This is a genomic window from Sphingomonas sp. ID1715 (genome assembly GCF_013044515.1).
In the GTDB taxonomy this organism is placed as follows: domain Bacteria; phylum Pseudomonadota; class Alphaproteobacteria; order Sphingomonadales; family Sphingomonadaceae; genus Sphingomonas_B.
The window spans coordinates 279885-391620 of the sequence record NZ_JABEPR010000001.1; the positions used below are offsets into that span (position 1 = coordinate 279885).

At 66.2% G+C, this 111736-nt stretch carries 109 protein-coding genes and 1 pseudogene (1 of these 110 running past the window's edge); 43 read left to right on the forward strand and 67 right to left on the reverse strand.

The genetic code is table 11. The annotated features are described in order from the left end of the window. The 3 genes in view from HJG53_RS01365 to rsmA are tightly spaced (each overlapping or abutting the next) and all read left to right on the forward strand, a layout consistent with a single transcriptional unit that may run on beyond the window. On the forward strand, positions 1–733 hold the 3' portion of the coding sequence (locus HJG53_RS01365) for a peptidylprolyl isomerase (protein ID WP_368039506.1). Its footprint begins 554 nt before the window's first position; 733 of the gene's 1287 nt are visible here — the last part of the coding sequence; its start codon lies beyond the left edge, outside the window; it ends in the stop codon at positions 731–733. After that, on the forward strand, positions 720–1742 hold the full coding sequence (pdxA, locus tag HJG53_RS01370; RefSeq protein WP_171127447.1) for a 4-hydroxythreonine-4-phosphate dehydrogenase PdxA: 1023 nt from the start codon (positions 720–722) through the stop codon (positions 1740–1742). The genes HJG53_RS01365 and pdxA overlap by 14 nt, the downstream gene beginning before the upstream one ends. Next, complete coding sequence (gene rsmA, locus HJG53_RS01375; protein ID WP_254447465.1) at positions 1739–2557, forward strand: 16S rRNA (adenine(1518)-N(6)/adenine(1519)-N(6))-dimethyltransferase RsmA; 819 nt, start codon at positions 1739–1741, stop codon at positions 2555–2557. Before pdxA ends, rsmA begins: the two co-directional genes overlap by 4 nt. 2 nt (positions 2558–2559) lie before the next feature. On the opposite strand, the gene smpB is transcribed toward rsmA, so the two are convergent. Both smpB and dapA read right to left on the reverse strand, forming a co-directional pair. Then, complete coding sequence (smpB, locus tag HJG53_RS01380; protein WP_171127449.1) at positions 2560–3039, reverse strand: SsrA-binding protein SmpB; 480 nt, start codon at positions 3037–3039, stop codon at positions 2560–2562. 121 nt (positions 3040–3160) lie between these two features. After that, entirely contained in the window at positions 3161–4036 is an 876-nt protein-coding gene (gene dapA, locus HJG53_RS01385; RefSeq protein WP_171127450.1) for a 4-hydroxy-tetrahydrodipicolinate synthase, read from the reverse strand. Positions 4037–4148: 112 nt separating this feature from the next. On the opposite strand from dapA, the gene HJG53_RS01390 reads away from it, so the two are divergent. From HJG53_RS01390 to HJG53_RS01400, 3 genes are all read left to right on the forward strand, one after another. Next, a complete protein-coding gene (locus HJG53_RS01390; protein WP_171127451.1) occupies positions 4149–6128 on the forward strand; it encodes a lytic transglycosylase domain-containing protein in 1980 nt (659 codons plus the stop codon). 74 nt (positions 6129–6202) lie between these two features. Further along, on the forward strand, positions 6203–6691 hold the full coding sequence (gene greB, locus HJG53_RS01395; RefSeq protein WP_171127452.1) for a transcription elongation factor GreB: 489 nt from the start codon (positions 6203–6205) through the stop codon (positions 6689–6691). After that, complete coding sequence (locus HJG53_RS01400; protein ID WP_171127453.1) at positions 6660–7133, forward strand: hypothetical protein; 474 nt, start codon at positions 6660–6662, stop codon at positions 7131–7133. Before greB ends, HJG53_RS01400 begins: the two co-directional genes overlap by 32 nt. A 9-nt stretch (positions 7134–7142) precedes the next feature. Here the strand turns inward: HJG53_RS01400 and HJG53_RS01405 are convergent, their stop codons facing one another. Together HJG53_RS01405 and aspS are read right to left on the reverse strand one after the other, a co-directional pair. Continuing rightward, positions 7143–7919 (reverse strand): polyphosphate kinase, encoded by a 777-nt coding sequence (locus HJG53_RS01405; RefSeq protein WP_171127454.1) that lies wholly within the window; start codon positions 7917–7919, stop codon positions 7143–7145. 104 nt (positions 7920–8023) lie between these two features. Next, positions 8024–9841 (reverse strand): aspartate--tRNA ligase, encoded by a 1818-nt coding sequence (aspS, locus tag HJG53_RS01410; protein WP_171127455.1) that lies wholly within the window; start codon positions 9839–9841, stop codon positions 8024–8026. Positions 9842–9930: 89 nt separating this feature from the next. On the opposite strand from aspS, the gene rnd reads away from it, so the two are divergent. Next, complete coding sequence (gene rnd / locus HJG53_RS01415) at positions 9931–11097, forward strand: ribonuclease D (RefSeq protein WP_171127456.1); 1167 nt, start codon at positions 9931–9933, stop codon at positions 11095–11097. A 6-nt stretch (positions 11098–11103) separates the two neighbouring features. Here the strand turns inward: rnd and HJG53_RS01420 are convergent, their stop codons facing one another. The 4 genes from HJG53_RS01420 to HJG53_RS01435 are packed head-to-tail and all read right to left on the reverse strand — an operon-like array spanning position 11104 to position 16683. Further along, entirely contained in the window at positions 11104–12597 is a 1494-nt protein-coding gene (locus tag HJG53_RS01420) for a Ppx/GppA family phosphatase (protein ID WP_171127457.1), read from the reverse strand. Then, on the reverse strand, positions 12597–14744 hold the full coding sequence (locus HJG53_RS01425; RefSeq protein ID WP_171127458.1) for an RNA degradosome polyphosphate kinase: 2148 nt from the start codon (positions 14742–14744) through the stop codon (positions 12597–12599). Before HJG53_RS01425 ends, HJG53_RS01420 begins: the two co-directional genes overlap by 1 nt. Next, complete coding sequence (locus tag HJG53_RS01430) at positions 14744–15349, reverse strand: DnaA/Hda family protein (protein ID WP_171127459.1); 606 nt, start codon at positions 15347–15349, stop codon at positions 14744–14746. Before HJG53_RS01430 ends, HJG53_RS01425 begins: the two co-directional genes overlap by 1 nt. Then, complete coding sequence (locus tag HJG53_RS01435) at positions 15346–16683, reverse strand: heavy-metal-associated domain-containing protein (protein WP_171127460.1); 1338 nt, start codon at positions 16681–16683, stop codon at positions 15346–15348. The genes HJG53_RS01430 and HJG53_RS01435 overlap by 4 nt, the downstream gene beginning before the upstream one ends. Positions 16684–16703: 20 nt before the next feature. Between HJG53_RS01435 and purM the strand changes: the two genes are divergently transcribed. Further along, on the forward strand, positions 16704–17798 hold the full coding sequence (gene purM, locus HJG53_RS01440; RefSeq protein ID WP_171127461.1) for a phosphoribosylformylglycinamidine cyclo-ligase: 1095 nt from the start codon (positions 16704–16706) through the stop codon (positions 17796–17798). A 75-nt stretch (positions 17799–17873) separates the two neighbouring features. After that, the gene (gene purN, locus HJG53_RS01445; RefSeq protein ID WP_171127462.1) at positions 17874–18812 is read left to right on the forward strand and encodes a phosphoribosylglycinamide formyltransferase; all 939 of its coding nucleotides are present in this window, start codon (positions 17874–17876) and stop codon (positions 18810–18812) included. A 31-nt stretch (positions 18813–18843) separates the two neighbouring features. Here the strand turns inward: purN and HJG53_RS01450 are convergent, their stop codons facing one another. Continuing rightward, on the reverse strand, positions 18844–20685 hold the full coding sequence (locus HJG53_RS01450; RefSeq protein ID WP_171127463.1) for a CocE/NonD family hydrolase: 1842 nt from the start codon (positions 20683–20685) through the stop codon (positions 18844–18846). 239 nt (positions 20686–20924) lie between these two features. Between HJG53_RS01450 and rplM the strand changes: the two genes are divergently transcribed. The 4 genes from rplM (at position 20925) to HJG53_RS01470 (ending at position 25647) form a co-directional block, all read left to right on the forward strand. Then, the gene (rplM, locus tag HJG53_RS01455; RefSeq protein ID WP_171127464.1) at positions 20925–21404 is read left to right on the forward strand and encodes a 50S ribosomal protein L13; all 480 of its coding nucleotides are present in this window, start codon (positions 20925–20927) and stop codon (positions 21402–21404) included. After that, complete coding sequence (rpsI, locus tag HJG53_RS01460) at positions 21404–21937, forward strand: 30S ribosomal protein S9 (RefSeq protein WP_171127465.1); 534 nt, start codon at positions 21404–21406, stop codon at positions 21935–21937. The genes rplM and rpsI overlap by 1 nt, the downstream gene beginning before the upstream one ends. 180 nt (positions 21938–22117) lie before the next feature. Then, positions 22118–23602: an ATPase domain-containing protein gene (locus HJG53_RS01465; RefSeq protein WP_171127466.1), complete on the forward strand. Its 1485-nt coding sequence runs from the start codon at positions 22118–22120 to the stop codon at positions 23600–23602. Next, on the forward strand, positions 23599–25647 hold the full coding sequence (locus HJG53_RS01470) for a response regulator (RefSeq protein WP_254447466.1): 2049 nt from the start codon (positions 23599–23601) through the stop codon (positions 25645–25647). Before HJG53_RS01465 ends, HJG53_RS01470 begins: the two co-directional genes overlap by 4 nt. A 6-nt stretch (positions 25648–25653) precedes the next feature. On the opposite strand, the gene HJG53_RS01475 is transcribed toward HJG53_RS01470, so the two are convergent. After that, entirely contained in the window at positions 25654–25923 is a 270-nt protein-coding gene (locus tag HJG53_RS01475; RefSeq protein WP_217352558.1) for a hypothetical protein, read from the reverse strand. A 100-nt stretch (positions 25924–26023) separates the two neighbouring features. Continuing rightward, positions 26024–27241, reverse strand: coding sequence for an imidazolonepropionase (gene hutI, locus HJG53_RS01480; protein WP_171127467.1), 1218 nt, complete (start codon positions 27239–27241; stop codon positions 26024–26026). A gap of 68 nt (positions 27242–27309) precedes the next feature. On the opposite strand from hutI, the gene HJG53_RS01485 reads away from it, so the two are divergent. Genes HJG53_RS01485 through hutG form a run of 5 tightly spaced genes read left to right on the forward strand, consistent with a single transcriptional unit; the run spans position 27310 to position 33395 of the window. Further along, positions 27310–28680: a formimidoylglutamate deiminase gene (locus tag HJG53_RS01485; RefSeq protein ID WP_171127468.1), complete on the forward strand. Its 1371-nt coding sequence runs from the start codon at positions 27310–27312 to the stop codon at positions 28678–28680. Between the two features lie 32 nt (positions 28681–28712). Continuing rightward, positions 28713–29429, forward strand: a complete 717-nt coding sequence (gene hutC / locus HJG53_RS01490) for a histidine utilization repressor (RefSeq protein WP_171127469.1) — start codon at positions 28713–28715, stop codon at positions 29427–29429. Beyond that, on the forward strand, positions 29426–31093 hold the full coding sequence (hutU, locus tag HJG53_RS01495; protein WP_171127470.1) for a urocanate hydratase: 1668 nt from the start codon (positions 29426–29428) through the stop codon (positions 31091–31093). Before hutC ends, hutU begins: the two co-directional genes overlap by 4 nt. Continuing rightward, positions 31090–32610, forward strand: coding sequence for a histidine ammonia-lyase (gene hutH, locus HJG53_RS01500; protein WP_171127471.1), 1521 nt, complete (start codon positions 31090–31092; stop codon positions 32608–32610). The genes hutU and hutH overlap by 4 nt, the downstream gene beginning before the upstream one ends. Next, entirely contained in the window at positions 32610–33395 is a 786-nt protein-coding gene (hutG, locus tag HJG53_RS01505; protein ID WP_171127472.1) for an N-formylglutamate deformylase, read from the forward strand. Before hutH ends, hutG begins: the two co-directional genes overlap by 1 nt. Positions 33396–33701: 306 nt before the next feature. Here the strand turns inward: hutG and folE are convergent, their stop codons facing one another. Continuing rightward, positions 33702–34322, reverse strand: a complete 621-nt coding sequence (gene folE / locus HJG53_RS01510; RefSeq protein WP_171127473.1) for a GTP cyclohydrolase I FolE — start codon at positions 34320–34322, stop codon at positions 33702–33704. 223 nt (positions 34323–34545) lie between these two features. Here folE and HJG53_RS01515 point away from each other — a divergent pair, with 223 nt between their 5' ends. Next, complete coding sequence (locus HJG53_RS01515) at positions 34546–37614, forward strand: TonB-dependent receptor (protein ID WP_171127474.1); 3069 nt, start codon at positions 34546–34548, stop codon at positions 37612–37614. Positions 37615–37676: 62 nt separating this feature from the next. Then, positions 37677–38285, forward strand: coding sequence for a PRC-barrel domain-containing protein (locus HJG53_RS01520; protein ID WP_254447467.1), 609 nt, complete (start codon positions 37677–37679; stop codon positions 38283–38285). Between the two features lie 6 nt (positions 38286–38291). On the opposite strand, the gene HJG53_RS01525 is transcribed toward HJG53_RS01520, so the two are convergent. Beyond that, positions 38292–38540, reverse strand: coding sequence for a glutaredoxin domain-containing protein (locus HJG53_RS01525; RefSeq protein ID WP_171127475.1), 249 nt, complete (start codon positions 38538–38540; stop codon positions 38292–38294). 149 nt (positions 38541–38689) lie between these two features. Here HJG53_RS01525 and HJG53_RS01530 point away from each other — a divergent pair, with 149 nt between their 5' ends. Further along, positions 38690–39115, forward strand: a complete 426-nt coding sequence (locus HJG53_RS01530; RefSeq protein WP_171127476.1) for a hypothetical protein — start codon at positions 38690–38692, stop codon at positions 39113–39115. 28 nt (positions 39116–39143) lie between these two features. Here HJG53_RS01530 and mutL read toward each other — a convergent pair whose 3' ends face one another. Next, on the reverse strand, positions 39144–40949 hold the full coding sequence (gene mutL / locus HJG53_RS01535; RefSeq protein WP_171127477.1) for a DNA mismatch repair endonuclease MutL: 1806 nt from the start codon (positions 40947–40949) through the stop codon (positions 39144–39146). Positions 40950–41078: 129 nt separating this feature from the next. Between mutL and HJG53_RS01540 the strand changes: the two genes are divergently transcribed. The 5 genes from HJG53_RS01540 to rodA are packed head-to-tail and all read left to right on the forward strand — an operon-like array spanning position 41079 to position 46631. Further along, positions 41079–42119: a rod shape-determining protein gene (locus tag HJG53_RS01540; RefSeq protein WP_171127478.1), complete on the forward strand. Its 1041-nt coding sequence runs from the start codon at positions 41079–41081 to the stop codon at positions 42117–42119. A gap of 21 nt (positions 42120–42140) precedes the next feature. Further along, entirely contained in the window at positions 42141–43028 is an 888-nt protein-coding gene (gene mreC / locus HJG53_RS01545) for a rod shape-determining protein MreC (RefSeq protein WP_171127479.1), read from the forward strand. Then, positions 43025–43540 carry a rod shape-determining protein MreD gene (locus HJG53_RS01550; RefSeq protein WP_171127480.1) on the forward strand — a complete coding sequence of 172 codons (516 nt, stop codon included), beginning with the start codon at positions 43025–43027 and terminating at the stop codon, positions 43538–43540. The genes mreC and HJG53_RS01550 overlap by 4 nt, the downstream gene beginning before the upstream one ends. Further along, entirely contained in the window at positions 43537–45522 is a 1986-nt protein-coding gene (mrdA, locus tag HJG53_RS01555) for a penicillin-binding protein 2 (RefSeq protein ID WP_368039479.1), read from the forward strand. The genes HJG53_RS01550 and mrdA overlap by 4 nt, the downstream gene beginning before the upstream one ends. Further along, positions 45519–46631: a rod shape-determining protein RodA gene (gene rodA / locus HJG53_RS01560; RefSeq protein WP_171127481.1), complete on the forward strand. Its 1113-nt coding sequence runs from the start codon at positions 45519–45521 to the stop codon at positions 46629–46631. Before mrdA ends, rodA begins: the two co-directional genes overlap by 4 nt. On the opposite strand, the gene HJG53_RS01565 is transcribed toward rodA, so the two are convergent. Together HJG53_RS01565 and HJG53_RS01570 are read right to left on the reverse strand one after the other, a co-directional pair. Then, positions 46628–47779, reverse strand: a complete 1152-nt coding sequence (locus tag HJG53_RS01565; protein WP_217352614.1) for an ABC transporter permease — start codon at positions 47777–47779, stop codon at positions 46628–46630. The genes rodA and HJG53_RS01565 overlap by 4 nt on opposite strands. Beyond that, positions 47779–48681 carry an ABC transporter ATP-binding protein gene (locus tag HJG53_RS01570; protein ID WP_171127483.1) on the reverse strand — a complete coding sequence of 301 codons (903 nt, stop codon included), beginning with the start codon at positions 48679–48681 and terminating at the stop codon, positions 47779–47781. Before HJG53_RS01570 ends, HJG53_RS01565 begins: the two co-directional genes overlap by 1 nt. A 47-nt stretch (positions 48682–48728) precedes the next feature. Between HJG53_RS01570 and HJG53_RS01575 the strand changes: the two genes are divergently transcribed. Continuing rightward, a complete protein-coding gene (locus tag HJG53_RS01575; RefSeq protein WP_368039480.1) occupies positions 48729–49268 on the forward strand; it encodes a GNAT family N-acetyltransferase in 540 nt (179 codons plus the stop codon). Here HJG53_RS01575 and HJG53_RS01580 read toward each other — a convergent pair. From HJG53_RS01580 to HJG53_RS01605, 6 genes are all read right to left on the reverse strand, one after another. Next, positions 49255–50121 carry a winged helix DNA-binding protein gene (locus HJG53_RS01580; RefSeq protein WP_171127485.1) on the reverse strand — a complete coding sequence of 289 codons (867 nt, stop codon included), beginning with the start codon at positions 50119–50121 and terminating at the stop codon, positions 49255–49257. The two genes, HJG53_RS01575 and HJG53_RS01580, sit on opposite strands and share 14 nt — an antisense overlap. 96 nt (positions 50122–50217) lie before the next feature. Then, positions 50218–50448 carry a hypothetical protein gene (locus HJG53_RS01585; protein WP_171127486.1) on the reverse strand — a complete coding sequence of 77 codons (231 nt, stop codon included), beginning with the start codon at positions 50446–50448 and terminating at the stop codon, positions 50218–50220. Positions 50449–50602: 154 nt separating this feature from the next. Further along, on the reverse strand, positions 50603–52039 hold the full coding sequence (locus tag HJG53_RS01590) for an NAD(P)(+) transhydrogenase (Re/Si-specific) subunit beta (protein WP_171127487.1): 1437 nt from the start codon (positions 52037–52039) through the stop codon (positions 50603–50605). Positions 52040–52063: 24 nt separating this feature from the next. After that, positions 52064–52348 carry an NAD(P) transhydrogenase subunit alpha gene (locus HJG53_RS01595; protein ID WP_171127488.1) on the reverse strand — a complete coding sequence of 95 codons (285 nt, stop codon included), beginning with the start codon at positions 52346–52348 and terminating at the stop codon, positions 52064–52066. Between the two features lie 14 nt (positions 52349–52362). After that, positions 52363–53484, reverse strand: a complete 1122-nt coding sequence (locus tag HJG53_RS01600; RefSeq protein WP_171127489.1) for an NAD(P) transhydrogenase subunit alpha — start codon at positions 53482–53484, stop codon at positions 52363–52365. 6 nt (positions 53485–53490) lie between these two features. Then, positions 53491–53616 carry an aa3-type cytochrome c oxidase subunit IV gene (locus HJG53_RS01605; RefSeq protein ID WP_171127490.1) on the reverse strand — a complete coding sequence of 42 codons (126 nt, stop codon included), beginning with the start codon at positions 53614–53616 and terminating at the stop codon, positions 53491–53493. Positions 53617–53756: 140 nt separating this feature from the next. On the opposite strand from HJG53_RS01605, the gene HJG53_RS01610 reads away from it, so the two are divergent. Beyond that, a complete protein-coding gene (locus tag HJG53_RS01610; protein WP_171128096.1) occupies positions 53757–55178 on the forward strand; it encodes a sigma-54 dependent transcriptional regulator in 1422 nt (473 codons plus the stop codon). Between the two features lie 221 nt (positions 55179–55399). On the opposite strand, the gene folP is transcribed toward HJG53_RS01610, so the two are convergent. From folP to glmM, 6 genes are all read right to left on the reverse strand, one after another. Beyond that, positions 55400–56464: a dihydropteroate synthase gene (gene folP / locus HJG53_RS01615; RefSeq protein ID WP_171127491.1), complete on the reverse strand. Its 1065-nt coding sequence runs from the start codon at positions 56462–56464 to the stop codon at positions 55400–55402. Positions 56465–56479: 15 nt separating this feature from the next. Then, positions 56480–57598, reverse strand: a complete 1119-nt coding sequence (locus HJG53_RS01620) for a site-specific DNA-methyltransferase (protein WP_171127492.1) — start codon at positions 57596–57598, stop codon at positions 56480–56482. A 178-nt stretch (positions 57599–57776) separates the two neighbouring features. Continuing rightward, on the reverse strand, positions 57777–58379 hold the full coding sequence (locus HJG53_RS01625) for a ribonuclease HII (RefSeq protein ID WP_171127493.1): 603 nt from the start codon (positions 58377–58379) through the stop codon (positions 57777–57779). A 108-nt stretch (positions 58380–58487) separates the two neighbouring features. Further along, entirely contained in the window at positions 58488–59273 is a 786-nt protein-coding gene (gene thiD, locus HJG53_RS01630; protein ID WP_254447517.1) for a bifunctional hydroxymethylpyrimidine kinase/phosphomethylpyrimidine kinase, read from the reverse strand. Then, positions 59270–59494 carry a DUF1272 domain-containing protein gene (locus HJG53_RS01635; protein ID WP_171127494.1) on the reverse strand — a complete coding sequence of 75 codons (225 nt, stop codon included), beginning with the start codon at positions 59492–59494 and terminating at the stop codon, positions 59270–59272. Before HJG53_RS01635 ends, thiD begins: the two co-directional genes overlap by 4 nt. After that, on the reverse strand, positions 59494–60831 hold the full coding sequence (gene glmM / locus HJG53_RS01640) for a phosphoglucosamine mutase (RefSeq protein WP_171127495.1): 1338 nt from the start codon (positions 60829–60831) through the stop codon (positions 59494–59496). The genes HJG53_RS01635 and glmM overlap by 1 nt, the downstream gene beginning before the upstream one ends. Before the next feature lie 49 nt (positions 60832–60880). On the opposite strand from glmM, the pseudogene HJG53_RS01645 reads away from it, so the two are divergent. Continuing rightward, positions 60881–61367 (forward strand): annotated as a pseudogene (locus HJG53_RS01645) (aldo/keto reductase); the annotation flags it as partial. 62 nt (positions 61368–61429) lie between these two features. Here the strand turns inward: HJG53_RS01645 and HJG53_RS01650 are convergent. From HJG53_RS01650 to HJG53_RS01670, 5 genes are all read right to left on the reverse strand, one after another. Further along, on the reverse strand, positions 61430–62101 hold the full coding sequence (locus HJG53_RS01650) for an NnrU family protein (protein ID WP_171127496.1): 672 nt from the start codon (positions 62099–62101) through the stop codon (positions 61430–61432). 108 nt (positions 62102–62209) lie between these two features. Then, complete coding sequence (locus tag HJG53_RS01655) at positions 62210–63478, reverse strand: amidohydrolase family protein (protein WP_171127497.1); 1269 nt, start codon at positions 63476–63478, stop codon at positions 62210–62212. A 92-nt stretch (positions 63479–63570) separates the two neighbouring features. Continuing rightward, complete coding sequence (locus HJG53_RS01660; RefSeq protein WP_171127498.1) at positions 63571–64977, reverse strand: amidohydrolase; 1407 nt, start codon at positions 64975–64977, stop codon at positions 63571–63573. Further along, a complete protein-coding gene (locus tag HJG53_RS01665; RefSeq protein WP_171127499.1) occupies positions 64964–66769 on the reverse strand; it encodes a peptide MFS transporter in 1806 nt (601 codons plus the stop codon). Before HJG53_RS01665 ends, HJG53_RS01660 begins: the two co-directional genes overlap by 14 nt. Before the next feature lie 89 nt (positions 66770–66858). Further along, positions 66859–67776 (reverse strand): M48 family metallopeptidase, encoded by a 918-nt coding sequence (locus HJG53_RS01670; protein ID WP_171127500.1) that lies wholly within the window; start codon positions 67774–67776, stop codon positions 66859–66861. Between the two features lie 53 nt (positions 67777–67829). Between HJG53_RS01670 and HJG53_RS01675 the strand changes: the two genes are divergently transcribed. The 4 genes from HJG53_RS01675 (at position 67830) to HJG53_RS01690 (ending at position 70435) form a co-directional block, all read left to right on the forward strand. Continuing rightward, entirely contained in the window at positions 67830–68402 is a 573-nt protein-coding gene (locus HJG53_RS01675) for a nitroreductase (protein WP_171128098.1), read from the forward strand. Positions 68403–68434: 32 nt separating this feature from the next. Next, the gene (locus HJG53_RS01680) at positions 68435–68776 is read left to right on the forward strand and encodes a GntR family transcriptional regulator (RefSeq protein WP_171127501.1); all 342 of its coding nucleotides are present in this window, start codon (positions 68435–68437) and stop codon (positions 68774–68776) included. 39 nt (positions 68777–68815) lie between these two features. Beyond that, positions 68816–69613, forward strand: a complete 798-nt coding sequence (locus tag HJG53_RS01685) for a class I mannose-6-phosphate isomerase (RefSeq protein WP_171127502.1) — start codon at positions 68816–68818, stop codon at positions 69611–69613. Between the two features lie 63 nt (positions 69614–69676). Further along, the gene (locus HJG53_RS01690; RefSeq protein WP_171127503.1) at positions 69677–70435 is read left to right on the forward strand and encodes a metallophosphoesterase family protein; all 759 of its coding nucleotides are present in this window, start codon (positions 69677–69679) and stop codon (positions 70433–70435) included. Here the strand turns inward: HJG53_RS01690 and HJG53_RS01695 are convergent. Together HJG53_RS01695 and HJG53_RS01700 are read right to left on the reverse strand one after the other, a co-directional pair. Further along, complete coding sequence (locus tag HJG53_RS01695) at positions 70424–71464, reverse strand: mannose-1-phosphate guanylyltransferase/mannose-6-phosphate isomerase (RefSeq protein WP_171127504.1); 1041 nt, start codon at positions 71462–71464, stop codon at positions 70424–70426. The genes HJG53_RS01690 and HJG53_RS01695 overlap by 12 nt on opposite strands. Before the next feature lie 3 nt (positions 71465–71467). After that, positions 71468–73144 (reverse strand): acyl-CoA dehydrogenase, encoded by a 1677-nt coding sequence (locus tag HJG53_RS01700; RefSeq protein WP_171127505.1) that lies wholly within the window; start codon positions 73142–73144, stop codon positions 71468–71470. 43 nt (positions 73145–73187) lie between these two features. Here HJG53_RS01700 and HJG53_RS01705 point away from each other — a divergent pair, with 43 nt between their 5' ends. The 3 genes from HJG53_RS01705 (at position 73188) to wecB (ending at position 76276) form a co-directional block, all read left to right on the forward strand. Continuing rightward, positions 73188–74108, forward strand: coding sequence for an L-threonylcarbamoyladenylate synthase (locus HJG53_RS01705; RefSeq protein ID WP_171127506.1), 921 nt, complete (start codon positions 73188–73190; stop codon positions 74106–74108). Beyond that, the gene (locus HJG53_RS01710; protein WP_171127507.1) at positions 74109–75077 is read left to right on the forward strand and encodes an NAD-dependent epimerase/dehydratase family protein; all 969 of its coding nucleotides are present in this window, start codon (positions 74109–74111) and stop codon (positions 75075–75077) included. 65 nt (positions 75078–75142) lie between these two features. After that, entirely contained in the window at positions 75143–76276 is a 1134-nt protein-coding gene (wecB, locus tag HJG53_RS01715) for a non-hydrolyzing UDP-N-acetylglucosamine 2-epimerase (RefSeq protein ID WP_254447468.1), read from the forward strand. On the opposite strand, the gene HJG53_RS01720 is transcribed toward wecB, so the two are convergent. The 8 genes from HJG53_RS01720 to HJG53_RS18480 form a co-directional block, all read right to left on the reverse strand. Then, a complete protein-coding gene (locus HJG53_RS01720; RefSeq protein ID WP_171127508.1) occupies positions 76273–77139 on the reverse strand; it encodes a UTP--glucose-1-phosphate uridylyltransferase in 867 nt (288 codons plus the stop codon). The genes wecB and HJG53_RS01720 overlap by 4 nt on opposite strands. A 64-nt stretch (positions 77140–77203) precedes the next feature. Next, positions 77204–77737 carry a peptide-methionine (S)-S-oxide reductase MsrA gene (gene msrA / locus HJG53_RS01725; protein WP_171127509.1) on the reverse strand — a complete coding sequence of 178 codons (534 nt, stop codon included), beginning with the start codon at positions 77735–77737 and terminating at the stop codon, positions 77204–77206. A gap of 111 nt (positions 77738–77848) precedes the next feature. Further along, entirely contained in the window at positions 77849–78094 is a 246-nt protein-coding gene (locus tag HJG53_RS01730) for a hypothetical protein (protein ID WP_254447469.1), read from the reverse strand. A 202-nt stretch (positions 78095–78296) separates the two neighbouring features. After that, entirely contained in the window at positions 78297–79445 is a 1149-nt protein-coding gene (locus HJG53_RS01735) for an HlyD family efflux transporter periplasmic adaptor subunit (RefSeq protein WP_171127510.1), read from the reverse strand. Continuing rightward, a complete protein-coding gene (locus HJG53_RS01740) occupies positions 79445–81532 on the reverse strand; it encodes an ATP-binding cassette domain-containing protein (RefSeq protein ID WP_171127511.1) in 2088 nt (695 codons plus the stop codon). The genes HJG53_RS01735 and HJG53_RS01740 overlap by 1 nt, the downstream gene beginning before the upstream one ends. Then, positions 81529–82821 carry a TolC family protein gene (locus tag HJG53_RS01745; protein ID WP_171127512.1) on the reverse strand — a complete coding sequence of 431 codons (1293 nt, stop codon included), beginning with the start codon at positions 82819–82821 and terminating at the stop codon, positions 81529–81531. Before HJG53_RS01745 ends, HJG53_RS01740 begins: the two co-directional genes overlap by 4 nt. 72 nt (positions 82822–82893) lie before the next feature. Beyond that, positions 82894–84414, reverse strand: coding sequence for a class I SAM-dependent methyltransferase (locus tag HJG53_RS01750; protein WP_171127513.1), 1521 nt, complete (start codon positions 84412–84414; stop codon positions 82894–82896). Positions 84415–84510: 96 nt separating this feature from the next. After that, on the reverse strand, positions 84511–84948 hold the full coding sequence (locus tag HJG53_RS18480) for an FKBP-type peptidyl-prolyl cis-trans isomerase (RefSeq protein WP_171127514.1): 438 nt from the start codon (positions 84946–84948) through the stop codon (positions 84511–84513). Positions 84949–85092: 144 nt separating this feature from the next. Here HJG53_RS18480 and HJG53_RS01760 point away from each other — a divergent pair, with 144 nt between their 5' ends. Beyond that, positions 85093–85281, forward strand: a complete 189-nt coding sequence (locus HJG53_RS01760) for a hypothetical protein (protein ID WP_171127515.1) — start codon at positions 85093–85095, stop codon at positions 85279–85281. Between the two features lie 123 nt (positions 85282–85404). On the opposite strand, the gene HJG53_RS18945 is transcribed toward HJG53_RS01760, so the two are convergent. The 13 genes from HJG53_RS18945 to HJG53_RS01825 form a co-directional block, all read right to left on the reverse strand. Continuing rightward, positions 85405–85638 carry a helix-turn-helix domain-containing protein gene (locus HJG53_RS18945; RefSeq protein ID WP_051035681.1) on the reverse strand — a complete coding sequence of 78 codons (234 nt, stop codon included), beginning with the start codon at positions 85636–85638 and terminating at the stop codon, positions 85405–85407. A gap of 4 nt (positions 85639–85642) precedes the next feature. Beyond that, positions 85643–85855, reverse strand: a complete 213-nt coding sequence (locus tag HJG53_RS01770; protein ID WP_058454876.1) for a DUF2274 domain-containing protein — start codon at positions 85853–85855, stop codon at positions 85643–85645. Further along, entirely contained in the window at positions 85848–87086 is a 1239-nt protein-coding gene (locus HJG53_RS01775; protein ID WP_058454877.1) for a TrbI/VirB10 family protein, read from the reverse strand. Before HJG53_RS01775 ends, HJG53_RS01770 begins: the two co-directional genes overlap by 8 nt. Beyond that, complete coding sequence (gene trbG, locus HJG53_RS01780; protein WP_171127516.1) at positions 87083–87934, reverse strand: P-type conjugative transfer protein TrbG; 852 nt, start codon at positions 87932–87934, stop codon at positions 87083–87085. The genes HJG53_RS01775 and trbG overlap by 4 nt, the downstream gene beginning before the upstream one ends. Then, positions 87931–88773 carry a conjugal transfer protein TrbF gene (trbF, locus tag HJG53_RS01785; RefSeq protein ID WP_058454879.1) on the reverse strand — a complete coding sequence of 281 codons (843 nt, stop codon included), beginning with the start codon at positions 88771–88773 and terminating at the stop codon, positions 87931–87933. The genes trbG and trbF overlap by 4 nt, the downstream gene beginning before the upstream one ends. Positions 88774–88776: 3 nt before the next feature. Continuing rightward, the gene (gene trbL, locus HJG53_RS01790) at positions 88777–90084 is read right to left on the reverse strand and encodes a P-type conjugative transfer protein TrbL (protein WP_058454880.1); all 1308 of its coding nucleotides are present in this window, start codon (positions 90082–90084) and stop codon (positions 88777–88779) included. A gap of 135 nt (positions 90085–90219) precedes the next feature. Next, positions 90220–90972 carry a P-type conjugative transfer protein TrbJ gene (gene trbJ, locus HJG53_RS01795; RefSeq protein ID WP_058454881.1) on the reverse strand — a complete coding sequence of 251 codons (753 nt, stop codon included), beginning with the start codon at positions 90970–90972 and terminating at the stop codon, positions 90220–90222. Between the two features lie 6 nt (positions 90973–90978). Next, on the reverse strand, positions 90979–93447 hold the full coding sequence (trbE, locus tag HJG53_RS01800; RefSeq protein WP_058454882.1) for a conjugal transfer protein TrbE: 2469 nt from the start codon (positions 93445–93447) through the stop codon (positions 90979–90981). After that, the gene (locus HJG53_RS01805) at positions 93441–93671 is read right to left on the reverse strand and encodes a VirB3 family type IV secretion system protein (protein ID WP_051035683.1); all 231 of its coding nucleotides are present in this window, start codon (positions 93669–93671) and stop codon (positions 93441–93443) included. The genes trbE and HJG53_RS01805 overlap by 7 nt, the downstream gene beginning before the upstream one ends. Positions 93672–93709: 38 nt before the next feature. Then, a complete protein-coding gene (locus HJG53_RS01810; protein ID WP_017499935.1) occupies positions 93710–94063 on the reverse strand; it encodes a TrbC/VirB2 family protein in 354 nt (117 codons plus the stop codon). After that, positions 94060–95082 (reverse strand): P-type conjugative transfer ATPase TrbB, encoded by a 1023-nt coding sequence (gene trbB, locus HJG53_RS01815; protein WP_058454883.1) that lies wholly within the window; start codon positions 95080–95082, stop codon positions 94060–94062. Before trbB ends, HJG53_RS01810 begins: the two co-directional genes overlap by 4 nt. Then, positions 95079–95504: a hypothetical protein gene (locus HJG53_RS01820; protein WP_058454884.1), complete on the reverse strand. Its 426-nt coding sequence runs from the start codon at positions 95502–95504 to the stop codon at positions 95079–95081. Before HJG53_RS01820 ends, trbB begins: the two co-directional genes overlap by 4 nt. 2 nt (positions 95505–95506) lie before the next feature. Continuing rightward, positions 95507–97534 (reverse strand): conjugal transfer protein TraG, encoded by a 2028-nt coding sequence (locus tag HJG53_RS01825; RefSeq protein ID WP_058454967.1) that lies wholly within the window; start codon positions 97532–97534, stop codon positions 95507–95509. Between the two features lie 342 nt (positions 97535–97876). Between HJG53_RS01825 and HJG53_RS01830 the strand changes: the two genes are divergently transcribed. From HJG53_RS01830 to HJG53_RS01850, 5 genes are read left to right on the forward strand one after another with little or no spacing between them, the layout of a single operon-like run. Continuing rightward, positions 97877–98215, forward strand: a complete 339-nt coding sequence (locus HJG53_RS01830; protein ID WP_058454885.1) for a hypothetical protein — start codon at positions 97877–97879, stop codon at positions 98213–98215. Next, positions 98212–98586, forward strand: coding sequence for a helix-turn-helix domain-containing protein (locus HJG53_RS01835; protein ID WP_017499940.1), 375 nt, complete (start codon positions 98212–98214; stop codon positions 98584–98586). Before HJG53_RS01830 ends, HJG53_RS01835 begins: the two co-directional genes overlap by 4 nt. 3 nt (positions 98587–98589) lie before the next feature. Then, positions 98590–99600 carry an ImmA/IrrE family metallo-endopeptidase gene (locus HJG53_RS01840; RefSeq protein ID WP_082657683.1) on the forward strand — a complete coding sequence of 337 codons (1011 nt, stop codon included), beginning with the start codon at positions 98590–98592 and terminating at the stop codon, positions 99598–99600. A 6-nt stretch (positions 99601–99606) separates the two neighbouring features. Continuing rightward, complete coding sequence (locus HJG53_RS01845; protein WP_058454886.1) at positions 99607–100287, forward strand: C1 family peptidase; 681 nt, start codon at positions 99607–99609, stop codon at positions 100285–100287. Then, a complete protein-coding gene (locus tag HJG53_RS01850; RefSeq protein ID WP_058454887.1) occupies positions 100259–101038 on the forward strand; it encodes a hypothetical protein in 780 nt (259 codons plus the stop codon). Before HJG53_RS01845 ends, HJG53_RS01850 begins: the two co-directional genes overlap by 29 nt. Here the strand turns inward: HJG53_RS01850 and HJG53_RS01855 are convergent. The 6 genes from HJG53_RS01855 to HJG53_RS01880 form a co-directional block, all read right to left on the reverse strand. Continuing rightward, the gene (locus tag HJG53_RS01855) at positions 101005–101709 is read right to left on the reverse strand and encodes a uracil-DNA glycosylase (protein ID WP_017499944.1); all 705 of its coding nucleotides are present in this window, start codon (positions 101707–101709) and stop codon (positions 101005–101007) included. The two genes, HJG53_RS01850 and HJG53_RS01855, sit on opposite strands and share 34 nt — an antisense overlap. Next, complete coding sequence (locus tag HJG53_RS01860; RefSeq protein ID WP_017499945.1) at positions 101706–102884, reverse strand: nucleoside triphosphate pyrophosphohydrolase family protein; 1179 nt, start codon at positions 102882–102884, stop codon at positions 101706–101708. The genes HJG53_RS01855 and HJG53_RS01860 overlap by 4 nt, the downstream gene beginning before the upstream one ends. Beyond that, positions 102881–103105, reverse strand: a complete 225-nt coding sequence (locus HJG53_RS01865) for a hypothetical protein (RefSeq protein WP_231726911.1) — start codon at positions 103103–103105, stop codon at positions 102881–102883. Before HJG53_RS01865 ends, HJG53_RS01860 begins: the two co-directional genes overlap by 4 nt. A gap of 27 nt (positions 103106–103132) precedes the next feature. Beyond that, positions 103133–105097 carry a relaxase/mobilization nuclease RlxS gene (rlxS, locus tag HJG53_RS01870; RefSeq protein WP_058454888.1) on the reverse strand — a complete coding sequence of 655 codons (1965 nt, stop codon included), beginning with the start codon at positions 105095–105097 and terminating at the stop codon, positions 103133–103135. Positions 105098–105443: 346 nt separating this feature from the next. Next, a complete protein-coding gene (locus tag HJG53_RS01875) occupies positions 105444–105605 on the reverse strand; it encodes a hypothetical protein (RefSeq protein WP_167541760.1) in 162 nt (53 codons plus the stop codon). A gap of 332 nt (positions 105606–105937) precedes the next feature. Beyond that, positions 105938–106258: a DUF736 family protein gene (locus tag HJG53_RS01880; RefSeq protein WP_058454889.1), complete on the reverse strand. Its 321-nt coding sequence runs from the start codon at positions 106256–106258 to the stop codon at positions 105938–105940. Between the two features lie 361 nt (positions 106259–106619). Between HJG53_RS01880 and HJG53_RS01885 the strand changes: the two genes are divergently transcribed. Then, positions 106620–106847 (forward strand): hypothetical protein, encoded by a 228-nt coding sequence (locus tag HJG53_RS01885; RefSeq protein WP_058454890.1) that lies wholly within the window; start codon positions 106620–106622, stop codon positions 106845–106847. A 53-nt stretch (positions 106848–106900) separates the two neighbouring features. Here the strand turns inward: HJG53_RS01885 and HJG53_RS01890 are convergent, their stop codons facing one another. From HJG53_RS01890 to HJG53_RS01910, 5 genes are all read right to left on the reverse strand, one after another. Then, a complete protein-coding gene (locus HJG53_RS01890) occupies positions 106901–107404 on the reverse strand; it encodes a hypothetical protein (protein WP_058454891.1) in 504 nt (167 codons plus the stop codon). After that, on the reverse strand, positions 107397–107864 hold the full coding sequence (locus HJG53_RS01895) for a hypothetical protein (RefSeq protein WP_017499952.1): 468 nt from the start codon (positions 107862–107864) through the stop codon (positions 107397–107399). Before HJG53_RS01895 ends, HJG53_RS01890 begins: the two co-directional genes overlap by 8 nt. 110 nt (positions 107865–107974) lie before the next feature. Then, a complete protein-coding gene (locus HJG53_RS01900; protein ID WP_058454892.1) occupies positions 107975–109783 on the reverse strand; it encodes a ParB N-terminal domain-containing protein in 1809 nt (602 codons plus the stop codon). Between the two features lie 85 nt (positions 109784–109868). Continuing rightward, the gene (locus tag HJG53_RS01905) at positions 109869–110291 is read right to left on the reverse strand and encodes a DUF2958 domain-containing protein (protein ID WP_058454893.1); all 423 of its coding nucleotides are present in this window, start codon (positions 110289–110291) and stop codon (positions 109869–109871) included. Beyond that, the gene (locus tag HJG53_RS01910; protein WP_058454894.1) at positions 110288–111265 is read right to left on the reverse strand and encodes an ArdC family protein; all 978 of its coding nucleotides are present in this window, start codon (positions 111263–111265) and stop codon (positions 110288–110290) included. The genes HJG53_RS01905 and HJG53_RS01910 overlap by 4 nt, the downstream gene beginning before the upstream one ends. Between the last annotated feature and the right edge of the window lie 471 nt (positions 111266–111736).

The following is a 111736-nucleotide window of genomic DNA, read 5'->3' on the forward strand; positions in this document are numbered from 1 at the left end:
TGAGATCTTCATGGCGGCGACGCCTGAGAATGCGGCGGAAGTGAGCAACAACCTGCGCCGGATCATGGAGCAGATCCGCCAGGGTGGGTCCTTCACCGCCTATGCGCGGCAGTTTTCTGAAGCGTCGACGGCCGCGGTCGGCGGCGATCTCGGCTGGGTACGGCCGGAGCAGTTGCCCGATACGCTGGCCGCTGCTGCCCGCGACATGCCTGTGGGGCAGCTCGCCGGCCCGATTGAGGTGCCCGGCGGCTTTTCGGCGCTCTACATGATCGACAAGCGGCAGGTGCTGACCGCCGATCCGCGGGATGCGGTGCTGGCGCTGCGTCAGCTTGCCATCTCCTTCCCGCCGGGCACCACCCAGGAGCAGGCGAGCGCCAAGGCGGCGACGTTTGCGGCCGCGACCCGCACCATCGCCGGCTGCGGTTCGGCGCAGAAGGTCGCCGAACAGCTGGGCGCCGAGATGGTCGACAATGACCAGGTGAAGATCCGCGACCTGCCGACGCAGCTGCAGGAGCTGATGCTGGGCCTTCAGGTCGGACAGGCCAGCCCGCCGTTCGGCTCGCCGCAGGAAGGGGTGCGCGTACTGGTCGTCTGCGGTCGCGACGATCCGCAGGTCGCCGACGGTCCGAATGCCGAAACGATCATGGCCCAGCTCGAAGAGCAGCGCGTGAACATGCGGGCGCGGCGCTATCTGCGCGACCTGCGCCGGGACGCGGTGGTTGACTATCGCTGATCCCTGGCCCGACGCACCGCTGGCGGTCGCGCTCGGCGATCCGGCCGGCATCGGCCCGGAAATCCTCGTCAAGGCCTGGCTCGCTAGGGACCGGGAACAGCTGCCCCCCTTCTTCGCGGTCGGTGACCCGCGCTCGGTCGAGGCGGTGTGGAGCGGACCGGTGCACCGCATCCACAATCCCTCCGAAGCCGTGCAGGCGTTCGGCCGCGCCTTGCCGCTGCTGTCGGTCGAAGATGGTGGTGAGATCGTGCCGGGCGAGCCCAATCTGGAGGGCGCGCGCTGCTCGCTCGACTCGCTCGAAGTCGCGACCGGCCTGACCCGCTCAGGCACCGCCTCGGCGCTCGTCACCGGTCCCGTGTCGAAGGCGCAGCTTTACGCCATCGGCTTCACCCATCCCGGCCAGACCGAGTTCGTGGCGGAGCGGTGCGGCATCGCGCCCGAGAACGTCGTCATGATGCTGGCCGGCGCCGATTTGCGCGTCGTGCCCGTCACCACCCACATGCCGCTCAGCCGCGTCGCCCAGAGCCTGTCGGTCGAGGTGATTACCGCCAAGGCCCGGACCACCGTGCGCGGCCTGCAGCGCTATTTCGGCATCGCCGAGCCGCGGCTCGCCTTTGCCGGGTTCAATCCTCATGCCGGCGAGAGCGGCGCGTTAGGCACCGAAGAGATCGATTTCATCCAGCCGGCCATCGCCGAACTGCAGGCCGAAGGGATCGAGGCGGTCGGGCCGCTTGCGGCGGACACCATGTTCCACGCCCGCGCCCGCTCAGGATACGATGCGGCCATCTGCCTTTACCATGACCAGGCGCTGATCCCGCTCAAGACCCTCTATTTCGACAGCGGTGTCAACATGACGTTGGGCCTGCCGATCGTCCGCACAGCGCCCGATCACGGCACCGCCTTCGCCATCGCCGGCAAGGGCGAGGCGCATCCGGGCGCGATCATCTCCGCCATCCGCCTTGCCGCCCAGGCGGTCACCCAACGCAAGCTGGAATGCTACCCAGCTTGAACCCGTTGCCCCCGCTGCGCGAAGTGATCGCGCGCCACGGCCTCAGCGCCAGCAAGGCGCTGGGTCAGAATTTCCTGTTCGACGAGCAGCTGCTCGACCGCATCGCGCGGGTCCCGAGCGATCTTGCGGGGCAGAAGGTGCTAGAGGTCGGTCCCGGCCCCGGCGGACTGACGCGAGCTCTCCTACGGGCGGGCGCCGAAGTGGTCGCGATCGAGCGAGACGCGCGCTGCCTGCCGGCGCTCGCGGAACTCGCCGACTGGGCGCCGGGGCGGCTGCGGGTGATCGAAGGCGACGCGCTGAAGATCGACGCCGCCGCCGAGCTTGGCGGCGCGGGCCATATCGTCGCCAACCTGCCCTATAACATCGGCACCGCTCTGCTGGTCGGCTGGCTCACCAGCGAGGCCTGGCCGCCCTGGTGGCGGTCGCTGACCCTGATGTTCCAGAAGGAAGTCGCCGAGCGGATCGTCGCCGAGCCAGACACCGACGCCTATGGCCGGCTTGCGGTGCTCGCCCAGTGGCGTTCATCCGCCCGGATCGCGATGAGCGTGCATCGCTCCGCCTTTACACCGCCACCCAAGGTGATGAGCGCCGTCGTCCACATCACTCCTGCCGAAGCACCGGATGGCGTCCGCGTCGAGACGCTCGAACGGCTGACCGCCGCCGCCTTCGGCCAACGCCGCAAGATGCTCCGTCAGAGCCTCAAGGGCGTTCCCGATGCCGTCGAGGCCGCGGAGAGGCTCGGCATCGATACGGCCCGGCGCGCCGAGACCGTTTCCGTCGCGGAGTTCGTCGCTGTCGCCCGCGCGCTCGGCTGAGCCTAGTTGCCGCGCAGCAGGCGCGACTGTTCGCGCTTCCAGTCGCGCTCCTTGATCGTCTCGCGCTTGTCGTGCGCCTTCTTGCCCTTGGCGAGCGCGAGCTCGACCTTCGCCCGGCCCCGGCCGTTGAAGTAGACGGAGAGCGGCACGAGGGTCATGCCCTCGCGCGCGACGGCGCCGTGCATCTTGTTGATCTCGCGCTCTTTCAGCAGCAGCTTGCGCGGGCGCTTCGGCTCATGATTGAAACGGTTGCCGTGACTGAACTCCGGCACGTTCGAATTGATCAGCCAGACCTCGCCGTCCTTCACCTCCGCATAGCTCTCGCTGATGGATCCCTCGCCAAAGCGCAGCGACTTCACCTCGGTGCCGGTCAGCGCAATGCCCGCCTCGAACACCTGATCGATGAAATAGTCGAACCGCGCGCGCCGGTTCTCGGCGACGATCTTCTTCTTGTCGAATTCGGTTGGACGGGGACGGGCCATAACTACAAACTCTGACTCTCAACCGGTTTGGGCTGAGCTTGTCGAAGCCCTCCCTTTCTGCTGCTCGGTGATAAAGAACAAGGGAGGCCTTCGACAGGCTCAGGCCAAACCGCTGAGGTGATTAGATCAAACCCCCATGCTTCAGCGCCGCATCGACCGCCTGCCGACTTGCCCCGCTCGGCGGAGTCATAGGAAGGCGCAACTCGGCCGACAGTTCCGGCTTGAGCCTGTTCAGCGCATATTTCGCCGGCCCCGGCGACGCATCGCTGAACAGCGCAGCATGGAGCGGATAGAGCCTATCCTGCAGCTCGAGCGCCCTGGCCCACTCGCCCGCGAGGCAAGCCTCCTGAAACTCGGCACAGAGGCGCGGCGCGACATTGGCGGTGACGGAGATGCAACCGACCCCGCCCATCGCCATGAAACCGAGCGCCATGTCGTCGTTGCCCGAAAGCTGGACGAAGTCCGCCCCGCAGGCGAGCCGCTGGGCCGTGACCCGGGCCACATTGCCGGTGGCATCCTTCACGCCGACGATCGTCGGGATCTCCGCCAGCCGTGCCATTGTGTCGACGGTCATATCCGCGACCGTCCGGCCGGGTACGTTGTAGAGAATGATCGGCAAATCGCTTGCATCCGCCAGCGCCTCGAAATGCGCGTAGAGACCGTCCTGGTTCGGCCGGTTGTAATAGGGCATCACGACCAGCGCCGCCGCCGCGCCCGCAGCCTTGGCATGCGCCATGTGCCGCTTGGCGGTCGCCGTGTCGTTCGATCCGCAGCCGGCGATCACCGGCACCCGTCCGTCCGCCGCTTCCACGCACAGATCGATGACGCGGTAATGCTCGTCATAGCTGAGCGTCGCCGATTCCCCGGTCGTGCCGCACGGAACCAGGCCGTGGCTGCCTTCGCGCACCTGCCAGTCGACGAATGCCTTGAACCCGGCTTCGTCCACTGCGCCATCGCGAAAGGGGGTCACAAGTGCCGGTATCGAGCCGGAAAACATGATTTTGCTCCTTCACCCGGAGTCGCGCTTCGGGCATGATGATCAACCAGATAGGGGTAAGCGTATGGCCGGTTCACCGCGCAATAAGGATCAGGCGCCTAGACTGTCCAGCATGAGCAAGCGACTTCTTCTGCCCTCGGCCCTGCTGCTGGCGATGGGCGCATCCGCGGTGGTGGCCGATCCGACGCAGCTCATCCCGACCCAGCCGGCCGCGCCGGCCCCGCTCTATCCGGTGACCGACAGCGTCGCGGCGGCGATCCCGCAATGGAACGCGCTGCGTCAGTCGGACAATCTGCCGTTCGACAGCTATGCGAGCTTTCTGATTGCCCATCCCGGCTGGCCCGGCGAGCAGGCGATGCGCAAATCGGCGGAACGCGTGCTGCTGCCCGGCATGGTGAGCCCCGGCCGCATCGTCGCCTTCTTCGACAAATTCCCGCCGCTGACCAACACCGGCCAGGCGCGCTATGCCGAAGCCCTGCTCTCGGTCGGCCGCCGCGCCGACGCTCTGACTGCCGCGCGCAAGGCCTGGACCTCCGGCTCCCTGACCGCGGCCGACGAAGCCGCGATGTTCGAGCGCTTCGGCGGCAGCTTCACCACCGCCGATCAGGACGAGCGGATGGATCGGCTGCTCTGGGCCGGCAAGACCACGGCCGCGGCGCGCCAGCTGCCGCTCACCTCGGCGGCAAAGCGCGCGCTTTTCGAGGCGCGCTTGGCCCTGCGCTCCAACGCGCCCGAAGCACAGTCCCTCGCCGAGACGCTGCCGACCGCATGGCAGAACGATGCCGGCTTCATCGCCGACAAGGCCATGTGGCTGCGCGCCTCGTCGCCTGATGCTGCCCGGGCCTGGCTGGCGCAGAACCGCATTCTCACCGGCCGGCCGGCGGAGCCCGAGCGCTGGTTCGAGCTGCTGCTCGCCTCCGCGCGCGATGCGGTCGCTGCCGGCGATGTCGCCGCCGCCTATCGCATGGCGCGGCTGGTCGACGACAGCTACGCACCCGGCGTGCAGGTGCGCGAACGGCCGATCGGCGAGCGCGACGATTATACCAGCCTCGTCTGGCTCGCGGGCTGGAACGCGCTCAAGGGCGGGCGGGCGGCCGAAGCGGTCGGCATGTTCGAACGCTATGGCCGCGCCGCCAAGTCGCCGCAGACCCAGGCTAAAGGCGCATACTGGGCCGCCCGTGCGGCGCAGGTCGCCGGTCGTGCCGACGAGTCGCAGCGGCTCTACGACCGCGCAGCCGAGCATCCGGATCAATATTATGGCCAGCTCGCGCTCGAGCGGCTGAACCGCGCCATTCCGGCGCCCGGCACCCAAGGCTCGACCACGCCCACGGCCGAGCAGCGCCTCGCCTTCAGCCAGCGGGAGATCGTCCGCGCTGCCCGCATCCTGGGGCAGCAGGGCCGCTGGACCGACCAGAGCCTCTTCGTCCGCGCGATTGCCGCCAGCGTCGAAAGCGACGCCGAACATGCGCTCGCGACCGAACTCGCCCAAGGCATCGGCCGGCCCGATCTGGCGGTGATGGTCGGCCGGAATGCGCGGCTGAGCGGCGCCAGCGACTATGTCCGCGCCGGCTATCCGCTGGTCCGCGTGCCGCAGGGTCAGGAGGCGTGGACGACGATCATCCACGCGATCGCCCGCCAGGAAAGCCAGTTCGATCGTGCCGCCGTCAGCCATGCCGGCGCGCGGGGATTGATGCAGCTGATGCCCGGTACCGCGCGCGAGCAGGCGGAAAAGATCGGCCTCAGCTTTGACGCGCCGTCGCTGACCAGCGATACCGGCTACAATATCCAGCTCGGCTCCGCCTATTTCCAGCGCATGCTGCGTTATTATGGCGGCAGCTATCCGCTCGCGGTGGCCGCCTACAATGCCGGTCCCGGCAATGTGAACAAGTGGATCAGGGCCAATGGCGACCCGCGCATGCCGGGTTCCGATATCGTGCGCTGGATCGAGGACATCCCGATCTACGAAACGCGAAATTATGTGCAGCGGGTGCTGGAGAATGCGGTCGTCTACGACACGCTGAACCCGGACAAGGCGCACAAGCGCGGCCCCGCCCTGCTCAGCGCGTATCTGGGCAAGTCGACCAGAGGTTGAGCTTCCGTTCGTGTCGAGCGAAGTCGAGACACGGCTTCTCGACTTCGCTCGAAGCGAACGGGTATTCTTGAGCTGTGGAAAGCAGACCCAACTACATCACCCCCGCAGGCTATGCCGCCCTGCGCGCCGAATATGACCGGCTCTTCGCCGACGAACGCCCGAAGCTCGTGGAAACCATCAGCTGGGCGGCCGGCAATGGCGACCGCTCCGAAAACGGCGATTACATCTACGGCCGCAAGCGCCTCCGCGAAATCGACCGCACGCTCGGCCGCCTCTCCGCCAAAATGAAGGCCGCCAAGGTCGTCGATCCGGCGCAACAACTGGACAAGTCCCGGGTCTATTTCGGCGCCACTGTCACCATCGCCGACGAAGACGACAACCAACGCACCTTGACCATCGTCGGCAACGACGAAGCCGATGCCGGCGCCGGCCGGGTCGGCTGGGACTCGCCTCTGGCGCGTGCGCTGCGCGGGGCAACCATCGGCGATCTGCGTCGCATCATGCTCCCGGGCGGCGAGAAGGAATATGAGATTGTTGAAATTCGATATCCCGCAACGGGCTAAAGGCACACTCGTTGCTCTGCTGATTGGCGGCTCTTCAGCCTGTGGCGGCCCAACGGCAGCGGAGGAGCAAAAGCTTACAGCATTGCGGCTCGGGCAGCCTGTCCCTGCATCGAGCTTATTCCCGAAAGCTTCAACGGTTTGCGTCCTAACGCCCTATCAGGCGAAAACCGGGCGGTGGGAAATCGACCGCCGCTTGCCGATGGTCGACGCCGCTGACGAGGGTGTCTGGCACATCGTTCTGGAGCAGACTGATGGCGTGCAGGCCGTGGCAATCAGCCGGGGAACGCTGGACTTGATCCATAAGCATAACGGACCAAAGAACTGGGTGCCGCCGCGTGGCTGGACGGTCGGAGCGGCTTGCGTTCCTGCAGCGAAGGCCGCCTTCCTTAGATTGCAGACGGTCAATCGTTCCTACGTTGCGCTGCTTTCCCGGTCGGGCTGAGGTGTCTGCTTACGTGGCCCCCAGCGCCTCCCGTACCACTTGTTCCAGCTCAGGATCGAGCGGCGGCGGGTCCATTGGCACGCGCGCTTCGAGCTGGTCGGCGATCGCGGTGAGGGCAGCGACCCGGGCCGCCTTCTTGTCGTTGCCGTCGATCACCGTCCACGGCGCCCAGCGCGTGTCGGTGATGCGGAACATTTCGTCCATCGCTTCGAGATACGCAGCGCGTTTGGCTCGGTTGCGATAATCCTCGGCGCCCGTCTTCCAGCGTTTCCACGGGTCTTCGAAGCGCTTTCGCAGCCGCTCGTCCTGCTCCTCCTGCGTCACATGCACGAACAGTTTGATCAGCGTCGTGTCGCAGTCGCGCTGCTGCGCCTCGAACTCGTTGATCTCGTCATAGCCGCGGCGCCATTCGCTTTCGCTGGCGAAGCCCTCGACCCGTTCGACGAGCACCCGCCCGTACCAGCTGCGGTCGAACACCGCGATGTCGCCGGAGAGCGGCAGCTTTTGCCAGAAGCGCCAGAGAAAGTGCTTGTCCTTTTCCTCCGGCGTCGGCGCCGAGATGGGGAAGACGTCGAAATAGCGCGGGTCCCATTGCGCGGTCAGCCGCTGGATGATGCCGCCCTTCCCCGCCGCGTCCCAACCCTCGAACAGGATAATCGCGCGCCTCTTGTGCACGATATGGGCGACCTGGATGCGCGCAAGCCGGTCCTGCAACGCCGCGAGATCGGCGGCATAGTCGCCGGGGTAATCGGCGCCGCGTTCATAATCGGAGAGGTTGATCGACACGCGGGATATCTAGTCACTCGTCCCGAGCGAAGTCGAGGGGCGTGGCACCAGCCCTGGAAACGCGCCCCTCGACTGCGCTCGGGACGAGCGGATGATGACGGGCCTTACTCCGGTGCGACCACCGCAGACGGCGCCTTGGCGTCCTTCGCGCCGGGCCCATCGACCGTGCGGATGTGCAATTCGCGCAGCTGTTTCGGCGTCACCTGGCTCGGGGCGCCCATCATCAGATCCTCGGCGCGCTGGTTCATCGGGAAGAGGATGACTTCGCGGATGTTCGGCTCGTCGGCGAGCAACATGACGATGCGGTCGATGCCGGGCGCGGAGCCGCCGTGCGGCGGTGCGCCGAATTTGAAGGCATTGATCATTCCGGCGAAGTTCGTGTCGACATCTTCCTTGGTGTAGCCGGCGATCTCGAAGGCCTTGTACATGATCTCCGGCCGGTGGTTCCGGATCGCGCCCGAGGACAGCTCCACGCCGTTGCAGACGATGTCATACTGATAAGCGAGGATGTCCAAGGGATCCTTGGTCTTCAGCGCCTCCAGCTCGCCCTGCGGCATGGAGAAGGGATTGTGCGAGAAGTCGACCTTCTTCGCTTCCTCGTCATATTCGAACATCGGGAAGTCGACGATCCAGCAGAACTCGAAGCGGTTCTGGTCGATCAGGCCGAGCTGTTCGCCCACCCGCGTGCGGGCGGCACCGGCAAGCTTGGCCGCCCGCCCTTCCTTGCCGGCCGCGAAGAAGATGCCGTCGTCGGGGCCGAGGCCCAGTTCGGCGATCAGCTTGCGCGTCGCTTCATCGCCATGGTTCTTGGCGATCGGCCCGCCGAGTTCGCCGCCCTTCTGGGTGATATAGCCAAGGCCGGCATGCCCTTCCGAGCGCGCCCAGTCGTTCATGTCGTCGAAGAATTTGCGGCTCTTGTCGGCCGTGTTCGGCGCGGGGATGGCGCGCACGACGCTTCCGCCCTCGACTAGCCGGGCGAACAGGCCGAAGCCGGAACCCTTGAAGTGCTCCGACACGTCCGAGATCACGATCGGGTTGCGCAGGTCCGGCTTGTCCGAGCCGTATTTGAGCATCGCCTCGCGATAGGGAATGCGCGGGAATGGCGCGGCGCTGACCGAGCGGCCGTTCGCAAACTCCTCGAACACGCCGTGCAGTACCGGCTCGATCGCCGCGAAAACATCGTCTTGCGTGACAAAGCTCATTTCGAAATCGAGCTGATAGAACTCGCCCGGGGAACGGTCGGCGCGCGCATCCTCGTCGCGAAAGCAGGGCGCGATCTGAAAATAGCGGTCGAAGCCGGCGACCATGATCAGCTGCTTGAACATCTGGGGCGCCTGGGGGAGCGCATAGAATTTGCCGGGATGCACCCGGCTCGGCACCAGATAGTCGCGCGCGCCCTCTGGCGACGAGGCGGTCAGGATAGGCGTCTGGAACTCGGTGAATCCCTGGTCGATCATCCGCCGCCGGATCGAGCTGATCACGTTCGAACGCAGCACGATATTCTGGTGAATGCGCTCGCGGCGCAGATCGAGGAAGCGGTAGCGGAGGCGGATGTCCTCCGGATAATCCGCTTCGCCCGCGACCGGCAGCGGCAGTTCCTGGGCGGACGATTGGACGGTGACCGCCTTGGCGAAAACCTCGATCTCCCCGGTCGGCAGGTTCGCGTTGGTCGTTCCCGCCGCGCGCGCCTTCACCACGCCTTCGATGGTGACCACGGACTCGGCGCGTAGGGCTTCGAGCACCGGCAGCGCCGGTGAGTCGGCATCCGCCACCACCTGGGTGAGCCCGTAATGATCGCGCAGGTCGACGAACAGCACGCCGCCATGATCGCGCTTGCGGTGCACCCAGCCAGACAGGCGAACGGTCTCGCCGACATGGGAAGCGCGAAGCGCGCCGCAGGTGTGAGTGCGATAGGCGTGCATGATGAGTTCTCGACTGAAACGTGAAGCGTGCGGCGCTTCCCCGCCTCGGCCCATATTGTCAAGGCGCGCGGCCAAGCTATTGCGCACTGATGCAAATCCATCCGCTGATTACCGACAGCGAAAGCCTCGCCCAACTCTGCGCCCGGCTCGCCAAGTCCGACTTCGTGGCCGTGGACACCGAGTTCATGCGCGAGAACACCTATTGGCCCGACCTCTGCCTGATCCAGATCGCCGATGAGAATGAGGCGGCGGCGATCGATCCCAAGGCCGATGGCATTGACCTCCAGCCCCTGCTCGATCTGCTCGTCGACAATGAGGAAGTGCTGAAGGTCTTCCATGCCGGCGGGCAGGACGTGGAGATCGTCTACAACCTGACCGGCAAGACGCCGCACCCGATCTTCGACACCCAGATCGCCGCCATGGCGCTCGGCCAGGGCGAGCAGATCGGCTATGGCAATCTCGTCGACAGCTGGCTCGGCATCCAGCTCGATAAGGGCGCGCGCTTCACCGACTGGGGTCGCCGCCCGCTCGATAAGCGCCAGATCGACTATGCGATCGGCGATGTCACCCACCTCGTCAAAATCTTCCCGATGATCGTCAAGCGCCTGGTCAAACAGGGACGTGGCGACTGGCTCGACGAGGAGATGGAGAAGCTGGCCGACCCTGCCAATTATGAGAATGAGCCGGAGCTCGCCTGGCTGCGCGTCAAGGTACCAAGCCGCAAGGCCGATGTGCTGGGGCGACTGAAGGCACTGGCGGCGTGGCGCGAGCGCGAGGCACGCGGCAAGGATCTACCGCGCGGCCGCATCGTCAAGGACGAGACACTGGCCGACATCGCCGCCCACCCGCCGCGCGAGCAGAGCGACTTGGGTCGGGTGCGCGGCCTCTCGGCAAGCTGGGGCGGCAACGACATCGGCGCGCGCTTGATGAGGGCGCTTAGCGAGGCGCGGCCACTCGGCCCCGACGAACTGCCCCGCGAGGAGCGCAGGCCCGGTCTCGGACGCGAGGGCTCGCTGGTCGCCGACCTGCTCAAGCTGTTGCTCAAGATCCGCGCGCGGGAAATCGACGTCGCGCCACGCCTGCTCGCCCGCACGGACGAGCTTGAGCTGCTCGCCGCCGGCAAGCGCAACGGCCTTGCCATCCTCCAGGGCTGGCGATCGGAACAATTCGGCAAGGACGCGCTCGACCTCGTCGAAGGCCGCCTCGCCTTCGCGGTCAAAGACGGCAAGCTCAAGATGACGCGCGCGGAGGAATAGCGGCGTTCAGCCCACCCTCGGCTCTAAACCCATTTCCGAGGCGAGTTGGCGGAAGCGCTTGTCGACGGCGTCGCCGTAGAGCGCCCGGTCTCCGTCGTTCAGCTGCAGCACCAGCGCCTTGCCATCGATGGCGATGGAGGTGCGGCGCAGCGGTTCGGCGACGCCTCCGCTCAGCCGCTGGCCGAGGCGAATGGCGAGGCCCCAACGCACGGCGCGACGAAGATCCTGCGCGCTGGCGAGTGTCGCCAGGCTACCCAATGCATCGGCGCCGCCGCCCAAGGCCGTGAACAGCGCCTGGCCGAGCAGGACACGGCCCCGCGCATCGATGCCGACCCAATTGCCGTGGGCGCCATTCTCGAACGCCCGCTCCGCCCGGAACTCGGGGTTGGCGCGCCAGCCGGTGTCGGCGAGCAGGCAGGCGGCCAGACGCAGCCGCGCGTCGGTGCCGCCGGGAAATAACGGCGCGATCCAGCGATCGAGCAAATCGCCATGTTCGGGAAACCTGCCCTGGACATGCCCTTCTTCCCGGCACGCTGCGATCAGCGGGTCCTCCGCCGCCACTGCGGTTGGAAGGGCCGCGAACAACAGGCCTTCGCGCAGCCCATAGGCAGAGACGATCAGGCTCTTGCTCTGCAGTTCTCGAACCAGCACGGCGAGCAGCGCGGATGCCTCGCCGAGATTGGCGATGCGCGAACCGGAGAGGGACGGCACCATCCGCAGCTCTTCCCGCGTCGTCGCGGCGATGGTGCGGGCGAGCCGCGGCGCGGCGCTGGGCGCCATCATATAGCCATGCACGATCGGCAGCGGATAGGTGCTGAGCGCCATGTCGACGCGCGCTAGGGCGCGCCAGGATCCTCCGACCAAAAAGAGCGGCAGCCGCCGCGCACTTGCGAGCCAGGGGGTTTGGCCAAGCTGCTCGCGCACGGTCCGCTCCAGCGCCCCTTTCGTGCTCCTTAGCGCCGCGATCCGCAGCACGCCCAAGGGGAAGGAGGCGCGATCCAAGACGCGCCCCGCCGCAATCCGGGATAATTCGAGGCTGCCGCCGCCAAGATCGCCGACGATGCCGTCCGCGCCGGGCATGGCTGCGAGGACGCCCATCGCGGCCGCCTCGGCCTCCTGTTCGCCCGTCAAAAGCTCGACATCGAGGCCGATCGCTGCGGCCCGCCCGAGCAAGACCGCACCATTGCTCGCGTCGCGCACGGCAGCCGTCGCCACAGTCCGCAGCCGATCGACATGCATCAGGTCGGCGATCGTCTTGAAGCGGGCGAGCGCTCGTGCTGCCGTTTCGATCGCGGCTGGCGCAATGGCGCCAGTCTCATCCAGGCTCCGCCCCAGCCCCGCCATGACCTTTTCATTGAACAGGGTTGCCGGGATGCGTGGCGGCCCACCGTAAACAACCAGACGGATCGAGTTCGAGCCGATGTCGATAATGGCCTGCCGTGCCGGGATCGCGTCGGCCTCCACTTTCACATCCCGCACGATCAGATCGGCTTCGCTCATCAGCGCCTCACGCTCAGCTTGGGCACTGCATCGCTGTTGGCAAGCGACTTGCCGCGGCCGGAGAGCGAGGGATTGGTCATGAAATATCGATGCAGGTTGAACGGCCGCTCGCCCGGCACGTCCCGGACATAGCTGCCATCCGCGTTCAGTTCCCAGCTTTGCTCATTGTCGATCAGATTGGCGACCATCACCTGGTCGAGGATCTGGTCGTGCACCGTGGGGTTCACGATCGGCAGCAGATACTCGACGCGCCGGTCGAAATTGCGCGGCATCCAGTCGGCGGACGAAATAAACACGCGCGCCTTGTCGTTGGGCAGGTCGCGGCCATTGCCGAAAGCGAAGATGCGGCTGTGCTCGAGGAAGCGGCCGACGATCGACTTCACCCGGATATTCTCGGAGAGGCCGGCCACGCCGGGCCGCAGGCAGCAGATGCCGCGCACGATCAGGTCGATCGGGACTCCGGCCTGGCTTCCTTCGTAGAGCTTCTCGATCATCGCCGGATCGACGAGCGAGTTCATCTTCGCCCAGATGCCGGCCGGCTGGCCCGCGCGCGCATTGGCGATTTCCGCATCGATCAGTTCGGCCAGGCTCTCGCGCATGCTGAGCGGCGACATGGTGAGCAGTTCCAGTCGGGCGGGCTCGACATAGCCGGTGATGTAATTGAACAGCTGCGCCGCATCGCGCCCGGCCCGCGGATCGGCGGTGAAGAAGCTGATATCGGTGTAGATGCGCGCGGTGATCGGGTGATAATTGCCGGTCCCGAAGTGGCAATAGGTGCGGTAGCCACCCTCTTCCCGCCGCACGATCATCGACACCTTGGCATGCGTCTTCCACTCGATGAAGCCATAGACGACCTGCACCCCGGCCCGTTCCAGCGCCGAGGCCCAGAGCAGGTTCTGTTCCTCGTCGAACCGTGCCTTCAGCTCGACGACGGCGGTCACCGACTTGCCCGCTTCGGCCGCAGCGATCAGAGCCTGGATAACGGCCGACTGCTTGCCCGCGCGATAGAGCGTCTGCTTGATGGCGACTACGTCCGGGTCCGCTGCCGCTTGCTGGAGGAAGGCGAGCACAACGTCGAACGTCTCGTAGGGGTGATGGACGACGATATCCTTGGCTTTGATGGCGGCGAAACAGTCGCCGCCATACTCCCGAATTCGCTCCGGAAATCGCGGTGAGTAAGGGTCCCATTTCAGGTCCGGTCGATCCTCCTCGACGAGCGCCTCCAGGTCACCAATGCCGAGCAGGCCGCCGGTGACGGTCACGATCGCGTCGCTGCCGCCCAGCTCGCTCCGCACCTGGCGCTCCAGCGCTTCGGGGATGCCCTCTTCCAGTTCGAGCCGGATCACACGTCCGCGCCGCCGCCGCTTGATGGCACTGCGGAAGTAGCGGACCAGGTCCTCGGCTTCTTCCTCCACCTCGATGTCGCTGTCGCGGATAACGCGGAACGCACCCGAGCCCCGTACTTCGTAACCCGGGAAGAGCAGCCCCGTGAAGCAGCGCAGCACCGACTCGATCGCGATATAGCAGGCGCGTTCGCCGGGAATGCGGATGAACGGCGGCAGGCTCGGCGGGATCATCACCAGCTCGCGAATCGCCTCCCCGTCCGACAGCCGGACGAGATCGAAGATCAGGCTGAGCCCCTTATTGGGGATGAAGGGGAACGGGTGGGCGGGATCCAGCGCCTGGGGGGTGATGACGGGAAAGATATGTTCGCGGAAATGACCCTCGAGCCACACGCGCGCATCGAGCTGCAGCGCATCCTCCCGAACCACTTCGATGCCTGCTTTCGCCAGGGCCACGCGCAGATCGGCCCAGACCCGGTCCTGGCTCTCCATCAGCTGCTCGGCGTCGCGTGTCACGGCGCTCAGCTGCTGGGAAACGGTGAGGCCGTCGGGCGACCGCTCCTCGACCGATTGCAGCTGCTGCCCCTTCAGTCCGGCGACGCGGACCATGAAGAACTCGTCGAGATTGTTGCCCGAGATCGACAGGAAACGCAGCCGCTCCAGCAGCGGATGATTGCGGTTGCACGCCTCTTCCAGCACGCGCCGGTTGAAGGCCAGCCAGCTCAGTTCGCGGTTGAAGTAGCGCTGGCCGTCGCCGGGCGGCGTCCGCTCTTCCTCGCGCAGCATTGGCTCAGGGCGAGCCATCAGAACAGATCCTCTTGCTTCATCCCGAAGGTTTCGCGGGCAAGTTTTACAGAAATGCGAACCCGTTTGGCGAGCGCCGCTTCGTCAAGCGCATCCACGGCCTGGATGATGCCGACATGGGTACGTTCGATGCGCGGCACGAGCCAGGGGACCAACCCCGGAGGCACCTGCAGGTTGCGCTGGAGCAGGAGCTTTTCGATGAGGCCGGCCGCGAGCGGGTCGTCGGGATCGCCGAGCGTGAGGACGGGTGTGGCTGACAGCCGCGTGCGCAGATCGGGCAGCCGAATCTTCCACGCCGGCGGCGCCTCATCAGCCACGATCAGCAGCGGCTTGTGCGCCTCCTGCGCAGCATTCCAGGCGTGGAACAGCTCCTCCTCGGGCTTGCGGTCGCCATCGTCGATCACGCGGCCGCCGGACTTGCGCGCGAACAGCCGGGCCAAGAGGCTGCGCCCGGATTTGCGCGGCCCGGCGAGGATCGTGGCCATGACGGGCCAGGTGCCCCAATGCTCCAAATGCCGTACTGCCCGCGCGTTGCTGTCGGAAACGATGAAATCTTCCTGACGCTCCTCGGCCGGCCACCCGAGCGGCAAGGCCATCTGGCTCATTTGCGGGCTGGCGTCCCGCTCGGACTCGGTGATGGCGACGGCGTGGGAGGGGAACTCACCGCCGGCGCTGCACCGCCGCGCCGGATGCGGAGCGTGCCGAGGCCCTGCTGCACCTGCCAGCCGCGCGCCGAGAGCGCGGCCGCAAGTGCGCCAATGTCCCCCTGATAGGTCACGCGCATTACAGAGACCCCGCCCAGTGCCAGGCTTGCGGTCTGCGCGGATCGCACCCCCGGAATACCGCGCAACACCGCTTCGCCCGCATTCACCGAACCGACGTCCGGCGTGTCATATTGAACATTGTAGCTCGACAGGCCGGCGGTAAGCTGATCGGATTCTATCGTCGCGGCCTCCTCCGGAATGCCTTCCTCCAGATCGTCCAGCTCTTCCTCGGTCGCTTCGGGTTCGACGATCAGCGACGGATCGGGCACCAGACGGCCCTCCTGCAGCGCGCGCACGAACAGAGCGTCGATGCGCTTGACGCCTTCGTCCATCAGCTTGGGTAAGCCGTCCGCCGAGCCGACGCGCAGCACGAAGCCGCCAAGATATTCCCGATCCGGCCCGTGGAAAGCGGAGAAGCGGCCGATCACCGGGCCGCCGGGCCATTGCCGCTCGATCTGCACCTGAGGGATCAGCACGTCGGCGGCGCCATAGCCGTCGATCAGCAGCCGCCACCAGATGCGGCCCGGACGCCAGGTCTGCGCCGGCGTCAGGATCAGCGAGTCGACGCCGGTACCCGTGGGCCGCACATAGTCGACCGGACTGTTGCCGGTGCGGAACCGCGCCCAGGCCTTTTGCCATTCCGTGCGCGTCTCGAACCCCTGCGGCACGCCGCCCGACCATTGTACCGGGATGACCAGCATCGGCGCCGATCGGAGCAGATTGCCCGAGGTGCCGAGGATTGTGCCCGCCCGCGCCCGGTCGAACAACACGCCCAGCCGCGCGATATAGCGGTGCGGGCCGATCTGCTCGTCCTCGACGATGATGCCGGCGACGATACCGTCCAAAGCCGAATCCGACAGGCCCGGCCCCTTGGCGCCGCCGTGGGTGCGCGCCCAAAGCGCATCCCAGGCCCGACGTTGCGCCGCGCGCCAGCCGGTCAGCCGCGCCGCATCCGCATTGGCTCCGTACACGTCGACATCGATGCCGGAGACTTCGAAGCTGGACGAGCTGTCGATCGGCGGCACGCCGCGCTCGCCCCCTTCAATCTGCGCACGCAGCATCGCGGCAAGGCCGAGCGCCATAACGAAGATCAGGACGAGCGGCAGGGGGACAGGGAAACGGCGGAGCGCGATCACCGCGCCCTTCTGGCGCGTCGAGGATAGAAATCCAAGCATCTTGTCGCTAGGCGCACCCCATGAGCGACGGCCAGAGCTACACCTATGCCCAAGCGGGCGTTTCGATCGCCGCGGGCAATGCGCTGGTCAAGGCGATCGGCCCGCTGGCCAAGAGCACGCGGCGTCCCGGCGCCGATGCCGAGCTGGGCGGCTTCGGCGGCTTCTTCGACCTGAAGGCAGCCGGCTATCGCGACCCGCTGCTCGTTGCCGCCAATGACGGCGTCGGCACCAAGCTGAAGCTCGCCATCGAACATAATCTGCATGACGGCGTCGGCATCGACCTGGTCGCCATGTGCGCCAATGACCTGATCGTGCAGGGGGCCGAACCGCTCTTCTTCCTCGATTATTACGCCACGGGCCGGCTGGAGAGCGGCGTCGCGGAACGCGTCATCGCAGGCATTGCCGAGGGCTGCCGGCAGGCCGGCTGCGCACTGATCGGCGGCGAAACGGCCGAGATGCCCGGCATGTACGCCGATGGCGATTATGACCTGGCGGGCTTCTGCGTCGGTGCAGTTGAACGCGGCCAGGCCCTGACGGGTAATCGGGTCAAGGCCGGCGACCTGATCCTCGGCCTTGCCTCGTCCGGCGTCCATTCGAACGGCTATTCGCTGGTGCGCCGCCTCGCAGCCGACAAGGGCTGGAAGCTCGATCGCCCTGCCCTGTTCGACCAGGACGTGATCCTGATCGACGCGCTGATGGCGCCGACCCGCATCTACGTAAAATCGCTGCTGCCGCTGGTCCGCGACGGCAAGATTGCCGCCCTCGCCCATATCACCGGCGGCGGCCTGCTCGAAAACGTCCCGCGCGTGTTGCCGGACGATCTCCACGCGCGCATCGACGCCGATGCCTGGCCGCAGCCGCGGCTGATGGCGTTCCTCCAGGCCCAAGGCGCAATCGAGCCGGCCGAAATGGCGCGCACTTTCAATTGCGGCGTCGGCATGATCGCCGTGGTGGCGCCCGACGACGCCGACGGCGTGAAAGCGGCGCTTGAAGCCGCCGGCGAGACGGTGTTCGTGATCGGCCGCATCGAACAGGGTCCGCGCGGCTGCACGGTCGTGGGTTCGGCCGACGCATGGTGCGGACGCGAGGCCTGGGAGGCTGTGCACCTTGCGTAGCTCATGCTTGCCGTGTGCTCCGGCGAAGGCCGGAGCCTTGTGGCGCAGGGCTCCGACCTGCGCCGGAGCACAATGATGACGGGACGTGCCAAAGTCGCAGTCCTTATCTCTGGCCGCGGCTCCAACATGGCCGCACTTCTGTACGCGTCGCGCCTGCCCGATTGCCCTTTCGAGATCGTCCTCGTGGCGAGCGACAAGGCGGATGCGGCCGGCCTGAAACTCGCCGAAGCGGAAGGTGTCGCCACCTTCGCCGCGCCGGCTGGACTCAAGAGGGCGGAGCTCTTCGCCACCCTTGATGGAGCACTGCGCGCGTCAGGGGCCGAGTTCCTCGCGCTTGCCGGCTTCATGCGCATCCTGCCCTACGATTTCGTCACGCGCTGGAACGGCAGGATCGTCAACATCCACCCCTCGCTGCTTCCCAAATACAAGGGTCTGGACACCCACGCCCGGGCACTTGACGCGCGAGACCTGGTCGCCGGCTGCTCGGTCCATATCGTCACGGCCGAGTTGGACGATGGCCCGGTGCTTGGTCAGGTCGAGGTCGCCGTCCTCCCAAGCGACACGCCCGACAGCCTCGCCGCGCGCGTGCTGATCGCCGAACACCAGCTCTATCCGCGTGCGCTTGCCGCCTTCGTGATGCGCGACCGCACGCCCGAGGCGAAGCTCGCCCGCGTGCGGGACCTTGCAATGGCGCTGCCCGGCGCGGAGGAAACCACATCCCACGGCATGGCCTGCTTCCGCGTCGCCGGCGGCAAGATGTATTGCTACTTCACCGAAGACCATCACGGCGACGGCATCACGGCCGTTATCGTCAAGACCAGCGGCCCCGACGAGCAGGCCCAGCTGATCGATCAGGACCCGGACATCTACTATCGACCCGCCTATTTCGGGCCGAGCGGCTGGGTCGGCCTCAAGCTGCACCACGATATCGACTGGGACCGCGTCGAAGACCGCATCGCCGCCAGCTGGTCCCTGGTTGCGCCGCGCAAACTCGCGATGCTGCGGGAATTCTGAAGAATGCCCGTTCGCTTCGAGCGAAGTCGGTTCACTCAACCACCGGCAACCACAGGGCGCTCGCGCGAGCCGCGTCGTGGAACACGGTCTGCGTCGCCTTGCGATAGTCGCCCGGCTTCGCGCTGAAGATGTTCGGCACGAAGCTCTGCGGATTGCGGTCGTAGAGCGGGAACAGGCTCGACTGGACCTGCACCATCAGCCGGTGACCGGGCTGAAACACATGGTTCACGTTCGGCAGCGACCAGCGGTAATTCTCCGCCTTGCCGGGCTTCAGTGCTTCGGGCTTCTCGAAGCTGCGCACATAGCGGCCGCGGAAGATCTCGATGCCGATCGGAAGCTGCGATCCGTCCGGTGAGACGTCGATCAGCTTCACGACCCAATCGCTATCGGTTCCGCTGGTCGCCGCCCAGAGATCGACGCGAGGGGCGCCGGCGATGTGCACCGGCCTGTCGAGCACGTCGGAGGTGTAGGTCAGCACGTCGGGCCGATCCTGCACGAAGCGCTGGTCTGCCACGAGCCAGGTGCGCCAGCGATCCGCCTCGCCCATCTTTACCGGCCGCGGCATGAACGGCACCGGCCTGGCGGGATCGGAGACATAGCTGTCGGACCCACCGTTCGGTTTCGACCAGGACAGGCCGAAGCTCCCCTGCAGATAGAGGGGCCTTTCGGTGCCGCGCGGCCAGCGGTCGGACACCTCCCAGGCATTCGCGCCGGTCGCATAGGTCAGCACCGGGGGCGTGGCCGTCGCCGCAGCGCCATCCTTCAGATAGCGGTCGAGGAACGGCTTCATCGTGCCGCGGCGGAACTGCAGGCCGGTATCGCCTTCCAGCTTCACCTGACCCAGTTCCCGTGCCTCATAGTTGACGCCGCTGTGCCGCCAGGGGCCGATCACCAGCGACACCAACTCGTTGTTCTTGTCCTGCGGCTCGAGCGCGCGATAGACGGCCGGCGCGCCATAGCTGTCTTCCTGGTCCCACTGCCCGACGACGAGCATGGTCGGCACGGTGAGCTTGCGCGCCGCCAGCAGCTTGTCCACCGCCTGGCCCTGCCAATAGGGATCATAGGCCGGATGCTCGATGAACTTGCGCGTGACGGCAAAGGCATCGAGGCCATAGGCCCTTGCGAAATCGCCCGCGGAGCCCGCCTTCAGGAAGATGTCGTAATCGTCACCCAAGCCGAGCGGCAGGTCGCCGCCATTCTCCTTGGCCATCTGGCCGACGAAATAATCGAAGCTGTTCAGGCGGAACGCGCCGTTGTGGAACCAGTCGTCGCCCATCCAGCCATCGACCATCGGGCTCTGCGGCACCGCGGCCTTCAGCGCGGGATGCGGATCGATCAGCGCCATCAGCGCGGTGAAGCCAGGATAGGAAGAGCCGGTGATCGCCACCTTGCCGTTCGTCTCCGGCACATTCTTCACCAGCCAGTCGATCGTGTCATAGGCATCCGTCGCATGGTCCGCTGCGGTGGCGTTGAGCGGCCCGCGCAACGGCCGGTTCATCACATAATCGCCCTCGGACCCGTGCAGACCGCGCACGTCCTGATAGACGCGGATATAGCCGTCATTGACGAAGTCGCCGTCCATCACCGGCAGAATGTCTTCGATCTTCTGGCTGGGGATGCGCCATGTCGCCGCACCCGCATCATAGGGCGTGCGCGTCAGCAGGATCGGACCGCCGCGCGTGCCCTTGCGCATGACGATGACGGTGAACAGCTTCACCCCGTCACGCATCGAGATCATCACTTCGCGCCGGACATAGTCCGCATTGGGACGGACGCGCTGATATTCGGCGACGGTGTCCGGCGCCATCGGTGGCGTCTGGGCGAAAGCGGTGGAAGAGAAAGCGGCGGCGAGCAGGAGCAGGGCTTTGGTCATGCCGGGGTGATAGTCGGCAGATATCTGGTCGTCATCCCCGCGAAAGCGGGGACCCAGCTTTCTTCACTTTTCCCTCTGGGTTCCCGCGTTCGCGGGAATGACGAACAAGGTGGTATTATGATACCCTTTGTGAAAGCCCCGCATTTCCTTGACATTCTGGTGTACCAAAGTATTTGCCAGCCCATCAGCGCCGTCCCGCTTGGGGCGGCGTCGTTTGTTTCACAGCCCAGAGGACAGCCATGAAGGCGCTCATGAAGACGACCAAGTCGGCCACGCCGGCGACGGTCGAAAAGAAGTGGCATCTGATCGATGCCGACGGCCTGGTGGTCGGGCGCGTCGCGTCAATCATCGCCAACATCTTGCGCGGCAAGCACAAGCCGAGTTTCACCCCTCACATCGATTGCGGTGACAACGTCATCGTCATCAATGCAGACAAGGTGCGCTTCACCGGCCGCAAGCTGACGCAGAAGATGTACTATAAGCACACCGGCTATGCGGGTGGCCTGAAGGAAATCCGCGCCGACAAGGTGCTGGAGGGCCGCTTCCCCGAGCGTGTGCTCGAAAAGGCCGTGGAGCGCATGATTCCGCGTGGCCCGCTCGGCCGCCAGCAGATGCGCAACCTGCGCATCTTCGCCGGTCCGAACCATGATCACGCCGCGCAGAACCCCGAGGTGCTCGACGTCGCCTCGATGAACCGCAAGAACAAGGTGGGCGCATAATGTCCGACACGCGTCAGTCCCTCGCCGATCTCGGCAATCTCACCCAGGGCGTGCAGCCCGCCGCGCAGACGGGCGGCGACACCGCGCCGGCCGCGCCGCAGCCGAACCAGATCCAGGCCGTGCTGCGCGAGCAGCAGCTGGACAAATATGGCCGCGCCTATGCGACCGGCCGCCGCAAGGACGCCGTTGCTCGCGTCTGGCTGAAGCCTGGCACCGGCAAGATCGTGATCAACGGCCGCGACCAGACCGTCTATTTCGCGCGTCCGACGCTGCGCCTGATCATCAACCAGGTGTTCGACATCACCGATCGCCGCGAGCAGTTCGACGTGATCGCGACGGTCAAGGGCGGCGGCCTGTCCGGCCAGGCGGGCGCGGTGCGTCACGGCATCTCGACGGCGCTGACCCGCTACGAGCCGGCGCTGCGCACCACGGTGAAGCAGGCCGGGTTCCTCACCCGCGACCCGCGCGTAGTCGAGCGCAAGAAGTATGGCCGCGCCAAGGCGCGTCGCAGCTTCCAGTTCTCGAAACGCTAAGCAAGTCGATCACGGCTCCCGAAGGGGCGGCTCCGGAAGCGGCCGCCCTTCTTGTTTGTACCGGGAACAAAGTGGCATTATGATCGTTACGCAGCCATAATCAAACGAAATCAGCGGGTTGGGGTACTTGCTTTTCGCAGGGCTTTGCGGTCCAGCCGACTCGGGGAGCTGGAGAAGTTGATGCAGGTTAGCGCGCGACAGGCCGCCACGGGGATTGCCGGCCTCGACGACGTTCTGAACGGCGGCCTGGAGCGCGGCCGGGTCTTCCTGATCGAAGGCAGTCCGGGTGCGGGCAAGACGACCGTCGCGCTGCAATATCTTCTCGCCGGCGCGGCAGACGGCGAGCGCTGCCTCTACATTACCCTCTCCGAAACGGAAGATGAGCTGCGGGCGACCGCGGACTCGCATCACTGGTCGCTCGACGGCATCGAGCTGTTCGAGCTTGTGCCTCCGGAAAGCCTGCTCGACGAAGAACAGCAGCAGAGCCTGCTTTATTCCTCCGACCTCGAGCTTGGGGAGACGACCAAGCGGATCTTCGAGGCGTTCGAGGGCGTGAAGCCCGATCGGGTGGTGCTCGACAGCCTGTCCGAGATCCGCCTGCTCGCGCAAAGCTCCCTGCGCTACCGCCGCCAGATCCTCGCGCTGAAACATTATTTCGCCAACCGCGAGGCGACGGTGATCATGCTCGACGACCTGACGAGCGACGTCAACGACAAGACGGTTCATTCGGTCGCCCATGGCGTGGTTCGGCTGGAGGAACTGTCACCCGAATATGGCGGCGAACGGCGCCGGCTGCGCGTCATCAAATATCGCGGGCGGCGGTTCCGTGGCGGCTACCATGATTTCGCGATCCACACCGGGGGCGTGCGCGTCTTCCCCCGGCTGGTGTCGGCCGAACACAAGGCCAGGGTGGAGCGCGACGTGATGCCCACCTCCTCGGCGGAGTTCAACGCCCTGCTCGGCGGCGGTGTGGAGCGCGGATCGAGCGTGCTGATCCTGGGCCCCTCAGGCACCGGCAAGTCGGTCTTCACCCTCACTTTCGTGCAGGAGGCGATCGCGCGCGGCGAACGCGCCGGGATGTTCGTCTTCGACGAAGAACTCTCCCTGCTCATCGCCCGTGCTGCCGGGCTCGGCATCGATCTGCAGGGCATGATGGATTCCGGCGCGCTGGTGCTGGAACAGGTCGATGCGGCGGAACTGACCCCGGGCGAATTTTCGGAACGAGTGCGGGCCTGTGTCGAAACGCATGGCGCACGGACGGTCGTGATCGACAGCCTCAACGGCTATCAGGCGGCAATGCCTGGCGAGCAGGCGCTGGTCCTCCACATGCACGAGCTGCTGCAGTTCCTGAACCGGCGGGGCGCGACGACCTTCCTCACGGTCGCACAGCACGGGCTGGTCGGCGACATGAAGGCGCCGGTCGACATCACCTATCTCGCCGACACCGTCGTCCTGCTGCGCTATTTCGAAGCGATCGGTCGCGTGCGCCGCGCAGTCTCGGTGGTCAAGAAGCGGACCGGCGCGCACGAAGACACCATTCGCGAATACCGCATCGGACCGGGCGGCGTCAGCCTGGGTCCACCATTGATCAACTTCCAGGGGGTGCTGGGCGGGGTTCCGGTTCTGGTCGGCGACGCCCAGATGCTACCGGAGTTTGCCGCTTGAAGCGTACCACGCTGTCGGAGCGGGCACTGGTGCTTGCTCCGCACGGTCGCGATGCACCGATCGCCGCGTCCATGCTGGCCGAAAGCGGCATCGATGCCCAGGTCTGCACGGGGCTGCCGCACCTTATTGAGGAACTCGACGCCGGCGCCGCCTTCGTCGTGGTCACCGAAGAGGCGATTGCGAGCGCAGACTTACATCCCCTGTCCGATTGGCTCGAAGACCAGGAAGAGTGGTCGGATCTTCCGTTCGTGCTGCTGACCAGCCGCGGCGGCGGGCTGGAGCGCAATCCGGCCGCGCGCCGCCACCTCGAAGTGCTGGGCAACGTCACGTTCCTCGAGCGGCCGTTCCATCCAACGACGCTGATCAGCCTGGCGCGGTCGGCGCTCCGCGGCCGCTGCCGTCAATATGAGGCGCGGGCGCGGCTGATCGCGCTTCGGGACAGCGAGAACCGGTTCCGCACCCTGTTCGACACGATGGACGAGGGCTTCTGCGTCATCGAGTTCCTTGACGGACCGCATGGGCCGGCCAGCGACTATGTCCATGTTCAGGCCAATGCCGCTTATGAACGCCATGCCGGTATTCCGAACGTGGTCGGGCAGCGGCTGCGCGACATGGTACCGGACGAGGCGGACGCCTGGGTGGAGATGTACCGGCGGGTGCTGATGACGGGCGAACCGATCCGGTTCGAGCAGGAGCTGGTGGCAACGCGCCGTCATTTGGAGCTGGCGGCGTTTCGCGTCGAGCCGGCGGAGCGCCGCGAAGTAGCTGTAATCTTCCAGGACGTGACCGCGCGCAAGCGCGCCGAGAGCGAGCTGCGCGAGTTGAACGAGACGCTCGAGCGCCGGGTGCAGGACGCGGTCGCGGAGCGCGAGGCAGCGTTGGCCCAGCTGCACGAAGCGCAGAAACTTGAGACGCTCGGCCAGCTGACCGGCGGCGTCGCCCATGACATCAACAACCTGCTGACGCCGATCACGGGTGCGCTCGATTTGCTGAGCCGGCGCCATGCCGACTCCGATCCACGCTCGGCTCGCTTGTTCGAGGGCGCACTGCAATCCGCCGAGCGTGCCAAGATCCTTGTTAGTCGGTTGCTCGGCTTTGCGCGGCGGCAGGCGCTGGAGACGCGGGCAATCGACGTGTCTTCCACACTCGAAGGCATGCGCGACTTGATCGCGAGTTCGACCGGTTCAGGTATCGAACTGCGCCTTGTGCCTTCGCCCGGACTGCCGGCTGCCCAGGCCGATCCCAACCAGCTCGAGCTTGCCGTGCTCAACCTGTGCGTCAACGCGCGCGACGCGATGGACGGCGGCGGCGTGCTGACCATCGCTGCCGAGCAGGCGGTTGTAGGCCCCGGCGACGCGGGCGCGCTCAGGCCGGGCGCCTATGTCCGCATTTCGGTCGTCGATACCGGTGCGGGCATGGACGAAGCGACCTTGGCCAAGGCAGTCGAACCCTTCTTCTCGACCAAGGGCATCGGCAAGGGCACCGGCCTTGGTCTGTCGATGGTCCATGGCCTTGCCGCCCAGCTTGGCGGCGCCTTCATGCTGTCGAGTGCGCTCGGCGATGGGACTCGCGCCGACCTGTACCTGCCGGTCGCCCAGGCCGCTGCCGACCCGGCCCCCGTGGGCGGGAACGACGCGATCCGTCCGGTAAAGCCGCTGACGCTGCTGCTGGTCGACGACGAGGACCTGGTCCGCGCCGGCACCGCCGAAATGCTGCGCGATCTCGGACATGTCGTGCACGAGGCGAGTGGCGGAGCGCAAGCGCTCGCGAAACTCGGCCCCGACCACAAGTTCGATGCAGTCGTCACGGACTATATGATGCCGCAGATGAACGGAGTCGAACTCGCCGGGCGGATCGCCGCACGTGATCCCGGCCTGCCCCTGCTGGTCGTCACGGGCTATGCGGGCGGCAATCTCGACGTCGGACTGCCGCAGTTAGCCAAGCCGTTCCGGCAGGCGGATATTGCGGCCGCTATCGAACGTCTGGTCCATGGAGAAAAGGTCGTGCGGCTGCGCCCGCGCCGGGACGCGAACAGCGCCGCCTGAACCGGCCTAGCGGCTTTTCTTGTCCTTGCCCTTGTCGCGATTTGCGTAAAGCAGCGCCGCCACCAAGGCCGCCGAACCCACGCCGACGCCCACCCCCGCCGCAATCCAGGCGGTGCGATTGTCGCCGCCCGCTTTTTCCTCACCTTGCTTCGCTTGCTGGGCAGACTTGACGATCTCGTTCACCGGCTTCTCCGCATTGCCGCCGGCGGCTTCGTCGGCCGGCGCGCTTCCATCCACCACTGGCGGCGCACCGAGGGTCTCGTCAAGCTGGGCCACGATCACTCTCCTCTTGCCCGGTTCAACGAACGGGAGAGCGGCCCGTTTCAGAGCCGGCGCGTCTTCGCGACTTCAGCCAGCCGAACGGAGGAACTCTCCCTCAGCCGCTCGCTCGGATGACTTCGAGTTCCGGTCGCCCACCGAGCCAATAGCAGAGCTCGGCCGGGCTGCTGATATCCCAAAGCACCAGATCGGCGCGCTTGCCGATTTCCAGCGTGCCCCGGTCAGCGAGACCCAGTGCGCTGGCCGCGTTACGTGTCACGCCGGCCAACGCCTCCTCCGGAGTCATCCGGAACAAGGTGCAGGCGAGGTTGAGCATCAGCAGCAGCGATCGCGCCGGCGACGTGCCCGGGTTGCAGTCGGTCGCCAGCGCCATGGGCACGCCCGCCGCCCGGAAAATGTCGACCGGCGGCAGCTTCGTCTCCCGCAAGGTGAGGAAGGCGCCCGGCAGCAGCACCGCGACCGTCCCCGCCTTTGCCATCGCCTCGACGCCCTCGGTCGATGTCCACTCGACATGGTCGGCGGACAGCGCCTGATAGCGAGCGGCCAGCCCCGCCCCGCCCCCGTCGCTCAGCTGGTCGCTATGGAGCTTGACCGGGATCCCCAGCCGTGTCGCGGTGTCGAACAGCCGCGCTGTCTCTTCAGCCGTGAACCCTATCGTTTCGCAAAACGCATCGACCGCGTCGACCAGCCCTTCCCTGGCCGCGCGCGGCAGCATCTCCTGGCAGACGAGGTCGATATACCCGGCGCGGTCGTGCGCAAACTCGGGCGGCAAGGCATGCGCGCCAAGAAAGGTGGTGCGCACATGGATCGGCAACTCCCGACCCAGCCGACGTGCCGCGCGCAGCATCTTCAGCTCGTTGTCGGTGTCCAGGCCATAGCCCGACTTGATCTCGATCGTGGTCACGCCTTCCCCGATCAGCTGGCGCAGGCGCGGCAGTGCCTGCTGGACAAGCTCGTCCTCTGACGCGGCGCGCGTCGCTCGCACGGTCGAGACGATCCCGCCGCCGGCGCGGGCGATCTCTTCGTAAGAGGCACCCTTCAGCCGCGCCTCATACTCGTCGATCCGATCGCCGCCGAAGACGATGTGCGTGTGGCAGTCGATCAGGCCGGGTGTCATCCAGCGCCCGCCCGCATCGATCACCTCGGCAGCGGACGGCTCCTTGGGGAGATCGTCGGCAGGGCCAGCAAAGGCGATGCGACCGCCCGCCACGGCCAAAGCGCCACGCTCGACAGCGCCATAGGGTACGCCACCGTCCACCATGGTAGCGAGCCGGACATTGACCCAGAGCCGATCCCACCGATCCGCCGCCGCCATCACTCGCCCTCTTTACGCTTCGCCCTGCGCACCGTAGCTGCCGCATTCTGTCTAGACAAGGAACGCCGGTGCGACACCTGCTGCTTGAATCGGCATTGCTGCCGCAAGGCTGGGCCCGCGACGTGCTCGTCACCTTGCAGCGCGGCACAATTCTCTCGGTCAGCCCGGATCATGTGTCCAGCGATCTGCCGGTGGAGCGCGTCTCAGGCGTCGCCCTGCCTGGCATGATCAACGCGCACAGCCATGCCTTTCAGCGCGCCTTTGCCGGCCTCGCCGAACGCCGCGGCGGCAATCAGGACAGCTTTTGGACGTGGCGGGACGCGATGTACCGCGCGGCGGCGCAGCTGACGCCGGAGATGCTCCATGCCATCGCCGCTCAGCTCTATGCCGAGATGCTTGCGGCGGGCTACACCAGCGTGTGCGAGTTTCATTATGTCCATCACCGGGCGGATGGGCAGCCCCATGCGCCGGCTTCGGCCATGGCGCAGGCACTGATCGCGGCCGCTCAAGAGACCGGCATTGGCCTGACGCTGCTGCCGGTGCTTTACCAGACCAGCGGCTTCGGCGGCCGCCCTCCGCGCAAGGACCAGCGCCGGTTCATCAACGATGTCGATGCATTGCTGCGGATCATCGGGGAAGCGCAGGCAAGCGCGCCGTCCGCGCGCGTCGGCCTTGCCCTGCACAGCCTTCGTGCGGTGCCCCCCGAGGCGCTGGAGGAGGCGGTCGCGGCGATCGACCGCGCAGCGCCGATCCACATCCATGTCGCGGAACAAGTCGCCGAAGTGGAGGACTGCGTCGCCTGGTCGGCACGCCGCCCGGTCGAGTGGCTGCTCGACGAGGCGGAAGTCGACGCGCGCTGGACTCTGGTGCACGCCACGCACCTCAGTGACGCCGAAGTCGAGCGGCTGGCACTATCCGGCGCAACGGTGGCCTTGTGCCCCACCACGGAAGCCAATCTGGGGGACGGCCTCTTCCCGCTCCTGCCCTATCTCGAGCGTGGCGGGGGCATCGCCATCGGTTCGGACAGCCACGTCTCCGTCGATCCGCTGGAGGAGCTCCGCTGGCTGGAATATAGCCAACGCCTCACGCTCCAGCGGCGCAGCCTCGTCACAAGCGAGGCGCAGCCCCATCCCGGCGCCGAACTGTGGCGACGCGCGCTGGCTGGAGGCGCTGCAGCTGCCGGCAACGCTGTCGGATCCATCGCGCCGGGTGCGCGCGCCGATCTGGTGATCATCGACCCAGACCATGCTTCTCTGCTGACCGAAGCTGGCGACGCCATGCTGGACACGCTCGTCTTCAGCACCGGTGCCCGCGCCGCCGTTCGCCGGGTGATGGCGGGAGGCCAATGGGTAGTGACGGAGGGCCGGCACGAGCGGCAGAGCGAGATCGCAAAGGCCTATGCCGGTGCAGTCCGTTCGCTGCGCCAGGCCCTTGCTTGACTAACCCTGTCTAGACAGCTTACGCCCATAGCATGGACCAGCCCGCTTATGCCCGTGTGAAGGCGCATATCCTGGACAGGATCGGCGCCGGCGATTGGGCGCCGCGCGATCGGGTGCCGTCGGAAAATGCCTTGGTGCGCGAGTTCGGCGTCGCCCGGATGACGGTCAATCGTGCGGTTCGCGAACTGGCGCAGGAGGGCTTCCTCACCCGCGTTAAGGGCGGCGGCACCTATGTCGCGGACCGGCGGAACCATAGCCATCCTCTACGCATCCGCAACATCGCCGACGAGATTGCCGAGCGCGGCCATCGCCACCGTGGCGACGTGCTGGAGCTGACGGAAATCGCCGCCGATGAAGAAGCTGCTTCAGCCTTCGAGCTGGCGCTCGGCGCGCCGCTCTTCCGCTCGCTGATCGTCCACTTCGAGAATGACGAGCCAGTGCAGGTCGAGGAGCGGCTGGTGAACCCGGCAGTCGCGCCGGATTACCTCCAGCAGAATTTCGGCGCCCACACGCCCTATGAATATCTGGTGACGGCGGCGCCGCTCGCCCAGGCCGAACATGTCGTCCAGGCGGTGCTGCCTCCCGCCCGCATTCGCCAGCTTCTGGCCATGAAGGCGGACGAACCCTGCCTCCTGATCCGCCGCCGCACCTGGACGGGCAGCCAGGTCGCCTCGACTGCCAATCTCTATCATCCCGGCAGCCGCTTCGAGCTGACCGGGCGCTTCACCCCGCAGGAGACCGCCACGTGACCGTCAATCCGCGCCTGCTCAACAGCCGCGAGGTGCGCGCTCCTCGTGGCGCCGAGCTCAACACGCTCAGCTGGCAGACCGAAGCACCGCTGCGCATGCTGATGAACAATCTCGATGCGGAGGTGGCCGAGAATCCGGCAGAGCTGGTCGTCTATGGCGGCATCGGCCGTGCGGCGCGCGACTGGGCCTGTTTCGATGCGATCGTCGCCACGCTGAAGCGACTGAAGGACGACGAGACGTTGCTGGTCCAGTCGGGCAAGCCGGTTGGCGTGTTCCGCACCCACCACGACGCGCCGCGGGTACTGATCGCCAACTCGAACCTGGTGCCGAAATGGGCGACCTGGGATCATTTCCACGAGCTCGATCGCAAGGGCCTGATGATGTACGGCCAGATGACGGCCGGATCGTGGATCTACATAGGCACGCAGGGCATCGTTCAGGGCACTTACGAGACCTTCGCCGAGGCCGGGCGGAAGCATTATGGCGGCGACCTGTCCGGCCGCTGGATCCTGACTGCAGGCCTGGGCGGCATGGGCGGCGCGCAGCCGCTCGCGGCGGTGATGGCAGGCGCGTCCTGCCTGGCGATCGAATGCCAGCCCTCACGAATAGAGATGCGGTTGAAGACGCGCTATCTCGACCGGCAGGCCGCGACGCTCGACGAAGCGCTGGAGATCGTTACCACCGCGAAGCAGCCGGTTTCGGTCGGCCTGCTCGGCAACGCGGCCGAACTTTATCCCGAGATCGTGCGGCGCGGAATTCGGCCCGACATCGTCACCGACCAGACCTCCGCCCATGATCCGGTCAACGGCTATCTGCCGAAGGGCTGGAGCCTCGACCGTTGGACGCAGGCGCGAGAGAGTGATCCCAAATCCGTGGAGCGTGCCGCCAAGGCGTCGATGGCGGAGCATGTCCGCGCCATGCTCGATTTCTGGAAGGCGGGCGTGCCGGTCGTCGATTACGGCAACAATATCCGCCAGGTGGCTTTCGACGAAGGCATCGCGGACGCGTTCGACTTCCCCGGCTTCGTGCCCGCCTATATCCGCCCGCTCTTCTGCCGCGGCGTCGGCCCGTTCCGCTGGTGCGCCCTGTCGGGTGATCCGGAGGACATCTACCGCACCGACGCGAGGGTGAAGGAGTTGCTGCCGGACAATGCACATCTCCACCGCTGGCTCGACATGGCGCGCGAGCGGATCGCGTTCCAGGGGCTGCCGGCACGCATTTGCTGGGTGGGTCTCGGCGACCGCCACCGTCTTGGCCTCGCCTTTAACGAGATGGTGCGCAAAGGCGAGCTCAAGGCGCCCATCGTGATCGGCCGCGACCATCTCGACTCAGGCTCCGTCGCCAGCCCCAATCGCGAAACCGAGGCGATGCGCGACGGGTCCGACGCCGTGTCCGACTGGCCGCTGCTCAATGCCCTGCTCAACACCGCGTCCGGCGCAACCTGGGTATCGCTCCATCATGGCGGCGGCGTCGGCATGGGCTATTCCCAGCATAGCGGCATGGTCATCCTGTGCGACGGCAGCGAAGCCGCAGATCGGCGCCTCGAACGCGTGTTGTGGAACGATCCGGGTACCGGCGTGATGCGCCATGCGGACGCGGGATATGACGACGCGATCGCCTGCGCGCGGGAGCAGGGCCTCGATCTGCCGATGCTGGGCGCATGAGCGTGATCGAGCCCGGCACGGTCCCGCTCTCGCTGCTTCGAGCGGTCTACGAAGGGTCGCAACCGGCGCGTCTCGCGCCGCAGGTCTGGGACAAGGTGAACGCCTCGCGCACGACCATCGAAGAGCGGGTGGCGGACGGCGGCACCTATTACGGCATCAACACCGGCTTCGGCCTGCTCGCGAACACGCGCATCGCCAATGACGATCTTGCCGAGCTGCAGAAGCGATTGGTGCTTAGCCACGCCTGCGGGACCGGCGAGCCGCTTGACGACCGCACCGTCCGGCTGGTGCTGGCGCTGAAGGTCATCAGCCTTGCGCGCGGCCATTCCGGCGTCCGTCCCGTCGTGGTCGAGGCTTTGCTGCGGCTGATCGAGTCCGAGATCTACCCGGTCATCCCAGGGCAGGGCTCGGTCGGCGCCAGCGGCGATCTGGCACCCCTCGCCCATATGTCGGCGGCGCTGCTCGGCGTCGGCGAGATGCGGCACCGAAGTCGTGTGATGTCCGCTGCCGAAGGGCTGGCGCTGGCAGAAATCCAGCCGCTGGTGCTGGAAGCCAAGGAAGGCCTGGCCCTGCTCAACGGCACGCAGGTCTCGACGGCGCTCGCGCTCTCCGGCCTGTTCGCGATCGAGAGCGTGTTTGCCGCCGGGCTGGTTGCCGGCGCGCTTTCGACCGACGCGCTGAAGGGCAGCGTCGTGCCCCACGATCCGCGCATCCACGCGGCACGGGGCCAGCCGGGGCAGATGCATGCCGCCGCGACCATCCGGCACCTGCTCGACGGAAGCGCGATCAACGCCTCGCATGCGGGGTGCGGCAAGGTACAGGACCCCTATTCGCTGCGCTGCCAACCGCAAGTGATGGGCGCGTGCCTCGACATCATCCGCTCGGCGTCGGCGACACTGCAGGTGGAAGCGAATGCGGCGACCGACAATCCGCTGATCTTTACCGAGGACAATGACATCCTGTCGGGCGGAAATTTCCACGCCGAACCGATTGCCTTTGCCGCCGACATCCTTGCCATGGCCGCTTGCGAAGTCGGCTCGATCTCGGAGCGGCGCACCGCCATCCTCGTCGACCCGAAGATGAGCGGGCTGCCTGCGTTCTTGGTCGAGGAGAGCGGGCTCAACTCCGGCTTCATGATCGCGCAGGTGACCGCGGCTGCTTTGGTCGCCGAAAACAAGCAGCTGGCCCATCCGGCGAGCGTGGACAGTCTGCCGACTTCGGCCAATCAGGAAGACCATGTGTCGATGGCGACGCATGGCGCCAGGCGGCTGAAGCTCATGGCCGGTAATGCCGCAGCCGTGGTCGCAATCGAGTTGCTGGCCGCAGCGCAGGGCGTGGAGTTCCATGCGCCGCTCGCCACGTCGGAACCGCTTCGGGAAGTGCTGCGCCGCGTGCGGGAAGTGGCGCCCCACTACGATCACGATCGCTACTTCGCGCCCGATATCGCCGGCGTTCGTGCACTGGTGGAAGCAGGCACCTTCCGAGAGTTCGTGCCCGATCTGCCGAGCGGGGCGTGATGGAACCGTTCCGCCTCACCCAGGGCAACGCCCCGGTGCTGGTCAGTTTCCCGCATGTCGGCACCCATGTTCCGGCGCAAGTTTCGGAGTGCCTGACACCCGCGGCGCGCGGGGTGCCGGACACCGATTGGGAGGTCGACCGGCTCTACAACTTCGTGCAGGCGCTCGGCGCCAGCACGATCGTCGCGACCCATTCGCGCTACGTCGTCGATGTGAACCGCCCATCGGACGGCGCGTCGCTTTATCCGGGCCAGGTCACCACCGGCACCGTGCCGAGCACCAGCTTCGAAGGCGAGCCGCTCTATCTGCCCGGCCGGGAGCCGGATGAGGCCGAAGTGGCACGCCGGATCGCCACGGTCTGGCAGCCTTATCATCAGGCCCTTGCCGGCGAACTGGCGCGGCTCCAGGCCCAGCATGGCCGGGTGCTGCTCTGGGAAGCGCATTCCATCCGCACGCGCCTGCCGCGCCTTTTCGACGGTGCACTGCCCGAGCTGAACATCGGCACCAATGACGGCGCATCGGTGCGGGAAGGTCTTGGCGAGGCGCTGCTCGAGATCGCCGAACGCTCCCCCTATTCGGCGGTGCTGAACGGCCGCTTCAAGGGCGGATATATCACCCGCCATTTCGGCCGTCCCGAGCAGGGGATCGAAGCCGTGCAACTCGAGCTGACCCAGCTCACCTATATGGATGATGACGAACGGCGCTTTGATGAAGGGCGAGCCGAAAAGCTGCGCCCGGTGCTGCAGGAAATGATGCGCTACGCGGTTGGAGCGGTCACGCGATAAGCCGCGTCACCGGCAGACGAACAGCGCGAACATCGTCGCGGCGAGCGTCGACAGAGAGGCGGCAAGGGGCAAGGTCTTGGCGATCATGCCGCCAGAATGACTTTGCCGCGCCACGGGTTCCAATCGTTACGCCGTGTACATGTACAGCGTCGAGAAGAGCGCGGTGAGCGAAGCGGCGAGCGGGATGAAGTTCCTGAGCATGAATGCTCGATTAATCGATTCGCGCAGCCTCGCCTGTGAGGCGCGACACAGGTTTGCGATTTAGCGGCGGCTGCGACGAAATCCCGTGCGGCTACGACGAATATGTCAGCAGCCCATCAGCGCGAGCACTTCCTTGCGGCTGCGCTCGTCGTCGCGGAACACGCCCATCATCCGGCTGGTGGTCATCGCCACGCCGGGCGTGCGCACGCCGCGTGCGGTCATGCAGCTATGGCTCGCCTCGATCACCACGGCGACGCCGAGCGGCTGGAGATGGTCCCAGATGCAGTCGGCCACCTCCGCGGTCAGCCGTTCCTGCACCTGCAGGCGCCGGGCAAAGCCGTGCAGCACCCGCGCAAGCTTTGAGATACCGACAACACGGTCCTTTGGCAGGTAAGCGATATGCGCCTTGCCGATGATCGGCGCCATGTGGTGCTCGCAATGGGACTGGAACGGGATGTCGCGCAGCAGCACGATCTCGTCATAGCCACCGACTTCCTCGAAGGTGCGGGAGAGATGGATGGACGGATCCTCGGAATAGCCCTGGCAATATTCCTTCCAGGCTCGCGCCACGCGCAACGGAGTGTCGGCTAGGCCTTCGCGGCTCGGATCGTCACCGGCCCAGGCAATCAACGTCTTGATGGCCTCCGCGACCCGCGCCGGCACCGGAATCTTTCCCGGCGTTTCGATCAGATCGCCGTCGTCGAGGTCCTCGCCCAAGTCTTCCATCCTCTGTCGTGGGTCGCCGGTGATATAGGGTGGGAGGACGCGCGCGCAAATGACGCTACGGCACCCGAGCCGAGTGCGGCACAAGCGCCACAATCCGCAGAAATCCGCGACTTCTTCCCTCCTGTCCCATTGACGCTCGCGTAAACATCCGCATGATCCTGTCCCAAAGGGCGCAACATAGCGTCTGCGGTAACAGCCGCGATAAATGGGGAGGAAACACAAGATGCGGAAGTTCGATCTGCTCGGCGCGACGGCTCTGGCCATGTGGGCGGCCGTGCCAGCCTATGCACAGACCGGCGAAGCGGCGCCGACCACGGCGAACTCAGGCGCCGACGCAAGCGGAATCGGCGACATCGTCGTCACCGCGCAGCGCCAGTCAGAAACGCTGCAGACCGTTCCGATCGCGGTTTCCGCATTCAGCGCCGAGGGTCTGCGCCAGCAGCAGATCAACACGACCAGCGACCTGCAGCTGTCGCTGCCGAACATCACCTTCACGAAGAGCAATTTCACCTCGTCCTCGTCATTCAACATCCGCGGCATTGGCGACCTGTGCGTCGGCGTGACCTGCGACGCAGCCACCGCCGTGCACGTCAACGATGTGCCGGTGATCGGCTCCCCGATCTTCCAGAACGAATTCTTCGACGTGGAGCGCATCGAGGTGCTGCGCGGTCCCCAAGGCACGCTGTTCGGCCGCAACGCGACCGGCGGCGTGATCAACTTCATCACCGCGAAGCCCGACCTCAACCGCATCCATGCCGCGGGCGAAGTCGAGTATGGCAATTACAACAGCATCCGCGTGAAGGGCATGTTCAACCTGCCCGTCACCGAAACGATTGGCGTGCGGCTCGCCGGCTATTATCTCAAGCGCGACGGCTTCACCCGCAACCTGTTCGACGGCAAGCGCATCGACGGCCGCGACCAGTATGACATTCGCGGCTCGATCCGCTGGGAGCCGACCGAAGACACCACGCTCGACATCGTCGGCCATTATTTCCATGAGAATGACGACCGCTCGCGCATCCAGAAGCAGCTCTGCCATCGCGACCCGACCGGTGTGCTCGGCTGCTTGCCGGACCAGCTCGCCTTCGAACAGCTGAACGGCGACGCGACGCTCGCGGCGATCCTCACCTCGACCGAATTCATCAATGTGGCGCTCGGGCCGCTCGCCGCCACCTTCCGGCCGCTGGCGCTCGGCAGCGTCTACAACACCGATGGCGACGTCTATCGCAACTTCGTAAATCCGCCGAACATCCGCACGGTGAACATCGACTCCCCGCCGCGCTTCCGGACGGAGGAAAAGCAGGTCCTCGTCAACTTCAACCAGAATTTCGGCAGCTTCGGCCTCAAACTGGACGGCGGCTATACCGAAGGCTTCACCGACTCGACGGTCGACTATAATGTCGGCGTCGAAGCGCCGCTCGCGAACAATCCCGGCCTGGTCGCGCTGAATGCGTTGGCGCAGGCACCGGGCGCGGCCTTCCCCGGCGGCGTCAATCCGTTCACGCCGATCCGCGCCGCGCTGACCCCACAAGGGCCGGGCGGCCCCTTCTGCCAGTCGCTCGCGGACCAGCAGGGCGTCGGCGTTTATGGCGGCAAGTCGGTCTGCGCCGGCACCAGCCTCGATTTCGACCGCTCGACCGCCTATGGCAAGCAGTGGTTCGCCGAAGGTATCGTGACCAGCAAGTTCGACGGGCCGTTCAACTTCCTGATCGGCGCCGGCTATCTGGACTATAAGGTTCGCGACAACGATTATTTCGTGAACTCATTCTCGCTCGACTATGCCGCCGGCCTGCTTGGGGCGGCGAGTGCGATCGGCGCGCGCGCAGCGGGTCAGGCCATTCCGAACGTGTATCGCGGCACGCCCTTCTACGACAACGACTCGCGCAATTATCACCTGAAATCCTACGGCATTTTCGGCGAAGCGTATGCCGACATTACTGACACGCTGAAGCTGACGATCGGTGCCCGCTACAATCACGACGAGAAATTCTACCGCGCGCGCACGACCCTGTTTAACGACGCCAATGGCAATGCCGTGCTGGTACCGTTCGGCTCGTCGAGCTTCACCAATGCGATCAACTACAGCACGATCGATTTCGACGCTAACGTGGCCGGCAATCAGGAATTCTCGGTCAACACGGTCAGCTTTGGCCGCATGACCGGTCGCGCCGTGCTCGACTGGCGGATCACCGATCGCAACCTGCTCTACGTCTCCTATTCGCGCGGCTATAAATCGGGCGGCATCAATCCGCCGCTGTCGCCGATCTTTGCGGTGCCAACCAGCTTCGGCCCGGAGAAGGTGAACGCGTTCGAGATCGGTTCCAAGAACACCTTCCTCGACGGCACGGCGCGGCTGAACCTCACCGCCTTCTACTATCAGTATAAGGACCTGCAGCTCAGCCGCATCGTCGCCCGCACCTCGGTGAACGACAACGTCAATGCCGACATCATGGGCTTTGAAGCGGAGGGCATCCTCAACCCCACCCGCAACCTGCTCATCAACCTGTCGGCGAGCTTCCTGAAGACGCGGGTGTCGAACGACAAGTTTCTGGCCAATCCGCAGGATCCCTCGGGCGGGCGGTCGGACGCCGTGATCATCAAGGATCTGACCAACGCAGCCAACTGCTCGGTCGGCTCGAACAGCGGCAACGCGGCCCAGACCAATGCCTTGGTCAGCGCCACCAACACGCTGCTGGGCCTGCGCCCGACGACGCCGATCCCCGGCACGAACACGACCGGCGCGTTCAGCGTCTGCGGCATCCTGCAGGCGGCGGCGGCGGGAAATGTCGGTGCGGCGGTGGCGGCGCTGGCGGCGCCCAATCCGGCGCTCGGCGGCCTGACCGGACAGCAGTTCATCAACCTGCAGGTGACCGGCAATCCAGCCACCGCCGGCCAGTTCACCTATTATGCCAGCGGCGTGCCGGTGAACATCCGCGGCAACAACCTGCCCCAGTCGCCGCACTTCAAATTCTCGGCGGGCATGCAGTACACGTTCGACTTCGGCAATGGCTGGAACATCGTGCCGCGGATCGACCTGAACTATACCGGCAATTATTATGGCAGCATCTTCAACCGCCGGATCAACCGCATCGAGGGCTATGAGATCGTCAACGCCCAGGTGCAGCTGAACGCGCCGGACGATCGCTTCTACGCCCGGCTGTTCGTGCAGAACCTCACCAAGAACAATGCGGTGACCGGCCTGTACGTGACCGACCAGTCCTCGGGCCTGTTCACCAACGCCTTCTCGCTGGAACCGCGCCGCTACGGCATCGCCGCGGGCTTCCGCTTCTAAAACGATCCCGACCTTACCGGCCCGCGCGGACACCGCTCCGCGCGGGCCATTTCTTTGGGAACATGCCTCGTGCCCTGCGCATTCGCGGCGGCATGGAAGACATCTCCAGCTGGGTCGCCCCGATCGCCACCGCCATCGCCGCCTGCATGACCGCCGCCAATCTCGGCTCCCGCGTGACCGGATGGGGCTTCGTCGTGTTCACGGTCGGGTCGATCGCCTGGGCGACCTATGGCGCCGTCACCGGCCAGACCAACCTCGTCTGGCAGAATATCTTCCTGACCCTCGTCAATCTGGTCGGCATCTGGCGCTGGCTGGGGCGGCAGGCGCGGCTCGACGACGGCGCCAGAAGCGCGGCGGAGCAGAGCCAGGATATGCCGGGACCGACGCTCTTCCCTGCCTCCACGCTCACCAGCGCCACGCTTGAAAGCCGCGACGGCGAGGCGCTCGGCGCTGCCGCCGACGCGATGATCCGCTGCAATGACGGGCGCATTGCCTACCTGGTCGTCGGCAAAGGCGGCGTCGCTGGCGTCGGCGAGACCTTCCTCGCGCTGCCGTGGGAGCATGTGCGGCTCGCCCCCGGCAAGATCGTCGCCGATCTCGACCGCGCCGCGCTCGACCGCCTCGAGCCGATCGACCCACGCAGCTGGCCGGCGCGACCGGAAGCGGCCTAAGGTCGCTCAGCCCTCCCGGAGATAGGCCTCCAGGTCGTCGCTACCGCCGATCCGCTCGCCGCCGATGAAGATCTGCGGCGTCGTCTGCACGCCCTGCTCCTCTTCGAACGCATCCACCTCGTCGCGGCTGGCGAGGATATGCTCTTCGATCTCATAACCTTCGCGCTCCAGCATCTGCTTCGCGCGTACGCCGAACGGACATTCATGGTCGGGCAGCACCATCCGGTACAGCACCGCGCTCTTCTCCTCGCTCATCCCGATCTCCAATCTGCTTCGATCAGACAGCGCTTGGCACCGGCAAGCGTTCCCCATGGATGCTTCGGCCACGCTAGCCCGTCGACTCTTCTGCGCCGCTCGTCATGGCACGGATGAGAGCCTCCCCGGCTCGGCTATGCCGACGCGCGATGAGCCGCGGCAAAGACAGTGAGGTCAGTCATGCGCAAAGCGTGCACGCCAGTTTTGCGGTCGCTGTTCGGCTAATGCTCCAGCTGCCATGGTTCCGAGGTCGCCGCTCCTCGTCGGAGCAAGCCGAGATTCAGCGGCTCTCCAACCAGGCCATTCTCGTCTGGGTAGGCCCTGCCAGAGCCGACGAAACGCTGGCCGCGTTCCTCGCCACGATCGACCCGCCGCTCCGCAGAGACGTGGAGCGTGAAGCGCGAAGCGTGTTCCGTTCATTCATGCAGATGCTCCCGCGGAGTCGAGATGGAATAGCCACCGGCGACGCCGCCACCGTGGTCGAGCAACGGATGCGAGCTAAGTTTCCGTGGCTCTCTCCGGAAGCTTACGCTCGCCTCGACTCATATGCACAATGGCTCACTTGGCACGGCTGACCGCGACTCCTGCGTCGCAGGTCCGGGGTCACTTCCGCCCGAAGAGCTTCTCGAGCTGATCGCGCGTCAGCTTCACCCAAGTCGGCCGTCCATGGTTGCACTGGCCGCTGTGCGGGGTGACCTCCATTTCGCGGAGCAGCGCATTCATCTCGGCGACGCTCAGCGCACGGCCGGCGCGGACGCTGCCGTGGCAGGCCATGGTCGCCGCGACGTGGTCGAGCCGTTCCTTGAGGCTCAGCGCCTGGTCGAAAGCGGCGAGTTCGTCGGCGAGGTCGCGGACGAGACCATGGACATCGCCATTGCCGAGCGGCGCGGGCATGGCGCGCACCAGCATCGCGGCGGGACCGAAGCGTTCCAGGTCCAGTCCGAAGGCGGCGAGTTCGGGCGCGCGGGCCTCCAGCCAGTCGCAGGCGGGTTCGTCCAGTTCGACGACCTCGGGAAGCAGCAGCGCCTGGGCGTGGACGCCGCCATTGGCCGCGGCCCGTTTCATCCGTTCGAGAACAAGGCGTTCGTGCGCGGCATGCTGGTCGACCAGGATGAGGCCATCCTCCGCCTCGGCCACGATATAGGTGTTGGCCACCTGCCCGCGCGCCACGCCGAGCGGGAAGCTGCGATGCTCGGGCGGCGGCGTGTGCGCGGGTTCGGCGCGGGCTTGCGGCGGCGAGGCGAAGAAGGAGCGGCTCTCCCTTAGCCCCTCCCCCTCGGGGGAGGGGTTGGGGTGGGGCCTGTAAGTTGACGGTAGGGCATAGGGGGACTGCCCCACCCCCAACCCCTCCCCTGAAGGAGAGGGGCTAAGCCGGGGCGCGGTCCACCCGCTCAACACGTCCACCGCAGCCGGCCGCGCGCTCGCATGCCCGGCCGCATCGAGCGCGCGCCTGAGGCCGCTGACGATCAGCCCGCGCACCAGTTGCGGATCGCGAAAGCGGACCTCCGTCTTCGCCGGATGCACGTTCACGTCGACCTCGCTCATCGGCACGTCGAGGAACAGGGCGACGAGCGGGTGGCGATCGCGGGCGAGCAGGTCGGCATAGGCGCCGCGTACCGCGCCGGCGAGCAATCGGTCCTTCACGGGCCGGCCGTTGACGAACAGATATTGGTGATCGGCGACGCCGCGGCTGAAGGTCGGCAGTCCGGCGACGCCGCCGAGCCGCAGCCCCTCCCGCACCAGATCGACGCCCACGCTGTTCGCCGGCAGTTCGCGATCGATCAGCGCCGCGACGCGTTTCGGCTGGCTCTGCGCAGGCGGCACCGACAGGCTCGTCCGCCCCTCATGCTCCAGCGAGAAGCCGATGTCCGGCCGCGCCATGGCCAGCCGCTTCACGGCATCGAGGCAGGCGGCATATTCGGAGCGGGCCGAACGCAGGAATTTGCGCCGCGCCGGCACCCGCTCGAACAGGGCTTCGACCCGCACGCGCGTGCCCGGGGGCAAGGCGGCCGGCCCCTCTTCGACCACTTCGCCATTGTCGACGGTCAGCGCCCAGCCGTCCGCGCCGCGCACCCGGCTCTCCAGCGTCAGGCGCGCGACGCTCGCGATCGACGGCAAGGCTTCGCCCCGAAAGCCCAGGGTAGCGACGGCCTCGATTGCGTCGTCCGGCAGCTTCGAGGTGGCATGCCGCTCCAGCGCCAGCCGCGTCTCGTCGGGCGTCATGCCGCAGCCATCGTCGGCGACCTCGATCAGCTCGGTGCCGCCGGCCCGCAGCCGCACCGCGATTCGCGTGGCGCCCGCATCGATCGCGTTTTCGACCAGCTCCTTCAGCGCGCTGGCTGGTCTTTCGACCACTTCACCCGCCGCAATCCGGTTGACGAGGTGCGAAGGAAGGCGCCGTATTGACATCGCGCCTCGCTCTACCCCAAGCGGCCCCATCCCGCGACCCGGCGCTCATGAAAAATCAAGGTCACTCTGGTTTATTCTGAACCGTGGGCGGGTATATAGCGCCTAGGATTGTTTCAGAGCGGGACAGAAATGCTGTTTTCACGTTTCTTCAAGTTCATGTCCCACGACATGGCGATCGACCTCGGCACCGCCAACACGGTGGTGTATCTGCGGGGCCGCGGCATCGTGCTGAACGAGCCGTCGGTGGTCGCCATCGAGACGATCAACGGCGTCCGCAAGGTCAAGGCGGTCGGTGACGACGCCAAGCTGATGATGGGCAAGACGCCGGGCTCGATCGAGGCAATCCGGCCGCTGCGTGATGGCGTGATCGCGGACATCGACGTCGCCGAGCAGATGATCAAGCACTTCATCCACAAGGTGCATGGGCAGCGCCGCTTTCCGCGCTGGCCGGAAATCGTGATCTGCGTGCCGTCGGGCTCCACCTCGGTCGAGCGCCGCGCGATCCGCGACGCGGCGTCCAACGCCGGCGCCTCGCAGGTGTGGCTGATCGAAGAACCGATGGCGGCCGCGATCGGCGCGGACATGCCCGTCACCGAACCGATCGGATCGATGGTCGTCGATATCGGCGGCGGCACGACCGAAGTCGCGGTGCTGTCGCTGCGCGGCCTTGCCTACACGACCTCGGTCCGCGTCGGCGGCGACAAGATGGACGAGGCCATCGCCTCCTATGTCCGCCGCAACCACAATCTGCTGATCGGCGAAGCGACGGCGGAGCGGATCAAGAAGGACATCGGCACGGCGAAGCCTCCCGTCGACGGGATCGGCCGCACCATCCACATCAAGGGGCGCGACCTCGTGAACGGCGTGCCGAAGGAAATCGAGATCAACCAGGGCCAGATCGCCGAAGCGCTGTCGGAGCCGGTAGGCACGATCATCGAAGGCGTCCGCATCGCGCTCGAAAACACTGCGCCGGAGCTGGCGGCGGACATCGTGGACCAAGGCATCGTCATCACCGGCGGCGGCGCCCTGCTACAAGGGCTCGACGAAGTGCTGCGCGACGAAACCGGGTTGCCGGTCACGGTCGCCGACGATCCGCTGACCTGCGTCGCTCTGGGCACCGGCCGCGCGCTCGAAGACCCGATCTACCGCGGCGTGCTGCAGACTGCCTAAAGCGCAGGTGTAGGCCAGCCCGTGGCGCGCCCGTCCAATCGCCGCCCCGGCTATTCGCGCCGTGCGCAATATGGCCTGTTCTTCGGCTATGTGACAGCGGTGTCGGGTGCCGTCGTCGCGCTGCTGCTGCTGATCCTGTCGACGGTCGATCCGGAAGGCTTTGGCGCGTTCAAGGGGGCAATCACCGATGCCACCTTGCCGATCAGCTCGGCGGGAAGCGCGGTGGTCGATACCGTCAGCGATGCGGGGAGCGGCATCGGCTCCTATATCGACGCTGCCGCCAAGGCGCGTCGCCTGGAGCGGGAAGCGGCGGCGACGCGCACCAGGCTGATCGAAGCCAAGGCCCTCGCCTTCGAGAACGCCCGGCTGAAGCGGCTGCTGGGCATCGCCGAGCAGGTACCCCGGCCCGTGACGGCGGGCCGCCTGGTCGGCTCCACCGGATCCAGCATCCGCCGCTATGCAATCCTGAACGCCGGCTATCTGAGCGGGGTGCGCGGTGGCATGCCGGTGCGCGGCCCGGGCGGACTGATCGGCCGCGTCGCCAATGCGGGCGCCGCCAGCGCGCGGGTCAGCCTGATCACCGATGGGGGCACCGTGGTGCCGGTGCGGCGCGTGCCGGACGGGTTTCCGGCGATCGCCACCGGGACCGGTGATGGGTTCATCGACATCCGCGCGCTGGGCGCGGAGAATACCAGCTTCAAGCGCGGCGACGTGTTCGTCACTTCGGGCATTGGCGGCGTCTATCCGCCCAACATCCCCGTCGCCGTGATCACCCGCGTGACCCGCGAGGGCTTTCTGGCCCTGCCTGTAGCCGACCCGGCCAAGGCGGATTTCGCACTCGTTCTGCCGGTCTACCAGCCGCAGGTGGAGGCGCAGCGGCGCGCACTGCCGCCGCAGCCGGCACAATGAGCCGCACCCTCCCCTTCCGCACCGCGCCGCCGGTGCTGAGCGTCAAGGCGCGTGCGGTTCCGATCGTCTCGACCATGCTGGGGTCGATGCTCCCGCTGATGCTGCCGGTCATCGCCGAAGCGCCGGTCGTGCCGCCGTTCGGGCTGATGGTGCTGCTCGCCTGGCGGCTACTGCGCCCCGGTTTCTGGGCCGTTTGGGCGCCCTTGCCGCTCGGCTTCTTCGACGATCTGGCGAGCGGCCAGCCGGTCGGCAGCGCGATGCTCAGCTGGACGGTGGCCTTCCTGGCGATCGAAGTGTCGGAACGGACGCTCCTCTGGCGCGACTATCTGCAGGACTGGTTCGTGGCCGCACTCGCCATCGCCGGCTGCATGGCCGCCGGATACGTCTTTGCCCTGTTCGCCGGCGGCGCTGCCCCTATGGTGAGCGTGGTGCTGCAGATCGTCGCATCGATCCTGGTCTTTCCCGCCGTGGCGCGACTGTGCGCCCGGCTCGACGTCTGGCGCCTGCGGTGAAGCGCCCCAAGAAGGTCGTCACCGAGGCCTCGCAGCAATTCTCCTTCACCCGTCGCGCCATGTTCCTCGGCGCGGCGCAAGGCAGTATCGGCGCGCTGCTCGCCGGCCGCATGGCCTGGCTGTCGATCATGGAGAATGAGCGCTACTCGCTCCTTTCCGAAAGCAATCGCGTCAACCTGACCTTGATCCCGCCGCGCCGCGGCTGGATCGTCGATCGCAACGGCAAGCCGCTCGCCATCAACCGTACCGACTTTCGCGTCGACCTCATCCCGGACCGCGTCGAGAACAAGGAACATGTGCTCGGCGAACTGAAGCACCTGCTGGCGCTGAGCGACGACGACATCCAGCGCATCCGCGACGATCTCGAGGAATCCGCCGGGTTCAAGCCGGTGCAGGTTGCCGAGGATCTCGATTGGGAGAAATTCGCGGCCGTCTCGATCCGCCTGAACGAGCTGCCCGGCGTGTCGCCGACGCGCGGCTATTCGCGCTTCTACCCCGACGGCGCGGCGGTCGGGCAGCTGATCGGCTATGTCGGTGCCGCCTCGGCCAAGGAATATGAGGAAGAGAAGGACCCGCTGCTGATCACCCCCGGCTTCAAGGTCGGCAAGGCGGGGATCGAGAAGATCATGGAGCCGCGGCTGCGCGGCCAGCCCGGCGCCAAGCGGATCGAAGTGACGGCACGCGGCAAGCTGGTGAAGGAACTGACCACCCGCGGCGACGTGCCCGGCAACACGCTGAAGCTGACCATCGACCAGCCGCTCCAGGCCTTCGCCGCGCGCCGGCTCGGCCGTGAGTCCGGCGCCGCGATCGTCATCGACTGCGACACCGGCGGCATCCTCTGCATGGCGTCGATGCCCTCCTACGATCCGAACAATTTCTCCGACGGGATCGGCCGCGACGAATGGCGGATGCTCTCCGACGACGAGCGCCGCCCGCTCTACAACAAGCCGCTCCAGGCCATGTACCCGCCCGGCTCCACCTTCAAGCCGGTGCACGCGCTTGCGATCCTCGAGGCCGGGATCAGCCCGGAGGACACGGTGTTCTGCGGCGGCGGCTACCGGCTCGGCAACCGCTTCTATCACTGCCTGGGCCGGCACGGTCCGGTGAACATGACCCGCGCCATTGCCAAGAGCTGCAACACCTATTTCTACACCATGGGCCGGCGGATCGGCATCGATCGCATCGCCCATGCCGCGCGCACTGCGGGGCTCGGCGCCAAATACGCGCTGCCAGTGCCGTCGCAAAGCTATGGCACCGTGCCCGATCCGGCGTGGAAACTGCGGCGGTTCAAGCAGCAATGGACCGAGTCGGACACGCTCAATGCGGCCATCGGCCAGGGCTATGTCCTGGTCACGCCACTGCAGAACGCCGTCGCGGCCGCCCGGCTGGCGACCGGCAAGCTGCTGGTGCCGGAGATGATCGCTGACCGTGCGAAGGGGACATCGGAGCTGCTCCCAGTCCCGCCCGAATATCTCCAGTCCGTCCGCACCGGCATGCGCGAAGTGGTGAACGCCGGCACCGCCATTCGCAGCCGCCTGCCGCTCGACGGCATCGAAATGGCGGGCAAGACCGGCACCGCGCAGGTGCGCGCGCTGTCGAGCGGCATGCGCGGCGGCATGGGTGTGCCATGGAAATATCGCGACCATGCGCTGTTCATCTTCTTCGCGCCCGTCGACAAGCCGAAATATGCAGGCGCAATCGTGGTCGAACATGGCATGCACGGGTCGAGCTCGGCCGCGCCCGTTGCACGCGAGCTGATGACCTTCATGTACGACCAGGAGAAGGCCATGAAGGCGCTCGAGAGCATGGAGGCCGGCTGGGGCGGCGACATCGCGACTCGCATGGCCGCCGAGCGTGCCGCCTATAGCGCGGCGAAGCAGCCGGTCCCGTCGCCCGTGCCCGAGACCGTCACTACCGTGACGCCGAGCCCGACGCCGAGCGCAACGCCCGCCAACCTCACCGCGCCGCAGCCGCCCGAATGAAACAAGGCATCGTCCCCGCACCGTTGCTGGCACTGCCCTGGGTGCCGATCCTGCTGACCATGGCGATCGGCGGCTTCGGCCTGGTCGTGCTTTATTCGGCTGCCGGCGGTTCGCCGACGCCTTGGGCGCTCAACCAGGGCGTGCGGTTCACCATGTTCCTGGCGATGGCGATCCTGCTGTCGCGTGTCCCGGAGGGTGGGTGGCAGGCAGCGGCCTTCCCGCTCTACGCGATCATTCTGTTGATGCTGATCGCCGTCGAGGCGCTGGGCGCAGTCAGGGGCGGCAGCCAGCGCTGGCTCGACCTCGGCATCATCCGCCTGCAGCCGTCCGAACTGATGAAGGTCGCAATCGTGCTGACCATGGCGCGCTTCTATGCGCTGCTGCCCGCGAGCCAGCTGCGGACGATCACGGCGTTATGGCCGGCGGGCGTGCTGATCGGCGTTCCCGCGGCGCTGGTGATGCTGCAGCCCGATCTCGGCACCGCGCTGATGATCACCGGCGGGGGCATTGCCGTCGTCTTCCTGGCTGGCCTGCCGCTGCGCCTGTTCGTGGGCGCCGCGCTGGCACTCGCGGCGCTGGGGCCGATCGCCTTCAGCATGATGCACGAATATCAGCGGAACCGGGTGCTGATCTTCCTCGACCCGGAAAGCGATCCGCTCGGCAAGGGCTATCACATCAGCCAGTCGAAGATCGCGATCGGGTCCGGCGGGCTGTGGGGCAAAGGCTATCTGCAGGGCACGCAAAGCCGGCTCGATTACCTGCCCGAGCGCCAGACCGACTTCGTCTTCGCGACCATGGCCGAGGAATGGGGTCTGGCCGGCGGTCTGTTCCTGATCTTCTCCTTCTTCCTGCTTATCCGCTGGGCGATGCAGGTCGCCCACCGCGCGCGTACCAAGTTCGGACGGCTGACGGCGGCGGGGCTAGCCACCACCATCTTCTTCTATGTCGGCATCAACCTGATGATGGTGATGGGCCTGGCGCCGGTGGTCGGCATTCCCCTGCCGCTCGTCAGCTATGGCGGGTCGGCGGTGATGACGGTGATGATCTGCCTGGGCATATTGATGTCGATCGAGCGGGACAGCCGCCGCGGTCGGCGCCAGCCGCTCTAGCCTCTTCCGCCGCCCGATTTGAGGACGCCACGCCGGAACAGGCGGGCGGCGACGGTGATCGTCAGTGCGAGCCACAGCAGCTGCCAGGCAAAGGCGAGCACATGCTGCCACGCCGGCACACCGGTGGCGGCGCGCGCGGCCATGGCGAAGGGCGAACTGAACGGAAAGATCGCAGCGAAGATGCCGAGGGCGGAGTCAGGCGCCCCCGCCCCGCTACTCGCCAGTGCGAACATCGCCACCTGGAAGATGGTCACCGGCAGCGACAGCATCTGGATCTCGCGCATCGAGCTCGCCTGAGCGCCGACGCCCAGGAACACGGCGCCGAGCAGCAGGAACGACAGCACGAAATAACCGAGGAACAGGGCGGAAAAGGCCGGTACCCCGATCGGGGGCGCGAAAGCCTGCAGCTCGCCGCTGTCGAGCGTCGACAGAGCGGCCGTCAGCCCGATCGTACCCCAGAAGCTGGCGAAGACCAGGGCGACGCCCAGCAACCCGATCAGCTTGCCCAGAAACACGGCCTCGAGCGGCACGGCGGCGGCAAGGATCTCGATAACCTTGTTGTTGCGCTCTTCGGCCAGCGTGCTGATGGCCTGGCTGGCGAGCACCAGAGATAGCAGGAACATCAGGAACACCGCGCCATAGGCGGTACCATGCAGATCCCTCCCATCCGCCGACCCAGGGCGCGGGGCGACAGCCGCGATCCTTGGCTGGGTGCCGCTCGCCGCCGCTGCGAGCAGCGAGAGATAGGCCGCGTCGCGCTCGGCACCAACGGCATGCCTGATCTCCGGACCGGACGGCGTCGGAAAGAGCACCGCCGACGCGCGGCCGTGGCGCAACGCGTGGGCCGCCACCCTGGCCGGCTCGGATGCTGCAAGGCTGAAGGTGGCCGGCGGCGCGCCCGGATCGCTGCCGGCGACGCCGCGCAGCTCCCGCTCCGTCTGCCTCAGCCGCTCCAGCGGCTCGGAAGCGGCGAGGACCAGCACCGGCCGCTGTTGACCCTCGATAGCGCGCACCGCACCCAGGCTGCCGATCGTGGCGATGCCGAACATGAACAAAGGCGCGAGCAGGAAGATCAGGAAGGTGGGCGTCAGCGTGATCGCGGTGAAGTCGCGCCGGGCGACCACCAGAGCTTGTTGCAGCAACCGCATCACGCCCCTGCCTCCCGCACCAGCTTGACGAAGACGTCGTGGAGGGCCGGGCGCTCGACCGACAGCGAGGCGACCCCCTGCCCCGATGCGATCAGCCGCTCCAGCACGGGCTCGATGCCTTCGGGCGGCACGTCGAAGAGATAGGCCTGCCCCGATCTGACCGCACCAGGCGGCAGCAGCGTATCCGTCCCGGGCGCATCGCGCCGCGGCGTCAGTTGCGCCTGCATCGGCAGCAGGGCACGGGCCTCATCGACGGTGCCCTCGAAGCGGCGCTCACCGCCCGCGATGATCGCCAGTCGGTCGCAAAGCCGCTGCGCATGCGCCATCACATGGGTCGAGAACAGCACCGTCGCGCCGCGGTCGCGTTCCCCGATGATCAGCGCTTCGAGCTTCTCCTGATTGACCGGATCGAGCCCGGAGAACGGCTCGTCCAGCACGAGCAGGTCGGGGCGGTGCACCATCGACCCGATCAGCTGCACCAGCTGCGCCATCCCCTTCGACAGGTTCCTGATCTTCTCGCCGGGCGGCACGTTGAGCCCCGTCGCTTCGAGCATTTCGGCGCCCCGCCGGCGACCTTCGCGCCAGTCGAGGCCACGCAGCGCTCCCATGAACGCGATCGCGTCGCGCGCCTTCATCGACGGATAGAGGCCACGCTCTTCCGGCAGGTAGCCGATGCGGTCGCTGACCTCGCGGGGCCGCAGCGCGCCGAGCACGCGTCGCTCGCCGGCATCGGGCTCGATGATACCCATCAGAATGCGCAGGCTCGTCGTCTTGCCGGCGCCGTTCGGACCCAGCACGCCATAGATGCTGCCACGCGGCGCCATCAGGTCGAGTCCTGCCACGGCCTGCTTGCGTCCAAAGCTCTTGCGCAGACCTGTCGCAGTCACGGCCGGATCGTTCATGCTTGCGGCGGTAGCGGGCGCAGCGTGCTCTTGCTAGCAGCGCCGTGGTGAGCACCGCATTGACCATCCGCCCGGGCACAGCCGCCGATCTCGAACCGCTGCTTGCCCTCGTCCACCGCGCCTATCGGGGCGACAGCGCCCGCGCCGGCTGGACCCACGAAGCCGACCTGCTCGGCGGGCAGCGCACCGATCGCGCGGCGCTCGAAGCCATACTTGCCGACCCGGCGCAGCGGCTGCTGGTTGCCGAGGAGGACGGAGCGCTGATCGGTTGCGTCCAGATCACTGACAAGGGCAGTGGAACCGCCTATCTCGGACTGCTGACCGTCGACCCGGCAAGACAGGCAGGCGGGCTCGGGCGGCGGCTGCTCGACGCTGCAGAAGTCACGGCTGGAGAAGTCTTTGGCTCCGAGCGGATGGAGATGAGCGTCATCCGTCAGCGCCTGGAACTGACCGATTATTATCGGCGCCGTGGCTATTTGCTGACCGGCGAGGAACGACCCTTCCCGCTCGACGACCCGCGCTTCGGATTGCCGCAACGCCGCGATCTTGCCTTCGTGGTGCTGGAGAAGCCGCTCAGCCGAGCCTGACACCCATTTGGTGCACCGTGCGGAAATAGGCTGCCAGTGCATCGGCGGCGCCGTCGGACAATTCGATGAATATTCGCCGACCGTCTTCGGTGTCATGTCGCCGCACGAACAGGCCATGCTCGGTGAGCGTCCGGATCCAGCGAAGCGCGGTGGTCGCCGGCACAGCCGCCGCGATACAAAGGCTGGAGACGGCAACACGGCTCTGCTCGAGCCTCGCCGCCATCAGGTCGAGCAGCATGTCCCAGGCGGGATCGGCAAACAGGTCCTTGGGAAAGAACTGGTCGCGCAAGCGTCGCACCCGGATCAGCGCCCGCACCTTGTCGGCGTCCAGCTCCTCTTCGCCCGCTCCTCCGGCCGCCACCGGAAAGGGCGAATATGCCGCTACCCGTGCCGTCGTTGACAGTTCGGCCAAGGCACCGGCGATGCGCGCGACTTCCTCGCTCAGCCGCCGCAGCCGCTCGGCATCCGCTTCCACGCCCTGATCGTGGAGCCGGTGCTTGCGCTCGGCGACGGCGAAGGCGAGCGCGCCGGTGCGGTCCTCGACAGTGGCATCGCACAGCAAAGCCACTTTCGGCTCGTCGATCCTCGCCGCGACGAGATCGATCAGTGCGCGCGGTAGCGATATGATCGGTGCTGCCGTTCCGTTCCGCGCCGCATGATTGGCCCATTCGAGCAGCCGATCGAGCTGCGGCGTGTCCTCCGACACTTCGATGAGCACGGAGTCGACAGCGGCCTGCCGGTTGAGCCGCTCGCCGGCATCCGCGATTCGTTCGCTGCCGATCACGCGCGCGCCGACACTCTTCGCCGCCGCCAGGGCCGCTGCCCGATCCTGCTCCCGATCCGCGAAAATCAATACGGAGGGTTCATCCCCCCAGCCCAGTTCTGCGCCCGACACCCTTTGTTCACCCTTTTGCCCCCGGCATCTGCATGCCTTCATTGTGGGGCAAAGTCAGCCTCTCGACGCTCCATAACGGAGATTTTCGCTACGGAAATCCGGGGCGATCTGTTCGGCTTCGCGTTGCAGGCGGGAAATGGTCTCGTTGAGCGCTGCGGTGTCTTCGCCTACCGGCGCCTCGCTCAGTAACTGATGCGCCTCGTCCAGCACCGTTCGCAGCAGTCGCACGAGTGCTTCGCTACGCGCTTCGAAGTCGTCTGGGGCCGGTTCACACTGCAAGGTCATCGCTCCTGGCTGATCCTGATGTGGGCTTGGCGCGAGACGAAAGCAGGGCATTTCTGCCGGAACTTGATCCATTCCGGATCAAGCTTTGGCAACAGCCTTTCGGAACAAGTGCTTGCGGTCGACAAGGCAGCGCCGTTTCGGCTGCGATTGGTCATCAGTGTATCGACTTGACGATCTCCTCGACCATCTTCTTGGCATCGGCGAGCAGCATCATCGTGTTGTCGCGGTAGAAGAGCTCATTGTCGACGCCGGCATAGCCGACACCGCCCATTGACCGCTTGATGAACAGCACGGTCTTCGCCTTTTCGACGTCCAGGACGGGCATGCCGTAGATGGGCGAGCTCTTGTCGGTCTTGGCGGCCGGATTGGTGACATCGTTGGCGCCGATCACGAAGGCGACATCGGCCTGCGCGAACTCGGAGTTGATGTCCTCCAGCTCGAACACTTCGTCATAGGGCACGTTCGCTTCGGCAAGCAGCACGTTCATGTGACCCGGCATGCGACCCGCCACCGGGTGGATCGCATATTTGACGTTGACGCCCTTCTCCTTGAGCTTGTCGCCCATTTCGCGGAGCACATGCTGCGCCTGAGCCACCGCCATACCATAGCCCGGCACGATGATGACCAGTTCCGCCTGCTCCATGAGGAAGGCGGCGTCTTCGGCCGAGCCGCGCTTCCAGGGACGATCGATCGCCGCCGCCGCGCCGCCAGCGCTCGCCTCGGCGCCAAAGCCGCCGGCGATCACCGAGATGAAGCTGCGGTTCATCGCCCGGCACATGATGTAGCTGAGGATCGCGCCCGACGAGCCCACCAGCGCGCCGGTGATGATCATCGCGGTGTTGCCAAGGGTGAAGCCCATCGCCGCCGCCGCCCAGCCCGAATAGCTGTTCAGCATCGAGACGACGACCGGCATGTCCGCTCCGCCTATCGGGATGATCAGCAGGAAGCCGATCAGGAAGCTGAGCGCCGTGACCGTCCAGAACACCCAGCCGCTCTGGTCCGTCACGAAGTAGGCGATGAGGCCAAGGATCGCGGCCAGCGTGCCGAGATTGATGATGTGCCGTCCGGGCAGCAGGATCGGCGCGCCCGACATGTTGCCGTTGAGCTTCAGGAAGGCGATAACCGAACCGGAAAAGGTGATGGCGCCGATCGCCACACCCAGCGCCATTTCAATCCGGCTGACCGGGAAGATGTTGACGATGTTCGGCCCGGCGAACGGCGTGATCACCTGCGCGATGCCGAAGGCCTGTGGGTTCAGGAAGGCGGCAGAGGCGACCAGCACCGCGGCGAGACCCACCAGCGAGTGGAAGGCCGCGACCAGCTGCGGCATCGCCGTCATCGCAATGCGGCGGGCGGTGATGAAGCCGATCACGCCGCCGATTGCGATGGCGCCGGCGATCTCCGGCAGGCTCGCCAGGTCGTGAGTGAACAAGGTCGTGCCGACGGCGAGCGCCATGCCGGCCATGCCGAAGCGGTTGCCGCGCCGGCTGCTGGCCGGGCTCGACAGCCCGCGCAGCGCCAGGATGAAGCACACGCCGGCGATCAGATAGGCAAGCGCAACCCAAGGGTTGATCGGTGCGGCCTCATGCATGTGTCAGCGCCCCCCGAACCGCACTCAGCGGTCCTTTTTCTTGTACATGGCGAGCATCCGCTCGGTGACGGCAAAGCCGCCGAAGATGTTGACGCTGGCCAGCACCACCGCCAGCAGCCCCAGCCACTTGGCAACGGACCCGCCCAGCGCCGCAGCCGCCGCGATCAGCGCGCCGACGATGATCACCGACGAAATCGCATTGGTCACTGCCATCAAGGGCGTGTGCAGCGCCGGCGTGACCGACCAGACGACATAATAGCCGACGAAACAGGCCAGCACGAAGATCGAGAGAATGGCGATGAAGGTCATGGAGCGTCCTTGGTTCAGCTCAGCAGGCGCTGATTGACGACTTGCCCGCCGCGGGTGAGCCGGATCGCGTCGCCGATCTCATCGTCCACTTGGGGGAGCCCCCCTTCCTTGTTCCAGAAGGCACTGAGGAAGTTGAACAGGTTGCGGGCGAACAGCGACGAGGCGTCGGCCGCGAGGCGGGACGGCACGTTGCGGTGCCCGACAATCTTCACGCCGTGCCGCTCGACCACCTGGCCGGCGACGGCGCCTTCGACATTGCCGCCCTGCTCCACCGCCAGATCGACGACGACGCTGCCCGGTTTCATCGTCGCGATCTGCGCGTCGCTGATCAGGCGGGGCGCGGGACGGCCCGGGATCAGCGCCGTGGTGATGACGATGTCCTGCTTGGCGATGTGGCTGGAGACCAGTTCGGCTTGAGCCTTTTGATACTCCTCGCTCATCTCGGTTGCATAACCGCCCGAGCCCTCGCCTTCGATGCCCGCGACATTCTCGACGAAGATGGGCTTGGCGCCCAGCGACAGGATCTGCTCCTTGGTAGCGCTGCGCACGTCGGTGGCGGAGACTTGCGCCCCGAGCCGGCGCGCGGTCGCGATCGCCTGCAGCCCAGCCACGCCCACGCCCATCACGAAGCATTTCGCGGCCGAGACCGTGCCGGCAGCCGTCATCATCATCGGAAAGGCACGGCCATATTCCGCCGCCGCGTCCAGCACCGCCTTGTAGCCGGACAGGTTCGATTGCGACGACAGAATGTCCATCGATTGAGCGCGCGTGATGCGCGGCATGAACTCCATGGCCAGCGCCTCGAGCCCAAGCCCCGCATAGGCGTCGACCCGCGCCCGCTCACCGAAGGGATTGAGGCCGGCGACCAGCCACGCGCCCTGCTTGGCACCCGCCAGGCTCTCCGGAGGTGGCCCCTGCACGCCCAGGATGATGTCGGCGCCAGACAGCACGTCCGACCGACTCCCGACCGTGGCGCCGGCAGCACGATAATCTTCGTCGGAAACCGAAGCGGACGCGCCCGCTCCGCTCTCCACGGCGACTTCGGCGCCGAGGCCCGCGAACTTCTTCACGGTCTCCGGCGTCGCGGAAACACGCCGCTCGCCGTCCGCTAACTCCTTGAGGACGGCGAGCTTCATACCAACTCAGCCCGCGATCAGGAGAACGACGATGAAGGCCACGATAAAGCTCGCAACCGTTCCCCACTTCAGCAGCGCCGTGAAGCCCGAATAGGTCTGCTCATGTGCTTTGATTTCGCCGTTCTGCGCCATTTAGTCCTGCATCCGTTAAGGCCCCGGCGCCGTATCTATCGAGCAGTCGGGGAAGCCTCAAGAGACATACTGTGTCGTTTAACATCACTTTTACGACACCTGGCCTAGACCGCGCATCCCGAGGAGCGCGAGTGAGGGATATGGCCAAGGCGAATGCCAAGTTGCTGATGCTGGTCGACGACGAGCCTGCCCAGAAAAGGCTGGTCGGCGCGATCGCTGCGCGGGCCGGCTGGCGCACGGTGTTTGCCGACGATGCGAGCGCGGCGCGCGGCGTGCTGGAAAGCGAACAGGGCCTGCTGCTCGATGCCGTGCTGATCGACCAATATGGCCCGGGCGACGCGACCATCGCGCTCATCGAAACACTGCACGCCCGCCGCCCTGCCCTGCCCGTGCTGTTGCTGACCGCGGACGGCTCGATCGAACTGGCCGTGCGTGCGATGCGGGCGGGCGCGTCCGACTATCTGATCAAGCCGATCGCGCCCGAACGGCTGCTCGGCGCACTCGACGCGGCTGTTTCGAGCCGCGCAAATGTCGGCGAGCTCCGGCCGCTGGCGGAGAAGATCAAGGCAGTGCTCGGCTTCGATGAGATCGTCGGGGCCGCGCCGCAATTCCGCTCCGCGCTCGCCATTGCCGCGAAAGCTGCCCGAGCACGCGTGCCGGTCCTGATCGAAGGCGAGCCGGGCGCCGGCAAGGAGCTGATCGCCGAGGCGATCCACGCCGCTTCGCCGCGCACCAAAAAGCCTTGGTCGGTCATCAACTGCGGCGCGATCCCGGAGAACACCGTTGATTCCGAGCTGTTCGGACATGAGCGTGGCGCGTTCACCGGTGCGTTCGATCGCAAGGTCGGGCGGCTGCAACAGGCGGACGGCGGCACCGTGCTGCTCAAGGAAGTCACCGAACTCCCCACCGAAACCCAGGCCAAGCTCGTCCGGCTGCTCGAGACGGGCGAGATCCATCCCCTCGGCGCGCGCGTGTCGCGGGACATCGATGTTCGCCTGATCGCCACCTCCAGCCGACCGCTTCAGGAGGAAGTCGCCCAAGGCCGCTTTCGCGAGGACCTCTTCTATCGGCTGAATGTCGTCCATGTTGCGGTCCCGCCGCTGCGCGACCGTCCCGCCGACATTCCTGCCCTCTCCCGCCACATGCTCGCGCGCATCGCCAGCCAGCCGGGCATGCGGGAGCTGGGCATCACCGATGAGGCGCTGTCGCTGCTGATGTCGTTTGACTGGCCGGGCAATGTCCGCCAGCTGCAGGCGGCGCTGTTCCGCGCTGCGGTGCTGTGCGACGGCGAGGCGCTGACGTCCGCCGACTTCCCGCAGATCGCGCTGCAAAGCCACACCAATGTGACGCGGCTGCTGGCGCCCGTCGCCGGCTCGGGCGTGACCTTGTTCGAGGCGGACGGCCATATCCGCAACTTGGAGGAAATCGAGGCCGACGTGATCCGGCTCGCGATCGGCCATTATCGCGGGCGCATGACCGAAGTCGCCCGCCGCCTCGGCATCGGCCGGTCCACGCTCTACCGCAAGCTCGGCGAACTCGGCATCGGCGAGGTCGCCGCCTGAAGCGGAACGGCTCCATGACACTTTCGTTACAAGGAGCGGAGGTGTCGGGATGCTGAAGACCAGCGGCTATGTGGTTTCGATTCTGAGCGTTTTTCTGCTCGGCATCGTCGCATGGCAGGGTGCCGACGATCTCGGCCTGCGCATCCTCGTCGCCCTCGGCATGCTGACATCGATCATTGGCATGGGCATGCGCTGGCTCTCGTTCCAGGCAGAGGAAAAGCCTAGGCGCCGGTCAGGGCCTGATCACGCTGGCCGCGCCACACGCGAAGTGCCTGCACCGTCTCGGGCACATCGTGAACGCGGACGATCTGCGCACCTGACATGATGCCGGACAGCGCCAGCGCGAGCGATCCGCCCAGCCGCTGATCGGCGGGCGCTTCGTTCGACAGCGCGCCGATTATCCGCTTGCGGCTCGCGCCAAGCATCAACGCGCATCCAAGGCCCTGGAACATGGCCAATCCGTTGATGAGCGCGAGATTGTCGGCGATGGATTTGCCGAAGCCGATACCCGGATCGACGATGATGCGCGACCGCGCCACGCCAGCCGCTTCGACGGCAGCCACGCGCGCCTCCAACCAGTCATGGACCGAGAGCAGCGGCTCGGCGCCGAGCGTCTTGGCGTGGAGATCACGCGGGTCGCCGGCGTGCATCAGCACGACCGGACAACCGGCGCGCACGACCAGATCGAGCGCCCGATCGTCGTAGAGAAGAGCGGACACGTCGTTGACGATCGCCGCTCCGGCCGCGAGCGCCGCCTCCATTACCGCCGCGTTGCGCGTATCGACGGAGACCGCCACGCCGGCGCGCGCGAGCCGCTCGACCACGGGCACGACCCGCTCGATCTCGTCGCCTTCCCAGACCGGCTGCGCGCCCGGCCGCGTCGATTCGCCGCCGACATCCACAAGGGCCGCGCCTTCTCCGGCTGCGGCGACCCCGGCGGCGACCGCGGCGTCGACATCCGCATGCACGCCGCCGTCCGAGAAACTGTCCGGCGTGACGTTCAGGATCGCCGCCACTTGCGGCTGGTCGAAGCGGATCGTGCGCGCGCCGAGCTGCAGCGAAGGCCGCGGTGCCGCCAGGCGCTGCGCCACCGGCTGCACTTCGTCGGGCAATGACTGAGCCTCGCCGACGGGCACGAGGCGCTTGGCTGCGCGACGCCCCTCGCGCACTTCGATCAGTTCATAGGCGGAGTGCCAGAGCAGGCCACCGGCAAGACGCGCGGGTTCAGGCTCGAGCCCGATCGGACCGTCCACAAAGGCGGTCGGCTTGAGATAAAAGCGCTTCACCCCTCACCGTCCGGATCAAGGCTCGTTGGCGAGCAGATAGGTTTGCCGCAGCGTATCGATCGGCTTCAGCGCGCCGGCGTCCTCATAGTGCCAGAACGTCCAGCCATTGCAGGACGGCGCCCCCTGGAGCGTCGCCCCAACCTTGTGAATGGAGCCGGTCGCCCCTTGCGCCTCGAGCGAGCCGTCGGCGCGGACCACCGCCTGGTGACGACGCTTGGCATCGGTGAGCACCACGCCGGCGGAGAGCATGCCGGTCTCGACCAGCACACCGAAGGCCACCTTCGGCGCCGCTGCCGGTGACTGCATCGTCTTCAACGCCGATTCATCGAGCGGCAATGCGGCCGCGATGCGCTCCCGCGCCACATCGCAATAGCCCGGCTCGCGCTCGATGCCGATCCAGCGCCGCCCCAGCCGCTTGGCAACCGCGCCGGTCGTGCCGGTGCCGAAAAACGGATCGAGCACCACATCGCCCGGGTTCGTGCAGGCCAGCAGCACCCGGTACAGCAAGGCCTCGGGCTTCTGGGTCGGATGCGCCTTGACGCCGCCCCGCTTCAATCGCTCCGCGCCGGAGCAGATCGGAAACAGCCAGTCGGACCGCATCTGCAGCTCGTCGTTCAGCGTCTTCATAGCCCGGTAATTGAAGGTGTAGCGCGCGGTCTCGTTCTTCGCTGCCCAAATCAGCGTCTCATGCGCATTGGTGAAGCGGGTGCCCTTGAAGTTCGGCATCGGGTTCGACTTGCGCCAGACGATGTCGTTCAGGATCCAGAGCCCCAGGTCCTGCACTGCGGCGCCGACGCGGAAGATGTTGTGATAGCTGCCGATTACCCAAAGGGTGCCGTCATCCTTCAAGATGCGGCGGGCTTCCGTCAGCCAGGCGCGCGTGAAGGCGTCATAGGCGGCGAAGGTGTCGAATTTGTCCCAGTCATTGTCAACCGCATCGACCCGCCCGCCTTCCGGCCGAAACAGGTCGCCGCCGAGCTGCAGGTTATAGGGCGGATCGGCGAAGATCATGTCGACCGACTTGGCGGGAAGGGCCCGCATCGCCTCGACGCAATCATCCATCAGGATCCGGTCGAGCGGCAGCGCTTCTGCCTTAGGCGCGGCGCGCCGTTCGACCTTCGTCAATACCCCCATGCGCCCTTCGCACCCCTGCTCGCTTATCCACAGCCAGAGTGAGTCCAGCACAGGCCACGGTCAAGCAGTTCATTTCGGGCACAAAATGGAACGGAACGAGTCCGGCGCCGCCGACCACAAGATGATGAGTCTGGATCGATAGCCGGGACTCAACAGCTTGTGGTGTGGCTCGAAAGACTCACAGGGACAGCAAAGCTTGCGCGACCGGTGCGAAGCTGCGGCGGTGCAGCGGCGTCGGGCCCAGCCGATGGAGCGCCTCGCGGTGGGTCGGACAGCCATAGCCCTTGTTGGACGCCCAGCCATAGCCGGGATGCTCGGCATCGGCGGCGATCATCAACTGATCGCGATGATGCTTGGCGATCACCGAGGCCGCTGCGATAGACACGCACAGCGCGTCGCCGCCGACGATGGTCGTGCAGGGATGATCCCAGCGGGGCTTCGCATTGCCGTCGATCAGCACCATGCCGGGCGCAACGCCAAGCGCCTCGACCGCACGCGTCATCGCCAGCATCGTCGCCCAGTAGATGTTGAGCCGGTCAATCTCCTCGACGCTGGCGACGCCGACGCCGACCAGCGCGATCTTGTAGAGCCGCTTGGATAGCTCCGCGCGCGTGGCGGCTGTCAGCTTCTTCGAATCGTCGATTCCGCGCGGCACACCCCTCTCGGGCAGCACCACGGCCGCCGCCACGACCGGACCGGCCAAAGGCCCGCGCCCAGCCTCGTCCACGCCGACCAGGGGCGTTGGGTGCGGAAGTTCGAGTTTCCTTGATGGCCTGGGCATATACACTCGGTTCGGGCTGAGCTTGTCGAAGCCCTCCCTTTTCTAAGACTTTGGGGACGAAGAAGGGAGGCCTTCGACAAGCTCAGGCCAGACCGAACTGGGGATAACTCAAGGGTCGTCGTCCGGTCCCTCGAGCTGCTCAAAGGGATTATGCCCGAGCGTATGGCCGATCGGCCCATGCCCCGCGCCGAAGCATGGCGCGGAGAGGATCGCGATGCGCACGAAGCGGACCGCCTGCACGAACGCTTCCTTGATCGGCATGCCGGCGCCCAGTCCGGTGGCCAGCGCCGAAGCAAGGGTGCAGCCGGTGCCGTGGGTGTCATCGGTGTCGATGCGCTTGCCTTCGGCCCGCACGATCTCGCGGCCATTGGGCGCCAGTACGCGATCGATGACATAGTTTCCGTCGGCGTGCCCGCCTTTGGCGAGCAGATGGCAACCATGGGCGAGCACCGCTTCCTCGCCGCCCAGAGCCTCCAGCTCCGGCAGGTTCGGCGTCACCACCGACGGGATCCGCATCAGCCGCTCGAACGCTGCGATCGTCGGCGGCTCCGCCAGCACCGAGCCGCTGGTCGCCACCATGACGGGATCGAACACGATCGGCACGTCCAGGCCGGACAGGCGATCCGCCACCGCATTGGCCGTCTCGGCCGAACCGATCATCCCGATCTTGATCGCATCGGCGCCGAGATCGCTCAGCACGCTTTCGATCTGCGCGAGCACAATCCCGGTCGGCACAGGATGCACCGCCTGCACGCCCAGCGTGTTCTGCGCGGTGACGGCGGTGATCGCCGTCATCGCGAAGCCGCCCAGCATCGTCACCGTCTTGATGTCGGCCTGGATGCCTGCGCCGCCGCCGCTGTCCGACCCGGCGATGATCAGGACGCGGGGAGTCAACCCTTCCACTTGCGCTCCGTCGAAGCCGGATGCTTCTTCAGCGCCGCGCCGACGCGGGTCGGCCGATCCGTCAGCTCGCCGCAGCAATTGGGACAGCGATCGTCCAGTGCATCGGTGCATTCGGCGCAAAAAGTACACTCGAACGAGCAGATGAAGGCTCCATGCTGGTCCGCCGGAAGGTCCGCGCCGCACCGCTCGCAATCGGGCCGCATCTCAAGCATCACGCCGCCTCCGCGACCGCGGCGCAGATGCGCTCGACCACGGCCTTGACCTGACTCTCGTCGTCGCCCTCCGCCATGACACGGATCAGCGGCTCGGTGCCGGACGGCCGGATGACCAGCCGGCCGCGGCCGTTCAGTTCGGCCTCCGCCTCGGCAATCGTTGCCTTGACGCGGCTGTCGTCGAGCGGCTTGCCGCCGGAGAAGCGGACATTCTTCAGGAGCTGGGGAACCGGATCGAAGACATGGAGCAGTTCGCTCGCGCGACGGCCGGATTCGACCAGCTCCGCCAGGATCTGCAGCCCCGCCATCAGCCCGTCGCCGGTGGTCGCATGGTCGGAAAGGATGATGTGGCCCGACTGCTCCCCGCCGACATTGAAGCCCTGCCCACGCATGCATTCGAGCACATAGCGATCGCCGACTTTGGTCCGCTGCAACGACAGGCCGTCCGCCTGCAGTCGCCGCTCGAGCCCCAGATTGGACATGACCGTCGCGACCAGCCCCCCGCCCTTCAGCAGTCCCTTGCGCGCCCAGCTGGTGGCGATCAGCCCCATCAGCTGGTCGCCATCCACCAGCCTTCCGGTCTCGTCGACGACGATAAGCCGGTCGGCATCGCCGTCGAGCGCGAGGCCGATGTCCGCGCCGCTGGCGACAACGGTCTCCTGCAGCGTTTGCGGCGCGGTCGATCCGCAGCCGGCATTGATGTTGGTGCCGTTGGGGGCGACGCCGACGGGCACGATCTCCGCCCCCAGCTCCCACAAGGCCTCGGGCGCGACCTTGTAAGCGGCGCCGTTCGCGCAATCGATCGCGATCTTCAGCCCTTCCAGTCGGAGCCCTTCCGGGAAGCTCGACTTGACGGCATGAATATAGCGGCCCTGCGCATCGTCGACGCGGCGTGCCCGCCCAGTGCGGTCGGCGGGCGCGAGCCGCGCGGGTGCCTCGATCAGCGTTTCGATCGCCAGTTCGTCGGCGTCGGACAGCTTATATCCGTCGGGGCCGAACAGCTTGATGCCGTTGTCAGCGAAGGGGTTGTGGCTGGCGGAGATCATCACGCCCAGATCGGCGCGCATCGACCGGGTGAGCAGCGCGACGGCGGGCGTCGGCATCGGGCCGACCAGCACCACGTCCATACCGACGCTGGTGAAACCGGCGACGAGCGCCGGCTCCAGCATATAGCCCGACAGGCGCGTGTCCTTGCCGATCACCACCCGGTGGATATGGTCGCCGCGGACGAAATGCGCGCCCGCGGCCATGCCGACCTTCATCGCCATCTCGGCCGTCATCGTCGGGGTGTTCACCCGCCCCCGAATGCCGTCCGTTCCGAAGAATTTGCGTGTCATGCCATGTCCAATACCTTGAACACGTTCCCGTAGCGAGAAGGACGCCTCCATGAAATACAGGAGGCTCGGCCAAGGCCTTGAAGTTTCGGCGATCGGCATCGACTGCATGCCGATGGTCCGGGGCGGCAACATCAAACATGGCCGCGATGCCAGCATCGACGAGTCGATCGCGACCATTCACGGCGCCATCGATCTCGGCGTGACCTTCTTCGACACGGCGCAAATCTGGGCCGTTCCAGAATGAGGAGGCGGTCGGCGCGATGGCCGAACTGGTCAAGGGAGGTAAGGTCCGCTTTCTCGGCCTGTCGGAGGGCGGCCCCGAGACGATCCGCCGCGCTCATGCGGTCCATCCGATAGCGGCGCTGCAGAGCGAATATCCACTCTGGGAGCGGAGCGTCGAAGCCGACATCCTGCCCGTCTGCGAAGAACTCGGCATCGGCTTCGTGCCCTATTCGCCGCTCGGTCGCGGCTTTCTGGCCGGCCAAGTCAGGAGCCGCGACTACCTTCCCGCCGACGATTGGCGCCGCAACGATCCGTCCCGGCGCCGCTCAGGGCCCGCGCTACCGCGAGCAGGGCATGCGGATGGTCCGGCTATAGCCTAGCTCCACACGCCCACTGGCGGCGCGCTCAGAAGCGGGTGCAGCCACGTCGCGAGCAGCCAAAGGGCCACGCCACCGAGCAGCACGCCCCAGCCAGGCCACATCGCCCGCACCGGCGTGGGCCCAGTGAACGGCACATAGCCGGTCTTGCGCCGCCATTCCGGCCAGAAGTCCGGCTGCAGCCTGCTCTTCTTGGCGTCCTGTCCTGCCGCGCCGACCAGCGCGAGCAGGGCGATGGCGAGGCACAACACCAGCACGGAGGGCTGCGGCCAGACCAGCGCGTGCGCCGCCGACCAGAGCGCAAAGCCCCACATCATCGGGTGACGGGTGATCGCGAAGACGCCTCGCGGCTCCCGCGCGCGCGGCGGCACGCCCGGCAGCGCGGGATTGCCGATCAGCGATCCGACCAGCAGGATGCTCGCGATGAGCATGATGATCGACGCGGCGAGCCAGGCCCATTCCGGCGCAGCCCACAGAAACTCCTCCGGTCCCATGCGCCGCATCGCCCAGATCAGCCATCCCAGCGTGGCGAATGAGACGAGCGAGTAGAGGCCGAGGAACCGCTGCTCCCCGACCCGGCTGACGAGCGGCGCGCGCAACGGATGCGACATCGCCAAATGCGTGCCGACGAATGCCGCGGCTGCGGCAATGACTTGTGCAAGCGTCCCCATCGCTCCCCCCTTCGTCATCCCCGCAAGCGGGGACCCAGCCTTTCTACTTCGACTTTGAGCAGCAGGTAAGCTGGGTTCCCGCTTTCGCGGGAATGACGAGCGAACGCGCTAGCGTTCGTATGTCTTGGGCAGTTCGCCTTCCTGCGGGCGCGCATAGCGGTCGCGGAGCTTGGTCTGGCGGCTGACGAGCGGCTGTTCGACGCCATCGATCCAGACGCGTTCGGCATGGCTCGACAGTTCAAGCGGATCGCCGTCCCACAGCACGACGTCGGCACGGCGGCCGGCCCGCAGCGAGCCGATCTCATTGCCCATGCCGAGCGCATCCGCCGGTCCCGAAGTGATCGCCGCCAGCGCCTCGCCCCATTGCAGGCCGGTCGCGCCGGGAATTTTGTTCAAGGCGACGAGATTGCCCGCATATTGCGGCGAATAGCGCGCCTGCATCGCGTCATTGTCGTCGATCATGCCGATCGACACGCGCACGCCCGCCGCCTTCATCCGTCCTATGTTCGACTGGGTCGCGGCCACCCGCTCAAAGGAGGACGGCAGATCGGCGAGCGCCGACGCAATGACGGGCACGCCGGCGGCAGCAATGTCGCGGGCCACCAGCCAGCCTTCGGCCGCGCCGACCAGCACCAGCTTCACGGCCGGGAACTCCTTCCGCAGCCGCAAGACGTTGCGGATATCGTTCGCCCCTTCGACATGGACGAGCAGCGGCATCCGGCCGTTGATCACCGGCACCAGCGCGGCGGCGTCAGCGTGGTTGAGCAGCGCGTCGCGACTGTTGCCGTCATAGCCGGCGGGGTTGCGGGCATAACGCTGCGCCGCATCGAGCGAAGCGCGCAGCTGCACGAACGCCGCCGGGCGGCTGCCGCCGGCATTGTCCGCCCCTTCTTCGCCCAGTTCGACGAACTGGAAGGCGCGCGGCATCGTTACGGCATTGGCGTCGGCGCCGGTGTCGATTACGGCGCCCTGCCCCGCGAAGATCATGTTGACCGTCGATGGCGCCACGATCGCGCGCGTCACCCCGCCGATGCGACTGACCGCGATCGCCGTCACGCCCGGGTTGATGCCCGGTTCGACGTCGATCGCCGCGGAATAGGGCGACCGCCGCGCACTGGTATCGTTGGCGGCATCGGCCGCGTCCACTTCGACCAGGCCAAGGCGGGTGAAGCCGGCGACAAAGCCGGGCGCCACCCATTTGCCGCTCGCGTCGATCGTCTGCGCGCCTGCCGGCACCGCAACGCCGCGCCCGGCCGCGACGATCCGGCCGTCGCGGATCACCACCGTGCCGCCTTCGATCGGCGCGGAGCCGTCGCCCAAGGCCACCGTGCCGCCGGTGATCGCAACGGTTTGCGCCAACGCCGGGGAACCAAGCATGCCGAGGGTTAGAAGAACCGTCCGTGTCGAGCGAAGTCGAGACACGCTTCTCGACGTCGCTCGAAGCGAACGGATGAGGTTAAACAGCGCGCTCACTTTACATCTCCCTCGCCCGGCTGACCGAGCTCGAAATCGGTCACGGGGCGGCGCTTGGGATCGAGCGCGTCGTACATCAGCGCGCCGTCCACCCACACCTTCTCCGGTCGCGTGTAGACGCTGAACGGATTGCCGTTCCACAGCACCACGTCAGCCATCTTGCCCGGCTTCAGGCTGCCGGTCTTGTCGAAGATACCCATCGCCTTGGCGGGATTGGAGCTAAGCCAGGTCCAGGCGACTTCGTCTGGGATGTTGATGCCCATGCGGCGGCCGTTGGCGAGCGCCTTGGCCGCTTCCTGATAGAGGCGCTGGATGCCGTTCTCGTCGTCCGAATGGGTGATCGCGCAGGCGCCGGCATTGTGCAGCAGCGGCATATTCTCGTTGACCGCGTCATAGGCTTCCATCTTGAAGCCCCACCAATCGGCCCACACCGCCGCGCAGATATGGTTTTCCTTCAGCAGGTCGGCGATCTTATAGGCTTCGACGGCGTGGTGGAACGCGGCTACCTTATAGCCGAATTCCTTGGCCATATCGATCACATAGGCCATTTCCTCGGCCTTGTAGCAGTGGTTCTGGACCAGGATCTCGCCGGCCAGCACGCCGCGCAGCGTGTCCATGGCAATGTCGCGCGTCGGGGCCTCGCCCCCGTCACGCTCATACTTGTCCCATTTGCGCTTATATTCCTGCGCACGCGCCCAGGTCTGGCGGTCGACGGCGATATTGCCCATCCGCGTCGACGGCATCTGGTTGCGCCCGCCATAGACGCGTTTCGGGTTCTCGCCGCAGGCCATCTTCAGGCCGTAGGGCGCGCCCGGAAACTTCATCGCCTGCACGGTGCGGGCCGGCACATTCTTCAGCACCACCGACCGGCCGCCGAACAGGTTGGCGGAGCCGGGCAGGATCTGCAACGTCGTCACGCCGCCATTGGTGAGCGCGCGGGTGAAACCCGGATCCTGCGGCCAGACGCTATGTTCGGCCCAGACCTCCGGCCGCACCGGACCGGTGGTCTCGTTGCCGTCGCCGAAGCCGTTGCCCGGATTGCCTTCGCCAAGGTGGCTGTGGATGTCGATGACGCCGGGCGTCACCCATTTGCCGGTGCCATCGATCGTCATCGCCCCCGCCGGCGCGCTGACCGTCTGGCCGAGCGCCACGATCTTGCCGTCGGCGAACAGCACCTGGCCGTTGTTTATCCGTCCGCCCTCGCCGTCATAGATGGTCACGTTGGTGACCAGGGTCGGTGCACCGGGAAAAGCGCGGTAGGTCGAGGGATAGGGATCGCGCGAATAGGCGACCGGCTTCTCGCGCGGGGCGGAGGCGGACTTGGGCTTGTCGCCCGTCGCCGCGCAGCCGGTCAGGGCCACGCTCAGCACGAGCGCGGTGCGAATGCCTTTACTGAACACCATGCATCCACTTCTTGATGACGGGGGAGAGAATGAGAAGGGCCGCGCCGATCACGACGGAGGCGATGCCGATCGTCCAGAACACCCCGGCATAGGTATCGAGGCTGACCTTGAGGTTGGTGACCTGACCGCCGACCGTCTCGACGCTCGCCACCTGCGCGACGATGCCGGCGACATATTGCGCAACCGAGATCGACAGGAACCACACGCCCATCATCAGCCCGACGATGCGCGCGATCGACAGCTTGGTGATCATGCTCAGGCCCACCGGCGAAATACAGAGTTCCGCCGCCGAGTGGATGAAATAGAGGCCGGCCAGCCACCACAGCGCGACCTTGAAGTCCGGCCCGGCAAACTGCGTGCCCCAGACGAGGAACAGGAAGCCCGCGCCTACCCCCATCAGCGCCATGGCGAATTTGATCGGGATGGTGGGCTCCACGCCCCGCCGCGCGAGCCCGTTCCACATCATGCTGAAGAAGGGCGCGAGCGCGACGATGAAGAAGGCGTTGAAGAACTGCGTCTGGCCCGCCGAGATGTTGAACAGGCCGAACACCGACAGCTCGGTGTTCCGATCGGCGAACAGCGTGAGCGACGAGCCGGCCTGCTCGAACAGCGTCCAGAACACGACGTTGAAGACGATCAGCACCATCGCCGCCAGCATCATCTGGAACTCGACCCTGCTGCCGACGCGCGCCGACCAGATCAGGATGGCCGGCACTGACAGCAGGAAGGTGAAGAACAGCAACTTACCCATCAAAGGCAGCGCCAGCAGATAGCCGACGATACCCGACCCCTCGGCCGCCGGCGGCGCGCTCATCAGGTTCCAGAACAGGAAGAGCGCGATCGGCACGGCAATGACAGCACCGACATAGATTGCGAGATCGCGGCTGCGCTCCTGCGCCGGCGGTTCGCCATAGCCGCGCAGCCGTCCGCCATCGAATTGGATCAGGCTCCACGAAAGCAGCATCCCGATCGCCGCGAGGCCGAAACCGGCCCACCAGCCGACCGTGTCCGCCAGCAGCGGACAGAGCAGCTGCGAGAAAAGCGAGCCGAGGTTGATGCCCATGTAGAAGATGGTGAAGCCGGCATCCCGTCGCCTGTCGCCCTGCTCATAGAGCGTGCCGACGATCGTCGAGATGTTCGGCTTGAAGAAGCCGTTGCCGACCGTAACCAGCGACAGGCCCGTCAACATCAGCAGCACGAAGAAGAGCGGCCGTTCGCCGGCGAATTCGAAGCTGCCCTTCTCCAGCGTGCGCGCGACCTGGCCGTTCGCTCCGACGAGATCGACCGAGCCGTCGTCCTTGCCCTGGATCAGCAGCCGCTCGCCATTGGAGACGAGAAAGCGCTTTTCCTCACCCGTGCTGGTCGGGCGATCCACGAAATTCTCGACCGCCACTTCGTAGCGCTGATTGTCGATGATCGCGTGCGGCTTCGCCGTCTCGCCCCCGAAGCAGAGGGTGAAATAACCGAGCGACATCATGATCGCGCCGAACTTCACCGCCTTTTTCGAGCCGAGATAGCGGTCCGCGAGCAGGCCACCGACCAGCGGCGTCAGGTAAACCAGCGCCGTGAAACCGCCATAAAGGCCGGCAGTCGTCTGGTCGCTGAACAGGAAATGCTTGGTGAGATAGAGCGCGAGCAATGCCCGCATGCCGTAATAGCCGAACCGCTCCCACATCTCCGTGGTGAAGAGCCGGGCGAGCTGCCGCGGGTGACCAAACCAGGTGCCGCCATCGGTGCGGCTGTTGTCGGGCGTGTCCGGTCCGATCGTCGGATCGGCGTTGACGTTGACCATTCAGCTTCCTCTTGAGCTTGCGACGAGCCGTGCACGCGGCCCGATTGGCGCCGGACCGTAGCGCCGAAATCGGCGCTGCCAAGGGCCAGTTACGGCGTGGGTGCCTGCCCCCCTGCCTGCTGAGCGCGAATGCGAGCGATCTCCGCCTCGGCGCGGCGCGCACGCTCCCGCGCCCCGGGATGCGTGCCGTCGCTGAGGAAGCCAGGCACGCTGCTGTGCCCGAACCGCTCCCAGAAGGCCGGCGCGACAGCGATGTCATAGCCGGCACGCGCCATCAGATAGAGCGCCAGCCGGTCAGCCTCCAACTCGGTTTCGCGGATGCGCATGCGGTTCTTGCCCAAGCCGACGAACAGGCCGCGCGACACGCCCGCCGCATCGAGCCGCTCGCGATGGCCGAGGATGTTGTGCGCAAGCTCATGCGCGATCACCAGCGCCAGTTCGTCGTCGCTCTTCACGAACGCGACCAGTTCGCCGGTTACCTGCACATAGCGGCCATCGGCCTTGGCGTTCAGCCCGCGCCCGGTGAGCAGCTGGAAACGCGACCGGCAGCCCGGCTCCGGCGCCACGCCGACATCGATCTGCTTGCCCGCCCGGCGGACTTGCAGCTGGGCAATGCCTTTCGATAAAGCATCCTCGACCAGCTGCTCGACCTGCTCGACTCGGGCATAGCCACGCGCCTTGGCCGGCACCGGCGTGCCGTTCACCGCCACGATCTCGTCGCCCGGTTGCAGGCCGGATCGCGTGGCGGCACTGCCCGGGACCAGTGCCACGATGCTCGGCCACTCGCCGAGGCCGAGAATCGTCCGCGCCGCCTCTCGCAATCCGGGTGAATATTGCGCCGCATCCTGCAGCACCCAACCGGGACTGCTCAGCACCTGACGGCATAATCCGCCTCGTGCCAAGCGGTCGCCGACCGCCGCCACACGCGCGTCGATCGCCGAAAGCGCGCGCAACTCATTCGCCTGACCAGGCGGCATTGCGGCGGCAAGAAGAAGCGCGAGCAACATCGCGCAAGCATAGCCGCTTGATCCGGACCCGCCAGCCGCCCAGATGCGAGGCCATGTTCAACGACCTTTCCTCGCCTGCCGCCCTGCTCGCCACGCGCCGCTCGGGCAAGCCGCGCGACATGGTCGCTCCGGGGCCGGATGCAGACCAGCTGCGTGCCATCCTCTCGGCGGCGATGCGGGTGCCGGACCATGGCAAGCTCGCACCGTGGCGGATGGTGGTGATCGAAGATCGCGCCGCCTTCGCCACCCTGCTGCAAAACGCCTTCAAGGCGGCGCGCGGCACGCCGGACCGCGAAGATGTCGCGGCCATCGACCAGTTCGCCCGCCAGGCCCCGACCCTGGTCGCGGTGCTGTCCACGACCGTCGAGCCAAGCAAGATCCCGGCCTGGGAGCAGCGGCTCTCCGCCGGCGCCTTGTGCATGAACCTCGTCACGGCGGCCACCGCGCAAGGCTTCGTCGCCAGCTGGATCACCGGCTGGGCGGCGTTCGACCCGCACGTGCTGCGGGCCCTGGGCGGGAAGGACGGAGACCGCCTCGCCGGCTTCATCTTTATCGGGTCTGCCGGGCAGGCCTTGGAAGAGCGCCCCCGCCCCGTTTACGACGATGTTGTGCGCCATTGGCCTTGACGTGAACCGCTGTGTTAGGGCAGTAAGGCGCAATGCCTGTTGCCGAACGCCCGGTTTATCTCCAGCTACGCGATCGCATCGCTGACGCGATCCTGGACGGGCGGTATCGGGAAGGTGACATGCTGCCGTCGGTCCGGGCCTTTGCCGCCGAACAGGGGGCGAACCCCTTGACCGTCGCCAAAGCCTATCAGCTGTTCCAGGAGGAAGGGCTGGTCACCGTGCGGCGCGGAGTCGGCATGTTCGTGGCGGACGGCGCCGCCGGCCGTCTTCGGGAACAGGAGCGCCGCGCCTTCCTCGACGAGGAATGGCCGCGCATCCGGGGCGTCATTCAGCGCCTCCGCATCGATCCCGCCGAACTGTTCGAGCGCGTCTGAGCCTCGCTTTCAGGCGCGCACCCAGCTAGGTGGCGCGGCATGCCAGCCCGTAAGCTCACCGCCCATGCCGTCGAAAAGCCGTGGGGTCGTCCTACGCTCGGCGATGATTTCGCCCGCTTCGAGAACGGCGCCCCCATCGGCGAAATCTGGTTTGACCAGCCGGCAAGCGCCGAACTGCTCGTCAAATATCTTTTCACCAGCGAACGGCTGTCGATTCAGGTTCATCCCGACGATGCGGCAGCGCAGGCCGCCGGCTACCCGCGGGGGAAGGACGAGGCCTGGTACATCCTCGACGCCGCGCCTGACTCCACCATCGCGCTCGGTCCGTTGCAGCGGCTTTCAGCGGAGGAACTGCGCAGCGCCGCCTTCGACGGCAGCATCGTCGACCTGCTCGACTGGCGGCCGGTCAGGCCTGGCGATTTCATCTACTCTCCCGCGGGCACGATCCATGCGATCGGCGCCGGGCTGACGCTGATCGAAGTTCAGCAGAATCTGGACCTCACCTATCGCCTCTATGATTATGGCCGCCCGCGCGAACTGCATCTTGAAGACGGCGCTGCCGTCTCCACCCTCGCGCCCTTCGTACCGCCGCCCGCGCCGGCTAGGCCCGGCCTGCTGGCGGCAGGCCCGAAGTTCGTGGTCGAAAGGCTTTCCGGAACGGAACGTGTCGTGGAGACCGAGACTACCGCTTTGCTCATTCCGGTGACCGGGACCGGCACGGTCGATGGGGAGACTTTCGGGCCCGCCGAATGCTGGTCGCTCACCGGACGGAGCACCGTCACGGTACCTCAAGGCTCGACCGCCCTCCTCGCCTATCCGGACGCGGCATCGCGTTGATCAATCTGGCGTTCAGCCGGCCACCGCCTATATGGCATGCTTGGCACCCAACATGATCGAACCATGGTTCTGAAGCTTCTCCGCCGCGCCATCGACCAAGGCCCGCCGCCCGCGCGCATCCCTGACGGCCTGCGCATCTATGCGATCGGCGACATTCACGGGCGGCTTGATCTTCTCGACGCTTTGATGTTTCGCATTGAAGCGGACGAGCGCGCGCGCAGCGCGGCGCGCACGCAGATCGTCTTTCTGGGCGACCTGATCGACCGCGGACCGCAATCCGCCGGCGTCGTCCAGCGCGCACTGGAGATTGCCGAGAGCGGCCGCTCTGCCCGCTTCCTGATGGGCAATCACGAGGAAGTGTTCCTGAAGGCGCTCGGCGGCAGCCTGGAAGCACTGCGCTTTTTCGTAAAGATCGGCGGTCGCGCGACCATTCTCAGCTACGGTTTCAACGAAGCGGAGTATGAAGCGCTCGACTACCCCGAGCTGCTCGACGCACTGATCGCTCGCGTGCCGCCGGAGCATGTCGCGTTCCTGCAAGGGTTCGAAGACCGGATTGCGGTTGGCGACTATCTGTTTGTCCATGCCGGCATTCGCCCGCGCGTGCCGGTCGAGGAGCAGACGGGCAGCGACCTGCGCTGGATCCGTTCCGAGTTCCTCGACTTTCGCGGCACGCATGGGCCGATCGTCGTGCACGGCCACACCATCACCGAGGATGTGGAGGAGCGGCCGAACCGCATCGGGATCGATACCGGCGCGTTCGCCAGCGGCCGCCTCACCGCGCTCGGCTTGGAAGGCGGCGAGCGCTGGTACCTAAGCACCTGACAGGCGCTTGACCTCCTGCGATTGCCCGCGGGGAAGGATCATGATCTCGTCGCCGGTCGCGATGACGATCAGGTCGGAGACGCCAAGCATCGAGACGCGCGGCCCCTCGCTGCGCACGAGGCAGTTGGCCGTTTCGACCAGCCGCACCACGCCCTGGCTGAGATTACCAGCGGCGTCGCGCGGTCCCAGTTCGTAAAGGGCGTCCCAGCTGCCCACGTCCGACCAGCCGAGGTCCACGGGCACGACGGCAACCCGCGGCGCCTTTTCCATCACCGCATAGTCGATCGATTCGGACGGGCAGCCCGCAAAGGCGTCCGCCTGCGGCATGACGCGCAGGCCGCTCCGCTCGGCCTGCGCCAGCGAGAGCCTTGTCTGCTCGAGGATTTGCGGGGCGAACTCTTCGAGCGCTTCGATCATGACGCTGGCCTTGAACAGGAAAATGCCCCCATTCCAGGCATAGCCGCCGTCTGCCAGCATCGCTTCAGCTGCGGGCCGCAGCGGCTTCTCGATGAAGCGCTCGACCCGATGAACGTGGGCATCGAGCGGCTCGGCAAGGCGGATATAGCCATAGCCTGTCTCGGCATGGGTCGGCGTGATGCCGAAGGTCACGAGCCATCCCTCAGCCGCGTACGGGACCCCTGCGGCGACGGCCTCGTGGAGCGCGTCCACCTTCTCGATCACATGATCGCTGGGCATGACCAGCAGCACGTCGTCTGGTTCGACGGACAGGGCAGCGAGCGCGATCGCCGCGGCGGTGTTGCGGGCGGCGGGTTCCAGCAGGATCGCCCGCGGGGCGCTGCCGATCGCCGCCAACTGCGCCTCGATCTCGTCCGCATGGGCGCGGTTGGCCACGATTAGCGCCGGCGCGTAGCGGGCGCGGTCGCCGGTACGGGCCGCGGTCGCCTGCAGCATCGTCAGTTCGGACGCGAGGGGCAAAAATTGCTTCGGCTTGTCTGGTCGCGACAAGGGCCAAAGACGCGTGCCGCCGCCGCCCGACAGGATGACGGGCGTAATCTTGAAACTGGACATGGCTCAGGCCGCTAGCGCGTCGCCATCGAGCGCGTAAAGCCCTGCTGCGCCGAGCCGCGCTGATCGCTCGAGTCCGATCGCTTCGGGCACGATGCTGTCGAGGAAGAAGCGCGCGACGGATTGCTTCATCCGGGCGAAAGGCGAGCCGTCCGTCGCCGCCTTCGCCTGCCGTGCCATCAGCCAACCGCCCACCGCGACGGCGGTCATCGTCGTCATCGGGTAGCTGCCGGCGAGCTTGTCCTCCGGCGACGCTTCGTTGCCGGTCATCCAGCGCGCGATCGCTTCGACACGGTCGACCAGCTGCATCAACTGTGCCTCCCCGCCCGCTTCGCTGCGCATCTCGGCAAGCAGCGACGCGAGCACTTCACCCCCATGCATCGGCAGCTTGCGGTTGACGAGGTCGGTGGCCTGGATGCCGTTGGTGCCTTCGTAGATCGGCGCGATGCGAATGTCGCGATAATGCTGCGCCGCGCCGGTTTCCTCGACGAAACCCATGCCGCCATGCACCTGCACGCCGAGCGAGGCGACCTCGCAGCCGATATCGGTGCCCCAGGTCTTGGCGAGCGGCGTCAGCAGTTCCAGCCGCGCCCGGGCGGCCGCATCGCCGCCATGCGCGCGATCCGCCTGCCCCGCGGCATAATAGATCAGTGCCCGCGCGCCCTGGGTCAGCGCGCGCATCCGGATCAGCATGCGGCGCACATCGGGATGCTCGACGATCGGCTTGCCGAGCTGCACCCGCTCACGCGCATAGGCGAGCGCCTGCTGGGTTGCGCGCTCAGCGATCTGCACCCCCTGCAGGCCGACGTTCAGCCGCGCATTGTTCATCATCGTGAACATCGCGCGCATGCCGCCCATCTCCTCGCCGATCAGCCAACCGTGGCAATCGTCATGGTCGCCGAAGCTCAAAGTGCAGGTCGGCGACGCATTGATGCCGAGCTTGTGCTCGATCGACACGCAGCGGACATCGTTGAACGCACCGGGCGTGCCGTCGTCGTTCAGCCGGTATTTGGGCACGAGGAACAGCGAGATGCCCTTGGTCCCCGCCGGCGCGCCCGGCGTGCGGGCGAGCACCAGATGAACGATATTGCCGGTCAGGTCGTGCTCGCCGAAGGTGATATAGATTTTCGTGCCCTTGATCCGCCAGCTGCCGTCCGCTGCAGGCGTAGCGGTGGTGCGCAGCGCGCCGACGTCCGAACCTGCCTGCGGCTCGGTCAGGTTCATCGTGCCGTTCCACTCGCCGGTGATCAGCTTGGGCAAATAGGTCGCCTGCTGCTCGGGCGAGCCGTGCGATACCAGCGCCTCGATCGCCCCAGGCGTCAGCATATTGATCAGCGAGAAGCCCATATTCGCCGAGCCGAGATCCTCCATGACCACGGTCGCGAGCGTATAGGGCAGCCCCTGCCCGCCGTAGGCTTCCGGTCCGTTGATGCTGCCCCAACCGCCCTCGACAAAGGCACGATAGGCGGCTTTGAACCCCTCGGGCATCACCACCTGCCCGTCGCGCCAGCGCGCACCGACCTGGTCGCCAATGCGGTTCAGCGGCGCATATTTACCCTCGGCGAAGGAACCGGCGCCCTCGACGATCGCGCCGACCAAGTCCGCATCGTCGACCAGCTCGCCGATGCGCACGACATGATCGAGCACGAAGCGCTGCTCGGCGATGGGGGCAGTGTAGGTCATGGGGCTCCTTGAGAAACTGTCGCGCGCCCTATAGCGCGATGCCGTGAGCGCCACCACCACCCGTGTCCTGCCAGTTGACGACGATGCAATCGTCGAGGCGTCAAGGCTGATCCTGGAAGGCGAACCGGTCGCCGTACCGACCGAAACCGTCTATGGCCTCGCCGCGGACGCCACCAATGCCGAAGCGGTCGCGCGCATCTATGCAGCCAAGGGCCGGCCGGGCTTCAACCCGCTGATCGTTCACGTGCCCGACCTCGCCGCCGCCGAACGGCTGGGTGCCTTCAACGAGACGGCGCGCGCGCTGGCCGAACGCCATTGGCCGGGCCCGCTGACACTGGTGGTGCCGAAAGCATCCCCCGTCCTCCCCTCCATCGTCACGGCGGGACTGGACAGTGTGGCGATCCGCGTGCCCGTCCATCCGGCCATGCAGGCGCTGCTGCGGGCGACGAACCGCCCCCTCGCCGCCCCCTCGGCGAACGCCAGCGGAACGATCAGCCCCACGCGCGCGGAGCATGTCCTGAAGAGCATGGATGGCCGCATACCGCTGGTCCTCGACGCTGGTCCGGCGGGCATTGGCCTTGAATCCACGATCGTGGCAGCGACCGGAGAGGAACTGCGCCTGCTCCGGCCTGGTCCGATAGATCTTGGTCTGCCGATGACGGCCTCCGCAACAATCGAAGCCCCTGGGATGCTTGCGCGGCATTATGCGCCGTCCAAGCCGCTCCGCCTCGACGCGACCGATGCGCGAGGGGGCGAGTTCCTGATCGGCTTCGGACCCGTGGAGGGAGATGCGACGCTCAGTAGCGCCGGTAACCTGATCGAAGCAGCAGCCCGGTTATTCGATCTGCTCCACCAGGCCGATGCCTCGAACGCGGCAGCGATCGCGGTCGCCCCGATCCCGACCGAAGGCCTTGGCCTTGCCATTCGCGACCGACTGCGTCGCGCCGCACATAAGGAGAATTGATTGACCACGCTCGTCACCGGCGCCGCCGGCTTCATCGGCTTCCACCTCGCCGACCGGCTGATGTCCCGCGGCGAGCGCGTCGTCGGCATCGACAACTTCAACGCCTATTACGACCCGCAACTGAAGGAGGATCGCGTCGCTGAACTCCGCCGGCGGCATGGCGAGTTGCTGACGCTGCACCGCATCGACTTCGCCGATCACGAAGCACTCGCCGCGGCGCTCAAGGACCACGCGTTCGAGCGTATCGCGCATCTCGGCGCACAGGCCGGTGTCCGCTATTCTCTCGAAAACCCCCGCGCCTATGTGCAGGCCAACGTCGTGGGGCACCTGAACCTGCTGGAAGTGGCGCGAGAGCGGCAGGTGCCAATGGTCTATGCCTCGTCGTCCTCGGTCTATGGCGGCAATGACAAGCTGCCGTTCAGCGAGGAAGACCGGGTCGATCATCCGGTCTCCCTCTACGCCGCCACCAAGAAGGCGGACGAGTTGATGAGCGAGACCTACGCCCATCTCTACCGCATCCCGCTAACCGGCCTGCGCTTCTTCACCGTCTATGGCCCCTGGGGCCGCCCCGACATGGCCCCCTGGCTGTTCACCGAAGCGATCTTGACGGGCAAGCCAATCAAGCTCTTCAACAACGGCGATATGCGCCGGGATTTCACCTACATCGACGACATCATCGATGGTGTGGTTGCGGCGTTGGATCATTCCTCCGGCGCAGGTGCTCGCCACCGCATCTACAACATTGGCAACAGCCGCTCGGAGCAGCTGGAGCGCTTTGTTCAGCTGATCGAGACTGCATGCGAAAGACCTGCCGTCCGCCAGCCACTCCCGATGCAGCCGGGCGATGTGCGGGACACTTACGCCGATGTGAGCGCGATCGCTCGCGATCTAGGCTACGCGCCAAGAACGTCGCTCGATGCCGGTATTCCGGAGTTCGTGCGATGGTATCGGGCTTACAAAGAATTGTGAGCGGTTGCCAAAGCCTCGTCGCCATGCCTTGATAAGGCTGGGGATAAGCATGGGGGCACTGCGGCATGGGGGACATGATGGTCGTGTTCGGCACACGACCGGAGGCGCTCAAGCTGGCGCCGGTCATTGCCGCGCTGAGAGACCGCGGCGCCAAACCCCTGGTCTGCGCCACCGGCCAGCATGACGATCTCCTCCGGCAAGCGCTTTCCTGGACTGGGTTAGGACTGGATGTCGACCTCGGCCTGATGCGTCCAAATCAGGATCTGAACCAGCTCACATCGGCCCTGATTGCCGGCCTTTCGAACGTTTTCAGGCTCAGGCAGCCAGAGCGGGTGATCGTTCAGGGAGACACAAGTTCGGCGCTCGCGGCAGCGCTCGCTGCATATCATCTCAGGATCCCGGTCGCTCACGTGGAGGCGGGTCTACGCACCGGCGATACGGGCCAACCCTGGCCGGAAGAGCTCAATCGCAGAACGATCTCCCTGATCGCGGATCAGCACTTTGCGCCAACCGCGCGTGCCGCCGAAGCCCTGATTGCCGAAGGGGTGCGACGTGCAGCCATTCACGTTACCGGCAACACGTCGATCGACGCACTTCAAGCCATGCGCGTTCGGATTGCAGGGGACCCGATGGTCTGCACGGAAACAGCCCCGGTGCTGAGCGCTGCCGCGGGCAAGCGCCTACTGCTGGTTACCTGTCATCGCCGCGAAAATCACGGGGCCGGACTAGCCGAGATTGCGGCAGCCATTCGCGCCCTGGCGGGCCGCGACGATGTTTTGGTGGCGCTCGCCCTTCACCCCAATCCCGCAGTGGCCGAACCGATGGAGGTGGCGCTTCGCCATGTTGCGAACGTCTACCTGCTGCCGCCGCTCGATTATGCCTGCTTTGTAAGGCTGCTCTCCAGGTCGGACCTCGTTCTCACCGATAGCGGCGGCGTTCAGGAGGAAGCGCCAGCTGTGGGCAAGCCGGTCCTCGTGCTTCGCGACGTGACCGAGCGCATGGAAGGTGTGATCGCAGGAACCGCCAAGCTGGTCGGCGCACGGTCGCAACGGATCGTTGCCGAGGCCTGTCTGCTCCTGGACAATCCGACGGCCTATGCCCGGATGGCGCGCGCCGGGAGCCCTTATGGAGACGGGCGCGCCTCGGAACGGATCGCGGCGGTCCTGACCGGCGAAGCCGAAGAAGCGCTTCGCGTCTAGCCAAGCAGCTCGCGGGCGAACTCCCGCACTTCCGCTCCGATGTCCTGACGTTCTAGTGCAAGCGCCAGGTTCGCCTGCACGAACCCCGCCTTGTCGCCGCAGTCGTAGCGGGCGCCGCGGTAGGTGCGGGCGTGGAACGGCTGGCTGCCGATCAGTTGAGCAAGGGCGTCGGTCAGCTGGATCTCGCCCCCCGCACCGCGCTCACCCTTGTCGAGGACCGTCATGACCTCCGGCTGCAGCACATAGCGGCCGATCGCTGCCAGGCGTGAGGGCGCGGTGCCAGGTTTCGGCTTTTCGACAAAGCCGCGCACTTCGGTCAGCTCGCCGGTGCTCAGACCCGGATCGACAATGCCGTAGCGGTGCGTGTGGTCCGCTGGCACTTCGAGTACGGAGATTACATTGCCGCCCTTCTCGCGATACGTTTCTGCGAGCTGGCTAATCGACGGGTTGACAGGGTTCCACAGCAGTTCGTCGACGAGCAGAACCGCGAATGGCTCATCACCGACCAGGTGCCGCGCGCACCAAACTGCGTGGCCCAAGCCGAGAGGCTCCTGCTGTCGTACATAGGCGATCTGACCGGCTTCGAGGCGCGTGCCCTTGAGCGAATCGAGCGACTTGCCGCGTTCGCGCATCGTCGCTTCGAGCTCGTACGAGATGTCGAAATAATCCTCCATCGAACCTTTGCCGCGCCCGGTGACGAAGATCAGTTGCTCGATACCGGCGGCAAGAGCCTCATCCACCGCATATTGGATGAGCGGCCGATCGACGACGGGGAGCATCTCCTTCGGCACCGATTTGGTGGCCGGCAGGTTGCGCGTGCCGAGACCGGCGACCGGAAATACGGCCTTCCGCAAAGGCTTCATCGAAGCATATTCTCCATGGTTGAACGCACAGCCGTAACGAATGTCGGCCGCAGCCCCAAGCGCTTTAGCCCTTCAATCGTTCCGCGTAGCTCTTGCGGAACTTGCGCAGCTTCGGCGCGATCACCGCCATGCAATAGGGGTTCTGATCGCCGACGCGCGCGAAATATTCCTGATGATAATCCTCGGCCGGGTACCAGGTCGACAGCGGCTCGATGGTGGTCACGATCGGCTGCGGCCAGTCGGACTGAGCCCGGGTGATGGCGGCGCGCGCCTCCGCCTCCTGCTCCGGCGAATGCGGGAAGATGGCGGAGCGGTACTGCGTCCCGACGTCATTGCCCTGCCGGTTCAGCTGCGTCGGATCGTGGGTGTGGAAGAAGATGTCGAGCAGGTCGCCATAGGCGATAACGTCGGGATCGAACACGATCCGAATTGCTTCCGCATGGCCAGTGTCGCCGTCGCACACCCGCTTGTAAGTGGGGTTCTCGACGTGCCCGCCGATATAGCCGCTTTCGACGCTCTCAACGCCAATCACATCGTCGAAAACGGCCTCGGTGCACCAGAAGCACCCGCCGGCAAAAGTAGCGCTCGCCTTCGTCATGAACCCGCCTCTTCCGCATCAGAATGGGAGGACAAGGTAATGCGCGCGCCACAAACGAAAAGGGCCGATCCGCTTACCGGACCGGCCCTTCGAACTTTGATCAACTAAAGCTTAGTTGCTGGCAGGATCGTCGTCGCTGTCGGCGGCAACGATAATGCCGGCGACGACCGCGGCGGCGGCCAGGACTGCGATGATCAGGCTGCCGCCGGCGAGCTTTTCGCCTTCGACATTGGCGCCGGTGCGGGCCGAAGCGACCGAGAGCTTCGAAGCCGAAGCGGTCTGCGCCGCCGCCATCGACGGCAGGGCGATCATGGAAACGGCGGCAACGAGCGACGTCGCTGCTTTACGGAAACTCATCTGGACACTCCCTTTTGGTTCGAACTGGTCCGCATTCGGCCTTTGGCATCTCTCCGCCGGCCTGACAACCCTAAAACCGTGCCAGGGTGGAACACAAGCCTGTTTTGCTCGCACCCGCAGCAAAAGCCTCCCTGGGTCAGGTCGGCCCCGATGCACCTCTTGCAGAGTTCAGATTAAACTTTTGTGAACAAGCCCGAAACGATCACCTCTCCCCCATCGCCTCCGACGTCGTCTTGAGGATCGGCTTGGTCAAATAGCGGAATACCGTCGTCGTTCCGGTCTTGATTTCCGCAACTGCGGTCATGCCGGGCTGGATCAGGATGCGCTCGCCGGGGTTTTTCGGCCGCATCGTGCCCGTATCGACGGCCAGCTGCACGCGGTAGAAGCTGTCCTGCCCACCGTCCGGTCGCGGTACTGTCGTGGTATCGGGACTGACGAAGATGACCTTGCCTTCTGCCGAACCATAGACCGAAGCGTCATAGGCATCGAACTTGACCGAAGCATCCTGTCCCGGCCGAATGAACGCGATCTCGGCCGGCGACAGATTGGCCTCGACGATCAGCCGGGCACCGGCCGGGATGATCTGCATGACCTCGTCGCCCGGTCGAAGCACCGCGCCAACGGTCGAAAGCTTGAGGTTGCTGACGACCCCTGCTGCCGGGGCGCGCATTTCCGAATTGCCGAGTTGATCGGCTCGCTGGGTCAGCGCCTGCTCGGCCGTGGTCAGCTGCTCTTGGGTCTGCGTATATTCGGTCTGCAGCTCCTGCAGATAGCGGCTGCGGCGGCTCGCGATCTGCCCCGACAAGTCGGACACGGCACGCTGCAGACGCAGCAGCTCCGCCCGCGCAATATCGCCCGAACCGACCAGCGGCCGGTTCAGCTCCAGCTCCTGTCGGGCGAGCGACAGCTGCGAGCTGAGCGCGGCGATATCGGCGTTGAGCGCCTGCCGCCGGGTTGCCAGCAGCATGCGTTGATTGCTCGCGACTTCAGGAAAAGCAGTCACTTCAGCCGGGAAGCTGAGCGGGCGATTGAAAAGCTCCGCCTCGATCCGCGCCATCGACGCGCGCAGCGCGGCGACGCGGGCGCGGCCCTCTTCCACCGCGGCACCCGCGCTGACCTGGTCGAGCTTGACCAGCAGCTGTCCCTTGGCGACGCGGTCGCCTTCCTTGACCATGATCGCGTTGACCGTGCCTTCGGTCGCCGCCTGCACCGTCTGGACACGGCCCGTCGGGATGACGTGGCCACGCGCGCGCGTGATCTGGTCGAGTTCGGCCCAGACCGACCACAGCAGGAAGCCCAGCACCGCCAGCGAGGATAGCGCGATGACCCAAATAGACGTGCGCGACCGCATCAGGCGGCAGCCTCGGCCTGGGCGGCGACCTTCTGCTGTTTGGGCGGCCCCTGCAATGCCTTGACCACGTCTGCCGTGGGGCCGTCGAGGACGATTTTCCCGTTCATCATCACGATGACGCGGTTGACGAGAGAAAGCAGCCGCAGCTTGTGCGTCACCACGATCAGCGTCCGCGACGAGCTGAGCTGCGCGGCAACAGCCCCGAGCGCGAGACTCTCCACCTGATCGTCGAGATTGGCGGTCGGCTCGTCGAGCAGCAGGACCGGGGGCTTGGCGAGCAGGAGGCGCGTCAGCCCAACCAGGGTGCGTTGCCCGCCGGACAGGCCGCGACCGCCTTCGGCGATCGGCAGGTCGAGCCCGCGCGGATGAGCCGAAACGAGCGGCAGCAGCCCACTCTTGGCAATCGTATCCATCAGCACGTCATCGCCGGGATTGGACAGGCCGAGCAGCAGATTCTCGCGCAGCGTACCGTTTACCAGCCGATAGTCCTGCGCGAGATAGCCGATATGCTGGCGCAGCACGTCGGGTGCGATCTGCGAAGCATCGAGCCCGCCCAGCATCACGCGGCCGGCCTGGGGTCGATAGAGGCTCGCCAGCAGCCGCAGCAAGGTCGTCTTGCCGGAGCCGATGCCGCCGACGATCGCGACGCGCTCGCCTTCCTTGATCTCGAGCTGGGGCACGTCGATGCCCTCCCGCGCGCCAGGATAGGCGAAACGCACGCCTTCGAGCCGCAGTGCCCCGCCCAGATGCGCGGGTCTGAGCCCCTGCACTTCGGGATCCTCGTCCATCGGGAGGGCAAGCACCTGGTCGAGCATGCGCAGCGAGGCGCGGGAATAGCCCCATTGCACGATCAGGCTGGGCAGTTGGGTGACGAGCGGCCCGTTCACCCGGCCGGCGACGATTGCACAGGCGATGAGCGCGCCGGTCGTCATCCGCCCCTGCGCCACCTCGATCGCGCCGAACGCGATCAAGGCGACATAGGCGATCTGCTGCAGCGTCGAGAAGATCGAACCGGCGGTCGAGGTCCAGCGCTTCACCGGGTCTTCGGACGCATGCACGTCCTCGATCAGCCGGTTCCAGCGGGCGAGCAACTGCCAGTTTCCGCGATTGGCCTTGATCGTTTCCGCGGCGTCGATCGATTCGACGAGCAGGCCGTTCTTGCGGTTCGCGCTCACCTGGGCGCGATCGGTGTCCTTGCGGATCAGCCGGCCGAGGCCCCACGCAATGCCGAGCGCGATCGGCAGGCTGATCAGCGGCACCAGGGCAAGCACGCCGCCGAGCAGGTAGATGATCACGACGAAGAACAGCGCGAAGGGCAGATCGGCGAGCAGGAAGAGGGAGCCCGACGACATCATCGCCCGCACCTGCTCCAGGCCGCGCAACTGCGCCGCCATGGTGCCGACGCCGCCGGTACGCGCATCCAGCCGCACCGCCTGGGCACGCGCAAAGAAATATTCGGAGACGTCGTGATCGATCTTCGCCGCCTCCCGCTCGATCATCAGCGCACGCGTGGTGCGCAGCGCGAAGTCGATCAGCAGCGCGACGAGCACGCCGACCGTCAGCACCCAGAGCGTCGAATAGCCCGCCCGCGGGATCACGCGGTCGTAGATCTGCATCGAATAGAGCGAAGTCGCGAGCGTGATGATGTTGGCGACGACGGTCGCGATCGTCGCCGCGAACAGCACGTCCTTCCGGGCGACGATCGCGCGCCAGAATACGTCGAAGGCCGAGCTGTGCGCGCGCGCGACCGCTGCCTGGGGCAGCTCCAGGTCGTAGAAGGTCAGACCGCCATGGAAATCGATCGTGCGGGGCATGCCGTCCCAGACACGCAGCCGATCCCTGCCCTCCCACTGCTCCGCCAACAGCCAGCCTTGGTCGGGCGAAAAGACGAACAGCGGGAATTTGTTGGCTCTTGGGCGACCGCTCACCGGCCGGACCGGCCAGCCGGCTCCGTCGACCAGAGCCGATAGCCCGTCTTCACCAGTCAGGTGCGACGGATCAATGCCTGCGGAGATCCAATCGGGCGGTAGGTCGGCCCCGCGCTCGCGCGCCAGGCGCTCGACAAGGACGGGAAGCGGAGCGGTCATGGGCGGCTCACCGAAGGCTCGGGCTGCCAGCGGCAGGTGCGAAGGAGGATACGGGCGGCGGATGCCATGGCGCTCACCTCTGCATCGGTGACGTTAACATCCGATTGGGCGGCTTCCAGCGCGGCATTCATGACATCGAGCCAGCTGCGTCGGCTCACGACGAACTGCCGCTGGTAGGAATCGGTGACCGCCCGCGCCGCGGCGGCCGCGGCGGTGCTGGTCGTGATCCGGTCGCGCGCGGAGCTGTTCTCGGCAAAATCGGCGGCGAGCGCCGTCTGCACGTCGAGGTCCACCGCCCCAATCCGCGTTTCGGCGGCCGTGCGGCGAAGTGCGGCACTGCGGGCGGCCTCGAACTGCGACAGGCCGCCATTGGTCGCTGCGCTGAAGGCAATCCCGACGCGTTCGCCAGTGACTTCGTTGCTGGTGAACTGCGCCGAAACGCGCGGCAGCACCTGGGCGCGCGCCAGCTTCTGGTCGGCGCGCGCGACCAGCGCCTCGGCCTGGAGCCGGCGGCGGGTCGGCGAACAGGTCGTCGCCTCCTCGACGGCACGCACCGGATCGGGATGATGCACGGCGGCATTGTAGCGTGGCATCTCCTCCAGCGTGAAGGAGGGGTCGTTCAGCAGCACGCGCAATTGCTGCAGGCTGGATGCTGCCAGCGCTTTGGCGGTGGTCTGCTGCTCGAGCAGCTGTGCGGTCCGCGAACGAGCCAGTTCGAGATCGACGCGAGGACTGACTTCCTGCTCCACCCGCCGCTCGATCGAGCCGACCAGATTACGGTGCTCGGCAAGGCCCTGCTCCAGCGTCTGCGCGCGCAGCGTGGCGCGGACGAGATCGTAGAAGGTGTTGGCGACGCGCAGCGCAATGTCCTGCGCAGTCTCGTCGGTGACGGCTTCGCTCTGGCGCACGGCTGCCTTGGCGCGGTCGATGGTGCCGCCGATCCGGCCGCCCTGCCAGATCGGCTGATCGACGACGAGATTGGCGGTGAAGCGATCATCGCGCACGATCGCGCTGCCGCCCTCGAAGGCGAAGGCGTTGACCGACACGCTGGGACCATAGAGCCACTTGGCCGATCGCACGTCGGTCGCGGCGGCACGATTGCCGATGCGGGCCGCCCGCATCGCCGGATTGAACTCGACCGCCTTGACGGCGGCGCGGGCAAGCTCCGGCGGAATGGCAGGCGGTGCGACGCCGCTCAGCGCGGCGGCATCCGGCTTCGGCTCGGCAGCGGGACCATAGGTCTGGGCGGGCAGAATTGCGGCCGCGCCCGCCAGGGCCAGGGCCCCCATCCGTCCCATTCCGGCACAAACAACACGCATCACGGGCCTTCCGCTAGGGAAGTTCGGCGGTCCGTGCCAGCGTTAATCGACGGCGCCGAGCTTCTGCCAGAGCGGCAGGCGGTTTACGACGACATCGTTTACCAAATCCTTTGCAAGCCGCTGCGCCTCCGCGCCTTCGACCGGCGTGCCGTCGGCGAGCAACTTGCGGCCAAGCTTGCCGAGCGCGTCCAGCAGGCGCGTGGGCAGGGTCTCGCGCTCGCTGTCCTCGGCCATGAGCGCGAGCAGCATCAGGTCGACGTCGCGGGCGGTCAGGGCCGATCCGATCGCCGGCGCGGCGAGATAGTTATACGGCGCGCCGGCCAGCACCGCGGCCGCGCATGCCTTGTTGAATCGCTGCGCGGGGCTTGCGACGCGCGCACAGTCCTTCAGGATCGCGACATGGCCGCCATGCGCCAGCAGGATCAGCGCCTGAAGTACATTCGACTGCTCGGTGCTGAGCCCGAGCAGTGCGGAGATGCGCTTCGGTCCGCTCTCCAGCGCGTCGAATACCGGCGCATAAAGCTGCTGGCGCAGCGTGAACTCGCCGAAGCTTGTCTTGATCGCGACCGTTTCTCCTGCCGGCCGTGCCAGCGCATGGACCAGCAGGTCGGCCGCGCCGGGTGCGTTGGGGAATCGCTTGCGCCGGCCGCGGGCGAGGAGGTCGCGCCGGAAACTCTGGTTGATCGCACAGTCGATCACGTCCTGCTGAGCCAGCGGATCCGCAACCTCGCCGATGACGGCGCGCACCGGCTCGGGCAGCATCGCCGGCAACAGGTTTTCGGGCAGGGTCGCGGAGGCGACGAAATCGAGCTTGGCCCCGCGCATCTCCTCGGCCACTTCGCTGAACCACATCGGGGTCCAGTTGCTGTGCAGATATTCCTGCACCAGATAATTGGGGCTGAGATCCTTCAGCCCGTCGACCCGCGCGGATAGACCAGGCAACGCGTCGAACAGCGCCGCCTTGCCGGCCTTGAGGCGCTGGAACAGGCTGACGGCGTTGCCGAGCACCTGCGCACCCGGCGCCGCCGACTTGGCGTGCAGCCGCGCCGCGATGTGCTGGAAGGGTTGCATGACCGCCCAGCCAGGCATCGAGTTGTAGGACAGATAGGCAAGGCCACCCGAAACGAGCGCCTCTGCAAGACAGGCGACGATCGCGTGGCGCAACTCCGCCGGCACCCAGCTATAAATGCCATGCAGAACCGCATAGTCGAACCGTCCGAGCTCGGCCGGCCAGGCACGCGCCAGATCGAGGAAATCGGCCTCGACGAAACTGACATTATCCAGGCCGGCCGATCGGGCGAGCCCGCGGGCGTGAGCGATATGCTCCGGCGAAAAATCGACGCCGACGAACTGGATGTCGAGATAGGCGGAAGCGATCAGGCAAAGCCCGAAGCCCTGGCCGCAGCCGAGTTCGAGGTAGCGCAGGCCGCCTTGCCCCGCCTCCGACGGCGCGACATAGCCGGCCAGCATCGCGCAGACGTCCATCCAGTCCGGCGCGAGTTCGCGATAGACGCCATAGGTATAGCCCTGCTCGATATTATAGCCGTGCGTCCAATCGCTCACGCCTGCACTCCCCCTGAGACAACCTCTCTTCTATCCGCGGCCTTCGAGCGAAGTCGAGCGGCCGGGGCGCTGCGGTCAGGCGATCCAGTCTTGCGGTCAGTTGGGCGCGATCGAGACCAGCTCGACGTCGAAGATCAGTGTGGCGCCGGGCGGCACGTCGCGCTTCATCGTCGGATCGCCGGGAACGAAGGCCTTCCCTTCCCGGCCATAGGCCAGATAGCCGGGAATGGTGAACTCCCAGCGGTCGCCCGGACGCATCAGCCGGATCAGCGCGGTGAAGCCGGGGATGACGGTCTTCACGTCGAAGCTGGTCGGATCGGCGCCGTTATTCGCTGAGGTGCTGAACACGCTGCCATCCGCCAGCCGCCCGACATATCGGATTGACACCCGGTCGGCACGCGTCGGCTGCGCGCCGGTAGCGGGGCCGGAACGGATCACGCGGTATTGCAGGCCGGGTAGATGCACCGGTCTGGTGGCGCCTGATAACGGCGCGGCGAGTGCAAGGGCGGAGATCAGGAGAAGGATTTGGCGCACGCCGCGACGCTAACCGCGCGCGTCGCAATGACAAGAGCCGGATCGTCCCTGTCGCATCGGCCGGCATGCTCGTCGCGCGGGCCGAGTCAGGCCCGGTCGATCATGACACGGTCGCTGTCACGTCAATGCGAGTAAGGATCGACGGTGCTCGAACAAGTCTCAACCAAGTGGCCCGCAGCCTCTGCGCTCACCTGCCTGACTGAAGTCGAGCTCGCCATGATCGGCGGCCGCATGGCACGCGCCTTCCTCGTCGCCGACGCACCGGCCTTCGACGACCTGCTGCACAAGCTTGATGAAGTGGTAGCGGAGGAGGGATTCACACGAAAAACATAAGATACTGATTTATAACAACGTTCTTGATCGTCGTGCCGATAATTCCGCTCAATCCACCCCCAATTTTACCCCTTCGCGACAGGCCGTGCCGAAATATCGACAGGCCGACATGCGCGATCCCTGCTACGCCCGAGAACGCGGCTGTTTACAGTGTGATCGCAGAAAGGACCGCAGACTATCGACAAACACCACGGTTGCACGGCCGACCTTGGCTGCCTCGATGTCGCCGGAAGCGATGAGCTGGTAGATCTTGGATTTGCTGAGCCCCGTCATCCGTACTGCGTCGGGAATGCGAACGCTTATCGGCCCAATCGGGGGCGCGTCGTCGCCATTCGTTGCAGGCTGCCGGGCCGACATCGGACTATTTCTTACGTGCCCGGCTGAACGAGCGGTCGCTCGCCAGGAAGCCGCTAAGCATGAATGGAATGAGGTCCGGTACGGACTCGCGTCGGCCGTAGGCCGCCTCATAGGCCTCGGCGTAGTCGTTCAGCGCTTCGATGAGATCCGGCATGACGTTGATCGTGATCTTAACCGGCGTCCGATCGGGCAGCCTTGGCAGCTTCAAATCAGCCATGACGGCCTCCCCAGGGTCCGGGCAATATGATGTCTTTGTGCACGACCACCCGTAGCGGCCAGCCGGGGCGAACGCGCAAGGTCGGCTGGATATTGAGATTGCGCGTGACGAGCTGATCGCTGGCGCGCGCGCCGCTCTGCTGCGCTGACTCGCGGATCGCCCGGACAAGGTCGCTTTCGGTGCTGCCGAAGCTCAATTCAGTGCCGACGCCCAGCAATGTCGACAGGGCGACGCCCTTCAGAAGCTGCCAAGTATGCCGGTCGATCCGGTCGGACAGACCCGCATAGCCCTGCGTATCGGTCGCCGGCACATTGTCGATACGAATCGACGAGCCGTCGGGCAGGATGATCCGCTGCCAGACGACCAGCGCACGGCTCTGCCCAAACGCTACAACGCTGTCGTAGCTGCCGATCAGCCGCGATCCTTGCGGAATGAGCAGACCGCGCCCGGTCACACTGTCATAGACGTTCTCCGTGATCTGCGCGGTGACGAGCCCGGGAAGATCCGAGTTGAGCCCGGTTATGAGGCTCGCGGCAATGATGCTGCCGGCCTGCAAGATCCAAGGCGATACGGACTGCGCCAGCGCGTGCGGATTGATGTCGTCGTCGCGATTGGCGCGGCCGACCAATTCGTTCTTGCGCCCCTGGGCGTTAGGATCTCGGTCAGGGTCGAGGAGCGGCTTGGCAGTCTCGGCCGATGCTGGCGGAACACTTGCATCGGTAGTCACCGGTGCAGGGGCGGCGGCGCGACCGCCGCCCGCCAATTGCAGCATGACGCCAGACTCGCGTGCGGCCTTCTGCTCAGCGGCGATGCGCTGGCGCTCGGCTTCGGCTTCCTGCGCGGCCCGGCTCACCGCATCGGCAGCGGGGTCAGGGGGAACCATCCCGCCAAGCTGCCGCTGGCGCTCGAGGATCGGCCGCCCGAGATCACCGGGAAGCGGTGGCCCGAGCTTCGGCACGTCGCCATAGCTCGTCGGCGCGCCCGCGAGCGCATCAGGCGGCGCCTTCGCGCCAACCAGCTTTTCATCGCTTGGTGCGATCAGGCTCAGGGTCGCGGGCTTGAGCGCCAGCCAGGCGACGCCGATGATCGCGGTCGAGCCGGCGGCAGCGATGGCGACGATCGCACCGCGGCGAAAACGGGTGACGCGGCCCGGCGCCGCGCGCAGAACGAGCGTTTCGGGGTCGGCTTTGGGCGCCGCGATCGGCGCGGAAGAAGCGGTTGGATCGGTCACGCGCCCCTCCCGGCCTTGCGCTGCCGGCTCTTCGGCTGGGCGGCGGTGATACGGACAATCTGCTGTTTCTTGCCGCCAAGGCGCAGCTCGGCGACACCGAACAGGCGGTCGACCACATAATAGCGGCCGGCGACGCGATAGTTGACGAGCTGGGCCTCGCCATCCTCGCCAATCACGAACAGCGGGGGCGCCTCACCCACGGCGATCGCGGGCGAGAACTCGATGTAGGTCTGCCGCCCATCGTCGAACGCGCGCAGCGGCCGCCAGGCCGGCTTGTCGCCCGAGATCGCATAGTTGAAGTTGAGGCTTTCGACCGAGAGGCCCGACGCGATCGGCGTCGCCGCCACGGCTGCATCCCGCTGACGCCGGAGCGCGATCAGCTCGTCATGTGGATAGGTCCAGGAGATCGCCGCCATCGCGGTCGCGGGCGTGCTTTCGAGCTGGAGATGGTAGGTCCGGCGATCGGTAGCAATGACAAGGTTTGTGCGTAGGCCCGCCGAAAACGGCTTGACGAGGATGTGCACGCGCTTGCTTTTGCCGATGCCGCTGGTGGTATCGCCGACAGTCCAGCGCACGGTGTCGCCGGCGGCGACGGACACAATCGTTTCGCCCGGCTGCAAGGCAATGTCGGTGATGCGCTCGGGCGCGGCATAGAGCCGGTAGAGCACGCCTTCCGCCCAGGGATAGACCTGGACGGCATATATATATCCCGCGCTCGACGGCTCGCGCAGTGCCGCCCGGTTGGCGGCAGTGACGCGCGCGGTCGGTGACGCGGGTTCGCGGCTCTGCGCAGCGGCGGGCATGGCAAGCGCCATCGCGCTCGCCGCCAGGATGAGGGCACGGATCATTGGTCGGTCCTTTCGGGGGATGGTGCGGCTGCGGGTTGAGCAAGGGTCGGATCGAGCGGCGAGCCCAGCGGAATGTCGGCGGGCGGCGCGACCGGGAGTGATTGTGCGGGATCGGGCACGGCCGATGGTTGCGGCGAAGGTGGCCGGTCCTGCGGCGTTTCCAGTTCGCGGCTCCAGTCGATCGCGTCAACATAGAGACCGAGCGGGTTTTTTCGGAGCACATCGGCCGAGCGCGGCGGCTTGATCTTCACCGTGAGCATCGCCGTCCAGCGTGACGTGCTGGCGAGGCTTCCCCGCTCATATTGCTGCTCGGTCCATTTGACCTGGAAGCTCGTATCTGACGCGCGGACGATGCTCGTCACCTGCACCGAAACCGTCTTGCGCCCGACATCGGCGAACGGATTGGAGGTGCGGGCATATTCGCCGAGGAACAGTGACGCACGTTCGGTCGCGAAATCATAGGCTGATAGCCAGTTTTCACGCATCAATACCGGATCGAGCGAGCGCGCTCGAACGCCGGTGATGAACCGGCCGAGGAACCATGCGATCTGCGGATCGGTCGGCCGATAGTCCTTGGCGGCAGGCGCGACGGCCTGTGCTTGCCCGAGTGCATCGACCTCGACCACATAGGGCACGACGCGGCTTTGCATCGATTGCCAGACCAGCGCGCCCGACAGACCAGTGGTCAGGAACAGGCCGCCGAAGGCCATCAGCCGCCAGTTCTTCGCCTGTGCGCGAGCCGAGCCGATACGCTCATCCCAAAGCTGGCCCGCTCGTTGGTAGGGTGTCTCGGGTTCGGGCGTTCGCCCATAGCGCTGCAATGCGCGTCGAAATTTCATCGCTCAGTCCCTTTCCTTGATGTCTGGAGTGGCGCCAGCGCCGCCGCGGTCGCCGCCCTGGATTGCGTGGATCGCCATCTGACGGCGGTGGCGAGCATTCTGGCTGGCATGAAGCTTCTGCGCCCAGGCGGGTGTTCCTTCAGCTGCGCCTGTCGGCGCGGCTGCGGGGGCGCCGCCGCCGGCACGGGTGCTTCCTGCTTCCCATGCGGCGCGCTGCCCACGATCGGCGGCAGCGCTAACGCCGAGACCGCCGCTCATCCGGTTGGCAGCCGCGCCGCGCATGGCGGTCGCAACGCCGCCGAGGCCCGCGCCGACGCTGGTCGAGCCCGAGGTTTCCTGCCCGAGCTTGTAGGCGGTGGATGCGGCAGACCCCATCGATGTACCGGCGCGGATCGCGCCGAGACCGGCCCCCGCGAGACCGCGTGCCGCGCCGACGGCGCCAGCGCCTGCCATCGCAAGACCTCCGCCGGCAAGCGCGGTAGTGGCGATCACCGATCCGGCGCCGAGCTGCGGCGCGCCGGCGACGAGGCCGGATGCGATTCCCGGGCCGAAGATGGAGAGGCCAAAGATCGCGAGGCTCGCGAGCATCAGCGACACGGCCTGTTCGATCGACACCTCGTCGCCGGTGATCGCACTGGTGAAGTCGGCGAAATAGTTAGAGCCGATGCCGACGATGACCGCGAGCACCATGACCTTGATGCCCGAACTGACGACGTTCCCGAGCACCCGTTCGGCGAGGAACGACGTGCGGTTCCACAGCGCAAAGGGCACGAGCACGAAGCCGGCGAGCGAAGTGAGCTTGAATTCGAGGATTGTGATGAAAAGCTGGATCGCGAGGATGAAAAAGGCGGCGATGACGACGACCCAGGCGATCACCAGCACGGCGATCTCGATGAAATTGTCGAAGAAGGCGATCGGGCCAACCAACTCCTTCGCCTGCTCGAGGAGCGGCCATGCTGCCTCGAAGCCGGTCCCGGCCAGCTTGCCGGGTCGCAATAAATCGTCAGCCGTAATCGCGCTGCCCCCTGCGGTGAGGCCGAGGCCGGCGAAGCTGCGAAAGATGATATCGGACAGTGTCGAGAAGCTGTTGAGGATCAGGGCGAAGACGCCGACATAGAGGATCTTCTTGAGGAACTTGGCGATGACGTCGTCTTCGCCGCCGAGCGCCCAGAACAGCCCGGCGAGAGTGATGTCGATGCCGATCAGGATCGTGGTCAGGAAACCGACGTCACCGCCCAACAGGCCGAACCCGCTGTCGATGTAGGAGGCGAAGGCCTCCATGAACTGATCGATGACATTCAGGTCATCCATATGGGCGGGTTCCTGCTTGAAGTTGAAAGGTGTCGCGGGGACCGGCGGCCATGAGAGGGGCAAGCCCTACGGCCCCCGCGACGAGACAGGTTCGGACCGGGGGGAGCTGGGGGCGCGGTCCTCGCCTGCCTCAGCTCATTGGCGTGGCGTGTAAGCCTTGCCGTCGCCGAGGAAGCGGCGCGTTGACTCGCGTGCCTCGCGCGCGATCTGGCCCCGCTGCGCCTGCTCGACCGATTCCGCCCGGAACTGCGCCGCCATCATTTGCTGAAGCTGGAGCTGCTGCTTGGCGGTGAGCGCGAGAAGCTGGTTCGTGGCCTGCTGCGCCTGAAGCGAGCCTTCCGCGCCCTGGCTGCGCGCGACGATGTCGGCGAGCGCCTGCGTGTCGCTCCGTACGTTGTCGACGATGCGGTTCTGGACCCCCATCGTCTGGCGAAACGCGGACATTGCGGTATCGAGTTGATCGCGTGCGCGAGCCACACGCTGATCGCGGCGGAACACCTGATCGAACTCCTGCGGGTAGAGCTGGCGGAAGCGCTCGTCGAGCTGATCGATGCGGAAGTCGACGCCCTGCGCCTGGCCCATGAGCTGGTCGATCTGCTGGAGGCGCTGGCGAAGCTCCTGAAGTTGCGGGAAATCGATCCTGGTGAGGTTTTTGCCCTGGTTGATCAGCATTTGCGCTTCGTTCTGGAGGCTCTGGATCTGGTTATTGATCTGGGCGAGCGTGCGCGCGGCGGTGAGCAGGTTTTGCGAATAGTTCGATGGATCGAACACGCTGAGCTGGGCCGCGACGGGCGTCGAGGTCAACGCGATGCCGATACCGAGCGAGCCGACGGCGCCGAGCGCGAGAGCAGAGAGGCACGCATATTTGCGGATAGGGATACGGGGCACGGGAAATTACTCCTTGTCTTCTGGGGGGCGGGCGGCAGGGTGACGCCCAAGCAGGTCGGCCGCCCAATCGAGGCCGGCTTGGGAGAGAAAGGTCGCGGCGAAGTCGGCCTGGCCCTTTTCGGCCAGCACCGCGTCTATGCGCTTCTGGCTGTCGGGATCGGACGCGCCGCACAACGCCAGCGCGATCGGGCCTAGCCCAAGCTCGAACAGCCGGTTGCCGCGCGCTGATTGCAGATAATATTGCCGCTTGGGCGTCGCGCGGCTGACCAGTTCGATCTGGCGCGCGTTGAGACCGAAGCGGACGTAGGCCGTCTGGCCCTGCGGCTCGATCGCCCGATCATTGGGCAGCAAGATGCGCTGCGGACAGCTTTCGATGATGGCCGGCGCGATCGTGCTGTCGGCGATATCGGCTAGGCTCTGTGTCGCGAACACGACGCTGACGTTCTTCTTGCGCAGCACCTTCAGCCACTCACGAATGCGCGCGGCGAACAGCGGGTGGTCGAGGAACACCCAGGCTTCATCCAGTACGAGAAGCGTCGGCCGCCCGGTGAAGCGCTCTTCGAGCCGGTGGAACAGGTAGGTCAGCACGGGCGCAACGACGCCCGCCTGCCCCATCAGCGCTTCAGTCTCGAAGCACTGCACGTCGGCGATCGCTAGATCGTCTTCGGCGGCGTCGAGCAGGCGGCCGAACGGTCCTTCGAGCGTATAGGGCGTGAGCGCCGATCGCAGCGGTGCCGATTGCAGCAGCAGCGACAGGCCGGTGAGCGTGCGTTCCTCGATCGGGGCAGTCGCGAGATTGGTGAGCGCCGACCAGACGGCCTCCTTGATCTCGGGTGTGACCAGTACTTTCTCATGGGCGAGCAGCGCGCCGATCCATTCGGCCGCCCAGGCTCGTTCGTTGGAGCGATCGATGTGGCGCAGCGGCTGGAAGGCGATCGTTCGCCCGCCCTCGTCATCGGCATGACCGCTCTCGCCGCCAAGCCCGAGCGCGTGATGCGCGCCGCCCATCGCCAGCACGGCCGCGCGCGCCGAAAATCCCTTGTCGAAGACATAGACCTGGGAGTCTGGATATCGCCGGAACTGAAGCGCGAGCATTGCGAGCAGCACCGACTTTCCGGCCCCGGTGGGTCCGACGATCAGCATATGACCGACGTCGCCGACATGCGTGCTGAGACGGAACGGCGTCGAGCCGCTGGTTTCCGCATAAAGCAGCGGCGGACCGTCGAGATGCGGATTACGCGCCGGTCCTGCCCATACCGAGGACAGCGGCATGAGATGCGCGAGATTCAGGGTGTGGACGATCGGTTGCCGGACGTTCGCATAGACATGGCCCGGCAGGCTCGACAGCCACGCCTCGACCACATTCATGCCCTCGCGGATGCAGGTGAAGCCGAGCCCGTTGACGATGCGCTCGACCGCGCGGACCTTTTCCTCGACGCGGGCGCGGTCGATATCGGCAACGGTGATCGTCGTCGTCAGATAGCCGAACGCGACATGATCGCCGCCGAGCGCCTGCAAGGCCAGGTCGGCATCGACCACCTTGTTGTCGGCATCGCTGTCGAGAAGCTGGACCGGCTGGTTGTAGATGACTTCGCGCAGCAGCGCGGTGATCGACTTGCGCTTGTTGAACCACTGCCGCCGCAGGCGAGTGAGCGCTTTGGTTGCGTCGGTCTTGTCGAGCGCAATGAAGCGCGTCACCCAGCGATAGCCAAAATCCTCATGGTTGAGTCCGTCGAGGATGCCGGGACGGCTCGCGTTCGGAAATCCGAGAATGGTCAGCGTCCGCAGATGCTGGTCGCCCAGCATCGGCTCCAGCCCGCCGGTCAGCGGCGTGTCGGCCAGCAGCCCGTCCAGATAGATGGGCGTTTCGGGCACGGCGACGACATGGCGGCGCGCGGAGATCGCACCGTGGAGAAAGGTCAGCATTTCGCTGTCGCCGAGCGCGCGCACCTCGGGCATGAAGCCTCTGAACAGGTCAAGCGCGCGATCCGTCTCGGCGATGAAGCCGGCAAGCGCTTGTCGCCAGTCGCGGCCCTTCGCGTCGTCGCTGCGCTCGACCAGCGCTCGGCCCGCCGTGTCCGCCTGATCGGGCGGAGGCAGGAAGGTGAGCGTCAGATAATAGCGGCTCTCGAAATGCGCGCCCGCGCTTTCGAACGCCGCGCGCCGTTCCTCATCGACCAGCCACGACGCCGCATCGGGAAAGCTGCTGTCGGGATAACCCAGCGCTTCGCGCCGCTCGGCCTCGAAATGGAGTGCCCAGCCCGAGCCGAAGCGCTTCAGGACATTGTTCGCCCGCGCGCAGGCGGCGACAAGCTCGGCTTCGGTGGCGGATTCTAGATCGGGGCCGCGGAACCTGAGGACGCGCGAAAAGCTGCCGTCCTTGTTGAGCACCACGCCGGGCGCGACAAGCGCCGCCCATGGAAGGTGATCGGCGAGCCGGGCGGCCTTCTGACGGTATTCGCGCAGATTCAGCATGACAGATGCCCCTTCTGGCGAAGGTGGCGAACCAGGACCGGGGCGAAGTCGGGATCGCGTTTGGCGGCGAACACCGCGAGGGTGTGCCCGAACGCCCACATGGCCAGCCCGGCGATCCACTGCTGGAGACCGAGCCCGAGCGCGGCCGCGATCGTACCATTGACGATCGCGATCGCCCTCGGCGCCCCGCCGAGCAGGATCGGCTCGGCGAGCGCGCGGTGCATCGGCGCCTCGAAACCCTCGATATGACTGCCGGAGGCGATCACGAGATGAGCGCTCCACCGCCGAAGCTGAAGAAGCTGAGGAAGAAGCTCGACGCCGCGAACGCAATCGACAGGCCGAAGATGATCTGGATGAGGCGGCGGAACCCGCCTGCTGTCTCGCCGAACGCCAGCGTCAAACCGGTGACGATGATGATGATCACCGCGACGATCTTGGCGACCGGACCCTGGACCGACTCCAGCACCTGCTGGAGCGGTTCCTCCCACGGCATGCCCGAGCCGGCGGCCTGCGCGGTGGCGGCGAGCGCAAGCCCGAGGCCGATGGCGGCTCCGGTGAGGAAGATGCTCCGACGATCAGGAATACGGGCAGGAATACGGGACAAGCGCATGGTCATTCTCCTTGGGGTTCGAGGGCGTGGTCGGGAGTAAGGTCGAGGACGGCGTAGCCGCCGTCGGGATCGAGGCCGGCGACGCGCGCGATCGTGTCGACGCGGCGCGCGAGGCCGCGCCCGGCGATGAACACGATCATGTCGATGGATTCGGCGATCAGCCGGCGCGGAACGGTGACGACGCTTTCCTGCACGAGCTGCTCGAGCCGGTAGAGGGCCGACACTGCCGAATTGGCGTGGACGGTTGCGATGCCGCCCGGATGCCCGGTGTTCCAGGCTTTGAGCATGTCGAGCGCTTCGCGCCCGCGCACCTCGCCAACGACGATGCGATCGGGGCGGAGCCGCAATGTCGAGCGGACAAGATCAGCCATCGTGACGCCGCCGGCTCCGGCAGTGCCGATCGTACGCGTGCGCAGCCCCACCACGTCGGGCGCGGCGCATTGCAACTCACGCGTGTCTTCAATGATGATGACGCGTTCATCGAGGTGCGCCATCTCGGCGAGCAGCGCGTTGGCAAGCGTCGTCTTGCCCGAACTGGTGCCGCCCGCGACCAGGATGTTCTTGCGCTCGACCACGGCCATCGACAGCAGTCGCGCCGTGTCGGCGAGCATGATGCCGTCCCGCACATAGTCGAGCAAAGTGTAGATGCGCGCCGCGGGCTTGCGGATCGAGAAGCATGGCGCGAGGCTGACCGGCGGCAGGATACCCTCGAACCGCTCGCCCGCGCCTTCGCCGTGCGGCGGCAGCTCGGCCGAAACGATCGGCGCATTGCCATGAACCTCGGTGCGCGCGTGGGATGCTACCAGACGAATGATCCGCTCGACTTGCGCGGGCTCATATTTGGTGCCGGTATCGATCCGGCCTTCGCCAAGTCGATCGAGGCGCAACACGCCGTCCGGGTTGACCATGATCTCGATGACCATCGGATCGGCCAGCGCCGCCGCGATAGTCGTCCCCATCGCGGTGCGCAGCATCGCGCGCCGACGCCCTGCGGAATTATCGGAGCCGAAAAGCGTGTCGCTCATCGCCCACCTCCATTGTCTTTCGCGGAGGCAGCAAGCGTGCGCTGGCCGCTGGCGAGCGCTTCGCCGACGCGGGCAATGAACGCCTCGAAGCGGTCTCGGCCGATCGCACGCGCCGCTTCGTCGGCTTCGGCCAAAGGGGCCTGCACCATCAGTTCATAGCGGATGAACAGCGCCAGGCTCTCGAGCAGCACATGCCCGTCACGCTCGACACGCCCCAGCGCGAGCGACATGCGATCGAGCCGCTGGCTGAACTTGTTCTCCAGCCCGCTCGCCGCCTGCCGGTTGAGCCAGGCGGTGAGCGCGTCGGTGAGGATCGCCGATTTGGACGCGCCGGGCTGGCTCGCCAGCGCCTCGAAGCGGTGGCTCAGATCTTCGGGCAGGAAGAGCTGGTAGCGGACGCGGTTGGGTTTGATCGCCGCCATCGTCAGAAGCTCGGCAGTGTGTCGCTGTCGCGACCCTGGTTGATGGTATGGGCGCGGATCAGCGTGCCGGTGGTGCCGGCGCGGTCCATCGCGTGCTTTTCGGCGACGGGATCGGTGTCGTCGCGGTCGAGGCCGAGAAGATCGAGCTGCCTGGGCGGTTCGGGCTTTTTGGTCTGTTCCTCGCCGAGTCCGGGATGGCGCTGCTGTTGCAAGCCGCCGTCCTCATCGGCTTTCGCGTCGTCGTCGGCCTTGCCAAGCCGGCTGTCAGGCGCGCGGACCAGCCCGCTCCAATCGTCGGGGCGGCCCTGCGGGCGATCGGGATAGTCTCCGGGCGCGAGCTGGGGCGGCGGCGCGATCCGCTCGCGGAAATTGCGATCCTCGTAATAGCGCAGCTTCTTCGCGCGGATCGGCGCCATGCCGGAAACGAGCACCAGTTCGTCCTTGGGCGGGAGCTGCATCACCTCGCCGGTGGTCAGGAGCGGCCGCGCCGTCTCCTGCCGGCTGACCATGACATGGGCCAACCACAGCGCGAGCCTGTGGCCGGCGTAGTTGCGCATCGCGCGCTGCTCGGTGGCGATGCCGAGCGCGTCCGAGATCCGCCGCGCCGTGCGTTCGTCATTGGTCGCGAAGGCAATACGGACATGGCAGTTATCGAGAATGGAGTTGTGCTCGCCATATGCCTTCTCGATTTGATTGAGCGACTGCGCGATCAGGAAGGCGCGAACCCCATAGCCTGCAAGAAACGCAAGGCTGGTCTCGAAGAAGTCGAGGCGCCCCAATGCCGGAAACTCGTCCAGCATCATCAGGAGCTTGTGCTTGCCCGCCTTGGCAGGATCGGCATCCAGCTTCTCGGTAAGGCGGCGACCAATCTGGTTGAGCACCAAGCGTACCAGCGGCTTGGTTCGGCTGATGTCCGATGGCGGAATGACGAGGTAGAGCGAGACGGGGTGGCCCGCCTCGACGAGATCCGCGATCCGCCAGTCGCAGCGCGACGTGACCTCGGCGACGGTCGGGTCGCGATAGAGGCCGAGAAATGACATGGCGGTGGAGAGGACGCCGCTGCGCTCGTTCTCGGACTTGTTGAGCACCTCGCGCGCCGCCGACGCCACGACCGGATGCACGATCGGCGCATCCTTCGTGCCGAGATGATTGGTGGTCATCATCCGCCGGAGCGTGGTGACGAACGGCTGCTGGGGGTCCGACAGGAATGTGGCTACCCGCGCGAGCGTCTTTTCCGGCTCGGCATAAAGAACGTGGAGGATCGCGCCGACCAGCAGGCTGTGGCTGGTTTTCTCCCAATGGTTGCGCCGTTCGAGCGCGCCTTCGGGATCGACCAGGATGTCGGCGATGTTCTGGACGTCGCGGACCTCATGCTCGCCGCGCCGGACTTCGAGCAGCGGGTTGTATTTGGCGGAAGCGGGATCGGTCGGGTTGAACAGCAGGACGTGGGAGAAGCGCGCGCGCCAACCGGCGGTGAGCTGCCAGTTTTCACCCTTGATGTCGTGAACGACGGTGCTGCCGGTCCAGCCGAGCAACGTCGGTATGACCAGCCCGACGCCCTTGCCCGAACGGGTCGGCGCGAACGCCATGATATGTTCGGGGCCGTTATGGCGCAGATAACGGCCACGCGAGCGGCCCAGGAACACGCCGGCGTCACCATGAAGGCCTGCCCGCTCGATCTCGTTCGGCTTGGCCCAGCGCGCGGAACCATAAGTGGTGACCTGGCGCGACTGCCGCGCGCGCCAGAGCGAGCCTGCGATCGCCGCGCCGCAGCCGATGAAACCGCTCGCGCCGGCGAGCGCGCCGGCCTTGTCGAAAACATGCGGCGCATAGGCATCGTAGTGATACCACCAGGGGAAGAGCGCCCAGGGACGATAGACCGGCGTGCTTCCAGCCATGAACCAGGCCGGACCAAGTTCGGGCTGGTAGGCGAGCATCGCCGCCGCCCATTGGGTCGCCGCCCAGAGGCCCGCGATCACGATTGCGAACACGACAAGGATCTGGCCGATGAGCAATTTGGTCGGGGTCACGTTGAAGCTCCCGCCCATACCGCCGGATGCGGTCGGGGCGCGGCTTCAAGACTCGGCTATGGGCCGCCCGAAATGAACGGAGCCGCTGGGGGCTGGTGGGTGACCGAAGGAGATCACTCGTCGGCGACTGACTCAATATTCCAGCTCTGTTCTTTTGATCGAGCTATGACCCGAGTTGATGATTCTGCCCTGCCGTTGTCCCTCGAGGTGGCACTGACCACCACACCGCACCGCCGATGACCCGCTACACCCTGCAAAAATCCGAGCTGCAAATTCGGGCTTGCGTGTCGGATTATCAGACATTATATCGCATTTAATGTAGTGAAATCGTGCGAGGCATGCATGGCGACAATCGCTCCTCCGAAGCCCGCGGCAACCGCGTTTCCCAAAGCCGACGCCATTAGGGCGTTGGTCGACGAACTGCTGCAAGTGGCCAGGGCTGAGGCACAGGTGCGCGGAATTGCCCTACCTCCGGAAAACCCGAAGATCATCCAGGCGCCCGTGCCACTCGACTCCTTGTCCGTGGTCGACACGCTTTGCGCGGTGGAGCAGGTCCTCGACATCGAGCTTCGCGACAGCATCGTCCGCACCGGCGGCTACAATTCGATCGAGAAGGCGATTGACGACCTCCTCCCTAAGATCGAACGCGTCTGGGTTAAGAAGAAAGGGTCGAAGCCATGACCAATCTCGCACTCCGCCAGGAAGGCGACGAGCAGGAGCGGCGGCGCTTGGGCGACCGTCTGCGCGAAGCACGGAAATATCTCGGCCTCAAGCAGGAAGAAGTTGCTGCCTATCTCAAGATTCCCCGGACCGCGCTTACCGATATCGAGAATGGCCAGCGCCGCGTTGAAGCGATCGAACTGACGCGGCTTGCCCGTCTTTACCGCCAGTCGGTGGCCTATTTTACCGGCGAAGACGAGGCCTCCGCGAGCCTTCCCGCCGATGTCGCCCATCTGGCGCGACGCGTTGCGGCCTTGTCGACTGAGGACCGGGCCGAGCTGAGCCGGTTTGCCGAATATCTCCGCTCGCGGTCTGGCGGCGAACGGAGCTGATCGATGGCGTCGGATTATGCGAGCGCGGTTCGCGCTGGTACGATGGCAGCGGGCCGCCTGCATCGCGAACTCGATACGCGCGCACTGATCGAGACCCAAGGCGGCAGCGTCGATGTCTTCGGCGCGATCCATGCCGTGGGTCTACCCTTGCTGCTTCGTCCCCTGAAAGGCCTGCTCGGCGCCTATCTCAGCGCACCTGCTCCTGGCGTTCTCGTCACGACGGAACGACCGATGAGCATCCAGCGCTTCACGGCCGCGCACGAACTCGGGCATTTTTCGATGCGACACGAGCCGAGCCTCGACGATGAGAGCATCCTGCGCCGGATGCCGATGTCGCCCGAACCGGGAAACAACTTCGAGGAAACCGAAGCCGACGCCTTTGCGATCGCCTTCATGATGCCGAAATGGCTGATGCTCGCGCACAGCGCGCGACAAGGATGGCAGATCGATCATTTCCGGCGCCCCAATGTCGTCTATCAGCTCTCGCTGCGGATCGGCGCCAGCTATGAGGCGACGTGCCGCACCCTGGTTCGCTACAATCTGATTTCGCCATCGGTGATGACCGACCTGCTCCGGACGCAGCCGCGCAGCCTGAAGGTCGATCTCCTCAAGGACTATCGGCCCGACAACTATCGCGGCGACGTCTGGCTGCTGACCGAGCGCGATGCCGGCTCGCGGATCGATGGCAGTCGCAATGATCTTTTCGTGCTGCGGCTCGAAGAACATAGCGGCGGTGGGTATCTCTGGGATCTCGACCAACTGATCGCCAGCGGCTTCGCCGTCGTTCGCGACGAGCGTGAGGCAATCGACGGCGATGGCATCGGTGGTCCCGTTGTCCGCCGTGTCACCGCGGCGCCCGATGCGCCGCGGCGCGGCCGCATGTCGCTCGACGAGCGGCGGCCGTGGCAGCCTGCGCCGGCCCTCACCAGCCTGACGCTCGATTTCGACCTCACCGGCCCGGAACAGACGGGCCTGTCGCGCGCCGAACGGCGGCACCTGCTCGAGGCCGCCTGACGCCCCATGATCGATATCGTCCGTGACCTTCGGCCGCTGTTCGGACCTGCGCGCGATCAAGGCGCGCGGCCGACATGCCTCGCATTCGCCGCGAGCGACACCCACGCCGGGCTTCGCGACGGCTGGGCACCGCTGTCGTGTGAATTCGCCTTTCATGCCGCGCAGAAACGGGCGGGCAGACCGCCGACGAGCGGCGCACTGCTATCCACAATGCTGGACGCGCTACGGCTCGATGGCCAACCCGACGAGAAAGGCTGGCCGTATCTGGCTGCGGTTCCAGCCGATCATCGACTGTGGACGCCGCCGGCGACCGTTGGCCCGCTCTATGGCCGCAACGGACAGAGGGATGGAACCGACCTGTCATCCATCCTTGCCGCGCTGGACCGTGACACGCCGGTGCTCATGCTGACGATGCTGTCACGGTCTTTCTTCCAGCCGCGCGGTGATGGCGTCGTCGATCCGGCGAACGACGAACTCCCCGAGCCAGCGCAACGGCACGCGGTCGTCGCGGTCGGGCATGGAACCGTGGACGGCATCCCGGCCATTCTCATCCGCAACAGCTGGGGACCAGGTTGGGGCTTGGAAGGCCACGCCTGGCTTACTGAGCGCTTTCTAGCGCCGCGCCTTTTCGCCACGGCAAATTTGACGGAGGAAGTCGATGTATCTTCCCATACCGCCGCAGCCTGACTGCGTTGCTGGCTGGCGCGAGGCGGTCCGGCTCGTCGACCTCGCCACCGGACACCAGGCGCAGAATGTCGTCATCTCCGTGGCCGAGCCGACTGCGCGCGCAACACTCGCCGATCCCGTCGTGGCGGAAGTCGATGCCTTCCTTTCGGGCCATGGCAAGAAGCCCATCGAGACGGTCGCCAACACGATTTTTCCGGCAGCGCTGTACAGGCGCTACGGCGCGCCGCAATTCTTCGACCGGTTTCGCGACAACGTGCTGCCGAAGGTCCGGAGGTCGGGCGCTTGGTCGGGCTATTATTTCGAACGGATGATGGAATTGCCCCGCGCCGACGGCCAGCCAATCAATCAAATCTGGGGCATCGTCGAGCGCCTGCGCAACCCGAACGTCCGAGCGCTCAACAAATTCGAACTGCTGATCTTCGACCCCGCCCGCGACGTGAATGACTCGCCCTACGGCGGTCAGTGCCTGAGCTTTGCCAGTCTCAAGCTGATCGGCAAGGGCGACGATCGTCGCCTCGGCATGACCGCGCTCTACCGCAATCACTACTATATCGAAAAACTGCTCGGCAATCTGATCGGCCTCGGCCGTCTGCTCGAATTCATCGCCAAGGAAGGCGGGGTCGCGCTGGGTCCGCTCACGATCGTCTCGACCAACGCCACGGTCGACACCGCCAACTGGAACCGCGGCGATCTTAAGCAACTCTTTGAGCGCTGCGATCAGGCGAGCGCACATCTCCTTGCTGCGGCGTGAGGCGCGCCCAACGGCAGTTCTAGCGGCTCATCGTTGTCATCCGCGACACCGTACAGGCTGAACATGCCCTCGATGAACTCGCGCTGCCCGCCGTAGCTCGGATGGCGGACCGCGGTGGTCGGAATGTCGAGACCGTCCAGCGCCAGGTGAGCATCGCGCCCGATCGCGACGATCTGGCGGGGCCGGATCATTGACACGAGGGCTTGCAATATCGGCCAGGTCGCCTCGCGCTCGCTTCGCGTGTGGCATCGGTTCGACATCGGATCATCCGCTTCATGGGGATGGAACGGGAAAACGTTCCAGAGCATGACAGGCTGACCGATCCGCTCTAGCACACGCCAGACGATCGCCGCGGTGCGCTCCGCCACGGCGGGTCCCTGCGTCGCACGTTCGAATGCGATGCCGCCCATCAGCGTACCGGCATGTCCGAGGTGAATTTCGTCGGTCAGCGGTACGCCCGTACGCCGCCCCCCGCGATAGCCGAGATCACGCGCGATCCAGATCGTTTCGACGCGATGATCAAGCGCCGCGGTGAGCAGCATTTCGAGATTGTCGCGGCGCCGGGCGGCGGCGTCGCTGCGGTCATGGACCGTGCAGCGATCGCGCCAGGGATTGAACACTGAGGGAAGTTCGGTCGCCGCCAGGGTGGACACAAAGGATTTCGGGGTCATGACGGCAATTCCTTGATACGCAGGCGGCGATTGGCGAAGTCGATCAGGACGCGGCCGCGCCGATGCTCCTGAAGGAAGCGGAAAGCCGTATAGCCCTGGAGGATCGCTTCCTCCCAAAGCCACAGCGGACAGCGTTCTGATTCGTAGCCGGCGACGAACTGGCGGACATGCTTCAGCATGTCCAGCGGAAGGCCACCGCGCTTCACGTTTTCAAAGTACCGGAGTTGCTGCGCTTGTCCGAAAATCCAGGAAGTTATGCCCTCTTCGATGAGAATCGCCCGAGCACCGTCTTCGGCGTCGTCGAGTTTCGGATCGCTCTTGCGCTTGAGACGGAGCAGCGCACGCAGCACTGGCGACCAGCCAAGCACCGCGACATAAGCGTAGTGAAAGACATCGTGGAAGCGATAGTCGTCGGGTTCGAGCGCGTTGTCGGTGAGCCGGTCGCCGACATACACACCGCTTGAGCGTTGATACACGAATGTCTGCCCGCGAACGGTGCGTTCATAGACGTCGATCGCCATCCGCCGCGGCAATTGCTCTTCTGGGTCGAGCGCCGCATCGGTCGGCGCCGGATAGATGCGCTCGCGCGGCCAGCGATCGAAGATCTTGTGAAGATTCTTCACGGCGGCAGCCTCGATGGTAACACCGGATTCGTTTGCCGCCTGGATCAACCGGCGCATGACCGCGACCAGCCGGCCCGCGAGTGCTTCGCGGTCCTTCGCAAGACCGCCCGCCTGGAAATCGTTGATGAGCAGCCCAACGTCGCCTGCCAGCGCGAGCAGGCTATGCTCGAACTGCGGCATCGGTGCCTTGGCAAGCGGAATGTGCTGCGGCTGCAGCGCATGGAAACTGAGCGTTTCGTTGCCGCCCGTCTGCCATTGTCCGCCGTTTGTCGCCGCGGCGGCAGCGATGTCGCTGAGCGCCATGCGGCTGCGCCGTGCGATCGCCGCCAGATACCAAAGGACGTCACCAAGCTCTTCCGCGACGGCGTGAGCGTAACCCAGGTAGGAGGCATCGTCGCGCTGCTTTTTCTTGGCCTCACTGAGCAAGCTGCCGACTTCGCCGAAAAGGCCAAGCATCGAGAAGCCCAGTGCGCGGCCACCGCTGCGTTGATCAGTCCGCGCGGCCTGCTTCGCATAATCCGCAACAGTGAGAGCTTCGAAATCCTCGCTCATCGCCTGCCCTTCCGGCGATCCGATATCGCGTCTGCGGGGACGCTCACGCCATAGGCTTCAAGTGCCCGCAGTACGATCATCCGGATCGGCTCGCGGGAATCGAGCGACCGTTGACCGAGATCGCGTTTCGTAACGGCAGGAATCTGCACCTGAAGATGCTCGTCGCCGACATCGGTTTGCGCTGCGATATTTTTCATGAATCCATGAAAACATAATTTCATGAAAATAGGAAGCCCGAATCCTCCGGATCAGGAGACGCTCGGCCCGCTGCGCTGCCGCCCGAGTGTCCAGTTGATCCCGCCGTCGCGCATGATGCCCGAGACCGATTTGCCGACATGGCGATCGAGAACAGAGCGCCACGGCACCAGCGTGAAATCGCGCGACCGTTCGATGAGCGCATGGCGACCACTCGTCATCTCGACTGCGCGCACGAGCCTGCCTTGAACAGCCTCCCCCTCTCTGGCCTCGGCGAACGGAACGCCTAACTTGTCGGAGAGCTGGCGGGCGACACGCAGCAATTCTCGCCGCTGGAGCGCGGCGAGCATCCCTCGCCGATAGACCGTCTGCCCATCCTGTTCGTCTGCAAGCTGTTCGGTGATCAGCCATTGCCGTCGCATCGCCTGCGCTGAACGAACCTCGCGGCCGAACCCGGCATCGCGCACCGGCGCTGGGCTGGCGGCAACCAGCTCACGATCGAGCCAGGTCGCGGCCTCGGCCGCTGGCAGATTGTCGAGCGGGACGGTCGACAGCGCCTCGATGGCGACGGGCCGGTCGTGGAGTTGGCGCGCCTCGAACCGAACCACCTTGTCAAGATGATCGGGCGTGACGATCCAGCTTCCATCGGGATCGCGTTCGACATTGCGGGCGATCTTCCGCATCGCCTCCAGCCGGCGGACATGGGTTTCGGCGAAGCCTTCACTGGCGCTCGGGTCCTGCTGCAAATGCGCGTCGATCGTGTAGCGTCCGTCGTTCGCGGCGGCGACTTCGACAATCGTGCGATCGACCGGGCGAACGCCGCCCTCACGCGGCACGATCCGGACGATGGCGTTTTCGGGGGTCGGATCGACCATCTCGCCCTCGCCGATCTCGGCATAGTGCGTGCGCCCGTCGATGCCGTCGATTAGCAGATAATGGCGGTCTTCATGCTCGTCCGCCAATCCCCGCATGATAACGCGGCCGATAATCGGCGCGGCTTCCTGCGCCGTCGGATCATAGATGACGCGATCGGCCGCGGCACAGTCGAGCTTCCGCGCGGTCAGCTCGCGCTGCATGGTACGGATGATATCGCCACGCTCCCCGATCCGGCGCAGTGTGTTCGCGAGGTCGGGCTCGAGCCGCCAGGTGTCGCTGCCGATATGCGAGGCGAGTCCCATGCGCCCAAGTTTCTGCAAGCGGCCGACGCGAACCGATTGGTGAAACGGGTCGCTGTCGCTCGCGCTGACCAGGCGCATACTATCCATGTCGCGGATCAGCCGTCGGTCGATCGCGGTCAGCCGCTCCACGCCAGTATCGCTGCGAAGCCGCTCCTCGATTTCAAGGTCGGTGCGCGGCCCGAGGTCGAGGTTGGCGATCTCGATCGCGCGTTGCCTGGCCCCGTGCGAAATATATTCGCGCGCGATCAGCAGATTTTCGCCCCGGTCATTCACGCCGCGCACAACGATATGCGTGTGCGGATGGCCGGTATTGAAATGGTCGACTGCCACCCAATCCAGCCTCGTGCCGAGATCCTGCTCCATCTGCGTCATCAGCCTGCGCACAAAGGGCTTCAAGTCCGGATATTGGTCGGCGTCCTCGGCCGACACGATGAATCGAAACTGGCGGCGGTCGCCGTCGCAGCGTTCGAGGAACACCTTGCCGTCGGCGACATCCTCGTCGGCCGAATAGAGCGCGCCGGGCTCGCCCTCGCGGGTCACGCCATCGCGCTGGATATAACGCAAGTGCGCCTTCGCGCCGCCCATACCTTTCCCGCCAAGTCCAACAGGCCGTATCTTGACGATCACGCGGCGCGACCGGAACGCGCCCAATCGGTCGCGCGATCTGAGCACCCGTGCAACGCTCGCGCCACGTCCGATCCGGCTGCCGTCGAAGCGGCCACGCCTGCCGGTTTTTAGCCCTGCGCGCTTTGCCGCTTTCACGACGCGGCTCAGGTAGCGCTGCTCCTTGCCCCGGCAGCGCATCCGGCCCAGGTGCGGTTCGAACTCATCATCGCGCATAGCGGCGTCCTTCCATACCGGAATGACGCTCCCCGCCGATAAGAATGGCGCGTCCTCGCCAGAGCGCAAGGAGTCTCGCGATTGGGATCGGAAAAGCCCAGAAAACCGCCATTCCTGGCAACCCTGTCTCGCACTCAAAGGGCGAGTCTCGCAAAAGCCTTCAAAAAACGATGTGCAGACAAACACTTACAAAATCGCGAGATTTTGCCTCTATCTTGCCGTCAAGCCCGACTGCCACCTGCCGCCCCAGACGCCCGCTTTGCCTTCCCGCCTTCCCGATTAGAAAAGGGGAGCGGCGCCATGCGGCACCACTCCCGCGAACCTGCCCCTTCAACAGCGCATCGCCTTATTGCCAGCCTGCCTGTTCGGCCTGACGCAGCGCCCGATTGCACCGCTTCAGCCTCTTCTCAGCGGCCCTTAATTCGGCTTCGATCTGCCGCCGTTCTGCCGCGTCATCGCACCATGAAAGCTCCGCGCGAAGCTCCTCGATCTGTTGTTCAACCGACATCTCATCCTCCTGATACAAGCGAAAGATGAGCCATCGCCCGGCGGGGAGCGGGTCGGGTCAACCACCGCGCAGCGGCCGCGAAGCGGGCGACGGGGGAGCCGATTTTCTCGTCGCCGGAGTGGAGCGAAGCGGAACGCAGGTGGCGTGAAAATTGGGGGAACCGTCGATGGTTGAGGCGGTCCGTTCGCCGCCGGATACTCGGTGCTTGCTGAGCGGATTTCTTCCTCTCTGCAGGCCCGCAAGCGCGTTCCGGTGCAGGAAAAGGCCCACGCCGAGCCCTCAAGGCATGAGGAAAGCCCCGCGCCGGGTGACCGGCGCGGGAGCGATCCGGCTCAGTCGCCGGGGTTCCAGATGACAGCGAACGCGTCGTCGTCGTCCTGCCCGGCGGCGCGGCCGAGATTGGCGTAGAGGGTGCGGCCGCCAAGTTCGGGGGCTGACATGGCGAGGCGGACATATTCGCGCTGGCTCACCTCGCCGGTGCGGATCCAGCCGCCGCCCAGTTCGACGCCGTTCGACAGCACGCGGTAGTCGGGCTGGTCCCCGGTCTTACCGCGATTGGGGATGATGGCGATCTCGGCATTGACCGAAAGCGTCTTCAAGGCGCCCCGGAACGAACCGTCGTTCTGGCGCTGGACATGACCGATTGCGGGCATTTCTCGTCTCCTTCACACAGTCGCCCGACCCGATGCCGGGCGATGGGCGGACCGAAGGGACGGCCCTTGAGCGCGCTGCGAACCGCAGGCCGAAGCGAAGCGGAGGACCGGAAGCGCGGGGCTGATTTGGAGCGAAGCGGCCGCGAGGAGCGCCGCCAAAGCGGCGCGGGGAAATCAGTTCCGCGCGATGGTTTCGCGGGGCGCGCGGCCGTCCCAGGTCATGCGCCCAAGGAGCCGGCGACGGGGTGGTGAGACACGAAAGGACGAGATGCGCGCGCGGACAGGAAGCCCAGTCCGGCGTCCTTCCGGGAAGCCATGATTGCTTTCGCGGCCACGAAGCGGCGGCTATAGCCTCACGGCGATGAACGAAGGAACGACGATTGCGGGGCAGATCGAACGGCTGATCGTGCGGCTGGACGGCGCGGCGGTGTGCGATGCCTGCGTGACTGACCGGCTCAACCTGTGGGTTACCGCACAGGCCAATGTCGTCACCCGCGCGCTCGGCGGCACGCGCGGATTCGAGCGGCAGAAGGACGAATGCACGCTATGCGGAAGCACCCGGACGGTGATCCGCCGCACCGCCCGGTAGGTCAGGCGGCGGGGGTTTTCGGCACGCGAGCGCGCGGTGCGGCGCGATTTGGGCTAGTTGCCGTCGCCCGCGAGCGCGCGCGCCAGCGGCTCGTTGGTCGCCTCGATCTCGATGCGGTCTGCGAAAATCGCGCACCAGCCGCTGCCGAATTCACCGATGCGGGGCTTGGAACAGGTCATCGCCCAATCAAAGCCTATCGGCCCCTTGGACAACGTTTCGGCGCAACATCGCTGGACGACCACGGCGATAGCATAGGCGTCGAAATCGTCCATGCTGGCGAAACACACGATCCGCACGGCTGGGTCGTCGGGGCAGGTTTCCGCGATGAAATCGGCTCCGATGGTGGGAAATTCGGGATCGTTGAACGCCTCGCGAAACCCGCTCCACGGCACGTTCGCATCGTCCGGCGGAAAGGCTGCGAGCAGCGCCGCGCTCGGCGGATCGGGCGCGTCGTCATTCGCCAGCGCGTAGCCAGCGTTTGCGACTTCCTCGATCAGCGCGCACTCGGCGGCGGTGCAGCGAAAGGCGAAGCTGCCCTGAATCCAGATGTCAGCCATTGCTCGCCTCCTCCCGTTCGGGCGTGATGACAAGCGGGGGCACCGCGAAGTCGGCCGCATCGAAATGCGCGATGATCGCCGCATAGCTGCCCAATCGCTCGGCGGTGCAGCGCCCCATGAGGATATAGTCGTCCTCGTCGGCAGCGTAGCTTTGCGGTTCGCCGCTGCCGGTGAACACGGTGCGTTCCGCACCCCACTGGCAGGCATAGGCGCCCGACCAGCGCGCGAAGAAAAGCCCATGCGCGATGCAGAAGGCTTCGAGTCCCTCGAACCGCCCCCAGGCGACCTCGTGCGCCATGAGCGCCAAGGGCTCGCCCTCGGGCAGATCGCCGAGCGCGAAGGGTTCGCCGTCCCATTCGGTGGACAGCCCTTCGTTCGCGATGGCCTCGGCGAAGGCGGGAAGCTGGCTGGCGGGGAGCGTCCCGCCGATGGTGATGGATGCCGAAACACGGTCGGCCATGACAAGTCTCCTGTCTGAAATCCGCGCTGCGAGGGCCGCTTGCGGCCGAGCGGCGCGGCGATTTTATGGGGGGCGGAACGGGCGGCGGGTGCGCCGCCGCCCGTCCAGTTTCATGCGGCTTCGCGCTCGGGCTGTTCCTGCGGCTCGGCCTTGGCAGGGGCCGGAAGCGCAATCACCGCGCCGGGGCCGGTCGGTTCCGGCTCGCGGTCGGGGCGCGCCGCGAGCACCTTGGCATGAGCCGCGACGGTGCCGACGCCGCCGCGCGCCGTATAGGCAGCGGGCGGGAACGCCATCCATTTCGGCACCCAACCCTCGACCTTGGGCCGTCCGTTCGTGCCGTCCAGATGGTCGCGGACGATGCGCTTCAAGACCTTGCCCGGTTCCTTCGCATTGGCGGCGGCGACAGGTTCGCCCGCCACCTCGGCGACGATGCGGGTCAGCACCTCCTTGTCGCGGACACACTCGAAAAAGGCGTCGTCGGCCTGCCAGTAGCGGGCCATATCGACGCCGATCTCGCCGCCCACCGCCTCGACGGCGGCGCTGCCGCTGGCGAGCGTTTCGCCCATGACGATCACCACCACGTCCATGACGGCGCGGTCGGGCACGTCGAGCAAGCGGAGGAACACGCCGACAAGTCCGAAGTCGTCGCCGTTGCCGCCGGCCACGGTCGGTTCCTCGGGCGAGAAGCCGAGAAGGTCCAATACGGCGCGGCGCTTCGTATCGAAGTCGGTTTCCGCGCGGCAGGTTTCGACGCTTTCGGCAACCAAATCGTTGCGCGCGGTCTGCGGCTCGGGCTTGATGGTCCAAAGCGGCGAACCGACGATGGCGTGCGCCACCATCAAGCGCAGCGCGACCTTGGGGTGACGGGTCAGCGCGGCGCGCACGGCCGCGTGGCGATGCAGGTCGATATAGGTCTGCATCGTGCTCGTCACCTCGGGGCGCGGCACCTTGGGAGCGGTGTCGATCGGCTCGCCGCGTTCGAGCCGCTTGGCCTCCTTCGACGTGACATAGCCCTCGTAAAAGTCCACCTCGCCGCTCGCGCGCACGTCGATATAGACGCGCGCCCCCTTGCGCTTGGGAGCCTTCACAAACTCGTAGCGATGGAAGTATTCGCCGCGCGGGACGATCACGACATCGCTCCATCCCTCGTCGAGATAGGCTTCGCGGCGATCCTCGATGGCCGCGTCCTGCTCGCGCCAGAAGGCGTCGGCGTCGGCGAAAAAGCGATCCTCGCCGAACAGGTCGGCGATGATCGCGAGCTTGAGCCTCTCGACGTCGAACAGGGCATGTTCGACCTTGATCGACGCGCCGCCGAACAGCCAGTCCTTCAACTGATGGCCGGTCGGGCAATAGGCGTCGGGGTCGCTGAACAGCGCCAGCCATGCCTTTTGCTGGCTCGTGCTCGCCAAGGTCAGGTGCCGGACGGTCGCCGCGTTGATCTCTTCCTTGCGGTAGAGGTCGCGGATGCGCGGCAAGAGATTGCCGAGCGCGAGGATGCGTTTGACGCCAAGCTCGGGGATGCCGAACGTCGCGGAAATATCCGCTTCGTCGCGGCCTTCCTTGACCAGCCGGGTGAAGGTTTCCCAGCGTGTCACCTCGTCGGGCGCGAGCCGCGCGATATTCTCGATCAGCGACGCCTCGATGGCGGCGGCATCGTCGCCGTTCTCGAGAATGGCGCACGGCAAGGGGTCGGCGCTGCCGGTTTCGCCCGCGACGATCTGCGCGGCGGTGAAGCGCCGCGCGCCCGCGACGATCTCGAACGCATCGGGACCGCAATTCGGTCGCACGATCAGCGGCACGAGAACGCCGCGCGCGCGGACGGTCGGAAGGATGTCGGACACGTCCGGCGCCTTCTTCGCGTAGCGCATATTGGCCTTGCTGACGGACAGCTTGCCAAGGTCGATAAAGTCGAGTTTCATTGGTCTGCTCCTTCTGGAGCGCCGGTCCCGTTTGTCTTGCTGGATGGGCGGGACCGGCACTCGATGCGGCGAAACGCGCCGCGCGTCACCCGCCTCGGGGCGGAAGCTCCTTGCCGTTGCGGCTGTCGGCCGCGCGGCGAAGTTCGGTTTCAGCGAAGATGATCGCGCCCGCCCGCCGCGCGGTCTCGGCCCATGTCGAGAGCGGGGCGAACGGTTCGAAATGCTCGTCGCGCTCGATGAACAGGCCGAAGGGCAAGCGGACGCTCGCCATTTCGGACAGGCTGAATGTGCCGAGTTCGGGAAAGCCGAACCCCAAGTCGGCAAGGCCGAACAGCGTGTCGTCATCATCGTAAAGCTCGGTCGCGAGCCATGTTGCCGCGCCCAAGGGATTGAAGAATTTGACCAGCGGAACGGGATCGGGTTCTGGCGCGCCATCGCGCGCGGCGGCGCAGCGGGCCAAGTCGTTCGCGCGCAGCGCGAAGCGCAGTTCGGGGGTCAGCAGGATCATGCCGCCGCCCTCCGCTCGTCGCTTTCGCTGGCCTCGGTATGGCGCGCCATTATCCAGTCGGCGGCCTTGCTCGCCGCGCTCGCGGCGCAGAAGATGGCGCGATTGTCCTCGCGCAAGACCTCCAGCCATGATGCCAGATAATCGGCATGGCGCACGGTCGGTTCGATGCCAAGCGCGGCGCAGAGGAAGGCGCTACCCATTTCGGCGACCAGTTCCTCGCGGGCGTAGTCCTTGCTGCCGAACGGGTTGAGAATCTTGCGGTCGAGGCGCGAGGCGTGGCCGGTCGAATGGGTCAGTTCGTGCAGCGCGGTGCGATAATAGTTGATCTGCTCGAAGAACGCGGGTTGCGGCGGAACCTGCACATAATCATGCGCGGGTACATAGAAGGCACGGTTGCCGCCGATGCGGAAATCGACGCCCGATGCGGCAATAACCGCTTCGGCGACGGGCACGATCTGGCGTTCGGGGAGCGGCGCGGGGCCGGCGGCAAGGCCGGGGCGCAAGCCTTCGCATTGCGCGACGTTGAACACGGTGAAGCGTTTGAGGAAGGGCACGGCGCGGGCCTCGTCGCCGGTCAGGCGTGCGCGTTCCTTCTCGGCCTCGGGGGTGAAGCGGTCGGCATAGACAACGGTGGTCCCGCGCTCGCCCTTGCGGACGTTGCCGCCTGCTTCAAGGGCTTGGCGGAAGGTCAGCCACGATTGCGAAGGATAACCGCACTCGATAACCGCGCCCCAGAGAATGAGCACGTTGACGCCGCTGTAATTGCGGCTGGTGAGCGCATTGCGCGGAAGGCCGGGGGCGGCGGAGAAGCCTTGACCATTGGGGCGGCCCCAAGGCTGGACCCAAGGAACGCGGCCCGCCTCAAGTTCGGCAACGATCCGGTTCGTCACCTCGTCGTAAAGATTGGCGCGCTCTGCCGGGGGCTGGCTCCTGCCAGCTTCTCCGCGCGCGCGATGCTTGCCGCTCTGGCGCATGGCTATCCTCCTGCACCGCCCCAAAAACCCCAGGGCCTCCCCCGGAGCGGGGGTGGGCGGCGAACTGCGACCTGCCGGGCGCGGCCAGAAGGCGGTCCGCACCCGCAGGGCCGCAATGCAATGGAGGAGCCGAGCCCGAGCGCAGTCGAGGGCCGGCTTGCGGGACGCCGGGCCGGGCCCAGAAGGGAGCGCCGTCCACCCGTGCGACGAGGGGAAGGCCCAACGAAAAACGCCGCCGCGCCGGTCAGGCGCGGCGACGACAGGCCGGAGCAAGGCTCCGGCATCCCGCCAGTCCGATCATCACCTTTGGCCGGGACGCGCGAAGCGTGGCCCGGTGGAGCTTGGCGAACGGATGTGAGCCTAGCGGAATAGAGCGGCGGTCGCGCCGCAGGCGCGAGGCGCCCAAAAACCCGGATGCGTCAGGTCAGACCCTGCCGTCTTGACGCACTCTCGCCATGGTCGCCTTACGCG

Coding starts and splice junctions, on each gene's coding strand:
- hutI (WP_171127467.1), bottom strand. CDS start 27,241: ATGGCGGCGGCGGATCGGTGGGATCGGCTCTGGGTCAATGTCCGGCTC.
- HJG53_RS01830 (WP_058454885.1), top strand. CDS start 97,877: ATGGCGACAATCGCTCCTCCGAAGCCCGCGGCAACCGCGTTTCCCAAA.
- HJG53_RS01530 (WP_171127476.1), top strand. CDS start 38,690: ATGAGCCGCGGCAAAGACAGTGAGGTCAGTCATGCGCAAAGCGTGCAC.
- HJG53_RS01660 (WP_171127498.1), bottom strand. CDS start 64,977: ATGGTGTTCAGTAAAGGCATTCGCACCGCGCTCGTGCTGAGCGTGGCC.
- HJG53_RS01670 (WP_171127500.1), bottom strand. CDS start 67,776: ATGTTGCTCGCGCTTCTTCTTGCCGCCGCAATGCCGCCTGGTCAGGCG.
- rpsI (WP_171127465.1), top strand. CDS start 21,404: ATGTCCGACACGCGTCAGTCCCTCGCCGATCTCGGCAATCTCACCCAG.
- HJG53_RS01450 (WP_171127463.1), bottom strand. CDS start 20,685: ATGACCAAAGCCCTGCTCCTGCTCGCCGCCGCTTTCTCTTCCACCGCT.
- HJG53_RS01865 (WP_231726911.1), bottom strand. CDS start 103,105: ATGAAATTATGTTTTCATGGATTCATGAAAAATATCGCAGCGCAAACC.
- HJG53_RS01910 (WP_058454894.1), bottom strand. CDS start 111,265: ATGCGCCAGAGCGGCAAGCATCGCGCGCGCGGAGAAGCTGGCAGGAGC.
- msrA (WP_171127509.1), bottom strand. CDS start 77,737: ATGACGAAGGCGAGCGCTACTTTTGCCGGCGGGTGCTTCTGGTGCACC.
- HJG53_RS01905 (WP_058454893.1), bottom strand. CDS start 110,291: ATGATCCTGCTGACCCCCGAACTGCGCTTCGCGCTGCGCGCGAACGAC.
- HJG53_RS01675 (WP_171128098.1), top strand. CDS start 67,830: ATGTTCAACGACCTTTCCTCGCCTGCCGCCCTGCTCGCCACGCGCCGC.
- HJG53_RS01695 (WP_171127504.1), bottom strand. CDS start 71,464: ATGTCCAGTTTCAAGATTACGCCCGTCATCCTGTCGGGCGGCGGCGGC.
- HJG53_RS01700 (WP_171127505.1), bottom strand. CDS start 73,144: ATGACCTACACTGCCCCCATCGCCGAGCAGCGCTTCGTGCTCGATCAT.
- HJG53_RS01665 (WP_171127499.1), bottom strand. CDS start 66,769: ATGGTCAACGTCAACGCCGATCCGACGATCGGACCGGACACGCCCGAC.
- HJG53_RS01525 (WP_171127475.1), bottom strand. CDS start 38,540: ATGAGCGAGGAGAAGAGCGCGGTGCTGTACCGGATGGTGCTGCCCGAC.
- HJG53_RS01840 (WP_082657683.1), top strand. CDS start 98,590: ATGGCGTCGGATTATGCGAGCGCGGTTCGCGCTGGTACGATGGCAGCG.
- glmM (WP_171127495.1), bottom strand. CDS start 60,831: ATGACACGCAAATTCTTCGGAACGGACGGCATTCGGGGGCGGGTGAAC.
- wecB (WP_254447468.1), top strand. CDS start 75,143: ATGGGGGACATGATGGTCGTGTTCGGCACACGACCGGAGGCGCTCAAG.
- HJG53_RS01420 (WP_171127457.1), bottom strand. CDS start 12,597: ATGAGCGAAGCCGATCTGATCGTGCGGGATGTGAAAGTGGAGGCCGAC.
- HJG53_RS01515 (WP_171127474.1), top strand. CDS start 34,546: ATGCGGAAGTTCGATCTGCTCGGCGCGACGGCTCTGGCCATGTGGGCG.
- HJG53_RS01430 (WP_171127459.1), bottom strand. CDS start 15,349: ATGAGCCAGATGGCCTTGCCGCTCGGGTGGCCGGCCGAGGAGCGTCAG.
- hutG (WP_171127472.1), top strand. CDS start 32,610: ATGGAACCGTTCCGCCTCACCCAGGGCAACGCCCCGGTGCTGGTCAGT.
- HJG53_RS01465 (WP_171127466.1), top strand. CDS start 22,118: ATGCAGGTTAGCGCGCGACAGGCCGCCACGGGGATTGCCGGCCTCGAC.
- smpB (WP_171127449.1), bottom strand. CDS start 3,039: ATGGCCCGTCCCCGTCCAACCGAATTCGACAAGAAGAAGATCGTCGCC.
- dapA (WP_171127450.1), bottom strand. CDS start 4,036: ATGTTTTCCGGCTCGATACCGGCACTTGTGACCCCCTTTCGCGATGGC.
- HJG53_RS01890 (WP_058454891.1), bottom strand. CDS start 107,404: ATGGCTGACATCTGGATTCAGGGCAGCTTCGCCTTTCGCTGCACCGCC.
- HJG53_RS01625 (WP_171127493.1), bottom strand. CDS start 58,379: ATGCCCAGGCCATCAAGGAAACTCGAACTTCCGCACCCAACGCCCCTG.
- HJG53_RS01390 (WP_171127451.1), top strand. CDS start 4,149: ATGAGCAAGCGACTTCTTCTGCCCTCGGCCCTGCTGCTGGCGATGGGC.
- HJG53_RS18945 (WP_051035681.1), bottom strand. CDS start 85,638: ATGTCGGCCCGGCAGCCTGCAACGAATGGCGACGACGCGCCCCCGATT.
- HJG53_RS01860 (WP_017499945.1), bottom strand. CDS start 102,884: ATGAGCGAGGATTTCGAAGCTCTCACTGTTGCGGATTATGCGAAGCAG.
- HJG53_RS01635 (WP_171127494.1), bottom strand. CDS start 59,494: ATGCTTGAGATGCGGCCCGATTGCGAGCGGTGCGGCGCGGACCTTCCG.
- HJG53_RS01900 (WP_058454892.1), bottom strand. CDS start 109,783: ATGAAACTCGACTTTATCGACCTTGGCAAGCTGTCCGTCAGCAAGGCC.
- HJG53_RS01595 (WP_171127488.1), bottom strand. CDS start 52,348: ATGACCTTCATCGCCATTCTCTCGATCTTCGTGCTGGCCTGTTTCGTC.
- HJG53_RS01550 (WP_171127480.1), top strand. CDS start 43,025: ATGAGCCGCACCCTCCCCTTCCGCACCGCGCCGCCGGTGCTGAGCGTC.
- HJG53_RS01435 (WP_171127460.1), bottom strand. CDS start 16,683: ATGCTTGGATTTCTATCCTCGACGCGCCAGAAGGGCGCGGTGATCGCG.
- HJG53_RS01585 (WP_171127486.1), bottom strand. CDS start 50,448: ATGACCTTGCAGTGTGAACCGGCCCCAGACGACTTCGAAGCGCGTAGC.
- HJG53_RS01885 (WP_058454890.1), top strand. CDS start 106,620: ATGAACGAAGGAACGACGATTGCGGGGCAGATCGAACGGCTGATCGTG.
- HJG53_RS01605 (WP_171127490.1), bottom strand. CDS start 53,616: ATGGCGCAGAACGGCGAAATCAAAGCACATGAGCAGACCTATTCGGGC.
- hutH (WP_171127471.1), top strand. CDS start 31,090: ATGAGCGTGATCGAGCCCGGCACGGTCCCGCTCTCGCTGCTTCGAGCG.
- HJG53_RS01720 (WP_171127508.1), bottom strand. CDS start 77,139: ATGAAGCCTTTGCGGAAGGCCGTATTTCCGGTCGCCGGTCTCGGCACG.
- rnd (WP_171127456.1), top strand. CDS start 9,931: ATGCAAATCCATCCGCTGATTACCGACAGCGAAAGCCTCGCCCAACTC.
- HJG53_RS01655 (WP_171127497.1), bottom strand. CDS start 63,478: ATGCTTGGTTCCCCGGCGTTGGCGCAAACCGTTGCGATCACCGGCGGC.
- folE (WP_171127473.1), bottom strand. CDS start 34,322: ATGGAAGACTTGGGCGAGGACCTCGACGACGGCGATCTGATCGAAACG.
- HJG53_RS01740 (WP_171127511.1), bottom strand. CDS start 81,532: ATGACCGCTCCGCTTCCCGTCCTTGTCGAGCGCCTGGCGCGCGAGCGC.
- HJG53_RS01590 (WP_171127487.1), bottom strand. CDS start 52,039: ATGCATGAGGCCGCACCGATCAACCCTTGGGTTGCGCTTGCCTATCTG.
- HJG53_RS01855 (WP_017499944.1), bottom strand. CDS start 101,709: ATGACCCCGAAATCCTTTGTGTCCACCCTGGCGGCGACCGAACTTCCC.
- HJG53_RS01650 (WP_171127496.1), bottom strand. CDS start 62,101: ATGGGGACGCTTGCACAAGTCATTGCCGCAGCCGCGGCATTCGTCGGC.
- HJG53_RS01680 (WP_171127501.1), top strand. CDS start 68,435: ATGCCTGTTGCCGAACGCCCGGTTTATCTCCAGCTACGCGATCGCATC.
- HJG53_RS01875 (WP_167541760.1), bottom strand. CDS start 105,605: ATGTCGGTTGAACAACAGATCGAGGAGCTTCGCGCGGAGCTTTCATGG.
- HJG53_RS01685 (WP_171127502.1), top strand. CDS start 68,816: ATGCCAGCCCGTAAGCTCACCGCCCATGCCGTCGAAAAGCCGTGGGGT.
- HJG53_RS01540 (WP_171127478.1), top strand. CDS start 41,079: ATGCTGTTTTCACGTTTCTTCAAGTTCATGTCCCACGACATGGCGATC.
- HJG53_RS01690 (WP_171127503.1), top strand. CDS start 69,677: ATGGTTCTGAAGCTTCTCCGCCGCGCCATCGACCAAGGCCCGCCGCCC.
- purN (WP_171127462.1), top strand. CDS start 17,874: ATGACGGGACGTGCCAAAGTCGCAGTCCTTATCTCTGGCCGCGGCTCC.
- HJG53_RS01520 (WP_254447467.1), top strand. CDS start 37,677: ATGCCTCGTGCCCTGCGCATTCGCGGCGGCATGGAAGACATCTCCAGC.
- HJG53_RS01730 (WP_254447469.1), bottom strand. CDS start 78,094: ATGAGTTTCCGTAAAGCAGCGACGTCGCTCGTTGCCGCCGTTTCCATG.
- trbB (WP_058454883.1), bottom strand. CDS start 95,082: ATGAGCGACACGCTTTTCGGCTCCGATAATTCCGCAGGGCGTCGGCGC.
- rodA (WP_171127481.1), top strand. CDS start 45,519: ATGAAACAAGGCATCGTCCCCGCACCGTTGCTGGCACTGCCCTGGGTG.
- HJG53_RS01895 (WP_017499952.1), bottom strand. CDS start 107,864: ATGGCCGACCGTGTTTCGGCATCCATCACCATCGGCGGGACGCTCCCC.
- hutC (WP_171127469.1), top strand. CDS start 28,713: ATGGACCAGCCCGCTTATGCCCGTGTGAAGGCGCATATCCTGGACAGG.
- HJG53_RS01770 (WP_058454876.1), bottom strand. CDS start 85,855: ATGGCTGATTTGAAGCTGCCAAGGCTGCCCGATCGGACGCCGGTTAAG.
- aspS (WP_171127455.1), bottom strand. CDS start 9,841: ATGCACGCCTATCGCACTCACACCTGCGGCGCGCTTCGCGCTTCCCAT.
- HJG53_RS01805 (WP_051035683.1), bottom strand. CDS start 93,671: ATGCACCGCGCGCTCGCCGAGCCGATCCTGCTCGGCGGGGCGCCGAGG.
- HJG53_RS01600 (WP_171127489.1), bottom strand. CDS start 53,484: ATGAAGCTCGCCGTCCTCAAGGAGTTAGCGGACGGCGAGCGGCGTGTT.
- mutL (WP_171127477.1), bottom strand. CDS start 40,949: ATGTCAATACGGCGCCTTCCTTCGCACCTCGTCAACCGGATTGCGGCG.
- HJG53_RS01845 (WP_058454886.1), top strand. CDS start 99,607: ATGATCGATATCGTCCGTGACCTTCGGCCGCTGTTCGGACCTGCGCGC.
- HJG53_RS01735 (WP_171127510.1), bottom strand. CDS start 79,445: ATGCGGTCGCGCACGTCTATTTGGGTCATCGCGCTATCCTCGCTGGCG.
- trbF (WP_058454879.1), bottom strand. CDS start 88,773: ATGAAATTTCGACGCGCATTGCAGCGCTATGGGCGAACGCCCGAACCC.
- trbG (WP_171127516.1), bottom strand. CDS start 87,934: ATGATCCGTGCCCTCATCCTGGCGGCGAGCGCGATGGCGCTTGCCATG.
- HJG53_RS01850 (WP_058454887.1), top strand. CDS start 100,259: ATGTATCTTCCCATACCGCCGCAGCCTGACTGCGTTGCTGGCTGGCGC.
- HJG53_RS01620 (WP_171127492.1), bottom strand. CDS start 57,598: ATGGGGGTATTGACGAAGGTCGAACGGCGCGCCGCGCCTAAGGCAGAA.
- rplM (WP_171127464.1), top strand. CDS start 20,925: ATGAAGGCGCTCATGAAGACGACCAAGTCGGCCACGCCGGCGACGGTC.
- HJG53_RS01810 (WP_017499935.1), bottom strand. CDS start 94,063: ATGACCATGCGCTTGTCCCGTATTCCTGCCCGTATTCCTGATCGTCGG.
- HJG53_RS01425 (WP_171127458.1), bottom strand. CDS start 14,744: ATGGCTCGCCCTGAGCCAATGCTGCGCGAGGAAGAGCGGACGCCGCCC.
- HJG53_RS01835 (WP_017499940.1), top strand. CDS start 98,212: ATGACCAATCTCGCACTCCGCCAGGAAGGCGACGAGCAGGAGCGGCGG.
- HJG53_RS01820 (WP_058454884.1), bottom strand. CDS start 95,504: ATGGCGGCGATCAAACCCAACCGCGTCCGCTACCAGCTCTTCCTGCCC.
- HJG53_RS01570 (WP_171127483.1), bottom strand. CDS start 48,681: ATGAACGATCCGGCCGTGACTGCGACAGGTCTGCGCAAGAGCTTTGGA.
- trbE (WP_058454882.1), bottom strand. CDS start 93,447: ATGCTGAATCTGCGCGAATACCGTCAGAAGGCCGCCCGGCTCGCCGAT.
- HJG53_RS01745 (WP_171127512.1), bottom strand. CDS start 82,821: ATGGGGGCCCTGGCCCTGGCGGGCGCGGCCGCAATTCTGCCCGCCCAG.
- purM (WP_171127461.1), top strand. CDS start 16,704: ATGAGCGACGGCCAGAGCTACACCTATGCCCAAGCGGGCGTTTCGATC.
- rlxS (WP_058454888.1), bottom strand. CDS start 105,097: ATGCGCGATGATGAGTTCGAACCGCACCTGGGCCGGATGCGCTGCCGG.
- HJG53_RS01610 (WP_171128096.1), top strand. CDS start 53,757: ATGGCCAAGGCGAATGCCAAGTTGCTGATGCTGGTCGACGACGAGCCT.
- HJG53_RS01565 (WP_217352614.1), bottom strand. CDS start 47,779: ATGCGGTTGCTGCAACAAGCTCTGGTGGTCGCCCGGCGCGACTTCACC.
- trbL (WP_058454880.1), bottom strand. CDS start 90,084: ATGGATGACCTGAATGTCATCGATCAGTTCATGGAGGCCTTCGCCTCC.
- HJG53_RS01880 (WP_058454889.1), bottom strand. CDS start 106,258: ATGCCCGCAATCGGTCATGTCCAGCGCCAGAACGACGGTTCGTTCCGG.